At 40.9% G+C, this 112,703-nt stretch carries 92 protein-coding genes and 1 pseudogene; 8 read left to right on the top strand and 85 right to left on the bottom strand.

What is annotated here, in order from left to right; genetic code table 11:
* The 32 genes and pseudogenes from ACVPON_RS07715 to miaA form a co-directional block, all read right to left on the bottom strand.
* A pseudogene (locus ACVPON_RS07715) lies at window positions 1–160 on the bottom strand (ISL3 family transposase); the annotation flags it as partial.
* 713 nt (window positions 161–873) lie between these two features.
* A complete protein-coding gene (locus ACVPON_RS07710; protein WP_462877853.1) occupies window positions 874–3,294 on the bottom strand; it encodes an LTA synthase family protein in 2,421 nt (806 codons plus the stop codon).
* 310 nt (window positions 3,295–3,604) lie between these two features.
* A complete protein-coding gene (locus tag ACVPON_RS07705) occupies window positions 3,605–3,931 on the bottom strand; it encodes a DUF2304 domain-containing protein (protein WP_462877851.1) in 327 nt (108 codons plus the stop codon).
* Window positions 3,931–4,629, bottom strand: coding sequence for a glycosyltransferase family 2 protein (locus tag ACVPON_RS07700; protein ID WP_462877849.1), 699 nt, complete (start codon window positions 4,627–4,629; stop codon window positions 3,931–3,933). The genes ACVPON_RS07705 and ACVPON_RS07700 overlap by 1 nt, the downstream gene beginning before the upstream one ends.
* An 8-nt stretch (window positions 4,630–4,637) precedes the next feature.
* Window positions 4,638–5,417, bottom strand: a complete 780-nt coding sequence (locus ACVPON_RS07695; RefSeq protein WP_462877847.1) for a glycosyltransferase family A protein — start codon at window positions 5,415–5,417, stop codon at window positions 4,638–4,640.
* A 64-nt stretch (window positions 5,418–5,481) separates the two neighbouring features.
* Window positions 5,482–6,753 carry a lipopolysaccharide biosynthesis protein gene (locus tag ACVPON_RS07690; protein ID WP_462877845.1) on the bottom strand — a complete coding sequence of 424 codons (1,272 nt, stop codon included), beginning with the start codon at window positions 6,751–6,753 and terminating at the stop codon, window positions 5,482–5,484.
* A gap of 31 nt (window positions 6,754–6,784) precedes the next feature.
* Window positions 6,785–8,272 carry a DUF2142 domain-containing protein gene (locus ACVPON_RS07685; RefSeq protein WP_462877843.1) on the bottom strand — a complete coding sequence of 496 codons (1,488 nt, stop codon included), beginning with the start codon at window positions 8,270–8,272 and terminating at the stop codon, window positions 6,785–6,787.
* 7 nt (window positions 8,273–8,279) lie between these two features.
* Window positions 8,280–9,257, bottom strand: a complete 978-nt coding sequence (locus tag ACVPON_RS07680; protein WP_462877841.1) for a glycosyltransferase family 2 protein — start codon at window positions 9,255–9,257, stop codon at window positions 8,280–8,282.
* The gene (locus tag ACVPON_RS07675) at window positions 9,250–10,497 is read right to left on the bottom strand and encodes a rhamnosyltransferase WsaF family glycosyltransferase (RefSeq protein WP_462877838.1); all 1,248 of its coding nucleotides are present in this window, start codon (window positions 10,495–10,497) and stop codon (window positions 9,250–9,252) included. The genes ACVPON_RS07680 and ACVPON_RS07675 overlap by 8 nt, the downstream gene beginning before the upstream one ends.
* Before the next feature lie 4 nt (window positions 10,498–10,501).
* A complete protein-coding gene (locus tag ACVPON_RS07670; protein ID WP_462877835.1) occupies window positions 10,502–11,713 on the bottom strand; it encodes a polysaccharide pyruvyl transferase family protein in 1,212 nt (403 codons plus the stop codon).
* Between the two features lie 14 nt (window positions 11,714–11,727).
* Window positions 11,728–12,939: an ABC transporter ATP-binding protein gene (locus ACVPON_RS07665; protein WP_462877833.1), complete on the bottom strand. Its 1,212-nt coding sequence runs from the start codon at window positions 12,937–12,939 to the stop codon at window positions 11,728–11,730.
* Window positions 12,939–13,745 (bottom strand): ABC transporter permease, encoded by an 807-nt coding sequence (locus tag ACVPON_RS07660; protein ID WP_462877831.1) that lies wholly within the window; start codon window positions 13,743–13,745, stop codon window positions 12,939–12,941. The genes ACVPON_RS07665 and ACVPON_RS07660 overlap by 1 nt, the downstream gene beginning before the upstream one ends.
* Window positions 13,742–14,677: a glycosyltransferase family 2 protein gene (locus ACVPON_RS07655; RefSeq protein WP_462877829.1), complete on the bottom strand. Its 936-nt coding sequence runs from the start codon at window positions 14,675–14,677 to the stop codon at window positions 13,742–13,744. Before ACVPON_RS07655 ends, ACVPON_RS07660 begins: the two co-directional genes overlap by 4 nt.
* A complete protein-coding gene (cps2T, locus tag ACVPON_RS07650; RefSeq protein WP_462877827.1) occupies window positions 14,674–15,822 on the bottom strand; it encodes a beta 1-4 rhamnosyltransferase Cps2T in 1,149 nt (382 codons plus the stop codon). Before cps2T ends, ACVPON_RS07655 begins: the two co-directional genes overlap by 4 nt.
* A gap of 184 nt (window positions 15,823–16,006) precedes the next feature.
* Window positions 16,007–17,023 (bottom strand): LPXTG cell wall anchor domain-containing protein, encoded by a 1,017-nt coding sequence (locus tag ACVPON_RS07645; RefSeq protein ID WP_462877825.1) that lies wholly within the window; start codon window positions 17,021–17,023, stop codon window positions 16,007–16,009.
* Between the two features lie 19 nt (window positions 17,024–17,042).
* A complete protein-coding gene (rfbD, locus tag ACVPON_RS07640; RefSeq protein WP_462877822.1) occupies window positions 17,043–17,891 on the bottom strand; it encodes a dTDP-4-dehydrorhamnose reductase in 849 nt (282 codons plus the stop codon).
* Window positions 17,892–18,051: 160 nt separating this feature from the next.
* Entirely contained in the window at window positions 18,052–19,098 is a 1,047-nt protein-coding gene (gene rfbB / locus ACVPON_RS07635; RefSeq protein ID WP_462877820.1) for a dTDP-glucose 4,6-dehydratase, read from the bottom strand.
* Window positions 19,099–19,250: 152 nt separating this feature from the next.
* A complete protein-coding gene (locus ACVPON_RS07630) occupies window positions 19,251–19,739 on the bottom strand; it encodes a phosphoribosylanthranilate isomerase (protein ID WP_462877818.1) in 489 nt (162 codons plus the stop codon).
* A gap of 1 nt (window position 19,740) precedes the next feature.
* A complete protein-coding gene (locus tag ACVPON_RS07625) occupies window positions 19,741–20,334 on the bottom strand; it encodes a dTDP-4-dehydrorhamnose 3,5-epimerase family protein (RefSeq protein ID WP_462877816.1) in 594 nt (197 codons plus the stop codon).
* Window positions 20,334–21,203 carry a glucose-1-phosphate thymidylyltransferase RfbA gene (gene rfbA / locus ACVPON_RS07620; protein WP_462877815.1) on the bottom strand — a complete coding sequence of 290 codons (870 nt, stop codon included), beginning with the start codon at window positions 21,201–21,203 and terminating at the stop codon, window positions 20,334–20,336. Before rfbA ends, ACVPON_RS07625 begins: the two co-directional genes overlap by 1 nt.
* A gap of 72 nt (window positions 21,204–21,275) precedes the next feature.
* Window positions 21,276–22,070, bottom strand: coding sequence for a Nif3-like dinuclear metal center hexameric protein (locus tag ACVPON_RS07615; protein ID WP_462877813.1), 795 nt, complete (start codon window positions 22,068–22,070; stop codon window positions 21,276–21,278).
* Window positions 22,057–22,743, bottom strand: a complete 687-nt coding sequence (locus tag ACVPON_RS07610) for a tRNA (adenine(22)-N(1))-methyltransferase (protein WP_462877810.1) — start codon at window positions 22,741–22,743, stop codon at window positions 22,057–22,059. Before ACVPON_RS07610 ends, ACVPON_RS07615 begins: the two co-directional genes overlap by 14 nt.
* Window positions 22,744–22,746: 3 nt before the next feature.
* Window positions 22,747–23,421 (bottom strand): DnaD domain-containing protein, encoded by a 675-nt coding sequence (locus tag ACVPON_RS07605; protein ID WP_462877808.1) that lies wholly within the window; start codon window positions 23,419–23,421, stop codon window positions 22,747–22,749.
* A gap of 166 nt (window positions 23,422–23,587) precedes the next feature.
* Window positions 23,588–24,529: a homoserine O-succinyltransferase gene (locus ACVPON_RS07600; RefSeq protein WP_462877805.1), complete on the bottom strand. Its 942-nt coding sequence runs from the start codon at window positions 24,527–24,529 to the stop codon at window positions 23,588–23,590.
* Between the two features lie 89 nt (window positions 24,530–24,618).
* Window positions 24,619–25,131, bottom strand: a complete 513-nt coding sequence (locus ACVPON_RS07595) for an adenine phosphoribosyltransferase (protein ID WP_462877803.1) — start codon at window positions 25,129–25,131, stop codon at window positions 24,619–24,621.
* A 670-nt stretch (window positions 25,132–25,801) separates the two neighbouring features.
* The gene (recJ, locus tag ACVPON_RS07590) at window positions 25,802–28,021 is read right to left on the bottom strand and encodes a single-stranded-DNA-specific exonuclease RecJ (RefSeq protein ID WP_462877801.1); all 2,220 of its coding nucleotides are present in this window, start codon (window positions 28,019–28,021) and stop codon (window positions 25,802–25,804) included.
* Window positions 28,022–28,605: 584 nt separating this feature from the next.
* The gene (gene cls, locus ACVPON_RS07585) at window positions 28,606–30,153 is read right to left on the bottom strand and encodes a cardiolipin synthase (protein ID WP_462877798.1); all 1,548 of its coding nucleotides are present in this window, start codon (window positions 30,151–30,153) and stop codon (window positions 28,606–28,608) included.
* Window positions 30,154–30,315: 162 nt separating this feature from the next.
* A complete protein-coding gene (locus ACVPON_RS07580; protein ID WP_462877796.1) occupies window positions 30,316–31,071 on the bottom strand; it encodes an SDR family NAD(P)-dependent oxidoreductase in 756 nt (251 codons plus the stop codon).
* Window positions 31,068–31,997, bottom strand: coding sequence for a ribonuclease Z (rnz, locus tag ACVPON_RS07575; protein WP_462877794.1), 930 nt, complete (start codon window positions 31,995–31,997; stop codon window positions 31,068–31,070). The genes ACVPON_RS07580 and rnz overlap by 4 nt, the downstream gene beginning before the upstream one ends.
* Before the next feature lie 10 nt (window positions 31,998–32,007).
* Window positions 32,008–32,634, bottom strand: a complete 627-nt coding sequence (locus tag ACVPON_RS07570; protein ID WP_462877792.1) for a cystathionine beta-lyase — start codon at window positions 32,632–32,634, stop codon at window positions 32,008–32,010.
* Window positions 32,621–33,871: a GTPase HflX gene (hflX, locus tag ACVPON_RS07565; RefSeq protein WP_462877790.1), complete on the bottom strand. Its 1,251-nt coding sequence runs from the start codon at window positions 33,869–33,871 to the stop codon at window positions 32,621–32,623. Before hflX ends, ACVPON_RS07570 begins: the two co-directional genes overlap by 14 nt.
* Window positions 33,864–34,757, bottom strand: a complete 894-nt coding sequence (gene miaA, locus ACVPON_RS07560) for a tRNA (adenosine(37)-N6)-dimethylallyltransferase MiaA (protein WP_462877788.1) — start codon at window positions 34,755–34,757, stop codon at window positions 33,864–33,866. Before miaA ends, hflX begins: the two co-directional genes overlap by 8 nt.
* A 68-nt stretch (window positions 34,758–34,825) precedes the next feature.
* On the opposite strand from miaA, the gene ACVPON_RS07555 reads away from it, so the two are divergent.
* Window positions 34,826–34,996 carry a DUF3042 family protein gene (locus ACVPON_RS07555; protein WP_075098970.1) on the top strand — a complete coding sequence of 57 codons (171 nt, stop codon included), beginning with the start codon at window positions 34,826–34,828 and terminating at the stop codon, window positions 34,994–34,996.
* Window positions 34,997–35,241: 245 nt separating this feature from the next.
* Here the strand turns inward: ACVPON_RS07555 and ACVPON_RS07550 are convergent, their stop codons facing one another.
* From ACVPON_RS07550 to ACVPON_RS07530, 5 genes are all read right to left on the bottom strand, one after another.
* Window positions 35,242–36,597, bottom strand: a complete 1,356-nt coding sequence (locus ACVPON_RS07550; RefSeq protein WP_462877785.1) for an ATP-binding protein — start codon at window positions 36,595–36,597, stop codon at window positions 35,242–35,244.
* Window positions 36,594–37,250 carry a response regulator transcription factor gene (locus ACVPON_RS07545; protein ID WP_462877783.1) on the bottom strand — a complete coding sequence of 219 codons (657 nt, stop codon included), beginning with the start codon at window positions 37,248–37,250 and terminating at the stop codon, window positions 36,594–36,596. The genes ACVPON_RS07550 and ACVPON_RS07545 overlap by 4 nt, the downstream gene beginning before the upstream one ends.
* A gap of 575 nt (window positions 37,251–37,825) precedes the next feature.
* Complete coding sequence (locus tag ACVPON_RS07540; RefSeq protein WP_462877781.1) at window positions 37,826–40,537, bottom strand: G5 domain-containing protein; 2,712 nt, start codon at window positions 40,535–40,537, stop codon at window positions 37,826–37,828.
* A gap of 502 nt (window positions 40,538–41,039) precedes the next feature.
* A complete protein-coding gene (locus ACVPON_RS07535; protein ID WP_462877779.1) occupies window positions 41,040–41,723 on the bottom strand; it encodes a DUF4956 domain-containing protein in 684 nt (227 codons plus the stop codon).
* A complete protein-coding gene (locus ACVPON_RS07530) occupies window positions 41,704–42,447 on the bottom strand; it encodes a polyphosphate polymerase domain-containing protein (RefSeq protein WP_462877777.1) in 744 nt (247 codons plus the stop codon). Before ACVPON_RS07530 ends, ACVPON_RS07535 begins: the two co-directional genes overlap by 20 nt.
* Before the next feature lie 157 nt (window positions 42,448–42,604).
* On the opposite strand from ACVPON_RS07530, the gene ACVPON_RS07525 reads away from it, so the two are divergent.
* Window positions 42,605–42,907 (top strand): hypothetical protein, encoded by a 303-nt coding sequence (locus ACVPON_RS07525; protein WP_462877775.1) that lies wholly within the window; start codon window positions 42,605–42,607, stop codon window positions 42,905–42,907.
* Window positions 42,908–43,058: 151 nt separating this feature from the next.
* On the opposite strand, the gene pheT is transcribed toward ACVPON_RS07525, so the two are convergent.
* From pheT to ligA, 27 genes are all read right to left on the bottom strand, one after another.
* On the bottom strand, window positions 43,059–45,461 hold the full coding sequence (gene pheT, locus ACVPON_RS07520) for a phenylalanine--tRNA ligase subunit beta (protein ID WP_462877772.1): 2,403 nt from the start codon (window positions 45,459–45,461) through the stop codon (window positions 43,059–43,061).
* Window positions 45,462–45,470: 9 nt separating this feature from the next.
* On the bottom strand, window positions 45,471–45,989 hold the full coding sequence (locus tag ACVPON_RS07515; protein WP_462877770.1) for a GNAT family N-acetyltransferase: 519 nt from the start codon (window positions 45,987–45,989) through the stop codon (window positions 45,471–45,473).
* 13 nt (window positions 45,990–46,002) lie between these two features.
* Window positions 46,003–47,049 carry a phenylalanine--tRNA ligase subunit alpha gene (gene pheS, locus ACVPON_RS07510; RefSeq protein WP_462877768.1) on the bottom strand — a complete coding sequence of 349 codons (1,047 nt, stop codon included), beginning with the start codon at window positions 47,047–47,049 and terminating at the stop codon, window positions 46,003–46,005.
* Between the two features lie 1,207 nt (window positions 47,050–48,256).
* Window positions 48,257–49,981 (bottom strand): glycoside hydrolase family 3 protein, encoded by a 1,725-nt coding sequence (locus tag ACVPON_RS07505; protein WP_462877766.1) that lies wholly within the window; start codon window positions 49,979–49,981, stop codon window positions 48,257–48,259.
* A 1,233-nt stretch (window positions 49,982–51,214) separates the two neighbouring features.
* Window positions 51,215–52,009, bottom strand: coding sequence for an HAD family hydrolase (locus ACVPON_RS07500; RefSeq protein ID WP_462877765.1), 795 nt, complete (start codon window positions 52,007–52,009; stop codon window positions 51,215–51,217).
* A gap of 2 nt (window positions 52,010–52,011) precedes the next feature.
* Entirely contained in the window at window positions 52,012–52,851 is an 840-nt protein-coding gene (locus ACVPON_RS07495; protein ID WP_462877764.1) for an SDR family oxidoreductase, read from the bottom strand.
* An 18-nt stretch (window positions 52,852–52,869) separates the two neighbouring features.
* Window positions 52,870–53,964: a mannonate dehydratase gene (gene uxuA, locus ACVPON_RS07490; protein ID WP_462877763.1), complete on the bottom strand. Its 1,095-nt coding sequence runs from the start codon at window positions 53,962–53,964 to the stop codon at window positions 52,870–52,872.
* A 12-nt stretch (window positions 53,965–53,976) separates the two neighbouring features.
* Window positions 53,977–55,377: a glucuronate isomerase gene (gene uxaC / locus ACVPON_RS07485; protein WP_462877762.1), complete on the bottom strand. Its 1,401-nt coding sequence runs from the start codon at window positions 55,375–55,377 to the stop codon at window positions 53,977–53,979.
* 1 nt (window position 55,378) lies between these two features.
* Window positions 55,379–55,999 (bottom strand): bifunctional 4-hydroxy-2-oxoglutarate aldolase/2-dehydro-3-deoxy-phosphogluconate aldolase, encoded by a 621-nt coding sequence (locus ACVPON_RS07480; protein ID WP_462877761.1) that lies wholly within the window; start codon window positions 55,997–55,999, stop codon window positions 55,379–55,381.
* Between the two features lie 127 nt (window positions 56,000–56,126).
* On the bottom strand, window positions 56,127–56,849 hold the full coding sequence (locus ACVPON_RS07475; protein ID WP_462877760.1) for a FadR/GntR family transcriptional regulator: 723 nt from the start codon (window positions 56,847–56,849) through the stop codon (window positions 56,127–56,129).
* Between the two features lie 228 nt (window positions 56,850–57,077).
* Window positions 57,078–58,877, bottom strand: a complete 1,800-nt coding sequence (uidA, locus tag ACVPON_RS07470; RefSeq protein ID WP_462877759.1) for a beta-glucuronidase — start codon at window positions 58,875–58,877, stop codon at window positions 57,078–57,080.
* Window positions 58,878–58,898: 21 nt separating this feature from the next.
* Window positions 58,899–59,927, bottom strand: coding sequence for a PfkB family carbohydrate kinase (locus ACVPON_RS07465; RefSeq protein WP_462877758.1), 1,029 nt, complete (start codon window positions 59,925–59,927; stop codon window positions 58,899–58,901).
* Window positions 59,928–60,807: 880 nt separating this feature from the next.
* On the bottom strand, window positions 60,808–62,349 hold the full coding sequence (locus ACVPON_RS07460; RefSeq protein WP_462877757.1) for an MFS transporter: 1,542 nt from the start codon (window positions 62,347–62,349) through the stop codon (window positions 60,808–60,810).
* Between the two features lie 1,232 nt (window positions 62,350–63,581).
* Window positions 63,582–64,421 carry a DNA/RNA non-specific endonuclease gene (locus ACVPON_RS07455; RefSeq protein ID WP_462877858.1) on the bottom strand — a complete coding sequence of 280 codons (840 nt, stop codon included), beginning with the start codon at window positions 64,419–64,421 and terminating at the stop codon, window positions 63,582–63,584.
* A 30-nt stretch (window positions 64,422–64,451) separates the two neighbouring features.
* Window positions 64,452–64,646, bottom strand: a complete 195-nt coding sequence (locus ACVPON_RS07450; RefSeq protein ID WP_462877756.1) for a DNA-directed RNA polymerase subunit beta — start codon at window positions 64,644–64,646, stop codon at window positions 64,452–64,454.
* Entirely contained in the window at window positions 64,646–65,920 is a 1,275-nt protein-coding gene (gene murA / locus ACVPON_RS07445; RefSeq protein ID WP_462877755.1) for a UDP-N-acetylglucosamine 1-carboxyvinyltransferase, read from the bottom strand. The genes ACVPON_RS07450 and murA overlap by 1 nt, the downstream gene beginning before the upstream one ends.
* A 34-nt stretch (window positions 65,921–65,954) precedes the next feature.
* Window positions 65,955–66,185 carry a DUF1146 family protein gene (locus ACVPON_RS07440; protein ID WP_462877751.1) on the bottom strand — a complete coding sequence of 77 codons (231 nt, stop codon included), beginning with the start codon at window positions 66,183–66,185 and terminating at the stop codon, window positions 65,955–65,957.
* A gap of 245 nt (window positions 66,186–66,430) precedes the next feature.
* Window positions 66,431–66,847, bottom strand: a complete 417-nt coding sequence (locus ACVPON_RS07435; RefSeq protein WP_462877749.1) for a F0F1 ATP synthase subunit epsilon — start codon at window positions 66,845–66,847, stop codon at window positions 66,431–66,433.
* 9 nt (window positions 66,848–66,856) lie between these two features.
* Window positions 66,857–68,263: a F0F1 ATP synthase subunit beta gene (atpD, locus tag ACVPON_RS07430; protein ID WP_462877746.1), complete on the bottom strand. Its 1,407-nt coding sequence runs from the start codon at window positions 68,261–68,263 to the stop codon at window positions 66,857–66,859.
* Window positions 68,264–68,664: 401 nt separating this feature from the next.
* Complete coding sequence (locus ACVPON_RS07425) at window positions 68,665–69,540, bottom strand: F0F1 ATP synthase subunit gamma (RefSeq protein ID WP_462877743.1); 876 nt, start codon at window positions 69,538–69,540, stop codon at window positions 68,665–68,667.
* A gap of 12 nt (window positions 69,541–69,552) precedes the next feature.
* A complete protein-coding gene (gene atpA / locus ACVPON_RS07420; RefSeq protein WP_462877740.1) occupies window positions 69,553–71,058 on the bottom strand; it encodes a F0F1 ATP synthase subunit alpha in 1,506 nt (501 codons plus the stop codon).
* Window positions 71,059–71,079: 21 nt separating this feature from the next.
* Window positions 71,080–71,613, bottom strand: coding sequence for a F0F1 ATP synthase subunit delta (locus ACVPON_RS07415; RefSeq protein WP_462877738.1), 534 nt, complete (start codon window positions 71,611–71,613; stop codon window positions 71,080–71,082).
* On the bottom strand, window positions 71,613–72,116 hold the full coding sequence (gene atpF, locus ACVPON_RS07410) for a F0F1 ATP synthase subunit B (RefSeq protein WP_462877736.1): 504 nt from the start codon (window positions 72,114–72,116) through the stop codon (window positions 71,613–71,615). The genes ACVPON_RS07415 and atpF overlap by 1 nt, the downstream gene beginning before the upstream one ends.
* Window positions 72,117–72,133: 17 nt before the next feature.
* Entirely contained in the window at window positions 72,134–72,850 is a 717-nt protein-coding gene (gene atpB / locus ACVPON_RS07405; protein ID WP_462877733.1) for a F0F1 ATP synthase subunit A, read from the bottom strand.
* Between the two features lie 36 nt (window positions 72,851–72,886).
* On the bottom strand, window positions 72,887–73,090 hold the full coding sequence (locus ACVPON_RS07400) for a F0F1 ATP synthase subunit C (protein ID WP_067089042.1): 204 nt from the start codon (window positions 73,088–73,090) through the stop codon (window positions 72,887–72,889).
* 141 nt (window positions 73,091–73,231) lie between these two features.
* Entirely contained in the window at window positions 73,232–74,263 is a 1,032-nt protein-coding gene (locus tag ACVPON_RS07395; RefSeq protein ID WP_462877730.1) for a diacylglycerol kinase family lipid kinase, read from the bottom strand.
* Window positions 74,264–74,273: 10 nt separating this feature from the next.
* The gene (gene ligA / locus ACVPON_RS07390) at window positions 74,274–76,232 is read right to left on the bottom strand and encodes an NAD-dependent DNA ligase LigA (RefSeq protein ID WP_462877728.1); all 1,959 of its coding nucleotides are present in this window, start codon (window positions 76,230–76,232) and stop codon (window positions 74,274–74,276) included.
* 1,332 nt (window positions 76,233–77,564) lie between these two features.
* On the opposite strand from ligA, the gene ACVPON_RS07385 reads away from it, so the two are divergent.
* The 5 genes from ACVPON_RS07385 (at window position 77,565) to ACVPON_RS07365 (ending at window position 81,985) form a co-directional block, all read left to right on the top strand.
* Window positions 77,565–77,705, top strand: a complete 141-nt coding sequence (locus ACVPON_RS07385; RefSeq protein ID WP_462877726.1) for an SPJ_0845 family protein — start codon at window positions 77,565–77,567, stop codon at window positions 77,703–77,705.
* A gap of 12 nt (window positions 77,706–77,717) precedes the next feature.
* A complete protein-coding gene (locus tag ACVPON_RS07380; RefSeq protein WP_462877724.1) occupies window positions 77,718–78,620 on the top strand; it encodes a permease in 903 nt (300 codons plus the stop codon).
* A gap of 1 nt (window position 78,621) precedes the next feature.
* Window positions 78,622–79,437: a TIGR03943 family putative permease subunit gene (locus tag ACVPON_RS07375; RefSeq protein WP_462877722.1), complete on the top strand. Its 816-nt coding sequence runs from the start codon at window positions 78,622–78,624 to the stop codon at window positions 79,435–79,437.
* Window positions 79,438–79,787: 350 nt separating this feature from the next.
* Window positions 79,788–81,272: a glucose-6-phosphate dehydrogenase gene (gene zwf / locus ACVPON_RS07370; protein WP_462877720.1), complete on the top strand. Its 1,485-nt coding sequence runs from the start codon at window positions 79,788–79,790 to the stop codon at window positions 81,270–81,272.
* A gap of 29 nt (window positions 81,273–81,301) precedes the next feature.
* Window positions 81,302–81,985, top strand: a complete 684-nt coding sequence (locus ACVPON_RS07365; RefSeq protein ID WP_462877718.1) for a DNA alkylation repair protein — start codon at window positions 81,302–81,304, stop codon at window positions 81,983–81,985.
* Between the two features lie 344 nt (window positions 81,986–82,329).
* Here the strand turns inward: ACVPON_RS07365 and ftsY are convergent, their stop codons facing one another.
* From ftsY to ACVPON_RS07260, 21 genes are all read right to left on the bottom strand, one after another.
* Window positions 82,330–83,646 (bottom strand): signal recognition particle-docking protein FtsY, encoded by a 1,317-nt coding sequence (gene ftsY / locus ACVPON_RS07360; protein ID WP_462877716.1) that lies wholly within the window; start codon window positions 83,644–83,646, stop codon window positions 82,330–82,332.
* 1 nt (window position 83,647) lies between these two features.
* Window positions 83,648–84,457 (bottom strand): Cof-type HAD-IIB family hydrolase, encoded by an 810-nt coding sequence (locus tag ACVPON_RS07355; RefSeq protein ID WP_462877714.1) that lies wholly within the window; start codon window positions 84,455–84,457, stop codon window positions 83,648–83,650.
* 447 nt (window positions 84,458–84,904) lie between these two features.
* A complete protein-coding gene (locus ACVPON_RS07350) occupies window positions 84,905–86,458 on the bottom strand; it encodes an ImmA/IrrE family metallo-endopeptidase (RefSeq protein ID WP_462877712.1) in 1,554 nt (517 codons plus the stop codon).
* Window positions 86,459–86,476: 18 nt separating this feature from the next.
* Window positions 86,477–87,184, bottom strand: a complete 708-nt coding sequence (locus tag ACVPON_RS07345) for a M48 family metallopeptidase (protein WP_462877709.1) — start codon at window positions 87,182–87,184, stop codon at window positions 86,477–86,479.
* On the bottom strand, window positions 87,177–90,287 hold the full coding sequence (locus ACVPON_RS07340; protein WP_462877707.1) for a type I restriction endonuclease subunit R: 3,111 nt from the start codon (window positions 90,285–90,287) through the stop codon (window positions 87,177–87,179). Before ACVPON_RS07340 ends, ACVPON_RS07345 begins: the two co-directional genes overlap by 8 nt.
* Before the next feature lie 15 nt (window positions 90,288–90,302).
* Window positions 90,303–91,451, bottom strand: coding sequence for a restriction endonuclease subunit S (locus tag ACVPON_RS07335; protein ID WP_462877705.1), 1,149 nt, complete (start codon window positions 91,449–91,451; stop codon window positions 90,303–90,305).
* Complete coding sequence (locus ACVPON_RS07330; RefSeq protein WP_462877703.1) at window positions 91,445–94,093, bottom strand: type I restriction-modification system subunit M; 2,649 nt, start codon at window positions 94,091–94,093, stop codon at window positions 91,445–91,447. Before ACVPON_RS07330 ends, ACVPON_RS07335 begins: the two co-directional genes overlap by 7 nt.
* 389 nt (window positions 94,094–94,482) lie before the next feature.
* Window positions 94,483–98,016 (bottom strand): chromosome segregation protein SMC, encoded by a 3,534-nt coding sequence (gene smc / locus ACVPON_RS07325; RefSeq protein WP_462877700.1) that lies wholly within the window; start codon window positions 98,014–98,016, stop codon window positions 94,483–94,485.
* 2 nt (window positions 98,017–98,018) lie between these two features.
* Window positions 98,019–98,705, bottom strand: a complete 687-nt coding sequence (gene rnc / locus ACVPON_RS07320; protein WP_462877697.1) for a ribonuclease III — start codon at window positions 98,703–98,705, stop codon at window positions 98,019–98,021.
* A 570-nt stretch (window positions 98,706–99,275) separates the two neighbouring features.
* Complete coding sequence (locus ACVPON_RS07315; protein WP_462877695.1) at window positions 99,276–99,986, bottom strand: ABC transporter ATP-binding protein; 711 nt, start codon at window positions 99,984–99,986, stop codon at window positions 99,276–99,278.
* Window positions 99,986–100,750 carry an ABC transporter ATP-binding protein gene (locus ACVPON_RS07310; RefSeq protein WP_462877693.1) on the bottom strand — a complete coding sequence of 255 codons (765 nt, stop codon included), beginning with the start codon at window positions 100,748–100,750 and terminating at the stop codon, window positions 99,986–99,988. The genes ACVPON_RS07315 and ACVPON_RS07310 overlap by 1 nt, the downstream gene beginning before the upstream one ends.
* Window positions 100,750–101,700, bottom strand: coding sequence for a branched-chain amino acid ABC transporter permease (locus tag ACVPON_RS07305; RefSeq protein ID WP_462877691.1), 951 nt, complete (start codon window positions 101,698–101,700; stop codon window positions 100,750–100,752). The genes ACVPON_RS07310 and ACVPON_RS07305 overlap by 1 nt, the downstream gene beginning before the upstream one ends.
* A 2-nt stretch (window positions 101,701–101,702) precedes the next feature.
* A complete protein-coding gene (locus ACVPON_RS07300) occupies window positions 101,703–102,590 on the bottom strand; it encodes a branched-chain amino acid ABC transporter permease (protein ID WP_462877689.1) in 888 nt (295 codons plus the stop codon).
* Between the two features lie 164 nt (window positions 102,591–102,754).
* Window positions 102,755–103,936 (bottom strand): ABC transporter substrate-binding protein, encoded by a 1,182-nt coding sequence (locus ACVPON_RS07295; RefSeq protein WP_462877687.1) that lies wholly within the window; start codon window positions 103,934–103,936, stop codon window positions 102,755–102,757.
* 88 nt (window positions 103,937–104,024) lie between these two features.
* Entirely contained in the window at window positions 104,025–104,300 is a 276-nt protein-coding gene (locus ACVPON_RS07290) for a DUF2129 domain-containing protein (protein WP_462877684.1), read from the bottom strand.
* 668 nt (window positions 104,301–104,968) lie between these two features.
* Window positions 104,969–105,577, bottom strand: a complete 609-nt coding sequence (locus ACVPON_RS07285; RefSeq protein WP_462877855.1) for an ATP-dependent Clp protease proteolytic subunit — start codon at window positions 105,575–105,577, stop codon at window positions 104,969–104,971.
* A 306-nt stretch (window positions 105,578–105,883) separates the two neighbouring features.
* Entirely contained in the window at window positions 105,884–106,513 is a 630-nt protein-coding gene (gene upp / locus ACVPON_RS07280) for a uracil phosphoribosyltransferase (protein ID WP_462877682.1), read from the bottom strand.
* A gap of 302 nt (window positions 106,514–106,815) precedes the next feature.
* Window positions 106,816–107,082, bottom strand: a complete 267-nt coding sequence (locus ACVPON_RS07275; RefSeq protein WP_462877680.1) for a chorismate mutase — start codon at window positions 107,080–107,082, stop codon at window positions 106,816–106,818.
* 12 nt (window positions 107,083–107,094) lie between these two features.
* Entirely contained in the window at window positions 107,095–108,555 is a 1,461-nt protein-coding gene (locus tag ACVPON_RS07270; protein WP_462877677.1) for an SLC13 family permease, read from the bottom strand.
* A gap of 27 nt (window positions 108,556–108,582) precedes the next feature.
* Window positions 108,583–109,743, bottom strand: a complete 1,161-nt coding sequence (locus tag ACVPON_RS07265) for a MalY/PatB family protein (protein ID WP_462877674.1) — start codon at window positions 109,741–109,743, stop codon at window positions 108,583–108,585.
* Window positions 109,730–110,836: a cystathionine gamma-synthase gene (locus ACVPON_RS07260; protein ID WP_462877672.1), complete on the bottom strand. Its 1,107-nt coding sequence runs from the start codon at window positions 110,834–110,836 to the stop codon at window positions 109,730–109,732. The genes ACVPON_RS07265 and ACVPON_RS07260 overlap by 14 nt, the downstream gene beginning before the upstream one ends.
* A gap of 313 nt (window positions 110,837–111,149) precedes the next feature.
* Between ACVPON_RS07260 and ACVPON_RS07255 the strand changes: the two genes are divergently transcribed.
* Entirely contained in the window at window positions 111,150–112,598 is a 1,449-nt protein-coding gene (locus tag ACVPON_RS07255) for a UDP-N-acetylmuramoyl-L-alanyl-D-glutamate--L-lysine ligase (protein ID WP_462877669.1), read from the top strand.
* Window positions 112,599–112,703 lie beyond the last annotated feature (105 nt).

Here is a 112,703-nt window from a genome sequence, read left to right as displayed (position 1 = left end):
TCGTATTTAGCCATTTGTCCCTTGCAGGAAGGGCATTTAGGGGCTGTGTAATCTAAGTGACCGTGGAGTTCTAAGTGAGTTCCATATCATATTCATTAGTGATAAGGATATTTTTGTCTTTAATTCTGAGAAAATTTGTGATAAGATTTAGTTGTTCCATATGAGTCTTTCTAATGTAAATTTAGTCGCTTTTCATTATAGGTCATATGGGACTTTTTTCTATACTCAAAAAGGCTCCATAATCTCTACAGTGGATTTACCCACTACAGAAATTATAGAGCCCAAATAAAAAGCTAGAGCCATAAAATGGGAATCTCTAGCTTTTTTGTGACTGAGAACTATTTTGTCTCAGACTCGTTGGAAATGAGAGTAGCACCGCTCATTTCCTTATAATCGAAGCCGAAGGTAGAACTAGCCTTCCCCAAGGCAAGTTGACGAAGTATCCTTTTGATTTTTAAAGAGTATAAGACGATACAACAGGTAGCAGATTGAATATTTTCTCCAACATCATCCCATCATCTAGGACAGACCAAGTTTGTTCACCTGATGCTCACTTCCTTATAGACAATATATAGCCACACCGCACCAAGGTCCCGAATGCTACCTTAGATGAATCTATCATCCGATTATAAAGAGTCGCGCATCAATTCCAGCATTCTTCGAACGCCATTTACCAACTTCCCTTCATTCAGGTACGAACAAACTGCTTCCAATTTCTCTTCAATGGCTTTGGGATTTTCTATGAGAAACAGCATTTTCTTATCTTTTAGCTCGAATTTTAGTCCTTGAACTTGAAAGGGACTTAATTCAGATTTCGTTGCCTATGACTTCGTTATTTTTAATTTTGGTTAAGTATCATTGCAAGTACAAAGATTACTGTGGAATTTCAAAAAATTCTTTTGGAAGATATCCCTGACCTGCAACGATATCGTATTCGATTAAACGCAAGTCCTCTGCAATCCGCTGTCCCTCCTCATCTAGCTCTCTTTTATCCACACTTGCTTTATGTAATACCTCTGTTAGTAGCGCATAATAGGGGGAAACTTTAGCGTCTACCTGTTCTAATAACAAAGCTGTAAAATCACTAGAATTGATAAGTGGGTAGTCCAACTTAGGAGTCTCAAAGTTACTCCAGATAAAATAATCTGTCAAGAATTGGCTGTCGGGATTTTTCTCAAATGTTGATTTAGGATATATACCCGGTAAATGATCTCCATAGAATACTACAGTAATTTTTTTATCTACCTCAGATAATTGATCCAAAAATCGTTTTGTTGTCTGATCTGTCTGGTAAAGTAATCGAGAGTAGCTCAATAGATTACTAGCCTCTGTACTGGTAAACTGTTCGCCAGTTACAATCAAGTCTTCTGGTTCATAATAATACCAAGGGCTATGGTTCTGCATAGTTAAAACCGAAAAGAATTGATTTTTCGAAGTCGATAATTGATCCAATACCTTTAAATAAGTTGCTTCATCACTAGGGTATGCTCCCATCTTTTGAACAGTTTCAGCATCTTTTTCTTCTAAGAAAATTTGGGTATTAAAGCCCAACTGAGAATACATGGATCTCCTAGAATAATTATTACCACTAGCTAGATGCACCACTATCTGATCTTCAAAAAAGTTACTAACACTAGGAAATACTTTTAAATTAGGAGCCAATTCTGAATTCATAATAGAGACATACGGGCTGAGATTATATTTTGGAAGTCCTGTTAAACTTTGGAACTCCATATTGGCAGTACCCCCACCATAACCATCCGATTTCATCAAACCACTTGTATTATTATCTAAAATTGTTGATATATTCTGTAATATATCCTTGTTAGATTGAATACCTTCCAATCTTAGCGGGTCTGCAAAACTCTCACTCAAAATATAAATCACAGTTTGCTCGGAAATGTGCGATGTCCTATCATTATTCATTTGTTCAGCCAACTTGCTATATTTTTCAATGATTTTTTCCATCTCTTGTCTTGAATAAAGAGGAGGCTTTTCCATATTTTCACGCAGTAATTGTTTGAACCAAATATAACTTAGTGATTGAAAGCGAGAGTTGGCAGATAAACCAAAATAAATCTCTAACCAATGAAGGTTTTGCAAATTATCCATCGCAGAAATAAGTGGAATCTCTCTCGATTTCTTCAATTCTCTAGAATTCGAAATTATGGTCGTGATACCTATAAAGAAAGATAAAACCAGCACAATGATCGTTCCCTGCTGAATCCTATTTTTGAATAATTTATTGGATAGAATCCGAAATTTATAGCAAAGAAAGATGATTACAGTAGTAGATAGCACAAATACACACATTATCAAACCGATATTGATGTTAACAAACTGAGCAACTGTAGCTATTTCTGATAGCCATGATAAGTCCGCTGGTAAAAATGGTTCGTGCCTCATCAGAAATTTCACACTATTCACAAGACTAATAAGCGTCCCCAAGGTAATATTCAACAGCGTTCCTACTATGTAGTGATTGGTTATCCCATATATACCAATAAATAGGAAACTAAATAGCATAACTTGAAAAAAGGTTGCACCTGCAACTAAATAGATTCCAAACCAATCTCCTTTATCACTTAACCCAGCTTGAACTGTGTAATTAAAAACTCCTGCTAATAAAATACTCGATGTGATTAAAAGAGCAACATCTGCCCGTTTATTTTTAATAGCTCTACCTGCTTTTATGAAATAGCGAGATAAAATTGAACTTATCAGGTAAGCTATCATACTATATATAAATAAATGAGCTTGATTTAAGATATCATGATCATCATAAAGCTTCAGATAGCCATTTCTCTCAATGACTATCCTCATTTGGCTACCTGTCATGATGAAATAAGTAAATAGTTGGCTTAAGAGTATCTCATAGTGGCTACTTTGAACTAAATAATGAACTGTACCATGATATTTATAGTATCGAAAAAACTTTCCCCTTAAGCAAAGGAAAAGAAAAAACGCTGTAAATAGAAGACCATTATATTGGATAAATCCATTCTGTTCAAAATGATACCAGTAGAATCCTTCCACATTCAGGTTAAAGGTCATCTGCATCCAGTAATCAAATAATAAGTAAAGAAAATAGAGTGCTCCAATATGAATAAGAGTCAGCCAATTTACTTTATCGCAAAATTGATAGGTAAGGATAACCAATACTATCCCAATCATACAAGTAAGAGAATTAAGAACTATTAAATTTGTTCCCCAAATTGTATATAAGTCATGAAAAATTAAAACATAAAAACATAAATAAACAAGCAATTGAGACCACTTATCTTTTAACAACATGTGTACTGTACCGTTCCTCACTATATTTGACTATATCAATTCATAGTCTAGGCAAATTTGGAATAAAGATAAAATGAAACTATCCAGTCATTTATAAAACTTTTTACTGATTGAGCGAACTTCATTGAAAAACAATATGTACGACAGATTTCATCCTTTGCGGACATTTGTTCAACTTTGCTATCCTATCTTGCTTTTGTTCGATAAATGCCACCGGTGATGAGCGAATCTGTTCATTCTTATACTTGTGCAACTTTCATTCTCCTGAAAGTATACAGTTGGCTTACGCTTACGTCCATTTGATGGTCGATTACTCTTTATTAATCGCAATAAATTGGACAAGTTCCCTCAACTTGATATCGAGTTTAGCAAGTTTCAATGTCATACGGTATTGATTAATGATTAATAAGAAAATGATTGCCAGAAATACAAAATTCGCAGGGGATTCAATACCTATCCAGTTAGATAGTTGACTGATTACATTTGGTAAAAAAGCAAATACAATTAAAACACCTGAGAAGAAAAACCAGAAAATACTATCTTCTATTTGAATATTTGACTTACGGATATTCATTAGTATAAAAAATGAAGTCGCAATAGCTATTATAATAAGTAAAATTTGAAATTGGATTGCCATTATTTCCTCCTAAAGTTTTGAATCAATAAAATAGAAGTAAACATATGTATCATATATTTTATTGAGCGAGATAAGGTCAAATAAGATTGGCCCGCTTGTCTCTCCAACATTTCAACCTGTACTTCTTTAATCTTATATCCTTGACGTATCAAGAAAGAAATTGTATCTGGTTCTGGAGTATAATTAACATTCAAGGCGAACCCTCTTATCAGCTCCTTGTTAAACATTCTCATACCAGAGGTTGGATCCATTATTTTTTGACCAGTCGTCAACTCAATGGAACAACTGATGAGATGATTTCCAAGCATCCGTAATGATTTATTTTTCGGAACGGATACAAAGCGTGAACCAATAACACAGTCCTGACCGTTTTCAATCTCTGCAACCAGATCACAAACGTAGTCTGGTAGATGTTGCCCATCTCCATCAAACTGTACCGCTTGGTTATACCCCATCTTATAGGCATATTTAAAGCCTGTCTGCACAGCCCCCGTTAAACCAAGATTTACAGGAAGGTCAATGATATTAAAACCATTTCTATGACAAATCTCCGAAGTACGGTCTTTAGAACCATCATTAATCACTACATAATCAAACTGGGAAAAATTTCTCTCCAAATTACTTACCACAGCTTCAATTGACCCCTCTTCGTTATAAGCTGGAATAATAATTAATGTATCCGATTTTTTCTTAAACATATCTTCTCCTAATCATTTGATTTTTGACTTTTTTCATAAAAACGAATGAGCACCCTAGCCATTATCTCTGGCCAAAACAAGCGATACATTTCCATATCTTCTTTTGTGCGCACATTATCACGAATAGTATGAGAAGTCTCTGATTCTTGATGTATCCGATGATACATCAACTTTTGAGGTACATAGCCAAACGCTCCCTTGTAGTGCGTACTAATATCATACCAAGCATACCAATCTAAATTTGTCTTCATTTTGGTTTCAAACTGAAAATCGTTTAACTGCTCCATATCATAGGTTACAGCAGGACAACAAATAGCATTTCCGAACGCTAATATACGATTTCGCCAAAATCTCCAATTTGGAAATAGGGCTAATAGTTTTAGCATTCGAGTTTTAATCTTTAAATTCAGGTTAGCTGGGACTGGTTCTCCATCACGATATTCTGCATAATCAGAGTATACTATAATATTATTAGAATTGCGAGTAAACTCTGTCAGAACTTGTTCAGTATATTCTGCTTCATACAAATCATCCTGATGAGCAATGGTTGCATATTGACTTTTTACAAATGATAAGGCATTATTCCAATCAATACCAATTCCTCCACCATTCTTAGTATGATATGCAATATGATGATATTTGCACAATTCCTCTATGTACTCACTAGGTGTAGAGGTATACAAAAGAATTTCTGATTTTGCTGTCTGATTTTTTAAAGAAATAATGCACTCTTCTAAATATGGGCTATCTCCATAAGCGCAAATCACAAAAGTGTGATTATTTTTCATAAATTTTCTCCGATTTGAATACGTTAGGTATATCTCAACTATATATTTTATCAACGAACATCCATTAGCATACTTTATTCTTTGTCTTTTTCATCACAACTATATAAACAGCAAGACTTAATAGAAAGTACCCTAACATAGTAATAGTAAAGCTGACTGCTGCACCTAAGATTGCATATTGCCCAATAAGTGTTTTAGTCACTAGCTTAGAAAAAATGAAAGGCAGAACGGTTGCAATTAGTAGATAAACTTGTTTCCGATGAATAGTTAGTATATTATCTATCAATACCGAGTAAACATTTAGTCCTCCACCTACTAATAATATCATAAATGGCAATAGGTAAGATGACAAATCTACTCCGAATACCAAACTTAATATAGAAAGACCGAAAAGATACCCTCCTAGTAAAACTACTAGGTGTAGGCCTATCAATACAAAAAATATCTTTCGAACTTGTTTTGAATAAGTAGATACCTTTCCCTTATGCCAAAAAAACGACAACTCTGTTAACATTGGTCGTAATAGCATGAGTAATAAATTCAGCACAAAAGTCGGCATGAATAAGATATTAAAATCTCTTTGCATGCCTTCTACCAGTTTACCGGAAGTAATAAAACTATCAATAACTATTTTAGGTTCATTAAAAATATAATTTATGATAAAACTCCCCATAAACAATGGAAGGCACAATCTAATGATATGCCAACTTTCATACCAATCTGTAGCTGTTAATCTATTTATTTTGTCAAAATTCATCTGATAGTATCTTATATCGAATATATAGCAACAAAGCAAATTCAGAATAAAAATTGAAACTGTAGATAATAATAAACTTTTTGTTAGTAGTAAGGCTCCAATGAATAGTAGCATCGTTAGAAGGCTTCGATAAAATAAAATTTTACCTGCTAAATCAGAACGTTGCTGTTGCTGAAATGCACCTTGAAAAATATCTGAGACTGCATCACAAGACCGATATAATACCATGAAAAACACAGTCCAGTACTTCTCACCAGAAAATCCTATAATATTAAGATAGATAAACATACTAGTAATCATCAAAATAACTGTTATAATTCTCGAGAAAAGATAGCTGGTAAACAGATGATGCTCATTGATATCAGTCGATTGAAAATTTCTTACACCGAATAAACCTATCACTAAAAACTGTTGACCAAGCGTGAATGCGATACTGAAAGAATCTGCTATACTGGGAGAGGTTAATCTTGATACAATCAAAAGTAATATAATAGAAATAAAAGTCGAGCTAATCGTACCAATCATATTCCAAAAATATTGATATTTAATATCCACTTTCTTATCTAATGTTTTTTTCAATCTATTTCCTCTCCCTTATAGCAATAATCAATTAAATTTGTGTATAAAATCCAATACTGACGGTTAAAATCATTAAAAATGACAATAGATACTGCATCATGATTGTTAACCTTTTTTCTTCTATTCCCGTTAAGGTTGGTGACGGGATATAAGATTGTAACCAATTACCCAAAAACAAAGGTATCAGACATATCATAAAATAATAATAGCGTCCCTGTACACCTCCGACAGAGATATTTCCAGGAGTATATACACGAGGATCCCCAGTTATTGCGTAGACCATCAAAAATGTAATGCCTAACATGAGTAAGATTGTATAGCCGCCCCATAATTTAGGTATCATAATTCGTGTTCTCAATATGATTGTAAATAGTATCACTAAAACAATCAGTGTTGTAGTTGTAAACAGAAACCCGGAATCATGACTAATATATTGTAGAGGGCGACGAATAAAGTTCTCTAATACAGCTTCTGGTGCAGCAATCATCGTTCTAACAATAGGTAGAGGATGAACTAAAAAGTAAGCTAATCCTGGACTCTCTCCTGTAACAGAACCTGAAAAACCAAATAAATTCACGATTCCAGAATAGATTAGAGCAAAGAACATGACTGGAAGAAAAGATACCGTAGCTACAATTCTTGTCTTCTTAGATACGAAATAATTTAGGGGTAAAAATGATAGTAGACTTCCTACCAAAACAAATGGAAATTTCGAGAAGACAAAGAGGAGTACCAGCCCTTGAAATTTTGTAATAAACTTAATATCAATCTTTTCGGCCTTGGCAAGAACATTCGTTAACATTGCAATAATAAGCAGAGTTGTACCATAATACAAATAATCATAGTGATAACCTGATATAACATAAACTGCAGAAGGAAGAGTTCCCATCAGAAACAGCATTGGTTTATACGCTTGACTAATCTTTATTGCCAAAAACACAAGCAAAGCGTAGGCTAAGACATGAAAAAATCGTCCCAGATAGTAAGAGATGTACACTTTATCAGAAATCAGCCTTCCAAGATTCCATCCAATCGCTCCTGGTATAAAAGCTGGATTATCAAAAGATTTAGGAATACCTGCAATTTTACTCTCCTGATGCTCCACATTATACCAATAATCATCTCCTCTAAAATTCGCTTGATTGCGGATACCATCGTGTACAAAGACTGAATTATAGTCAGAAATCATCTCCTCACTATATTCAAATAAAAAACTATCTGAAAGACCTATAGCGTTCTCTAAATGAGATTCTTCATCTAGAGCATACTGAACTGGACGAATGAGTGCAATAACTGTTCCGAAAGATAAAATGAGCAAAAAAGCATTTATAGCCAATTTATGTGTTTCTTTGAGATCTGCAACTGAAAAATAGAAAATAATGGCTATTACGATGCACCAAAACTTCAGATTCAGATTGAACTCAAACAATTTCGGCAATGTCAGTTGTACAAAGTATACTAAAAAAATCCCCAATAAAATATTCCGTAGTTTCACAATCCATAGATGATCTCTCAACATATCTCCTTTACCCTTTCTTCTTCTCAAGTGAATATTGTGAAATATCCTGATTCAGTTCAACAAGGTTAGCTTGGCGGATACCACGCCATTTTTCAATATGAAAGAGAGGATTAATTGCTAGCCAATATAACTTTCTTTTCCAACTATAATCTCTATCTGATAGAATTTTCAGACTGTCTTTATAGCTATTCTTCCACACTTGTTTGATTACCGAAAAAAGAGAAACCTTATTTGTTATTCCACTATTTAAGCGAACATTGTATGTTTCGTCAAAAATTCGCCGTCTATATTCTGACAAACGTATATCATTAGAGTGTTTAACAACTGCCTTCGCATTATAAACTTTAATGTAGCCCGCATCTAGTATATCTTTTCCATATTCATAATCCTCAGAATAAGCAATATTCCGATAGCCTATTTTTTCTGTAAGAAATCGACGAGGGGCAGCAGAACAAACATCACTATAAAAGGATTCCTTCGTGTAATTCCCCTTCTGTCGTTCATCCAAACGTTGCCAAAAAGTTAGCGCATCTGCTACTCCTTGTTCATTAAAAACTGCCAACATATCATACTTCATCGCTGGAAAACAATGATCACGTGGTTGTTGCTTCCCCAACACTGCTACAATATCAGAGTGAATGGTGAAAGGTCTCACCATTTCAGCCAGCCACTGCTCATTATAAGGAATAGCATCTTGTGTAAGATAAACCATTATCTCACCAGCACTGATTTCTGCTGCCATTTGACGAGTTCCACCATGAGAAAACTCTTCCTTTGGTAACTGAAGTAACCGCAAGTTCCCATATTTTTCTACAAAACGATTGATAATGGCAACCGAGTTATCAGTTGAGCCTGAATCTGTAATGAGTACATCCCAGCTAAAATCTGTTACTTGTCGATATAAGGCTGACAGGGTCTCTTCTAGATAATCATGTTCCCCATTATAAACCGGTATAAATACCGTCGCTTTTATTTGATTAGTCATTCAAAACCTCTCGACGAATTATCATTTCTACTTTTTTATAGCTTTCTTCCCATGATAGTCCTGTGTATTTTTCGCTCATTATTCTAGCATGTTCATTAATATCTAGGCGCTCCACAGCCTGACATAATTTATCAGCCAAGGAAATAGGATAGGCTTCAGTATAAAGAATATCGTCTATTTCACCAAGTACCATACGGTTATTGTTACCATCATTCATGACAGGGACACAGCCCGAAACTAAGAGTTCTAAAGGTAGTAGAGACACATTCGTCAAAGAAAGTACCAAGCACGCCACACTCTCGTGGTAAAGTTCTGCCAGTTGTTCTTTATTTAAAATACCACGATTAGTGAATTCAAAAGGAATATCATAGTTTGACATATCCTGGCCAAAAAAATCGATTTCATATTCAGGGTGACGTTCTTTAAAAATTTTCAAAGCCATTACCCCTATTTCAAAGCCACGACGCTCTGTGTGGGCGCGAGCATAAAAAGAAATCTTCTTCTTCTTCACCACAGGACCTTTGGGTTTATAAATCTCAATATCTGCCCCAAAATCAAAATAGTCAGCCTGCATGCCATACTGCCCAACCATATCTACAAGCCATTTTCCTGCTGTGATACCATAAAAACCAAATTTGTAAGTAGCTTCCGCCAACATATAGCGCGATCCCACTCCGAAGAAGATTGGTTCAAAATCTTGTACAAAATAAAATTTATGTAACTGTTCTCCTTGAAGGTTAAAAACGGCATACGCAGTCTCCCAGCTAGTAGCAAATACCACATCTTGATTCTTGAAATCCTCCAATTCTTCAACATCCACATCAATACCATACGAACGTAAAAAAACGTCTTTTGCTTCTTTAGCAGATTGAGGAATTGTATTATTGTGATAAATATAAAATGTGATATGATGTCCTTGACTTTGTAAATAATTTACGAAGCGTGAAATTGTGGTGTGGCCTCCACCACCAGGACCGACCGGTGGAGATACCCAGGCAATATTCAACTTTTCTTTCGAAAGCTTAGCAGGCCGTATATAAGGATGATGGATATAATCAGCAGTGGCTAAGTCTAAAATTTGAGGCATTTGAGGAAGATTATCCAAATTGATTTTTGAAGGGGAAGCCCCAACTACCTGGCCATTATGTCTAGTTGAGGTAATATGATAATAGATTTTTCGACCTACTGCACGCGCTCCTTCTGCTTTATAGGTCATTAAAATTTTTTTGAAAACATTCATATTTCTACCTATTTTCTATCATTTTGCTTATAACACTTCTTATTTTTCTAAGTGGTTTCGTTATTTTCCATGAGAGTGAGCGCTGAATCTTTTCCAACTCATTTGCAAGTTCATTAGTCTGGTCCGTTAACAACTTAAGATCACGTTGCAAACCTTGCTTCTCCAAAACGAGACTAGATAGTTCATCATTCTGTTCCCCGATAATCCTCTCAAAGTCCGTTATTCGCTCCTCATCCCAAGCAACATCTCCTTCCAAGAGTGCTTTCTTAAAAGTAGATGACCAGGTGTAGGCGAAAATGCGAATTGCCGAAATATGCAGAGGCAATTCTTCCAATGGTAAGGTTCGAAAAGTTTCATCATTTGAATAACCTGTAAAACTACCTACACGCTCTATCATTTTTTTTCGAATTTTTTGATATTCTTGAGGATTCTCCAGCGGTTCATCAAGTGGATAACGCTGAGGATTTTCTATATATTCCTCATCTGTTAAACTATGGGGTAACAGATCCAAACCACCATAGCGTGCAGGTTCATACTTTTCCGAATCCTTGATGAGAAGAACTGGAGTTTCAAAAGCTAGTGAAGGCATGAAACAATGCAGACGCGTCGTTACAACTGCATGAGCTGACTGATAGAGTGCTAGCATATATTCAGCAACCGCAAATCTCTCCTCAGTCCCTAAAAATGGGAAATGATAAACCGTCAATTCTATGATTTCTCGATTTGTTGTTTCCTTCATTTTTTCGACAACTTTTTTCGGAACATCTACTGCTAAAATAAAATCTTGCCTTTTAATATCTGGATCACGTTGCAAGGTTAAGGTAATACAGCCTGAAAAATACGTATCTAATCCATGTTTTTCAAAGAAGTGGAGCGTTTGCTTGTCACGAGCCCCAATCGGAGCATGAGCCGAAAGAAATTCTAAACTTTCCTTTGTCTCAAACGATTTCCGCACATCATTATCCTTGACACTGACATGCATAGAGGTGAGAAGTGGCTTTAACTGCTCACTGTTTTGAGGAGGCCACCCCTGTGGATCTCGATTATACCAACCATTCAATATTATCTTGGTCGATTCCTTAGGACTCCATTCTGACAGTTTATCTCGATCAACGTACTCATCAATTTGTGGCAAAAAACGTCGAGCAGCGATGCTTTGAACCTCATCACCAATATTCTCAGTTGAGTACTTCATCAATGCGAACTTATATTTCATAAAATTAAACTCTCCTATTTTTCACACCACACTCCTTGAGCATTGAATTGCCCACTACGTGCAACATTTGATTCTAATATATTTATTTTAGGTGGGTTTCCTTCCATGGTAATATCCTCATAGCCAAGAAGTTCTCGAGCATCACTCCAAAATGACACATTGACTGAGTATTCACCTTTCATGAATTGTGAAGCAGGGATTTGGCATTCAGCTACGTACTCTCCCTCCTCCTTATTGAGAAGTTCCATATCTGCTATACTACCAATACCTGCAACTAGATTGTCTTCATAATCACGAAAAGAGGTCCCAATCGTAAATTTTGCCGGTTTATTTACTTTATACATCACTTCAACAACAATATCATCACTCAAATAAAAGTGTCTGGTTTCTTCTGTTTTATTTTTAGTGGTAATTGATTTTATTTCAATATCATTTTTGGATTTCTTGCTCTTATCGTCTACCTGACTACTCTCAGTTCGATGCTCAACATTTCGCAATGTATATTTTCCTGCCACTATATTGGGATCACCAATTATTGAGATTTCTCCATCGTCAATCATCATCGCCTTCGTACAAAAACGTTGAACAGAAGCCATATCATGAGTCACTAGAATAACTGTTTTCTTTCTCTTTTTCAAGTTTGCAAAATATTCAAAACACTTCCGTTGAAACGCTTCATCCCCAACAGCCAGAACTTCATCCAATACTAAAATATCTCCTTCTGCTTTTATCGCAATCGAAAAAGCAAGGCGAACCTGCATACCGCTCGAATAGTTCTTCAGTTTTTGATCCATGAATTCTTCCAGCTCAGAAAATGCGACAATATCATCATACATCGTATCAATTTCTACTCTAGTAAACCCCAGTAGAGCGCCATTCAGATAGACATTTTCTCGTCCGGTTAACTCTGGATTAAACCCAACTCCAAGTTCGATGAAAGGAACGAGCGTTCCATTGACAGTAACACTACCTTCTTCAGGAACATATATCTGAGAAATAATTTTCAAAAGTGTTGACTTCCCTGAACCATTACGGCCAACAATCCCAAAAAAGTCACCTTTTTCAACTTCAAAAGATATATCTTTTAATACATGATGTTCTTTATACCCTTTTATGCCTCTAAAATAATTCACCAAAGTCGTCCTTAGGCTATGAGTGGATTCTGTCGGCAATTTAAAACTCTTGCTTACAGCTTCCACCTTTAAGGCAATCTCTTTATTTGACATTATAGAATCTCCGCAAATTTCTTAGAATTCTTTTTAAAGATAGTATATCCAATAATAAAAATTACAATAGATAATACATAAGGCATGACAACCATCCATTTGTGTTCATAAATATCCCATGAAATAGTTGCTCCATCGTATACGATATAATGGCGAAGATCTTGGATGACCTGCGCAAGAGGATTCATCATCATGATTTTTGCTATCTCTAGATGACCACGTTGAATAATATAGGTAATAGAGTAGATAATCGGTGTCGAATACATCCCTGCTTGTAGCACAACCTCCCAGATTGGCCCCATATCACGATATTTTACAAATAAACTAGACAAGATAAAAGCAAGCCCAGCGGTCAGCACAACCAACTCTAGAAATGCAGGAATGAGAATCAATATCCCAAAGTCTAGCTGCACTCCATTGATAACTGCAAACAACATTACAACTGCAAGATTAATACCATAATTTATCGCAGCACCAACAATTGAAGAAATCACAATAATTTCCTTAGGAAAACTAATCTTGCGTAATAGGTCGCCACGTGCTGCAATTGAAAGCATCCCCATATTTGTAGCCTCTGCAAAGAAGTTCCAAGTTACCATCCCAAGAAGTAAACTCACTGCATAATGGGGGGTACCATCATCAAATTTCAAAAATCTGACAAAAACTAAATACATAATTGTAAACATCATAAATGGTTTTAAAATCGACCACAAGTGCCCAATCAAGGACCCTTGGTAACGCAGTTTAAAATCCGTCTTTACCATTTCTCTCAAGAGAATCTGGTTTTCTTTAGTTAACAAATTCATAACGATTCCTTATAAGCAAATTTTGTCACGATAAGTATTGTAAATACAAATGTATGAAAAGTTTTGTTTTTTTTCAAGCCGTATTTTTTCAGTGTTTGATAGCGTTCGAACATCGGCTTATCCATAATGGTCACAAAGGCTTCAATCAATTCCCGATTTGACTGAGAAAGAGGCATTTTCAACAAATGACTAGCTTGTTGCTGGCTCTTTTTGATCAAATCCCAGTAAGCCCTAAATAAACGATGAGGACGAAACCATTTTTTCAAGCGTTTTGATAGAGTTCTAGCTCCTAGAACATTATCCGAATGTTGCCGATAGAGCTCCCCAGGCTGGTCAATAAAACTCAATTTCCCAAAGGCTGACGCCAGCAAGGCCAGGTACCAATCGTGCATCAAAATCCCTTCTGTTTCTTGCCACATCTTCGCCAAACAATGATTAATCATTGACACACCACCAGTTACTGTATTTTCAGTTAACTCTTGAACCAACTCAGTATTTGCATGGTGCGATTGCGAACGAATCATACTCTCCGTCATAATCTCTAAGTCTTGACTAACCACTTTTAAATCCATATAGATCATCAAGGGCAAGTCAACTGGATATGTTTGAGCTCTTTTCAAACTCACTTCCAGTTTATTGGGCAACCAGACATCATCCTGGTCACTGAAAAAATAATAATCTGCAACATCATAATGGACCAATCTATGGAAACTTTTAATCACACCAAGATTGTCATTTGTATCAGCGTCAATAAACTGAATCCGACTATCCTGTCTTACAAACTCTCTAATTATCTCTCTAGTCTGGTCACTCGAACCATCATCACGGATAAGGAGCGTCCAATCTCTATAAGTCTGTTCTTGAATAGAACAAATTTGCTCAGACAAAAACCGCTGACCATTATAGGTCGACATGAGTATGTTTACTTTCATTGTAAAAATAATTCCTCGTACTCTTGGATAATTTTCTCCCATGTATAGGCTTCTTGCATATGCTTCTTGGTGATTTTTCCCAATTCCACTGCTTCAGCTTGTCCGTCTATTTGGTTAATCAATTGAGCTAGGTTTCCAGCTTCCTTACTCCAATAATGTACTCCATCTAAAGCAACTTTGCGATTAAAGTCAACACCTAAAACCAAATTTTCATTGGTTTGGGCAAGAGCTTCTAGAAGACTGGGATTGGTTCCTCCTACTTCATGTCCATGAATATAAGCACGACATTCCTGGCGCAGATACTTCAATAATTCCTGCTGATAAACTGTTCCCACAAAGAGCACCCGCTCATCGGTATCAAATCTGGTCTGCGCTCTTAAGGTTTCAAAGTAGTTCGAATCTTCATGGTTACAGATAATGACCAACTTCTTGGTCGTCTGTGATGCCATAAATTCTCGAATGATTGTCGCATAGTTATTCTCTGGAACAAAACGCCCCACAACTAGATAATAACCTTTTTCCTCCAGCTGAAAATCTTTAAAAAATGCACCTACTTCTGGACTTTCCTTGGTCAAACCTGTTGGCAGCAAGTCCGTACCGTAGGCAATAAACCTTGTCCTAGTAGCAGAGTAGGCTGCTCGGAGATAGTCTTCAATGCCTTCATTATCTGCAATCATCAAATCGGCATATTTAGTCATCATTTTTTCAGAAAATTTTAGGTATTTCTGTATAGGTTTAGACCACTTGCTCCGTTTCCACTCAAGACCATCGGGATTGACAAAAAGGCTACCTCCGACCGCATGAATCTGATGAGCAAAAGGCGCAATAAAGGCCCCAATCGTATTTCCTAAAATATAGAAAATCGGCTTGTCTATCTGTTCTTTTTTTACAAGGAATAAGGCATAGCGGATGGCCATCATGTCGTAAGCAATAACGCGCGCAGACCCTAGCTTAGGAGGATTGATGGTAAAGCAATCTGCTCCTTGATAATCCGTATGTGTATGGTGTGCCTGGTCTGACAGGCAGGCTACATGATACTTTAGATTCCTACTAACTTGGCGACTGACCAATTGCTCAACAAAGGTCTCAAAACCACCATACTTGGCTGGTAGTCCACGACTACCGATGATAAAAACATGTCTCATAATGTTCCAAACTCTAAAATATGTTATCAGATAATTATACCATATTTACAGGTGAAACACATAGAAAAAGTGAGGGATTCTACAATCCACAGATGAAAAACTGCATCCGATATGGCTTTTCATCGAATGCAGTTTCAATCTTTATCTAAGGATTAAGCTATGAATAATGGATACAGCTCCCCTATTACTTTCTAGCTGTTTTTCTCTTAGAGATTAGAAGAATGCCTACACTAGCCACTAAAAATCCTAAAACAGTCTCTAATAAACCGTGATTGCTAGAAGTTTTTGGTAAAATCTTGACCTGGTTACCAGTAGTATTGTTCTCAGGTGGATTGGTTTCTCCTGTCCCTCCTGACTGATTATTTGAATCAGTTCCCGAACCTTCTTGACCATCTGAATCTGTAGGTACAGTCCCAGACCCACCCGTCCCCTCTGCTACTCCAGGTTTAGGGGTCAATTGGTGAGTTAACTCCTCAATGCGCTGATCAATCCACGTGAAGTCAAAAGGAAATTCTGGTCTAGAAGCCGTAGCAAAGGCTTGACCATATACAGTAACTTGACCTTTTACAGCCTCTAGGTCCGTCGTTTCTTTAAGGAACAGCTCCGTTAATTTTTCTTCTTCTTTTGTAGCTAAGTCAGCATACATCGCTTGAGATTGCCTATGCTTGGCTTGTGCCTCTAGCATCAGTTCTCGCGTGTACTTCCAGATAGCCAACTCCACCTCAGGTGCTAGATCTTCCTCATCTTCTTCCGCTTCATATTTGGCAACAATATCTTTTGCTTCCTGAATACCGTAACCACCAACTACAACTTGTGTCTCCAATAGATAGTGATAATGTCTGGAGATACTGTTAATAAAAGTTTGTTGGATGTCCTTTAATACTATCAACTGCTCTGGTGTTAAGGTCTTCTCTATGTCCGCAATTTCTTCTTCCCAAGCCTTAGTAGCTATTTCGGGAGCAGTAGCCAACATTTCTTTGAGTACAGTTTCATAAAACTCCTGCATCTCCACGCGTAACTTAGCATGGATATATTCTTCAATCCCTGATTTTTCTTCTGCCGTTAACTCATAGGTCTTGATTTGAGCTGTTTCTGCTGCCACAGGTACAGTCGCTAAGACTGGAAGAGTAGCCCCTCCCAGAAGGCCAAGAACGATCCCTGCTTGGAACAAGGTTTTCATTAACTGATTTTTCTTTTTCATTTTCTCTTTCTCCTGTAGATTATTTTCCTTGCTGATAAAATGCCTCTAAGGCTTCCTGCCAGGTCGGAATATGGAAACCTGTCGCTTTCGCTTTTTCTAAATTTAAGGTCGAGTTGAACGGACGCTTCGCTTTAGCTGGGAATTGGCTGGAATCGACTGGCACTACCTTGGTATCGGTATCCTTTAAAATCTCCCTTGCAAAGTCGAACCAAGTCGTATCTTCTGTTGCGTCATTTGATAAATGGTAGTAGCCAAATGCTTGCTTGGTATCTACCAGATGAATCATAAACTCTGCTAGCGTACGGGTCCAAGTTGGACGGCCATGCTGGTCATTGACAACGGTCAATGTATCACGGGTCTGGGCAAGGTTTTGCATGGTAAAGACAAAGTTCTTCCCATAATTTCCAAATACCCAAGCAGTACGTACTGTGTAGAACTTATCAGCATATTGCTCAACCACTTCTTCACCCAAGCGTTTGGTGCGACCATATTCAGATTGCGGATCTGGCTGATCATCTACCTGCCATTCTTGACCGACTGGTAAGTCCCCATTAAAGACATAGTCTGTTGAAATATAAACCAAGATTGCACCGTATTGGGCAGCAGCCTTCGCAATATTTTCAGAACCAACTACATTGATAGCATAGTTCAGCTCTTTTCCTTCGTCTTCTGCCATATCTACTGCCGTATAGGCTGCACAATGGTAGACCACACTTGGTTTCACTTCTTCAAAAAAGGCTGCTACTTTTTCAGCATTGGTAATATCCATCTCTGCCACATCTGCTGCAACATAGTCAACACCACGTTCATCTAAGAGATGACGTAGCTCCGTCCCTAATTGTCCATTACTTCCTGTAATTAAAATCATCATTGGCTCCTTGTTTATTTTTATTTTTCTTCCTCTTATTAAGAGTGTGCCATTAGGAGAGATACCATTCTACTCAATCTACAAACAGGTTGAGACGATAAAAATCAGAATCGACAAACAGCCCTTATCATTTCAAAAGATAGTGATAGGGCTTAGTACTTTATTTAATCACCTTTTGGGTCTTGGCATAGTTGGCTTCAACGGCTTCTTTTTCAGCCTGCCACCAGTCTGCATTATCTGTATACCATTTGATCGTATCTTCTAGACCTGCTTCAAAGTTGGTAAATTCTGGTTTCCAACCCAGTTCGTCACGAAGTTTGCTTGCGTCAATGGCATAGCGCAAATCATGACCTGCACGGTCTGTCACATGGTCGTAGGCATCAGCCGGTTGCCCCATTTTTTCTAAGATTAGCTCTAAGACTTCCTTGTTGTTTTTCTCACCATCTGCACCGATTAGGTAGGTTTCTCCAATTTGTCCTTTGGTCAAGATCGCCCAAACTCCAGATGAATGGTCATTGGTGTGAATCCAATCACGAACATTTTTACCCTCACCATATAATTTAGGCTTGATCCCGCTTAAAATATTGGTAATTTGACGTGGAATAAATTTTTCAATATGTTGGTAGGGACCATAGTTGTTTGAACAGTTTGAAATCGTCGCCTTGACACCAAAGGATCTCACCCAGGCTTTTACAATCAAGTCAGAAGCTGCCTTGGTTGAAGAATAAGGGGAGCTTGGATTGTACTTAGTCTCAGCAGTGAATTTTTCACCTGGACCTTCTCCATGCCCCGGTAAGTCTTCGCGAAGTGGAAGATCCCCGTAAACCTCATCTGTTGAAACATGATGGAAGCGAATATCGTACTTACGAGCCGCTTCTAAAAGGGTATAGGTTCCGATAAAGTTAGTATGGATAAAGGGACTTGGGTCTTTTAGCGAGTTGTCATTGTGACTTTCAGCTGCATAGTGAACAATGGCATCTGCCTTTGCAGCCAGTTTATCCACCAATTCAGCATCGGCAATATCTCCGACAACTAGCTCTACACGCTCTCCAAGAATCTCTACAAGATTCGCACGGTTTCCAGCATATGTTAACTTATCCAAAACAGTCACATGAACATCTGGATGATGGTTATAGACGTAGTGTACAAAGTTTGAGCCGATAAAGCCTGCTCCACCTGTAACAATGATATTTTTAAATTCAGACATGATTTCTCCAAAAAATTTTTTTCTTTTTTTGATGTTCATCTCAAACGGTGCGGGCAGCAGCAGATTCCTATCAGATTTCCGAAACTAGTACAGTATCCCCCACTAGCTCTTCCACCGTAATCTCAAACATCTATTAGGCACACTTCACTCGCCTATTTTTCTAGTATTTGTTTTAAATAATCTATTTTTGCAAAATCTTTTTGATTATTCTTCTCTGCTCGATAGCTATCTTTTGAGGAGGCTTGATAGATATTGAGGTATTGCTCAAGCGTGGGAAGGTAAAATGACACGCCTTCCCACACCTCAACCTGTAAATCTTCTAAAGGAACACCTGCAAATTTAGGTAGAGAGTTTATACCCCCAAATGCAACCGAAAGCCCCTCTTTTTGAAATTCATGCTCATGGCGATCAACTAAATGATACCCCAACTTTTCCATGATTTGGTTCAGAAGATCAAATTGATAAATACGACCTTCATCAGGAGCTTCCCAACCACGAGGATCGCTAGGTACATGAATATCAATATCTTGAGGGTTCCAAGTCTCTCCCGTGCGGATTTCCAAGCCAAGGCTTCCCATCAAAAGTGGGGTAATCCCAATTTTATTCAGCTGCTCTGCTATCTCCAAAAACTTACTAAACATTTTACAAATCTTCTTTTCTCAATGGTTTGACATCTTTTAGCAACGGATGATTCTTATCTGCTTCAGACACTTCTGCTGCTACAAGATTTTCCCACCTGATCCCCAAACTTGGATCTGCATAGTTGACAAAGGCATACTTTGGTTTTAACTCCAATGCCCAGTAGTCATTGACTAAATAGCTGTAGGCAACAGTATCAGATAAGACTTGAAAACCATTTGCCACACCTCGCGGTACAAAGATTCCCTTACTAGCATCAATCTCTGTTTGATAGACATTCCCAAAAGTCTCTCCCTCACGCAAGTCAACCCAGGCACCGAGCACTTTACCACCATCTGCAACCGAAATGTACTTGTCCCAAGGCTCTGCATGTAAACCACGTAAGACATGCTTCCGGGAAAAGCTGACATTGTTTTGCAATTTTCCCTCTGCAAAAAAACGCTTAGGAAAACCTAAAGGAAGCATTTTTTCCTTTTGAAAATTCTCTTTAAACCAGCCACGATTGTCACCATGAACAGGAATGTCAAATTCCAACATGCCAGGAATAGCATCAATCTTTCGAGCTGCTAAGGTTTTGCCAAAAAAATTCTCTGTCATTAAGCTTCTCCAATCAGACGGAGCAAGTATTGTCCGTATTCATTTTTCTTCAAGGGCTGAGCCAGTTCATAAACCTGCTCTTTGCTAATATAGCCCATGCGGTAAGCAATCTCTTCCAGATTTGCTACTTGAACATTTTGCAAGCGTTGTACCGTTTCGATATACTGAGCCGCTTCCAATAAGCTCTCATGGGTACCTGTGTCAAGCCAGGCAAAGCCTCGTCCCATAAGCTCCACAGACAAGTCTCCACGCTCCAAATAGGCCTTGTTGACATCTGTGATTTCTAGCTCTCCACGAGGAGATGGTTTGATATTTTTAGCAATCTCTACTACGTCGTTATCATAGAAATAAAGCCCGGTTACAGCAAAGTTTGATTTCGGTCTTTCCGGTTTTTCTTCGATAGAAATAGCATTCATATCTGCGTCAAATTCGACAACACCGAAACGTTCCGGATCTTTTACTTGATATCCAAAAACCGTTGCTCCTTTTTCCTTGTTAGCTGCACGTTGGAGCATCTTCGTCAAGCCATTTCCATGGTAAATATTGTCCCCAAGAACAAGGGCTACTGAATCATCACCAATAAATTCTTCCCCAATGATAAAAGCCTGCGCAAGACCATCTGGGCTGGGTTGCACTGCATAAGAAAGTGAAATACCAAGCTCCGACCCATCCCCTAACATTTCTTCAAAACGTGGCAAATCTGTCGGTGTTGAGATGATTAAAATATCCTTGATACCAGCCAACATGAGAGTTGATAGGGGATAGTAAACCATCGGTTTATCGTAAATAGGCATCAATTGTTTCGATGCTGCACGGGTTAAGGGATACAAACGTGTCCCAGAGCCCCCTGCAAGAATAATACCTTTCATAATTGCAAAAGCCTTTCAAACGTATTTGCTTTATTCTACCATTTTTCAGTAAGAATGTCACCTCTTGCTAGATTAGAGATGACGAAATGGATTGGTAGATACCGTTGATGCCTCAATCGTTAGATTCCAGTTCTCTTTGACTGCCCATTCTTTTAATTTTTGAACGATTTTCTCCACAAATAGTACTTCAATGTGATGGCCTGGATCAATTGCTAATAGACCCTGGGTAAGCATTTCCTGAGCAGTATGATAATAAATATCACCTGTAATGTAGACATCAGCCCCTTTTTCAAGTGCATCCTTGTAGAAACTACCCCCACTTCCTCCACAAATGGCAACGCGCTCAACATATTGCTGGGCCGGATGACCATACGTTACGAGACGGACAGCATCTAAGCCAAAGGTCTGCTTGATCTTGAGAGCCAATTCTTCTAGGGTCTGTTCTTTCACTCTTCCAACTCGACCCAGACCCTGACCTGCCTGTGTCTCATAAAGATAGGTTGTGTCTTTAATATCTAAAAGTTCACAAAACCAATCATTCAAGCCTCCCTCTACGACATCAATATCAGTATGGCTAACATAGACCGCAATATCATGCTTGATTAAGTCTAGATAGATTTTTGTCTGTGCATCATCTGCTACTAAGTGGTGAATCGGACGGAAAATCGGGGCATGCTTCACAATCATCAAATCAACCTGCTTGTCGATCGCTTCAGCAACCGTTGTTTCACGGATATCAAGTGCCACCATCACTTTTTGAATATCCTTATTTAAAGTACCAATCTGAAGCCCTGATACATCGTCTGCCATAGCTAGATTTGGGGGACAAAAGCTCTGGTAGCGTTCAATGACTTTACTTGCTAACATTTAATACCTCCTTGATATGGTTTATTTTTTCCTCCATGCGGGTACGTTCTACCTTATGTTCGTTAGGAATTTGAGCCAGTGCATACTGCAATTTATCTGCCTCTAGCTCCCATTTTTTCCGGAAAACAAGAGAAACTTCCTGTAACAAATAGGGACCAAAGCGCCTTTCTAGCGCTGTAAGTTTTTGAGCACCTGGTTCTGCTACTAAAATCTCATAGAATTTTCCATGTTCTTCGACCATACTTTCTGCAACTAGCTTAAAACCATGCTCTTCTAACCATGCTCGCACATCATCTTCTCGGTTATTTGGCTGTAGGATGAGGCGCTCAATCTGTGGGAGCTTCTCTTTCCCCGCCTCTAAGATATCTGCTATCAAGCGTCCACCCATACCAGCAATGGTAATGGTAGTTATTCTGTCTTCCTCCTCAAAGGCAGCAAGACCATTAGCTAGACGAACTTCAATTTGGTCTTTGTAATGAGAGGCTTCTACATTTTGTAGGGCTGACTGGTAGGGACCTTGGACGACTTCCCCCGCGATGGCATGGCCAATCACGCCCTTTTCTACCAAAAAAAGAGGGAGATAAGCATGATCACTCCCTACATCTACCAAACGAGCATCTTGAGGCACAAATTGAGCCACTCTTTCCAAACGTTTTGAAATTTTTTGATTCATCTTCTACTCTTTCCAATAATCCATGGCTTCTAAGAAATCTGCTGATACAGAGATATTTTGAGGTTGCTGCTCTCTCTCAAGTCGCTTTGCTTCTACTTGTGCAACCGTCGTAATCCCCTCACGGCGCCAATTCCTCAAAATAGCTTGGATGTACTTCCAATTCGTCTTATTATTAAAGACAGCTTCACGTAAGGCTTCTCGCACTAGTTCTGGCGCAGTTCGATCATCATGCAAGGTCTTTTCTAGGTCTTCAATTTCAAGCGGAGACAATAAGCGACCCAACTCTACCTCAAAATCTGAAACCAGTTGCTTCAAGTCATAGCGAGGCACCTGAGGCTCTTGTACAGAAATGTCAGCCTCTAAGAGCTCCTCTAGTTTTTGCAAAGCAGGCGAAGCATCAAAAATCATCTCAATTTCCCCAGATAAATTGATGGTCTTAAAATCAAGCAAACCCGCTTCTTGCAACTGCTCAATCGAACGATTGATTTCAGAAATAGCCTTTCCGCAGGCCTGAGCAATCTGGCTAGATGCCACCCCTTCAATACCACTAGTATTTTGATAAAAGAAAAATTGCCAGACAACATAATCATCTGCTGAGGGAAATAAGTCCTTAAAATGAAAGAGTAAATCTGGTGGTAGAACCAGATACCCCTTTTGGAATTGCTGTAAATAATTCATAGTTCCTCTTTATATAGTCTTTTGATTTTCATCTGATACTAGATAGGTATCGCAGGCAGGCTTCATAATCTTGGAGTAGCAAAAGAATAGCGCATCAACTATAGATGTTCTTTGAATAGAAGATGAGGCTAGACGAATTGCGACCTAATAACGAGAAGCTGAATGGCTATAAACCTGCCGACAAGGCTGAGGACTCAACCATTTTCCAGTCATACGGCGTCTCTTGATAGACAGCATAATTTATCCAGTTCGTAAAGAATTGTGCCGCTGGCAAATTCCATGATAAGGCTGGACGAGCTGTCGGGTCATCTCCCTTAAAATAATGCTCCGGAAGAGCAGGATTTAATCCGGCAAGACTGTCGCGTTCATACTCTTTCGCAAGAGTGTATCGGTCGTATTCCAAATGTCCAAAACTGTAGACCTCACGAAGATCGCTACTTGCGACAATAGATAAACCAACCTCCGCTCCCTGCGCCAACACATGAAGCTTTTCCAATCGCTCAATCTCTACTGCCTTTACATCGGTATGGCGTGAATGAGGGGCACGAAATTCATCATCAAAGCCTCTCATCAAAGGATTGCAATCATCAATCACTTTCTGACAATAGACACCAGACAACTTCCGAGGCAAGCTATGCTTCTTTATCCCATAGCGAGCATAAAGCCCTGCTTGTGCTCCCCAACAGATATGGAGGGTCGAATAAACATGGCTTTCCGCCCAGTTAAAAACTGCAAGCAACTCCTCCCAGTAATCCACTTCTTCAAAGGCTAGATTTTCCACAGGCGCACCCGTCACAATCAGACCATCAAAATAACGATTTTTAACTTCTTCAAGAGTATGGTAAAAGGTTTCCATATGCGCAGTTTGGGTTGTCTTGGAACGGTGACTAGCCATGTATAGAAAATCAACCTCTAATTGTAAGGGTGTATTAGCCAAGAGACGCAATAACTGGGTCTCAGTCACTATCTTTTGTGGCATGAGATTTAAAATCAAAATATGCAAGGGGCGAATATCCTGATGACTGGCACGGTCATGATCCATGACAAAGATATTCTCTGCTTTTAGTTGCTCAATGGCAGGTAAGGATTTTTCTAACTTAATCGGCATCGCTCACTCCTCCTTTATTCCATTATATAACAGGAGGGTATACCTTTCAATTAGAAGAAAAATAGGATTTCTTATAGTTTAAAACTATATCAGTAGTGCATTAACACTTTATAGTCATAATCGCCAATCGCTTCGCGTCCCTTCAAATCATCTAACTCAATTAGGAAGGCACAACCTGCAACAATACCACCTAGACGTTCGATCATTTCAATGGTTGCCTTAACTGTACCACCTGTTGCCAACAAATCATCGACAATCAACACACGCTGACCCGGCTTAATGGCATCTGAGTGCATGGTTAGGGTATCGACACCATATTCTTTTTCATAGTCTGCTGAAATGACTTCACGAGGCAATTTTCCTGGCTTACGAACAGGAGCAAAACCAATTCCAAGCTCAAAGGCAACCGGACAGCCTACGATAAAACCACGTGCCTCAGGACCTACAATCATATCAATTTTCTTATCTGTCGCATATTGGACAATCTCACGAATCGCATAACTATAGGCATTTCCGTTCGCCATTAAAGGACTGATATCACGAAAGGTGATTCCTTCTTGCGGATAGTTTTCAATCGAAGCAATATAATCTTTTAAATTCATTGTATTCTCACTTTTTATTGTTAATCTCTTTTATAGATACTCTTAAAACCTGCATTCACAGCTTTCGACTTCCATTCAAGATTAGATTTTCCTTATTCATCATTTATGTCATCTTTGAACTTTCCTCTGGGATTCCTTCAAAAATTCCCTTGCTGACTGAAAAATAAAATCTTAAATCCAAGTGCTTTACTTGTACAGACAGACTTTTAAAAATCAAGGTTTGATAAGATGCCAAAGCTAACAGTGAAACAGAGTTCAACAAAGCAAGGCAAGAAAGATAGACCCTGACCTTTAAGGAGCATTACTCTTTATTATACCATGTTTTTCCCTATTTGGGAGATTTAAAAAGTTGAAAAACAACTAGTCTAGAGCTAGCTATCTCTCAACTTCTTCCTTATCAAGGTTAACTACACCTATATATAGTAAGTTATGTCGGATGGTTCTCACATTCCAAGATATACTGGCACATTCCATAACGGTCAACTTGTCTAACACCCTGCAAGGCTAGGCATCTTGCTTACGGATGACGACGAACGTCCCACCCCCTTTAGAAAAGCTCTCATGGCTAACTGCTCTCCCTCTGCCCCTTACTTTGGGGCATCTCCATTCCTATTTTTAGAAGCAGTCCCATTTTTATGGAGAGCTACCAAAATACAAATCTGTTTTACCCTTATTTCTCCATAAGGTAGTCATACATTTCCTGAACCGTTCCAAGTGCCATTAGTTCTTGCTCTGCCACTTGCTTTTTTAGTTGTTGATAAATAGCACTCTCACTAATCTCACGTTTTTCCGCTTCCTTATGGACCCTCATCACACCATCTGTAATGGTGACAAAGTCTAATTCTTGGAAGATCTGGATCATCTTAATCAAGAGGGGCGCCTTGATTTTGAGATAGCTTGCCAGCTCTTTTAATTTGTAACGCACATCAAATTCCTTAAACTGCAAAATAGTCTTGTAAAGACGCGCAAATTGCTCTCTGCTACCATAACCGTCCAAATAATAGGGAGTGGCAATCTCATTTTTAAAATAAATAGCCCGAAAATCATGCCGTTGTAGCAAGTCTTTCAAGACCTGCAAATCATCTGGCACCGTCGCAATCCCGAGCGCTTGCCAGCCTGTCACATCTGGTACCTCTTTTCGAGCATCAATCACCAGGACATCTGCGGGGAAAGTCGCTTTTTTACTGCGCAAGTTGTAAAGTTGAACCCCTTCAACCCGCAAATCGACTAACATCAGCTGCAAGGTTGTCTGTCCATTCCATTGATTGAGAGATAAACGAACAGCTAATTCCAAGTGCTTGCTCTGGGAAATTTCAAGTGCCAAATCCCCCATTCCAAAGGCAACCACATCAAAGCTAGCCTGCCCTTTTTTGATACGAAATTTAAGATGTGCATTTTGCTGTCCCATGGTTCGGGCTGACTCAACCTGAAAATCCTTGATATAAAAGATTGGTTTTGCATGATCCATACCATAAGGAGCCAAACTCTCAAATGATTTTAAGGTATCAAGGGTCAACCCTTCCAAATCCAATTCTTCATCTAACTGCAGGTCTCCTTTGCTGACTTGATCCAAGCCCTTGTCCAAGATATAAGTAGAAAGAGTATCTGATAGGCTACCGAGCTTATCTACTTCTAAGGTCATTCCCGCAGCACCTGCATGTCCACCAAAGGCAAGAAATAAGTCCTGATGATCTTTTAAGGCTTCAAAAATATCAATTGAGGCAACCGATCGTGCTGACCCTTTAGCCCTCCCTTCATCAATCGATAAGACAATAACTGGTTGTTGCAATTCCTCTAGCAAGCGCCCTGCGACAATCCCTAAGACGCCCGGATTCCATCCCTCCTTAGCCAAAACCTGAACAGGCTTGTCCTTATCAATCATCAGCTTTGCTTCATCATAAATGGCTTGAACAATCTCTTTGCGTTCGGTATTTTTACCATCAATCATTTGCGCAATAGTCTGGGCTTCTTCCTCATCAAATCCTGTCAGTAACTCAATAGCTGGATTCGGATCATCAAGGCGACCCAAAGCATTCAAGCGTGGCGCTAATTGAAAACCGACGGTTTCTTCTGTCAGACTTTCTGGGCGAATCTCAGCTAAGGCCATCAGCTCCTGCAACCCCAGTCGCTCTGTCTGCTTGAGTAAGGACAGACCATATTTGACCAAGACCCTATTTTCTCCCGTCAGACTGACCATATCTGCAATGGTACCGATTGCTACCAAATCAAGCCATTCTGGTTGCACCATTTCCAACAAAGCACATGCCAACTTAAATGCCACACCACAACCCGCCAGATGGGCAAATGGGTAGTGTCCATCTGGGTGCTCCGGATGAATAATCGTATAGGCATTTGGCAAGATTTCTGGTAGGGAATGGTGGTCTGTCACGATGACATCAATCCCGACACTCTGGGCATAATCAATCGCTTCATGCCCTGCCACACCATTGTCTACTGTGACAATCAAGGACACTCCTTGCTGTTCAATAAAATATTGGTAGACTGACTGATTTGGTCCATATCCATCTGTAAAGCGATTGGGTAGATAGACCAAACATTCCGCACCTAATTCCTCCAAAGCTTCTTTAACAATGGAGGCGGATGTCATTCCATCGGCATCATAGTCGCCATAAACGAGAATCCGCTCTTCCTCCTCAATGGCTCGACGAATCCGCTCTACTGCCTCCCTCATTCCATGCAGCAAATAGGGATCATGCAAATCCTCTAAACTAGGATGCAAAAATTTCCTAAGGGCTTCTTCTGACTGAATCCCTCGCGTATAAAGTAAATTGGCTGCCGCCAAATCTAGCCCCTCTTTTTTAGCTATTTTCGCAAACTTTTCATCAGAAATCGTTGGAACCAAGGTCCACTCATAAGTTGATTGTAACACTATTATTCTCCTTATATCCTTTTGAACATACACAGTTTACTTGATGTCAGAAGAATACTTACTAATTAAACATTTCTTTATCGTTTTCTAGTATACATTTGTCATTGAAGACTTTCTAGACTCTGTGCGAAAAAACCGTAACAAAAATGGATTAAAATACAGTGTATTAGCGGTAGCTAGCTGGCTATTCCCTGCATTTCATTGGTGACTAACCTAGCGTTCTTCGCAAGGAAGTTGCAAGCAACTTCTGCTCGGCCACCTATTTTTACTTGGCTCGCTTTACGGCTTTTGTATCTTGATTTAACTGAACTCGAGCTACAACTCACTGTCAATAAAACTAATCCAGTGGATTAGTTTTACCCGAGCTGAGAAACTGGAAAGCGAGGACCAATCTCATCGGTTGTAAGACAACCTGCTTCGATTGTCTATTTTTTCTAGGAGTTGTTTTACGCTCTCGTATCTTATTCAATTGAACTCGAGCTAAGCACTGTGTGAAAAAGATAAATCCTCCTAGAAGCTGACGCTTCTTCGTCGTATTTCCTATTTTCACTTTGTGCTTTTAACGCTCTCGTATCTTCATTACCCTACAAGAGTGGGGCAATAATCTTCATCAGAGCACCACCAAATCGCTTATACCAAGGATAGGTCCGTACGAAGTTCATCAATGTAATCTGCTCAGATTGAGCAAAAGAGTCTTCAAAATCCCTATGAATATCCGCTAAAACCTGATGGTGTTTATAGATATAGAGCCCACATTCAAAATTAAGGTAAAAACTACGAAAATCCATGTTCACTGTACCAACAGTCGCTTTTTTATCATCAACAAGCACAACCTTTGAATGGACAAAACCTGGTGTGTATTCATAAATCTCAATACCAGCCTCTAGATAGGTTGGAAAATCTGTTCGTGCTGCTAGGTAGGCTGACTGCTTATCATAAATATGTGGTAGCAAAATACGGACCATTACGCCTCGCTTAGCTGCGTAGGTCAAATTATCCAACATCTCATCATCCAAGACCAGATAGGGGGTCATGATATAAATGTACTTGGTCGCCGACTGAATCATGTCAAGACAGACACGCTTGGCCACCTCATCTCCATCAAAGGGGCTTTCACCATAAGGCAGGAAAAACCCTTCCGAATCAATGATTGATTTTTCTTGATCATGGTGATCTTTTAAATATTTCAAATCGTCATTTTGCGCTTTTTCATTGAAATTCCACATCTGCAAGAACATGAGAGTAAAATTGGCAACTGCTTCTCCCTTGACCATAATGGCTGCATCTTTCCAATAGCCGAAGCGCTCTTTACGGTTGATGTATTCATCGGCAATATTGACCCCACCTGTAAAGGCTACTTTCCCGTCAATTACCGCAATCTTTCGATGATCTCGATTATTTTGTACGGTTGATAAAACAGGGATAATCTGAGAAAAGACCTTGGTCTTGATGCCGTATGTTCTTAGGGTTTTATAATAATTATAGGGCAAGAGGGTTAGGGAATTCGTCCCATCGTACATAAAGCGTACCTCCACTCCCTGCGCCGCTTTTTCTTTCAAGATCTCTAAGATAGAATCCCACATATAGCCAAAGTCAACAATAAAATATTCCATAAAAATGTAGGTCTCTGCCTTGCGTAGTTCATCCAACAGGGCTTCAAACTTTGCCTCCCCAGATGAAAAATAGGTTGCGTCCGTATTAGAGTGCAGAGCATAGCCGACATACTGGTTCATATAGTGTGCCAGTTTTAACTGGTCCTTATCCTGCTCTGCCAAGGCATTTAGAACCTTATGGGAAGTCTGTCCATATTGCCGTAAAAGCAAACTTTGCCGTTTGAACGTCTTCCGATAGCGCCTCGTTTCAATATTAGACTGCAAAATAAAGTAAAAGAGAGCTCCAAAAATCGGAATCCCGATGATAAAAATAATCCAGGTCAGTTTAAAGCTGGCGTTCATCGGTCGGTTAATCACCGAAATGGCTACTAAAATCGAAAAAAACTGTAAAACAGAGAGGAGAGCAGGTGCCAGCACTGTTGCTGAGCTGACCGTCCACAAGATCGCCCCAACCGTCACTGCAAGCAGTAAGAGAACGATAAAGGTACGACTATATATTATGCGCCATAGTTTTTTCATCCCTATCCTTCCTTTCGTTTCGTATTACTAAAGGCACAGCACCCAAGGAAAAAGGAGGGCTGTACTATTCATTTTATTCTATGCTTATTTCGCCTGCCAATCAAAGGGAGAGCAGGTATTCTATAAGGCAAGCTGACAAGACCATACTATTACATGAAACCACTATTTGTAGTTAAAAACGGTACGGGCAAGAAAATCCGCAAGGTGTGGGAATAGGGCATAACATTTATGGGCAAATGCTAAGCTCCAAGGCAAGTTGAGCTCTCTTTTCTTAGTACCCATCGTTCTAACAATCTTACGAGCCACCGTATCGGGTTGCAACAAGAAAGCTTTAACAGATTTCAAATAAGCACCATCCGGATCAGCCTCTTCAAAGAAACCCGTTGCAATAGGACCTGGATTAACCGTAGTCACCACGACATTTGAAGTCGCCAGCTCCAGACGCAGGGCATTCGAAAAGCCGATAGCCGCAAATTTTGTCGCTGAATAAACCGAAGACTTGCTAGAAGCCATTAAACCAGCCATGCTGACGATGTTGATAATCTGACCTTTTTGCCTTTTTTTCATCTGCTCTCCCACCAAGCGAGACAGGGTCATGAGGGCAAAGGTATTGATCTCAAACATAGCCCGCACCTCTTGGCTAGAAAAATCCGTAAAGTCCGCAAACGAACCATAGCCTGCATTATTGACCAAAATATCTATGGCACCAAAACGCTCCTCCAGCTGTCCCAACAGCTCTATCAAGGCTTTTTCGTCTCGAATATCAGTATCTAAGACCAATTTATTGGCATGGCTAGCATAAAGGCGCATCATCTTTTCCTTATCGCGCCCCAGTAGGATTAGGAAATCATCTACCAAAAGTGGTACCATGGCTTGAACCAAGCCCCCCGAAGCCCCTGTTATCAAAATCTTCCTCACACTTCAACCTCCTCTAAATCTTTGACAATGTGAACCTGTTCAAAAATACTGCTTGCCTCTTTTCGAAGCTGGCTGATATCCTTGGATAAAAAACGTGGGCTGATGTGATTCAGTAGCAGGCGCTTTGCTCCCGCATCTTTTGCAACCATTGCCGCCTCCATATTGGTCGAATGCCCATGCTTGCGAGCAAGCCTCTCATCGCCCTTTCCATAAGTCGCCTCATGGACAAGCACATCTGCATTGACCCCAAGGCGCACACTGGCATGGCACTTACGTGTATCCCCTAAAATCGTCACAATTTTCCCAGGGCGAGGTGGCGAAACATAGTCACTCGCGATAATCTCTGTTCCATCCTCCAAGACCACATTTTCACCATTTTTGATTCGTCCAAATAAGGGACCAAAGGGTAGGCCTGCTGCCTTCAGTGCCTCTGCATCAAGTCTCCCTTCCAACTCTTTTTGCATGATACGATAGCCGACACAAGGTATCGTATGGTCTAGCTTATCTGCAAATACTGTGAATTTGTCTGTCTCAAGCACCTTATTTACTTGCTCTACCTCAAACTCATGAAAATGAATCCGATAGGGGAGACGAGACCCAGACACCTTTAGGCTGGTCAAGACAAACTGGCGAATGCCTATCGGTCCATAAATATCAATATCTGTCTGCTCTTCATTGCCCTGAAATGAGCGGCTAGATAAAAAGCCTGGCAGACCAAAGATGTGGTCTCCATGTAGATGGGTAATAAAAATCTTACTCACCTTGCGGGGACGAATACTCGTTTCTAAAATGCGATTCTGCGTCCCTTCTCCACAATCGAATAACCATACTTCGTTGATTTCATCTAATAATTTCAATGCCAAACTTGAGACATTGCGTGATTTGGAGGGTTGACCCGCTCCTGTTCCTAAAAATTGAATATACATATACTTCTTTCTATCGTTGAATATAGATAAGAGCCGTCCGTCCTGACCAAGCATAGTAGGCTTGCCCTTGATAATGGCTCGCAACCTCTATCACCTCTTCTTGGTTCAAGCCTGAAATCCGCACCCAATCCACACTTTCAGCAAGATCCGTTAAAAGAGAATCACTTTCAACTGCCACAAGGCTTTCCTCATCTATTGAAAAGGGCTGCATCCAGATCTTTCTCTCCTCAATCCAGACCTTATAATGAGGAAATACTTGAGCAATCTCAAAGAGAAGAGCAGGCGTTATGACCTCTTCTTTCTCTGCAAAAACACGCGCCACTTCTTTCTCACCTTGATAGGCAAAGCCAAAGGATTTCCCTGATAAATTCAAGCGGACAAAGGGCTTTTCTTCTGCGAAAGAAGGCTGGTTAAGAAACAGATTGAGCTGCTTAGACAAATCCAGATAGTAGTCTGTCGCAGCCTGTGGACTGCTCTTTTGATACAATTCCGCAAAATAGGCATTGATGACAGAGGGGGGTGGCGTGATAAAAGCCAGTTTTTGACTATCCGTCAAGTCTTGCAATTGCCGTGTCAGATAAACTCTATCGAGACTGGTAAAGCCACCATATTTTAAGGCTAGGTCAATATAGTCCATTTTCAAATTCCTCTAATTTCCACTTGTGCTCCTTAGCGATATACCCCTTGATCACTTCTAGATCTTCCTCATAGAAGCGCTTATCAATCAAGGATATGCGACCAAGATCATGAATTTTATAGCTATCTTTTAAGGGAAGTCGAAGCTCAAAAGGCTCAAACAGGGTTTTAATCTTCGCCAAGAGCATTATCTGGATATGAGATTTGGCATGCTCATCTTTAGCAGATAGCATGACATGTGGAAATTGGCTCGGTGTAAAGCGATCATCTGTCTTATCTAACTTATTATAAAGGGCTAGGCGGGGAATGTCCAGCATCTCCAATTCTTGTAAGATGTCCAAGACGACTTCTTCCTGCTCTGCATGATTGGGATCCGAAGCATCAATAACATGGAGCAACAAGTCAACATTCATAGACTCTTCTAGAGTAGATTTAAAGGCTGAAATAAGCTCTGTCGGTAAATCTTGGATAAAGCCAACTGTGTCCGTTATCGTCACTTGAAACGTATCTGATAGCTGAACCTGCTTAGTCGTCGCATCCAAGGTCGCAAACAACTCATCTGCTTCATACTGGTGCTTATCAGTTAGGGCATTCATAATAGTGGACTTTCCTGCATTGGTGTAGCCGATGAGTCCGACTTTAAAAATACTGGACTTTAGCCTACGTTCTCGTACCGTTGCTCGATTTTTCTCCACGACCTTGAGTTGGCGTTCAATGTCCGCTATTTGGTTGCGAATACTCCGGCGGTTGAGCTCTAGCTGGCTTTCACCCGGTCCACGAGAGCCAATCCCACCAGCCTGACGACTGAGCATAGTTCCTTGTCCAATCAAGCGTGGCAGCATATATTTTAACTGTGCCAGATGCACCTGCAACTTCCCCTCATGGCTTCGGGCTCGCAGAGCAAAAATATCCAAAATCAACTGCATCCGGTCAATCACCTTGACCCCTAAGATTTCTTCTAAATTCACATTCTGGCGCGGTGTCAAACGATTGTTCACAACGACCGTATCAATCTTGTCTGCTTCAACCATCCGTTTGATTTCCTCTAATTTACCAGAACCTACAAAGGTCTTGCTATCATACTTTTCACGTTTCTGAGTATAACAACCTTGAACCTTTGCACCAGCTGTCTTAGCAAGGCTAGCCAGCTCTTCCATCGACATAGCAAAGTTCTCCGTCTGCTGCAATTCTACCCCAATTAGCAAGACACGTTCTTCTTCTTTTCTCGTTTCAATCATGTTTTTCCTCTAAAAATTCCCCTACTCGCTGGTAGATTTTATCTCTCACTCCTACTTCAGATACCCTGTCAAATACCACCTGCATACGGTTGCGGAACCAAGTCAACTGGCGTTTCGCAAAACGCCGGGTATTTTGTTTGACTTTGTTGACAGCTTCTTCAAGACTTATCTGCCCAGCAAAATAAGGAAAAAATTCCTTGTAGCCGATTCCCAAGCTCGCTTGGGCTGTCGGATACGTTTCATAGAGCCAGTTAGCTTCTGCAAGCAAACCTACTTCTAACATCTGGTCCACCCGCTGGTTAATTCGTTCATATAAGACGGAGCGCTCATCTGATAGACCAATCACCAAGGCTTGGTAGGCTGGTTCTTGATTTTCCAACTCTTGACCAAAATGTGCCAGTTCCAACTGTCTTATGGCTCGTCTCCGGTTGATCTGAGGAATCTCAATCCCTAGCTCTGCTATTTTCCCAAAGAGCATTTCATCTGACAAGTGATCTAACTCCTTACGGTAGGCGAGAATCTCTCCATGTGCCACCTGACCGCCCAGATGATAGCCCTCAAGCAGACTTTGAATATAGAGCCCTGTACCACCCACAATAATCGGTAGCTTTCCTCTATCTACTATCTCTTCAATCCGCCTACCTGCTTCTGCCACAAAATCAAAAGCGGAGTAACCTTCGGTCACATCACGTACATCAATCAAATGGTGGGGAACAAGATCTTGCTCTTCCTTCGTCACCTTAGCCGTTCCAATATCTAATTGCCGATAAACCTGCTGGCTGTCGCCACTAATAATCTCACCCTCGTATTTCCTAGCAAGATCAATTCCCAGATCCGTTTTCCCTACCGCAGTTGGCCCTACTACTACTATTATCTTCGTTTTCATCTTTTCCCTTGAAAATTTTTTGTTTTTTCGCTACAATCTATTATAACACAAGTAAAGGAGAAACAACTATGGCTAAAGGTTTTGGAAAAGGTTTCTTGACAGGAGTTGCTAGCACAGTTGCTCTTGCCGCAGGTGCGATTTTTACGATTCATAAGACAATCATCGAACCTGAAGAAAAGAAAGAAGCATTCATTGAAGAAAATCGTAAGAAAGCAGCCCGTCGTCGCGTCGCACATTAAAAAAATACCCCAGTGGGGTATTTTTTCACGAGCTAGGAAATGAGAAAGCGAGTTATACCCCAGTGGGGTATTTTTTATGTGCTTAGAAATTGAAGCCTGGTCTTTCCCAATAGGGAGTTTTTTCATGTAATGCTCCCTTTCCAAATTAAGCTGTGAGGAGGGTGAGAGCTAAACAAAATATGCAACATCCGTTCCGTACACCAAATAGCCTATTTCTCCCAGTCCCAAACACTTGGACATCACTGCTAAAAGAAAATGGTGAAGCGCATCCACCTATCCTCAATGGCTTCAAATCGATAGGTGAGTTGGTGCCTGTCTAAAATTTGTTGAACAATGAAAAGTCCTAAACCAGTACCTCCGTCCTTACGGCTACGGCTATAATCTGGTCGATAAAATGGTTGGAAAATCTGGTCGACCTGCTCTGGGCTCAAGATTTTTTCAGCCTCATTTTCAATGATGAGCTGATTGCCTTCTAATCGAAGAACAATTTCTCCGCCTGCCCGTGTATAATGAAAGGCATTGTCTAGGATATTTTTTACCGCCTTGAGCAAGTGAACCTGGTTCCCTTCAACCTCTAAGGGTTCTAATTGAGCTGAAAAGCGGTAGCCCTGTACTTCAGCTAAGGTCTGGTAAAATTCGACCTGCCCCATCAATTCATCTGACAAGAAGAAGGCTTGATTCATGTTTTCTATAACCTGTAGCTCTAATTTAGACATGGCTAAAATGGATTGAACCAATTGTGACTGCTGCTCCAAAATATCTCTACATTTTTTTAGGTACTTCTCCTTGTCTTTAAACTCACCGATGCCATAAATCATCCCATCTACGATTCCCATCATTCCTGTAATAGGTGTTTTTAATTCATGAGAAGTCATCCTCAAAAACTCTGCCTTACTCCGTTCACTTTTTGCTACCTTCTCATTTTCAAGGCGGAGTGCCTCCATGTTGCGTAACAAGCTATCATAAAGGGTATTGACATCTTGGGCAAGCTCTGCAATTTCATCGTGCCCTTCTACCTGACATAGCACATTCGGCAAAAGGCTAACCATTTTTCGTGTGGTCTCAGAAATCTGTTTCAGTCGCTTAGTCGAAATCCGACTGTAAATATAGGATAAGGCAGTTCCTAAACAGAGGAAGAAGATAAGAAAATAGGGTGACAAGTGAAGCAAGACCTGGGTGGCGTCAGAAATAGGTTGCAGGGAATACTCTCCCTCGAGCTTATAGTTGGTCCCTTCCTTATCTAAGATAGTCTCTTTCAACTTCTCAGGCTCCATATCCTGCGCTAAAAAGATACTCACCTCTAATCGTACATCTGAATTTAATTCCTCTATTTTGGGGTAATAAAGAGTCCCTTCCTCGTCTGACAAGCTAAACCACATTCGACCATTTTTTTCGTCAAAATGTTCCAAAAGCTCTCCTATCTCAGCTAGCGACTTTCCTTGAAGACTGCTTGATACATAGTTAAATTCCTGTTTTATCTCTCTCATTTTGACAAATTGATAATACATTGGCATGACAAAATAGAGGGTTGTCAATAAAGCGGTGACCACAAAAAAAATCAAACCACTGGTCCAAAGGAAATGTCTTTTTGCAATTTTCACTTTGATTCTCTCCCTAGCTGGTAGCCCATTCCTGTAATCGTAACTAAGGGAATCCCTGGTATTTTCTTGCGTATATTTTTGATATGATTATCCAAGACACGTGTATCAAGCTCGCTATAGCCCCAAATCACATCCATTAGCTGCTCACGGGTCACCAGATGGTATTTCCGTTTAGCAAGAGTCTCAAGCAACTCATACTCCGTTTTGGTCGGTGACATTTTTTCACCCTTCCAGTAAACCGTTCGATCTTCTAAAGATACCCGCAATTCATCTACTACGATCTCAGAATAAGTAACAGAACGACGCAAGATATTTTCAATCCGCTTGATAAGAATAAGCGGAGAAAATGGCTTGGTTACATAATCACTAATCAAGTGGTTAAAACTAACTAACTGAGTGTATTCGTCATCCAAGGCAGTCAACATTATGACCGGAACCTGAGAATTGGCTCGAATTTCTTTTAGGACATCTAGACCACTGACAGTTGGAAGCATGATATCCAAAATGATGAGATCAAAGTTCTCTTGCGTAAAGCACTCTAAGGCTTCTCCCCCGTCCATCACAGATGTTACTTGGTAATCATGTTCTTTTAAAAATTCACAAATCACTTGATTGATGGTCACATCGTCTTCAACCACTAAAATCTTATGCATTGTCTTCTCCTCTCTTGCTATCTCTTTTTATATTCTTCTTTATTATACCACTAGTTTGAGAGAAGTTTCTTTTAATGACTTAAAAAACAGATAAAGCACAGATAAGATACCGCTCCTATAATCATTTCTTCTGATGTATCTCCAAAGATAAGAAATCCTCTTCCCTCATACTTCAGCAAAAGTAATACTCAATAAAAATCAAAAGGATACTTCGTCAACTTGTCTTGGTGAACGCTAGTTCTACCTTCGGCTTCGTTTCCTCATTTCCAACCTTGCCCACTTCGCTCTCAAATTTCTAGGCTCAGGCTGAAACAGTCCGCCGAACTGTTTCACTCTTCCAGATGATTGGAACTCACTTTGCCCTACTCTACGATTGTTACTGACTATCGTCAGTATGATTTCCAACCTTCAACAGTCCTTAGACTGTTGAAGCAGCCTGCAGCTCCTTGCCCAGTACTAAAAGTAAACAAAAGAACTGTAACCTAGCTTGATATTTTTGTTTACAGAAATATAAGAAGTCGTAAAAAAGAGGAAGAGAACCTAATCTCAACCTCTCACTTTATTCCCTTAGAGGGTTATTTTCTGCGTTTTTTCACCACTAGACCTGTCAGACCTATTAGAGCGACACCGATAGCTGATAACATGCTTGGTGCTGCATTGGTTTTTGGCAACACCTTTCTCGGTTTGACCTGTTCTTGTTTTGGTGATTCGTCTTTCTGCTCGTTCTGACCCTGTTGTTCAGGGCTTGTATTCCGTCCATTTTGACCTAATTGCCCAGGGCTTGTGTTCCGTCCGCTTTGACCTGATTGTCCAGAGCTTGTATTCCGTCCGCTTTGACCTGATTGTCCAGGACTTGTGTTTCGTCCGCTTTGACCTGATTGTCCTGGGCTTGTATTCCGTCCATTTTGACCCGGTTGGGTAGGGTTTGTATTCCGTCCATTTTGACCCGGTTGGGCAGACATTTTATTGTCAGCTTCTTTGGTCCCAATTTCCACTACTTCATTAGTAGCAGGGGTTGTCACCATATCTGAGACTAGCTTACGGGAGAGGATTTGATTTCCTTTCATTTGCACTTCTTCGACAATAGTACGGACACCTGCCCTACCTTTTATAATAATCCGTTTCTCACCCTTTGGTAAATTAGGATTTTCTCGGGTAATAGTTTGGAATGGTACTGCCTCCTTACGTGTTTCACGATGAGTGATTACCTTAACAATAGGCTTGGCAGGTACAAGCGGGGTTAAGGGTTTGCTGGATAGGCTCCGATACAAGTCATTGAATTTCTTCTGATTTGGGTAAATATCCCTCCTCAAAAAGGCATCAAAATCCCCATTCTTACCACCTGTATCTAGGGAAGCATAAGGAGCGTGGAACATTTCTTTAATCAATTTCTTTAATTCTTGATTATCTGGATATTTCTGACGTTTCTGCTCTAAGTCCCGAGCAATGTATTCCATCTCTCCATAGTGAAGAGCATCGTATAAGCGACTTAGGCGACCAGAAAGTTGCATCTGTGTTAGATTGGTATCTTTTTCAGGATTCAACCTCTCAAAAGGATCCAGATAAATCTCTAAGGCATGTCCAACTGCTTGCCAAACCTCCATTTGACCCTGATATAGGTCCTCATCTTTTACTTCCGGTAACTGCTTAATCGCCTTTAAGAAAGCCTTGGCTTTTTGAAGATCTTCTTTTCCTAGATTCTTCAGAGATTGGATATTGGCTTTCTTAGCTACCAGTAAAACATGATCCAACTGTCCCTCAGACTGCAATTCTTCTAATTGCCCCTTGAAATCAGCCTTTTGCTCCTGACTTAAGTAAGCTAGCTGGTCAATCTCCTTGCTGATGCCTGCTCTCTTTTGGAAAAGAGCCTTATTGATCGTCGCCTTCATATCCGCTTCTGCCAAGATACTGTCAATCTCTGCCTCTGTTCCTGCCTGCTCTAGTCTATTTAAATAACCTGTACGTTGACCTGGATAGAGATACTCTTTCTTGGTCAAGGTATCCTTAGCCTTTGCTCTTTTCGCCTCAACCTGCTGACGAGTCACCACATATTGTGCTACCTCTTTCTTAATTGCCTCGACTTCTTCTACCGTACTTGCAGCTTTTACCCTAGTGAGGTAACCATTTTTGACGCTGTTAGGCAATTCCTGCATTTTTGAAATTTCTGCTATCGCTTGTTTCTTTGCTGCCTCTAATTTGGCTTGCTCTTCCTTGGCTTTTTTCTCTGCTTCCTCCTCAGCCTTTTGTTCTGCTGATAGTTGCTGCGCAAGGGATTGGATGTTTGCAATGCTTTTAGTTGGATCCTCCGCCAAACGCTTCAGTTGCTCGAACCTATTAGGACTAAAGACCGCCTCTAGTGATGAAACATAATAAGAACGAGCTTGTGCATAATCTTTTTCGACCTGTGCTTTAAAGTCTGCTAAGGTCTTGCTCACCCCAGTCTCTAGCTGACTTTTAATCATCACAGGATCTTTTTCTTGAGCTATGGAAGTAAAATAATCCATAGCAAATTGCTCCTTGTAGTACTTTTCTTTATCTTTATCCGTCGGATACTTCGTCAATTCCTCGACTTTTTGATAGAGATCATTGAGCTCTGCTTTCAGATGAGTAGTTACGTATTGCCTTGCTTCCTGCTTAATGGTCTCAACTTCTTCTACGCTGCTTGCAGCACTTACCCTAGTGAGGTAGCCATTTTTTACATCGTCTGGTAATTCCTGCATTTGAGAAATTTCTGTTGTCGCTTGCTGCTTTGCTGCCTCTAATTTTGCTTGTTCTTCTTTCGCTTTTCTGGCAGCTTCCTCCTCAGCCTTTTGTTCTGCTGATAGTTGCACAGCAAAGGTTTGGATGTTTGCAATGCTTTTAGTTGGATCCTCCGCAAAACGTTTAATCTGCTCAAACTTATCAGGGTTAAAACTTACCTTTATCACTGAAAGATAATGATCACGAGCTTGTGCATAATCCTCTTCGACCTGTGCTTTAAAGTCTGCTAAGGTCTTGTTCACCCCAGCCTCTAGCTGACTTTTAATCACCACAGGATCTCCCCCTTGGGCTATGGAGGTGAAATAGTTCATGGCGAACTGCTCCTTGTAGTAATTCTCCCGATCTAGGTTTTTTGCATAGGTCGTCAATTCCTCAACCTTTTGATAGAGAGCATTGAGCTCTGCTTTTAGTTGTGCATCTTGTTGTTGGACTTCTACACCCGGATTTGCTTGCTCAGCTTGAGCAACATACGGCGCTACTGATACTAAGGTTGCTGCTGTCGCTGCTGCATACAATTGTTTCTTCATATAAATAATACCTTTCTAACCAGTATGACTGGTCTAAATCAAGTCATGAAGTCATTATATATCAAAAAAGAAACAGTGACAAATCTCCCTAAAATATCATTATAAATACAAAAAGCGAACTTTTCCTATTTTTTAGTTCTATACAAGCATTAAAAACAATTTGAATGTCCTATTTTTTCAAAATAAAAATATAAAAGACGAACTTTACGTCAACATCTGTAGATTATCTATCGCATCACTTTATAAAATACAGACAAAACACAGAAAGCCTTTACCTCGTCTACAAATAATACTCTTTAAAAATCAAAAGGATCCTTCATCAACTTGCCTTGGTAAAGGATCGTTCTCCCTTCTGCTTCGATTGTAAGGAAATGAGCGGTGCTACTCTCATTTCCAACCTTTCACCATTCTTAATTGTGAAAGCTAGTCTACTTTTGATTTTTAGTGAGTATAAAGAACAAAAAAATCCCCAGAATCATCTGGAGAATGTAAACTGGAATGATTATAAGTATTTTTTCTTAGGCACTTGCTTGTAAAGGCTCACTGAAGCAGGGTTTGCCACAAGCAAACAATCCAATAGCTGTTTATCTGTCATCTTGCTTTCTAGTAATAGCAGGTATTCCAAGACCAGGATATCCTTTTTAGCCTTATACTGAACAGATAGCAATTCCACCTGCCGACAGACCTTGCCCAATTCCTGCTCAATAAACTCTTGATCATCACCATCCTTTCCAACACTCATCAAAAGATAACGACGGTCTTGATCGACTTGTGCAAAGCGAGTGTGTTCCAAAATGAAGATCATAAGTCCCAAGATAAGGGTGACGATGATTGCAAGTGCCAGATGTCCCATCCCTGTCGCCAATCCGATGGCTGTCGCCATAAAGATTGCTAGAAGTTCCTTGGAAGTTCCTGCTGCTGAGCGAAAGCGAATCAAACTGAAAGTCCCTGCCACTGCAACACTAGTCCCCAGACTGCCATTGGTCAAGAAGATAATAACCGCAATGAGACTGGGAAGCAGGCTTAGGGTTACGACAAATTCCTTGGTGTAACTAGCTTTATACTTATAAATCCCAGCCAAGACCAAACCTAGAATAAGACTAACCGTCAAGCTCAATCCAAGCTGTGCAATGCTCACATTGACTGTACTACTGGTAAAAATACTACTAAATAACTGCGTTTCCATGATGCTCACCTCCCCTATTTTCTTGAGTTAAACGATAGGCATTTCCGTATTTTGAAAAAGATTGCTTTTCAATCTGATATTTTTCAAGCAATTCCACTAGCCAAATGGGTTGCTTCTCTGGCACCTTGACTTCCATAATGACCTTGTTGGGATCAAGCAGGTGCTTGCCAAATTTTCCTTTCCTCACATCTACATAGTCAGCGCGATAGAGCAAATGTTGATCCACAGTCACGCGCACCTTCTTATCTTCTTTTCCCTTGAAAGACACACGGTCATAGGATATATACATCTTGGGCTTGATTGTCCCATAGCGTTCCCTTAGAGCAAGTAGTTTTGAGGTTACCTTTTCATCTGTAATGGTCTGATCCGCCAAGCCTTTTTCCACGTAATTCATGACTGCAGGCGGAGTTGAAGTCAGGCGGTACTTGAAGCCAATTTTATTTTCTTTTTGTTTAATTTCTAAAAACGCCTGACTATTTTCGTTCGGATTCGTATCATAGACCCGCATTCTCACCTTTTCCCGACCATATTTCTTGGCAATGGCATCCTGAATCATCTCAAAACGATCATTATCGAAATAGATATTGGTAATAGTAGACTGAGCATAGTCATCAGCTACCATATGCTTTTTTAATTCCAGCTCCAGTAGGGCAAATACCTTCTTGTCCACAATATATTTGGATTCCTTGCGTTTAAACTGTTTTTGTACGATTCTTGTATTCATCTGCTGCTCCCTTTATCATTGATGAAAATAGTGTAACGGAAGAACATGAAAGAAAACTGAAAATTTCATTAAAAAAATCTTAAACAGAATAGTTGGGCTCTACTAACAAATATGGTATAGTCAAGTAAGACCTTAACTCGAGAATGGAGAATAGACGATGTATGAATTTTGCTTAGAGTATGGGTGTTTTCCTGTCAAGAAAATGGATGACTTTGCCAGCCACCGTACAGAAATCCCTGATTTTCTAAAAAACGACCCTGCCTTGATTGCTCAATTAGAACACATCAACGAACTCTTTCATGAATTATTTCTCACCATCGAATGTAGATTTGACTATATCGGCAAGCAATTTCCTGAGAAAATTGCGGCCATCCATATCCTGTATGAGGATATCGCAGCCCAGCTCCTTGCCAAATATGGCGAGACAGAGCAGATTCAGATTGAATTATTTTTACTCTAATACCATAAAAAACTTGGTTTCACCCAAGTTTTTTTGTTTCATCTAATACTCAATAAAAATTGAAAAAGGGGAGAACGTAAGGAGTATTACCAGATCTTCTAGGTCTGCTATAGCTATTCTAGCTTTAGCTAGTTACAGCACACTCACTATATTATCGAATTTCTGCACCTATCTGACCGAGAGCTGAAGTTATTTTTTCCATATACTTCGCAACCTCTTCATCAGTGAGGCTATCTTGCGGATTTTGGAAGGTAAGATTATAAGCCATTGATTTTTTGCCTGGCTCAATATTGCTACCAGTGTAAATATCAAAGAGGCTGACCTTCGTAAGACGTTTGACATTGGCAGCTTCAATAGCATCCAGAATCGCCTGATGCTGGGTATGCTGATCTACCAGGAGGGCAATGTCACGGCTAACAGCTGGGAATTTAGAAATCTCAGTAAAGGGTTGAACCGGCTGAAGAGCTGCCTCTATGGCATCTACATTTACCTCTGCCACGTAAGTTTCTGGAATCCCATATTCTTTCGCCAGTTGTGGATGGACCTGTCCAACAAACCCAATCACTTGACCATCTAGCTCGATCTGGGCAGTCCGTCCTGGATGAAGGGCTGCAAGGTCACTCGTTGGTACATAATGCACTTCAAGCGAATATTTAGCAAATAGGGCTTCGACAATTCCCTTGGCATGAAAGAAATCAACCGGAACTGCCGCTGTTTGGAAGTCTTGCTCTGCCACAAGACCTGTAAGAACAAGGGCAAATTTCGTGATTTCTTGCGGAAGTTCTTCTTTCGGATTTCCTGACTGCTCAAAGACTTTTCCGATTTCATACAGAGCCAAATCCTTATTTTTACGGGCTACATTGTAGGCAACCGTATCAAGCATGCCTGAAATCATATTTTGACGCAGGGCAGAGCGGTCCACTGTCATTGGCCACATGAGTTCTGTAACTGTTGTAGGTCTGAGGCTAAACTCAACAGCCTTTTCGGGAGTTGTCAATGCGTAGGTAATGGTCTCGCTCAAGCCTGCTCCCTCGGCTAGTGTCCGAATGTGGCGACGGAGTTGCTGGCTGATTGTCAATTCACCTGCTGCTCCCTCCTCTTTTGGTAGGGTCGTTGGTAGCTTGTCGTATCCATAAATCCGGGCAATTTCTTCCACCAAGTCTGCTGGAATACGAAGATCCCAACGGCGACATGGGACTTGAACAGTGAAACTTACCTCATCGCCTGCAATCTCCATACCTAGACGGTGGAAAATCGCTTCAATATCGCTATAGACAAGGCTCGTCCCCAAGGTACGATTGACATAGCTTAAATGGGCAGAAACAGGAACCGGACTAGTCTTTACTTCTCCAGCAGAAACAAGACCTGCTAACACCTGACCTCCTGCTAGATCTGCAATCATGCTTGCGGCTGCATCTAGCGCTACTGTGGTATCTTCTATGTTAATCCCTTTTTCAAAACGAGAAGACGATTCAGAACGAAGATTCAAGCGACTAGAGGTTTTACGGATGGATTTTCCATCAAAAAGAGCTGCTTCTAAGACGATGTTTTTAGACTGGTTATCGATCTCTGTCGCTGCACCCCCCATGACACCACCGAGGGCAACCGCCTTATCCGCAACGGAGATGACAATATCATCTGCTAGCAATGTGCGTTCCACCTCATCTAAGGTCACCAGGCTTTCTCCGTCCCGTGCATCACGCGCCACAATCGTCTGATCTTCAAATTTATCCAAGTCAAAAGCATGCATTGGTTGTCCAAAATAAAGGAGGATATAGTTGGTTACATCAACCACATTGTTAATTGGACGAATCCCCGCATTCATCAAGAGGTTTTGCAACCACTGAGGACTTGGTGCAATGGTCACATTTTCAATCACGCGTGCATGATAGGCAGCTACTTTCTGGGACTCAATAGCTACCTCAATCACATCGCTAGCCTTCTTCTCTACTTCTACTAGAGGAAAGTCCTTAAACTGAACTGCCTTATCATAGATTGCTGCGACCTCATGAGCCACCCCACGCATGGAAAGGGCATCCGCACGATTCGGTGTAATCGATAGTTCAATCACTTCATCATCTAAGTCAAGGTAAGGAAAAACATCCCTGCCATTGACTGCATCTTCTGGCAAAATCTGAATCCCATCAGCATATTCCTTTGGAACAACTGAATCCGAAATCCCTAGCTCTCCGAGCGAACAGATCATGCCGAGCGATTCCAAGCCACGGATTTTCCCTTTTTTAATCTTGTAATTGCCTGCAATGCGAGCTCCAGGGAGTGCCACCATGACCTTGATGCCCGCTCGAACATTCGGTGCCCCACAGACGATTTGGCGTGGTGCTTCTTCGCCCACATCTACTTGACAGACATGGAGATGGGTATCTGGGACATCTTCACAAGAGAGAACCTCTCCGACTACAATTTTAGACAACCCAGCTGCCGCAGCGGTCACTCCTTCTACCTCAATCCCTGTCGTAGACATTTTTTCAGCCAAGTCCTTGCTCGACACCTCAATATCCACCAATTCTTTTAACCACTTATAACTTACTAACATCTTACTTCCTCATTTTTCTTCCCTTATCTGCTTTTTCAAAAGCCAGTCAATATCTACTGTTTCTCCTGTCACATACTCGTGTTGACTAAAGCGCTCAAAGCCATACTTAAAGTAAAATTGCTGTGCCTTAAAATTCCTCTCCCAAACTCCTAACCAAGCCCATGTAAAACCGGCTTTTCTAGCCTGCTCTAGGGCAAATTCAAATAAGGCTTTACCAAGACCGTAGCCATGATGGGATTTCAAGACATAGAGCCGTTGGATTTCAAAAGCATCTTCCAATTCATGCTCAGTCTGAGCCTGACCCCAATTCACTTTCAAAAAGCCAACAGGCTGACCTTCATGGACCACAAAATAATGAGCAGATTCTGGATTTTGCCACTCTTTTTCCAAGGTTTCAAGAGCTAAATCATGGGTGTAGAAATATTCCAAATCTGCTTCCTTAATCCATTCTCCAAAGGTCTCTCGAAAAGTTTGCATGGCCATTTCCCTAAGTAAAGAGAGATCTTTTTTCTCGATTTCAACAATCATCTAAAGCCCCCTCTTATTTGAACTGCTCAGAAAAGCGAATGTCCCCTTGATAGAAGCCACGAATATCATTGATACCGTAACGGAGCATGGCTATCCGTTCCTGACCGAGACCAAAGGCAAAACCAGAATATTCAGCCGAATCAATTCCGCTCATTTCAAGGACATGGGGGTGTACCATTCCTGCCCCTAAGATTTCAATCCAGCCTGTTTTCTTACAGACATTACAGCCTTCACCACCACACTTAAAGCAGGATACATCAACCTCAACTGATGGCTCTGTAAATGGGAAATAAGAGGGACGAAGGCGAATCTGACGATCTGCACCAAACATCTTCTTGATGATCATCTCAAGGGTACCTTTTAAGTCACCCATGGAGACATTTTTTCCAACAACCAATCCCTCAATCTGGTGGAATTGGTGGCTGTGAGTGGCATCATCCGTATCCCTACGGAACACCCGCCCCGGAGAAATCATCTTGAGGGCACCTTTTGAGAAATCATGTTGATCCATGGTCCGTGCCTGAACTGGACTAGTATGGGTCCGCATCAAGATTTCTTCTGTGATATAAAAGGTATCTTGCATGTCACGGGCAGGATGATCTTTTGGTAGGTTCATCCGCTCAAAGTTGTAGTAGTCCTTTTCTACCTCAAAACCATCGACAATCTGAAAGCCCATCCCTAAGAAAATATCTTCAATTTCCTCACTAGTCTGGGTCAGGACATGACGATAGCCCTGTTTGATAGCACGCCCCGGCAGGGTCACATCGACTGATTCCTGTGCTAATTGAGCCTTTATTTTTTCAGCTTCAACCAGCGTTGCAGTTTCTTCAAAAGCCCTCGTCAAGACATCACGGACTTCATTTACCTGCTTTCCGATAATCGGCTTCATTTCATTCGATAAATCTTTCAAGCCTTTCAACAAATCGGTCAAGGAGCCTTTTTTCCCGAGTACAGCGACCCGCAAATCCTGCAAATCCTTAGCATTTTCATGGCGAATAGTTTGCAACTTTTCAAGCGTTGACTGTTTTAGTTCAGCTAATTGTTGTTCAATTGTTGACATAGTTCCTCCAAAATAAAAACGCATGACCACACCCAATCGGAGCGTTGTCACGCGGTACCATCCGTTTTCATTTGCATTCCTGCAAACCTTCATTTTTAAGTCCTTGCACGAGTGAATTCGACCTACTTTCACCGAATGAGCTTCCAGTCACGGCTCATCTCCCTAGACAGTTTCCCTAGATGTACTAGTCTCGTAGACTTCTATTTAATTACTTCCATTCTAGCAAAAATAGCAAAATTTGGCAATACCATAGGAATTTGAAAATTCCTTTGTTTATAGAGGCTGAAATAGTCAGAGAAGTTCGCATCTGTTCGTTTAACCCAAACCTAAAAACTGGAAAGCGAGGTTAAATCTCATTGCTTGCAAGCCAACCTGCTTCGATTGTCTATTTTTTCTAGGAGTTGCTTCAACAGTCTCTTTCAGACTGGTGAAGGTTGGAAATAAAACGAGTGAAACACGTGTCAAACGCTCTCGTATCTTATGCAACTGAGTTCGGACTAAAAATGCTAGAAAAAAGATGAATCGTATCGATTACCAGAGTAATCTTCTCCGATTCCCTATTTTTCTTTCCATTTTCTTCACGTCCTCACATCTTAATTGAACACGCCCTAAACTCTGTGTAAAAAAGATAAACTTTGGCTAGACGCAAGCGTCTTCGCAAAGTTTCCTATTTTTACGTTGAGTTCTTAACGGGCTTTATATCTTGGTGTAATTGAACTCGGGCTAAAAGCTCGGAAAAAAGAGAGACCTCCTCGTGTTCATCGAACACATCGTCAGTCTTCTATTTTTCGTTCGCTTTTTATACGCTCTCGTATCTTGGTGTAATTGAACTCGATCTAAGCACTGTGTGAAAAAGATAGGCAGCTGTTTTGGCTTTAGCCGATTACAGCTGAGAATCCCTTTAGGGATAAATCCTCCTAGCTCCAAAGGTATGGCATACCTTTGGAGGGGGAATAGGAATTTGCAAAGCAAATTCTTACTAAACTCTTCGTCGTATTTCCTATTTTGCTGTAGCCGTTGCGAACTTTGTTCGCTTACGGATACGGATGCCCTTGGTACACTTTGTGCTTTTAACGCTCTCGTATCTTATTGTAATTGAACTCGAGCTAAGCACTGTGTGAAAAAGATAAATCCTCCTAGAAGCTGACGCTTCTTCGTCGTATTTCCTATTTTCACTTTGTGCTTTTAACGCTCTCGTATCTTAATTTTACAATTTCGCTTGCCATTTTTTAGCCCAGACGTGTTCGTTTGGAACACCGTGGAAAGGGGTTTTTCCTTCTAATTTATCAACGAGGGCTTCGAGGGTATTAGGATTATGGTGATAGGCATTGATGGCTGTTTTGACCATGGTTGCATCGTGCAAATGAGTTGTATAATTGAGCGATACAAAGATCGTTGGCACTTCATGCACATACCACGGTACTTCATTGGACATGGCTGTTTTCCATTGAATTCGGTAGTTATTCTGTGCGCCGTAACCAACGACATTGGCTACTGTCAAAGCCAAATCCACCTCATCTCTATACTTTAAGGTAGCACCCTTAATCCGGGTAGTTCCATCATTGACCGTGACTTCATAACCCCTGCGCTCCAAAATCTCCTTGAGATTATCTACAACTTCATTGCTCGCATCCATAATCCCTCCTTTTTCACCTTCAAGGTAATAAAGGCGAATACGGCGGTGGGTTTCTGGGCTAATGGGCAAGTTTTCTTGGGTATCTTTCAAGAGGGTAATTGACTTATCTGCTGCTTCTTTCTGCCAAGCTACATGCTCCTCACAGCCAATCACATCTAGCTCTTCGGCAGTTTTTAAGAGCTTACCTTGCGCCTGTTTCACATGAAGATTTAGTTTTGCTTTTAGACCTAAAATTCGACGAACCGCATCATTCAAGCGTTCCTCAGAAATAATGCCCTTACGATAACCGTTGAGCATAAAGTGAAAATCTTCTTCCATGTTATTAAAGAATAAGAACATGTCGCAACCAGCAGCAATGGCTCTCGGTACGTAATCTTCCCTGCGCATAGCAGCTGTCATGCCCAACATATGGCTAGCATCTGTAATCACTAAGCCATTGAAATCAAGATGGGTCTTCAATAGTCCATCTATCAATTCGGGTGCCAAGGTTGCAGGTAGAATATCCTCATCTTTTAGATTTGGATTGAGCTGTTGCTGATAGTATGGAAGCGCAATATGCCCTGCCATAATCATCTCTACACCACGCTCAATATGATGACGATAGACCTGACCAAAAGAAGCCTCCCATGCTTCTTTAGAGAGTTCGTTCACACCGAGCACCAAGTGTTGGTCACGCTCTTCTGTCCCATCACCAGGGAAATGCTTGATACACTGGATCACCTCTCGCTCTGCTGTCAGACCATCTAAATAGGCACTCGTATAACGGATCACATCTTCAGCATTTGTCCCATAAGCACGGGTATTGACAATGGTATTGCGCCAGTTTTCCAAAATATCCACACAGGGGTCAAAATTGACATTGACACCGAGTGCTGTCTCTTCCCGGGCAGATACCAAACCCGCCAAATAGGGAACACGGGTATCACGACTTGCCTCTGATTGTGCCCCAGAAGAAATATAGGTTCCACCTTTGACTGCACCATCTCCACCAGAATCACAGTTCGCTGCTACCAAGAGCGGTACCTTGGAATAGGTCTGTAATTCATTGATTAACCCCTGTACCTGCTCTGGACTACCATTCATATAGCGTGCGCCGCCAATATGATATTTCTCAATAATTTCTTTGTTGGTTAGGGTATTTCCACTAAAGGCATCACCACCAAAGAAGAAGAGATTGACAAACAACTGTCCGATTTTCTCCTCATCTGATAGTTCTGCAAGCGTTCTTTCTACCCAATCAATCTGATCCTTATTTAAATTGTAGGGTTTTTTACTTAAATCAACTAATGTTGCCATTTGAAACCTCTTCCTATCTGCAGTCAAAACTGCTTATATTTACTATTTGAAACTTTCTATCGTTTTTAGTTTACAGTTATATACGAAAAAGCTAGTTTTTCCTAGCTCCAAAGAGATAGTATACCTTTGGAGGTTGGAAAATGAAGGTTGGAACTTATGTACAAAATCTCTTTAGGGGCTGAAACATGCTACTAGAGCTTTTCACTCGTCAGATTTCCGATTTTGCTGTAGCCGTTGCGAACTTTGTTCGCTTACAGATACGGAAGAAACGATCCAGTGGAGAGTTTCTTCTCTTGGTACACTTTGAGTTTTTCACGGGCTTGGTATCGTATGTAATTGAACTCGCCCTAAACTCTGTGTAAAAAAGATAAACTTTGGCTAGACGCAAGCGTCTTCGCAAAGTTTCCTATTTTTACGTTGAGTTCTTAACGGGCTTGGTATCGTATGTAATTGAACTCGCCCTAAACTCTGTGCGAAAAAGATAGGCAAGCTGTTTTGGCTTTAGCCGATTACAGCTGAGAATCCCTTTAGGGATAAATCCTCCTAGCTCCAAAGGTATGGCATACCTTTGGAGGTGGGGAATAGGAATTTGCAAAGCAAATTCTTACTAAACTCTTCGTCGTATTTCCTATTTTGCTGTAGCCGTTGCGAACTTTGTTCGCTTACGGATACGGATGCCCTTGGTACACTTTGAGTTTTTAACGGGCTCGGTATCTTGGTGTAATTGAACTCGATCTAAGCACTGTGTGAAAAAGATAGGCAGCTGTTTTGGCTTTAGCCGATTACAGCTGAGAATCCCTCTAGGGATAAATCCTCCTAGGAATAGGAATTTGCAAAGCAAATTCTTACTAAACTCTTCGTCGTATTTCCTATTTTGCTGTAGCCGTTGCGAACTTTGTTCGCTTACGGATACGGATGCCCTTGGTACACTTTGTGCTTTTAACGCTCTCGTATCTTATTGTAATTGAACTCGAGCTAAGCACTGTGTGAAAAAGATAGGCAGCTGTTCTAGCTTTAGCCGATTACAGCTGAGAATCCCTTTAGGGATAAATCCTCCTAGAAGCTGACGCTTCTTCGTCGTATTTCCTATTTTCACTTTGTGCTTTTAACGCTCTCGTATCTTATGTAATTGAACTCGGGCTAAAAGCTCGGAAAAAAGAGAGACCTCCTCGTGTTCATCGAACACATCGTCAGTCTTCTATTTTTCGTTCGCTTTTTATACGCTCTCGTATCTTATTTTAAATTCTTCCAAAATTGGTCTGCTAATTCTTCTTCTGCTTCCTTTGTCCATTCCTTATCCAAGAAGCGCTGGCTATAGGTTTGGAGTAGCTGTTCCCATGAAGTCTTTTCTTGTCCAACCAAAATGGGATAAAAAGGTACATCGTTTTGCTCTGCTGCTCTCAAATCTCCCGGTGAATCACCTATCATCAACATCTGATGATGCTGATAGCCTGCTTCTACTAAGCTAGCAAGCACAGCTTCTTTTTTCCCCCGGTCTTGACAATAAAGATCATCTACAAACTCTAGTAAACCTTGATCCTGCCATTCTTCTAGTACAGCCTCTTTATTGGCTGAAGAAACAACAAAGACCTTTCCTTTTGTTTTTAGGAAAGCGAGGGTCTCTCGCACTCCTTCAAATGCAAGAACCTCACCATCATAGTCTTTAATGGACTGATTGACCTGCAATGACCAGTCTAGTGCCTTACGCAAGTCTTCTGACGGATTAGCTTCCAAAGCCTCTTTTAAGGAAGCATTGGACAAGGAGGGCGTTGTTGCAACCCATGCCTCTAATTGCTCAATCCCCTTGACACCCGCAAATTTCAGACCAGTCACCAAACCAACAAAACGGTTGATTCCACGTGTTTTTGAGTAGAGGTTGACCCGATTCCATTCGTCCAAAAAACGGTCTCTATCGGAAATTGCAAACACATCTGCAGCCAAGGGGCCAAAAAACAATTGGTGTTTATAGGTCATCGTATCCATGGCACAGCCATCTGAGTCAATACAAAATACATACTCTGTTTTCATACTTATACCCCGGAATAGGCTGAAAAACCGCCATCAATAGGGAGGACTACTCCATTGACAAAACTTGCTAATTTCTCATCTGCTAAAAAGAAGACGCCACCGACCAATTCTTCAGCTTCACCGAATCGTCCCATAGGGGTATTGGTCAAAATTTTAGTAGCGCGTGCTGTGGGGGTTCCTGCTTCATCAAAGAGCAAACTGCGATTTTGATTGGTAACCAAAAAACCTGGTGCAATTGCATTACAACGAATACCAACCTTAGAAAAGTGTACAGCCAACCACTGAGTGAAGTTACTAATCGCTGCCTTAGCACCAGAGTAAGCTGGAATTTTTGTCAGAGGCGTAAAGGCATTCATACTAGAAATATTGATAATAGTTGCCCCTTTACGTCCCACCATATCCTGAGCAAAAACCTGAGTAGGAAGCAAGGTTCCAAGATAGTTCAAGTTAAAGACAAAATTGATTCCTCCCTCATCCAAATCAAAGAAGGTCTTGGTCTCACTTGGTAAGTCCAATTCATGAAATTCATTATCTGTTGTTGCCTTAGGATTGTTTCCTCCTGCACCATTGATCAAAATGTCTGCCGGACCAAAATCTGCTAGCACCCGCTCACGTACTTCTTCTAAATTTTCCTTGGATAAAACGTTTGAAGTATAGGCTTTTGCTATGCCGCCTGCTGCTTCAATCTCATCGACAAAGACTTGTGCTGCTGCTTCATTCAAATCAAGAAGTGCAACTTTCGCACCTGCTTTCGCAAATTCTTTTGCCAAATAGCCACAGAGGACGCCACCGGCACCTGTAATCACCACAACCTTATCCTTAAATTCAATCACTTTTGTCATCTGTCCTTCTCCCTTCGTTTATTTTTGTCCAACTGTCTTTTTTTGAATCCCAAAATCTGGCACCTTACCAACTGCCCTCATGTTTGCTTCGTACAGCCCATTAAAATAGGTTGCCCCCAATGCTCGGTCATAGAGACCATATCCCGGTGTCTTGATTTGATCTCCCCAAATCCTACGCCCGTGATCCGGACGTAATGCCCCCTGCCAGTCATAATCCACGAGTAATTTTACAATTCCATTCATATCAATATCGCCTGCTTGTGAGAGATGGGCAGTTTCTTGGAATCCCCAGTCTCCTGCCGTCACATTACGCGTGTGCATAAAATGAATACGGTTGCGCTTCAAGGCATATTCTGTCATGGCAAGGACATCATTTGTGGGATCAGAAGCATAAGAACCTACACACATCGTGATACCATTGCTTGGTGAATCGTATAAATCAAGGAAGCGCTCCACGGCTGCCTGACCAGTAATAATCCTTGGAAGACCAAAGATTCCATACGGTGGGTCATCTGGATGGATCGCCATTTTCACACCTGCTGCTTCTGCGGTCGGCATAATCGCTTGAATAAAGTAGGCAAGATTTTTCCATAAGTCCTCTTCAGAGATATGCTGACGATAGTTTTCGATGATTGCCTTCATTTCATCTTTAGAATAAGACGAATCCCAGCCCGGCAGATTCAAATCATCTGCCACAGGATCAACGCCTGCCAAGTCTTTTTTCAAAAAGGCAAGTGAAGTCGAGCCATCAGGAAGAGGGTGGTGTAAATCAGAACGGGTCCAATCAAAGACTGGCATAAAATTATAACAGACAACTGGAATCCCAGCGAGACCAACATTTTGAATAGACGTCTTATAATGTTCAATTAACTCGTCACGATTGGGCTTGCCTTGTTTGATATCTTCATGTACTGGGATGGATTCGAGCACAGTGATTTCAAGACCAGCTTCCTCGACCATTTTTTTCAACTCTAGTAGTTTTTCCAAAGGCCAGACCTGACCAACTGGAACATCATAAACTGCTGTGACAATGCCCTGCATACCCGGGATTGCTTTGATTTCTGCTAGGGTTACAGGATCATTTTTCCCATACCAACGAAAAGACATTTTCATCTCATTACCTCATTATTTCTCAAAAAATTGTTTCGCATTGTGGTAAGAAATAGCTTCTACCACCTGTCCTAAAGCCTGATAATCTTCTGGCACTTCCTCATCTACTATCCATTGCCCGACATACGATGCCAAGATTCTTCTAAAGTAATCATGTCGCTGATAGGACAAAAAACTTCGGGAATCCGTCAACATACCGACAAAATTCGCTAACATCCCCTGCTCTGCATAGGCATTCATCTGCTCTAGCATACCGAGTTTCGTATCGTTAAACCACCACCCTGCTCCAAATTGTAATTGGTTCTTTATTCCTTTTTCATTCGCTTGAAAATTAGCCAAGGTATTAGCAAGTGCGATATTATAGGTCGGGTTTAGGTTGTACCAAATCATTTTTGGCAGGCAGTCTGTCTGCACTAGATGGTCTAACAATTGATTCAATTGACTGGTCAAACTGGCTTGATCACCCATTGAGTCCACTCCAACATCTGCCCCAAGACGCTGGAATAAGCCCGTATGGTTATTCCGCAAAGCTCCAAAATGCACTTGGGTGACAAAACCATGCTGCTTGTAGAGACTGCACAAGGCAACAAAAACCGCAGTCTGCCATTTTCGGATAGCTAAGGCATTCGGTATTTCACCTGCTAAGCTAGCCTGCAACAAGTCATCCAATTCTTCCTTACTCGCTTCTTCAAAGCAAATCTCTGTAAAACTAATATCACTTGCCACACAGCCTACTTGGGCAAAATAAGCAACTCGTTCCCCCAAGCTAGCTACTAAACGGTCAAAAGAATCGATTCGACGATTTGTTTTTGCTTCTAGACGGTGTATAAAATTTTGGAAATTCCGATGTTCAATAAAGGCTTCATCTGGTCGGAAGGTCGGCGCTACAACCGTCTCAAAACTCTCATCAGCTGCTAAGCGTTTATGCCATTCTAGATCATCTAGGGGATGATCAGTTGTACCGATAAAGGCAACCTTTGCATCCTTAATCAGCTTCCTAGGACTGATTTGTTTCTCTTGCAAAAAGGCATTTAAGCGTCCATAAAGCTCTTGGGCATTCTCCTGCGTCAAGGCTTCTTCTACTCCAAAAACCTGCTTCAATTCCAAATGACTCCAATGGTAGAGCGGATTGCCATAGGCCTTACTAATCGTTTTGATCCAGGCTTTAAACTTGGTTAACTTAGGTGCATTTCCCGTAATCTCTTCTTCTGATATTCCATTAGCACGCATCAGACGCCATTTATAGTGGTCTCCCCCTAACCATAAGTCCACGATATTATCGTAGATGCGATCCTCATAAATTTCTTTCGGATCTAGGTGGCAATGAAAATCATAAATCGGTAAGTCTTTCATTCGATCATACAGGCGATGAGCAGGTTGGTTTTTCAACATAAAAGAGGCATCATTAAATGTCATATCATTCCTCCACTGCTTTTACAAAAGACCGGGCAATCTCTGTTACGCTCCCATAACCTGCTTCAGCTACCTGACTAGCAAGGGCTGAACCAATCCCAACCGCACAGGCACCTGCCTTTTTCCAAGCTGCCACATTTGCAACAGAAACTCCCCCAGACGGCATCAAGTTAACTTCAGGAATCGGACCATGTATATCCTTAATAAAATTCGGACCTAAGACCCCACCAGGGAAAAGTTTGATAATCGGACACCCCACTGTTTGGGCAGATACAATCTCCGTTGCTGTTGCACACCCCGGAAAGTACAGAACCCCATGTTCTGCTGCTAATGTTTGGATTGCTTCTGAGAAGTGTGGACTGACCAAGAATCTAGCTCCTGCATCGATAGCTTTCTGAGCCAAATCCGTTGACATGACGGTCCCAGCCCCCACTATGACGGATAAATCATCTGAGAACTCTTGGCTCAAACAATGAATCACCTCTGCCGCATTGGGAGTCGAAAAAGTAATTTCAATATTTTTTATTCCACCCAAAATCGCATGTCGAGCAATCTCAAGTGCGTCATTCTCATCTTTTCCACGAATGACCGCAAAAAAGTAATTCTCTTTTAACTGTTGTAACATATTTTCTCCCTTCTTCAGAAAACGCTATCACTATAGTTACAGTATATAATTCATCTGATGAATTGTCAAGAAAAAACCACAAAAAAAGAAGATAGGCTCCCAAGAAATTCTTGAGATCCTATCTTCTTTACTCATTTTCTTTTGGATTCAATCCATGAATCGTTAGATCTTTATCAAACCATTCCGTTAAAACACTTTGCCTAACAGCAACTATATGGGCTAGCATGCTGTCATAAGCTGCCAATGGGTGACGTTGTTTAATAGCTGCCAAGATATTGCGATGGGCTTTGAGACTATCTGATTTCATCTGACGATTTGTATAATTTTCATTGATCAGATGAATAGACTGGGTGATCACAGGCAAGAGACTCATCATCGCAATATTGCCACTCATCTCTGCTAGCATACTATGAAACTGCACATCCAGTTCCAAGTGAGCATCGTCCCCGCGATGAACAGCATCTTCAATCGCATAGACGATTTCTTCCAACCGTGCAATTTCCTCGTCCGAAGCAAACTGAGCCACCCTCTCTGCAATCCGTGGTTCCAAAAGATAGCGCAATTCAAACAAATCTGTCGTTAATTTGATGCGATCTCGAACCAAGGAAAAACCTAACGGATCCTCAGAAACCCCTTTCTTGGAGCTAATATAGGTCCCTGAACCCTGACGCACCTCCAAGATATTACGTGTTGCTAAGCTCCGGACTGCTTCGCGAATCGTTGAACGTCCCACTTCCAAATCCTGAGCCAACTCATATTCATTGGGTAGTTTGTCCCCGACAGCATAGCCACGTTCCAAAATCAACTCTACTAAGCGATCCGCCGTTTTTTCAACCAAAGGTCTTGACATTCCTATTCCTCCTTAAGACTGGATAAAATCCCCACCTTATTCCCTTTACAGTTTAAACAGTCTGATGTATCTATCGTGATGATTACTCCCAGCTCCAATCAGCAAAACCAAGGAGTATTGACCTTATAAACGATGGATACATCTCCATACAAACCATCTCAATCTTGCGGGGGAAGACAACGAAATCAAGACATCATTTACCGATTTCTGTCCCACTCCCATTATAGCTTATTTTGACTTATAATGGTAGTTAGGAATGGCTTTCCAGCGTTTTTTAAATGCACGAACGACTTGTTTTGGTTCACGAGTTCGCAAGAAGAGTCCCTTGTGATTTCCCTTGACCCGAATCAGCATGACATTGGTCTCAAAATCCGCAAAATTCCAGACCTGCTCACCTACTAAATTCGGAATTGTATCAAAGACACGATGGCTCATGTCATAGTAGTCTACTTGATAACCTTCCGTATAAGGAATGTCCCACATTGAATGCAAACCTGGCAAGGTGTCTGCCCCGTATTCGGTGATTAGAATTGGCTTATCAGGATACAGGTTCTGCCACTGTTGCAATTCTTCTCTCAGCCCCTGTTCCCCTTTTTTCAAGTCCCCATGATGTACATACCAACCATAGTAACGATTTAAGGAAATTACATCAACCAAGTCCATGACCTCATCCTTATCAGGTGTCGCCATCATAATATTGACCAATGTAACCGGACGATGCTGGGGATCGGTCTCCCTCATACGCTCAATCAATGGTTTGAAATAAGCCCTTGCACCTGTTTCATGACTAGCGGGCTCGTTTGCCACGACCCACATCACAACGGATGGGTGATTCTTATCCCGCCGAATCAGCTCATCGATGACCTCTTCATGGGCTGCTTTTGTCTGCATGACCTCCCAGGTATTCTGCTGCTTTCCATCTCCTCCTATGAGCTCCAAGCTCGCACTAAATTGTTGGAACAAGCCCACTGCTGGGACCTCATCAATCACGACTACTCCCATGCGGTCTGCCAAGCGCATCATCTCTTCAGAGTATGGATAGTGAGAGGTCCTAAAGGAATTTGCACCGATATCCTTTAATAAATTCAAGTCCATGAGATTGGCTGCTTCATTCAAGCCACGCCCATTGATATACGTATCCTCATGTTTACCAAATCCCTTGAAATAAAAGGGCTTGTGATTGATAAAAAATTGTCCATTTTTAACATCAACGCTGCGAATACCGAAAGGTTCTGTATAGGTATCGAGTAAGTCATCTCCTTGCCACAATTCTACACGCGCTGTATAGAGATAGGCATCTAAGACCTCCCAGAGGCGAGGCTGTTTCAGAGTGATTTTTCCTTTTTCTAGTTTGCCAACCAGTTGGTTTTCTTCATCGAAAATGTAGATGCGGATTGCGTCCATTACTCCCACCGTCTCTACTGTAACCTCTACACACGCTTCTGCTAAATCCGCTGATAACTGACTATTAATCACAATATCTCGGATATGGTTTTTAGGACGTGTACAGAGATGGACATTGCGGTGGATACCGGCATAATTATAAAAATCAAAGTTTTCTATCACTTTTTTACGAACCGAGCCATCTTCTTGGACTTCTTCGACATAATTTCCAACCGGCAAGGTTCTATCATTTAATTCATTATTGACACAAACAGTCAGCCGAACTCTTTCATCCTGATAGAATTCTACTGGAAGGACGAACTCAAACGGTGTAAACCCGCCCCTATGCTCCCCAAGCATACGTCCGTTCACGTAAACAGTCGCATGGTGGGTCACAGACCCAAAGCGTAGAACTAATTCTTCCTGACTTCCCACTTTCGGTATGATACAATCTGTTTCATACCAACTATCACCAATATAGGAGCGTTTTGCCTTGTCTACTACCACATCATTGAAAGAGGTCGGTACAACCATCACTTCGGTAGTTTTTAGAATCGTTTGTGGATCATGACTGCCTTGCCGGAAGCGCCAAATGCCATTTAAAGTCTGAACTGCTCTTGTTTTTGTCTGGATTGGATATAACATTATCTACCTTCTTTCTAAGTTTTACCGTTTTATCTCATAAGAATCATGTGCTAATAGGCGTTCCATATCTGATGGCGCTATCACATTGACATCTCCTTCAATCGTATGCTTAAAGACAAAGCTCGCCATCGCCATCTCTAATACTTCCTGGCTAGCTAGCCTATTGACATACCCATGGATAAGCCCTGCTGTAAAGGCGTCTCCCGTTCCAACCCTATCTAACACTTGAATAGTCTCTTTACCTGTCTCATATAGCTTTCCTCCTTGGTATAAAAAGGCCTTGAGGCGGTATTCATTCGAAACTCCCATTTCCCTCTGAGTAAAGGCGATCGCTTCAAGCTGATAGTGTTCCTCGATCGTCTCTAACACACTTAACAGGGCTTTTCGATCTTCATAAGGACGCACTAAGGGCAAGACATCTTTTACATCACGTCCCTGCTCATCTAGCAGGAGGATTGGCTCTAAGCCAATACAGATATCTGCTAGTTGCACCAAGGGAGATAACCGTTCCCTTGCTTCTTGGAACGAATCCCACAGACTGGATCGATAATTCAAATCCAAGGATACCTTGACCCCCTTTGTTCTGGCTAAAGCCATCAAGCGGTAGGTCAAGTCATAAGTTTCCTTGGTCAGCGCTGCTGTAATCCCACTCACATGGAACCAGTCCGCCTGCTCAAACACATATTCTAGAGGATAGTCTTCATAGCATGACCGAGAAAAAACCGAAAAATCCCGATCATAGATAACCTGACTAGCTCGGATAGAAAAGCCTTTCTGATAATAATAAAGCCCCAAACGCCCTGCCCTTTTGATCATAAAATCCTGACAAATTTGGCGGGCAAACAAGAAGCCCTCAACCATCTTTCCTAATGTATTATCTGGAATAGCCGTGATCAAGGACGTCTGATGCCCCAGTTGTGCTAATGTCGCTAGAACATTTAATTCGGATCCCCCAAATTGGTATTCCAAGTAACTAGCCTGAAGCATGGTCTGATAGTTTGGAGGAGATAAACGTAGCAATATCTCTCCTAACCCTACTATTTTTTTCATTTTTTCTCCTCCTATAAGAATAGGTGAAGCAGGAAGCAATGGATACTTCCTCGCTTCACCCTAAACACTTGGCTTTTTTTACCTGTATGTATAATTGAACACGGGCTAAACTCTGTGCGAAAAAGATAGACTACTGTAAGACACACGAAGGTTATAACTTTATTTATAGAATCCCTTTAGGGATAGACTGAAACATGCTACTAGAGCTTTTCACTCGTCAGATTTCCTATTTTACTGTAGCCGTTGCGAACTTTGTTCGCTTACGGATACGGAAGAAACGATCCAGTGGAGAGTTTCTTCTCTTGGTACATTTTGTACTTCAACAGTCTAAGGATAGACTGTTAAAGGTTGGAAAATAGATAATCATTCCTAGAAGCTATGCTTCTTTGTCATGTTTCCTAATTTTCAGTCGATTTTTTTACGCTCTCGTATCTTAATTGAACTCGGGCTAAAAGCTCGGAAAATAGATAAACATTCCTAGAAGCTACGCTTCTTTGTCATGTTTCCTAATTTTCAGTCGATTTTTTTACGCTCTCGTATCTTGTTGTAATTGAGTTCGGACTAAAAATGCGAGAAAAAAGATAAATCGTATCAATTACCGGAGTAATCTTCTCCAATTCCCTATTTTTCTTTCCATTTTTTAACGTCCTCACATCTTAATTGAACACGCCCTAAACTCTGTGTAAAAAAGATAAACTTTGGCTAGACGCAAGCGTCTTCGCAAAGTTTCCTATTTTTACGTTGAGTTCTTAACGGGCTTAGTATCTTGGTGTAATTGAACTCGCCCTAAACTCTGTGCGAAAAAGATAGATTGTCTTGTGTTTAACAAACACTGCGCCAATCTCCTATTTTCGCTTTGAGTTTTCACGGGCTTTGTATCTTAGTCTTCTACCTCATATTCTGTCACATCTACATAGTCCATATCCGACAACGGGACATTCTTCGCAATAGCTTTGACGCGTTCTTCATCTTTTGCTGCTCTCATAACATGAATTTTTTCTTGAACCCGTGCCATTGTCACCTGGTCTAGTTTGTAAAACCTCATCAAGACCAATGAAATTACAAGCATGGCTACTGGAATAAAAACAAGCAAGGTGATGATCGCACTTTTTAAGGTTGGAGTTAGGGGTGTTTCAGCAGTTGGATATTCTTTTGCAAATCCAATCCCTGCTAAGACCAGTCCGACGACCATTGGGGCGAACGAGGAAGCAATCGAGTCCGTTAGGGAAAAGATGGTTCCAATCATACCCGATACATAACGACCTGAAACAGAAGTTTCATAATCAGAGATATCTGCCCCCATGGTCAAGACCAAGCCTGCCGGTGCAGTCGCAAAAGACCTCAGAGAGTAGAGGATAAGAAAGACAATGCTATAAATATTCCATTTTACCAAATCGAGAGAACCAACATCCCCAAAGTGTAACAAGGCTCCCATCAACAAGAGCACCACAATCCCAATCTGTAAGCAAGTTACATAGGCTCTCCGCAAGCCCTTTTTCCGAGCAATTGTTGCTGCTGATACGATAACCAAGATATTTGGAATGACCATCAAGCCTGAAATCGCTCCTGAAAGAGCGTAGTTTCCAAATAAAATACCAAACAACATAACAACGACAACAGAGTCACTAAATAACTGCGTCACAAATTTTACAAGGGCAGCTGAAATAGATAGAACCTGCAAAGGACGATTTCCCTTGATAATCTTCCAGTAATCTTTGAGACTTGTCTTTTGCGTCTTTTCCTCTCCCAAACCAAAGAATTTTTTATTGTCCTTTTGCCAGATACCAATAACCGAAATGACTGCTAAAACCGCGGATATTACAATAACTCCCAACATCAATTCCATAAAGAAACCTTCGGTAAAGCCTCCATGCTTTGGAACAAGGAAACTAGAAATAACAATTTGACTACCCGAAAACAGCACTGCTGTCATAATTCCATCGACAATATTAAAGAGGGGCCTTTGCTTGGGATCATTTGTAAGAGCTGTTTGGCCTGCTTTGGTAATAGTCTGTTGTAAGGAATAACCAATCTTATGAACAAGCAAGGCAAGAATAAACAGTGGCATGGTCAGTGCACTTCCAAAATGATGGATATGAAACAAAAAGACAAACGAGAAAGCTGTAATCATATTCCCCAAAATCAAAATGGGGCGATACTTCCCGAATTTGGTATCAGTCTTATCAATCAAGACACCAATGGCTGGATCAATGAAGCCATCAAATATCCGAATATAGCCCATTAACTGGCTCACAAAGAGTACTGCCAGCCCTAGAATCCCTGTTGAAAAATACGTCACAAAACTAAAGGCAACCAAATAAATATTGGTCGAGGTGTTATTCATCGCAAATAAGACAATTTGCCATAATTTCGCACGGTTATAGGTAACATCAGCTGTTCTTTGTTCAACTGTTTTATCCATGTGAAAATCTCCTATTTTCTTTAATGATTCCACAACATTTTTTGAAAGCGCTTTTGTTGCATCTTCATTGTATAATTCATCTGATGTTTTGTCAACGATTTTTACGTTTTTTCCGCAAAAATCGTTATTTTTCTATAAAAATATCAAAAATCATCTGAAGTATAACAAAAAATAGATAGGAGAGATACAAAGTCCTCCTACCATTTTATCTAACGACGCTTCAAGTGTCCAAATGTTAGAAACAGCTCCTTATCCATTTTATCGAATTGCTTCACGGCTTTTGTATCTTATTTAACTGAAGCCGAGCTAAGCACTGTGTGAAAAAAAAAACTTAACAGAAATGGATTGAAATACAGTGTATTAGCGGTAGCTAGCTGGCTATTCCCTGCATTTCATTGGTGACTAGCCTAGTTATCTTCGCAGGGGTCTCGCAACGAAGTTGCAAGCAACTTCTGCTCGGCCGCCTATTTTCGCTTTGAGTTTTTTACGGGCTTTGTATCTTGATTTAATTGAGTTCGGACTAAGAGCCAAGTAAAAATAGGAGATTTCCTCGTGTTCATCGAACACATCGTCAATCTCCTATTTTTACTTGGCTCTTGATGTCCTCACATCTTAATTGAACTCGAGCTACGAGTTGTGCAAAAAAGATAGTTTTTCCTAGAACCAAGGTTCTGCGTCAAATCTCCTATTTTTGCTTTACTCGTTTTACGCTCTCGTATCTTGATTGAACTCGCCCTAAACTCTGTGCGAAAAAGATCGTAACAGAAATGGATTGAAATACAGTGTATTAGCGGTAGCTAGCTGGCTATTCCCTGCATTTCATTGGTGACTAGCCTAGCTATCTTCGCAGGGGTCTCGCAACGAAGTTGCAAGCAACTTCTGCTCGGCCGCCTATTTTCGCTTTGAGTTTTTTACGGGCTTTGTATCTTGGTGTAATTGAGTTCGGACTAAGAGCTGTGTAAAAAAGAGAGATTTCCTCGTGTTCATCGAACACATCGTCAATCTCCTATTTTTGCTTTACTCGTTTTACGCTCTCGTATCTTGATTGAACTCGCCCTAAACTCTGTGCGAAAAAGACCGTAACAGAAATGGATTGAAATACAGTGTATTAGCGGTAGCTAGCTGGCTATTCCCTGCATTTCATTGGTGACTAGCCTAGCTATCTTCGCAGGGGTCTCGCAACGAAGTTGCAAGCAACTTCTGCTCGGCCGCCTATTTTCGCTTTGAGTTTTTTACGGGCTTTGTATCTTAATCTGCCCGCTATAATAATCAATCATTATGCCTTGTTGTACATTCGGGACAAAGACGTTAAATTCAAGGCTTCCGTCAGCTGCTTTTACCTCCAAGTGACTACCTACAGGCACTAAATCATCTGCAGATTGATAAATCAGGGTTACGCGATAACGAACCCGCCTATTCTTATCTAAAGCTCTACGAATTTGCGTTTCAAAATAATGTTGCCCTGTCGCATCTTGACGGTTGGCTTGATTTGCCCAAGCGGTCTGAACAGCTATATTCTTAGGATTACTAGTAGAAGCATCATACCCCTTTAAGCCACCTACCAAGGAATAGGCTAGCAGGTGCCCCCTATCAACAGCATGGTTATACTCACCTTCTAAATCTTTTACCTGATGCCAGCCTGCAGGCGTCCAACTGGTCGAGCCATTTCCTGTTTCTTCACGACTTTTGTACTGGCGTGTTGCCTTGCTTAGTAGAGCATTTGCGACTGTGGGGACAATTTTTCCTTGTGCAGTCTTAACCTTATTCTCCGCATAGGGCTTACTGGCTACAGAAGCATCCAGATTGGTCTTATTGCCATTTACAACAAATGCACCCGCCCCATTATAGACGATGTTCGTCCCTAACTGTTCTTTCACCGTATCGGTCAAAATAGAGCTAGCTAACTCCTCTGAGGGTGCTAGACCATTGTTCTTTATCCTTCTTGTTGCCTTTTGCTCATGTACTGCTGGGCTTGCTTGTTCTGTTAAGAAGTAGCCTCCTACCATCAGTAAAAGCGTAAGCAGAAAAGCAAGCAAACTAGTAGGCTGTGTCTTTCGTTTTTTCCTTACCATCATTCTCCTATTGAAAAAAGTAGGCAAATCCTACTTTCCTGTAAATTTTCCAATCAATTCCTGCCATTTATCTACCGACAAAATAGCCCAAATATTATCGCCATCACCAATGACACCATAGCCGACCATTAAGCCTATTGCAAAAATAATCAGCGCTAAACAAGCAACAAGGAGAATCATTAGAAATTGATGACCGACAAAACGTAGCTCTTCTTTCTGATCCATCAGTTTTCTCCTTTTATTCGTTCAATGTCTGCTCCTAATGTAGCTAATTTTTCATGGAAACGATAATAGCCACGGTCAAGATGGGTCAGCTCCCCAACCGTTGTCACCCCTTCTGCTACGAGTCCTGTTAAAATCAAGGCAGCACTAGCCCTCAGGTCTGTTGACATGACTTCTGCTCCTTGAAGTGGAGTTCCTCCTGTAATAATAGCTGTATCTCGCAAAATATCTGAGTGTAAATCCATACGGCGCAATTCTTCTAGATGTTGGAATCGATTTTCAAAAACCGTCTCAATCATGGTAGACTCTCCCTTAGCCACTGCCATAAGAGCGGTAAATTGAGCCTGCATATCTGTTGGAAAACCAGGGTGAGGCAAGGTTTTCACAGTTACAGATTTTAAGTTGGATACAGAGGAGCGAACACGAATACCTTCGTCTTCCTCACTCACTTCAACCCCCATTTCCTGCATTTTGGAAATCAAAGGGCGATTGTGTTCCCAAATGGCGTCCTTTATTAAGACATCGCCGCCGGTCATAGCTGCTGCAACCATGAACGTCCCTGCTTCAATACGATCTTGAACCACCTGATGCTCTGCACCATGAAGGACAGAGACACCTTTTATCGTGATTGTTTCTGTACCAGCCCCCTTGACCTTTGCTCCCATTTTATTAAGAAAAATCGCCAAGTCAACAATCTCTGGTTCACGTGCAGCATTTTCAATCACAGTCGTTCCCTCAGCCAATGTCGCTGCCATCATTAAGTTTTGCGTAGCACCCACACTCGGAAAATCCATATAAAGGTGTGTTCCTTGCAAGCGTTCGGCCCTAGCCTCAATATAGCCTGCTCGCTGGTGAATCGTAGCTCCCATTGCCTCCAGACCTTTTAGATGTAAATCAATCGGTCGACTACCAATGGTACAGCCACCCGGCATCGACACCTTAGCATAGCCATTTCGAGCCAATATGGGACCCAAGACCACGATAGAAGCCCGCATTTGATTGACATACTTGTAGGGTGCTTCACTTCCAAGTTCTCCCTTAGCATCGACGACAATCTCATTTTTTTCTTGATGAAATGAAACCTGAGCACCCAGACCAGCCACCACATGATTCATCGTAAAGACATCAGACAGAATGGGCACATTAGTGAGATGAGACTGCCCTTCACTGGCTAAGATAGTAGCAGCTAATAGGGGTAAGACTGCATTTTTAGCACCTTCAATAGTAACTTGACCTTTTAAAGGTGTCTTTCCACCTCTGACAATAATTTTATCCATTTTCTCTTTCCTTTTGCTCTTTTTTATGCTTCTTCTAGCGAATGAGTGTTGCTAGATTTCGGCTAATGGATAAGACATCTAAAAAGAAAGCCGAAACCAAATAGCCTAGGGCGATTGCCAAAAATACAATGAAGAGCTGAATGTTTCTTTGATTTTCTCCATTCCCTTTTAAACACCTTGACCAATCCACTACTGATAGTAGCAAGGAGTGAGCAAGATAGATAAATAAGAGATGGCTACAAATTGTAACAAGTAAGATAAACATACTCTTATTATATCAAAAATTCCTAACTTTTCGTATTTTGAAGACAATAGCAAAAGAGGGGGATACATCCCGACCTCTTCATCATTATCTTTTGTTTAAACAATTATCCTAACTGGGGTAATTCCTCTAGAATAGGCGGTTTATACTCTTTAAAAATCAAAAGGATACTTTGTCAACTTGCCTTGGTGAACGCCAGTTCTACCTTCGGCTTCGTTTCCTAGTCTACTTTTGATTTTTATTGAGTATTACCTATTTCCAACACGAATCCGGTTAATGGCACGTTGAAGAGCAATAGCTGCCCGTTTTTCCATATCAATATTGTGGGTATTTTGTGCTTCTTCCAGAGCTTTTTCCGCACGAAGCTTGGCACGTTCCGCACGACTGACATCAATATCACGTGCACGTTCTGCCGAATCCGAAACAATGGTAATTAGATTTTTAGAGATTTCAATAATACCACCATTGACCGCAATCCAATCTACATGATTTTCATCGTCAATCCGGCGTACCTTAATTTCATCAATCGCTAGAACAGCAATTAACTCGACATGCCCAGGATAAATTCCTAGCTCACCTTCTGTTGTCCGAACCAGTACGAAAGCCGCATGGTGATCATAACGAATACCGTCTGGCGTTACAATTTGTACTGTCATTTGTGCCATAAAATACCTCTAAAATCCCATTTTGGCTGCTTTTTCAATCACATCATCAATAGAACCGACATTGCGGAAAGCATCTTCTGGCAACTTGTCATGCTTACCTTCCAAAATTTCCTTAAAGCCACGCACGGTTTCCGCCACTGGTACATAGGAACCTGGCATACCAGTGAATTGCTCAGCAACATTGAAGTTTTGTGACAAGAAGAATTGAATCCGTCTAGCACGACCAACCAAGGTCTTTTCATCATCAGACAATTCATCCATTCCCAGAATGGCAATGATATCTTGCAATTCTTGATAGCGCTGCAAGACACGTTTTACTTCCATAGCTACCGCATAGTGCTCCTCTCCAACAACCTCAGGTGCGAGTGCACGAGAACTAGAAGCAAGGGGGTCCACTGCTGGATAAATCCCCAACTGGGTTAATTTCCGCTCCAAATTGGTAGTCGAATCCAAGTGTGCGAAAGCTGTTGCTGGGGCAGGGTCAGTATAGTCATCTGCCGGAACGTAGATGGCTTGAATAGAGGTCACCGAACCTTTCTTCGTTGAAGTAATCCGCTCCTGCAATTGTCCCATTTCAGTTGCCAATGTTGGTTGATAGCCTACGGCTGATGGCATCCGACCCAAGAGGGCAGATACTTCTGAACCAGCTTGTGTAAAACGGAAGATGTTATCAATAAATAAGAGTACATCCTGACCTTCCACATCACGGAAGTACTCTGCGATGGTCAAACCAGTCAAGGCAACCCGCATACGAGCTCCTGGTGGCTCATTCATCTGCCCAAATACCATGGCTGTCTTTTCAATAACACCTGATTCTTTCATTTCCCAATAAAGGTCATTTCCTTCACGGGTTCGCTCTCCAACACCGGTAAATACGGAAATACCACCGTGTTCTTGAGCAATATTGTGAATCAATTCTTGGATGAGAACCGTTTTACCAACCCCGGCTCCACCAAAGAGGCCGACCTTTCCGCCTTTTAAATAAGGGGCTAAGAGGTCAATAACCTTAATACCTGTTTCTAAAATTTCTGTTGCACTAGACAATTCATCAAAGGTAGGAGCTTTTTTATGGATTGGCTGGCGTTCTACTGTCTCGTCAAATGGTGCTTCCAAGTCAATAGTGTCACCTAGGACATTGAAGACCCTACCTAAGGTTTCTTTCCCAACAGGGACAGAAATAGGACGTCCCGTGTCTAGCACTTCCATTCCACGAGTCAAGCCATCTGTAGATTCCATGGCAATGGTCCTAACAACACCATCACCCAGCTCCAAAGCAACTTCAAGTACGACTTTTTGTTTTGATTCATCGTTCTTATAAACGACAAGTGCATTGTTAATCTCAGGAAGTTTATCATCAGCCGAAAATGCAACATCAACGACCGGGCCAACAACCTGAGTAATTTTGCCTGAACTCATTTTTTCTCCTTTACTAAGATATGAGGGCGTTTAAAAAGCGAATGAAAATTAGGAATCTTGACGAAGAATCATCGATTCTAGGAAAGATTATCCCTAAAGGGATTCTCAGCTGTAATCAGCTACCTATCTATTTTCTGAGCTTTTAGCCCGAATTCAATTAAATAAGATACAAAAGCCGTAAAGCGAGCAAAGTAAAAATAGGAGGCTGGCACAGGGTTCGATGAACCCAAAGCAGGCTCTCTTTTTTACACAGCTCGTAGGCTGTGTTCAGTTAGATTAAGATATAAGGGCTTTTAAAAAGCGAATGAAAACACAAGGAGGTCTTTCTTTTTTCCGAGTTTTTAGTCCGAACTCAATCAAACAGATCTAAATGTCTTCCCTTTGTTTTTCGCCCCACTCATCTATTCAAGAGCACTTGCTCCTGCAACAATCTCTGTAATTTCTTGCGTAATAGCTGCCTGACGAGCACGATTGTATCGAATGGTCAAATCATCAATCACCGATTTAGCATTGTCTGTTGCTGTCTGCATGGCAATCATACCTGCTGCATTTTCAGCCGTCTTCGCATCTAAAATTGCACCGTAAATCGTCGATTCTGCATATTGGGTCAAAAGTTGCCCCAAAATTGCTTCTCGACTTGGCTCCAATTCAAAGGTAGCAGTGTAGCCATCTGCTTCATTGTGGTCCAAATCCTCCACAGGTAGCATCTGCTGTACACGAACCTTGCGACTCAAACTGTTGATATGATGATTGTAACAAACATAAAGTTCATCGAAAATTTCATTCTTATACATCTCAACCGATTTGGAAATAATTTTCTGAACATCATCAAAACTAGGATTGTCCGCTAAACCACGCAATTCAAAGATAGGCTGAATGCCACGTGCCCGAAAGAAATCTGCCCCCATACCACCAATCGCAATAATTTCATATTCATCCTTACTTGCATGGTCCTGATCAATCATTTCCATAACAGCTTTTAAAATCATTGCATTGTAGCTACCTTTTAAGCCACTATCAGAGGTAATCACAATATAGCCCGACTTCTGAATTGGACGGCGGATCAACATCGGATTGGTCGAGCCTTCCATCAATTCTCCACGGAGCAAATCTGTTGTAATTTTCCGCACCTTACTAGCATAAATCTGAAAAGACTTAGCCAGCTGCTCTGACTTAGCTAGCTTGGCAGCCGATACCATTTGCATAGCACCCGTGATTTGACTGGTTTTCTTTGTAGAGGCAATTTTTGTTTTGATTTCATTGAGAGAACCTGCCATAACACTTCTCCTTTACTGAAAGACGGATTGATCTTTGAATTCCTGAATCGCAGCATTCAAGTCATCCGTATCTGGCAAATCTTTTGTGATACGAATGGTATCTAACAGATCATCATGGTGCAAGTCAAAGTAGGCATACAATTCTTCTTCAAAACTCAAAATATCATCAATTGGAACAGAGTCCAAGAAACCATTTGTCAAGGCATAAAGAATCAAGACCTGCTTCTCAACCGGCAATGGCTTATGAAGTGGCTGTTTCAAGACTTCTACTGTCCGACGTCCACGATTCAATTTCGCCTGTGTTGCAGCATCTAAATCTGATCCAAACTGGGTAAATGCCTCCAGTTCACGGTAAGAGGCTAGATCAATCCGCAGTGTACCTGCTACTTTTTTCATCGCCTTGATTTGAGCTGAACCACCAACCCGAGATACAGATGACCCCGCATCAATCGCTGGACGAATCCCAGAGTTAAACAAATCATCTTTCAAGAAAATTTGTCCATCTGTGATTGAAATCACATTGGTTGCGATATAGGCTGAAATATCCCCAGCCTGGGTCTCGATAAATGGCAACGCTGTAATGGAGCCACCACCTAATTCATCTGATACCTTGGCAGAACGTTCCAATAAGCGACTGTGAAGGTAGAAGACATCACCTGGATATGCCTCGCGACCTGGTGGGCGACGAAGAAGTAGGGACAATTCACGATAAGCAACAGCTTGTTTTGACAAATCATCATAAACAATCAAGACATGCTTTCCTTCATACATAAATTCCTCTGCTATGGCAACACCCGCATACGGTGCTAAAAATAACAAAGGCGAAGGTTGAGAAGCCGAAGCTGTTACTACTACGGTATAATCAAGCGCACCATACTGGCGAAGCGTTTCGACCTGTGTCCGAACAGTTGATTCTTTTTGTCCGATTGCGACATAGATACAAATCATATCTTGATCTTTCTGATTCAAGATGGTATCAATAGCAATAGAGGTTTTACCGGTCTGGCGGTCACCGATAATCAACTCCCGCTGACCACGGCCGATTGGCACGAGGGCGTCGATAGACTTCAGTCCTGTTTGCAGAGGCTCACTAACAGACTTCCGCTGCATCACCCCTGGCGCCGGATACTCAATCGGTCTTGTTTTATTGGTCCGAATTTCCCCAAGTCCATCTACTGGCTGTCCAAGTGGATTGACCACACGACCAATCAAGGAGTGACCAACCGGGACTTCCATAATTTTTCCTGTACGGCGCACAACAGAACCTTCTCGAATGTCAGTGAAAGGACCTAAAATAATAATCCCCACATCTACTGTTTCCAGATTTTGAGCCATCCCGATCGTCCCATTTTCAAAGATAAGGAGCTCCCCACTCATGGCATTATCAAGACCATGGGCACGAGCAATTCCGTCACCGATATAGGTCACGACCCCTGTCTCTGTATAGTCAAAATCAGGTTGAAACCCTTCAATTTGTTGTTTTAGTAAAGCGCTAATTTCTTGTGCATTTATCACCAAAAGAACACCACTTTCTATTTTCTAAAGTCTATTTCGAATTTCCTTCAACTGCGTCCGCACGCTGGCGTCAAGCACCTTGTGGTTGACAGTAATGATAAAACCACCAAGTACTTCCTTGTCAATTTCTTCCACAATATTGCGAACCTTCAATGAAAAACGGCTCTCCACTAGACGGCGCACCCTTCTTTTTTGTTCATCTGTCAATGGATAAACAGATACTACATGCGCATCAAATTCTTGCTTGCTCTTGCTAATCAAGACCAAAGCTGCTTCTAGTGCATCAACGAGCAAATCAGCATGACCATCTCGAGCCACCGCTTCCACTAGGTCATTGACTTCACGATAGGTTGACTGGCGAATGGCACGAACAAATTCTGCCTTTTCAGCCTGAGAAACCGTTGCTGATAAGAGAATCCGATTTAATTTGCTGTCATGAATAACTGTTAGGATGGCTGAAATTTGGTCATAAATCGCCCAGATATCCTCACGATCATATACCTTATCAACGAATGATTGAGCATATTTTTGCACTAAGGCAGTTTCTCTAGCATTCATTATTCTTCTCCTAGCCTATCAAGATAGCGATTGATCAACTCGCTATGTGCCTGCTGATCCAAGTCTTCCAAGATGATTTTGCTAGCTAAATCAACCGCTAAATCTGCGACCTGAATATGCAATTTCTCTTGGACTTCACGCTTCTCAGCTTCAATTTCTAAATCTGCTTTCTTTTTCAAGGCTTCAATTTCCACCTCAGCTTGCTCTAGAATGCGCTTTTTCTCTAACTTTGCCCGATCAACCGCATCTTGTACAATTTTTTGGCCCTCTATCCGTCCCTGCACTAATTCTTGTTCTCTTTGGTCAACAAGGCTAGAGGCTTCTGCCAATTTCTCTTCAGCTGCATCAATATCACCTGAAATTTTAGCAGCACGTTCTTCAAAAATACCTGTAATCTTATCCCAGGCAAAGAGGCGAATTGCCACAATCAATACAGCAAAAGAAGCCGTTACTAGGATAAAATTACCAAGCATGGTACTATTTATACTTATTCCTGTAATCATGAATCCCTCATCCTTTCCTATTCATCTTCAACTTGAATTTTTTTGTTCAAATACATCGAAACCAACATCACAAACACATAGGCTTGCAAGCAGGAAATAAAGACCGAAAAACCAGTCCAGATGACATTTAGTAGAAAGGCAATTGGATAAGCAAGTGCACTTTTTTGCGACATTTGTACCAATAAGGTCACCAAGATTTCACCGGCAAAGATATTTCCGTACAAACGAAGTGCAAGAGAAGCCACATTGGTCACTTCTTCCAAAATATTCATCGGAGCCATCGCCCAAGGAGTGACAAATGCTTTTAAATAGTTTTTAAATCCTTTACGACGAATGCCTTCTACATGACAGAAAACAACTGCCATGATGGCTAAGCCGAAATCATATGCCATATTGGAAGTTGGCGACGTCCAAAAATTGACCCCCTCTGATGACTCTAACTTGGTCATCAAACCAAGGTTATTGGCCACCAAAAGAAATAGAAAGAGGACAAAGAAATAAAGAGCATATCTTTTGGACTCTGCATCGCCCAAATTCCCCTTGGTAAAGTTTATAGTCAGCTCATAGACATATTCCAGAACATTTTGCTTTCCTTTTGGCTTTAATGTCATGCTACGACTTGCCCAAAATACAAGTAAAAATATAATGGTAACGGTAACCATTGTGACAATGACCATGGTTACATCAAAGGTTACAGGACCTAGAGTAATAGTTGGAGCTGCGGTTCCTTCCACGATTACTCCCCCTTTCTAATGATTCTGAGGCATTCCTTATCCACGCAAGAAAAGTGTCATTGCAAGAGTTACGAAGAAAGTACCCTCGATGAAGGCAACACCCATGAATACCCCTGTCATTAGTTTGCTTTGTAATTCAGGCTGACGTGCTGTCGAACTAAGATAACTAGCAACCAGAAGTCCTTCACCAACACTAACACCCAAACAGGCAACACCTAAAGCTAATGCAGATACATCCATTTTTTTATTCTCCTTTAAAATTTTTATACCATGATAGCATACTCCTAAAAAATGCTTTTGTCAAGAAAAGACAGTATTTGAAAACGTTTTTCACAAGGAGTGTTTAGAAAAAAGAAAAGATAAAAGATCTTTTCTTCCTATTTATATAGTCTCTTCCAAATGGTCTGCTTCCTCGATAAAACGCTTCGCCATATCTTCTCGGCTCATATCCTCTGTATCAAGAGTGATTGCCTCGTCTGCTACCTTATCAGTATCTGCGAAAAACTCAATATGATTAGCAAGATTGATCAACTTAACTGGCGCATCTCCTCCATATTCACCATCAAGGTTCAGCATCATCCGATTGCTGCTATCTAAGGATTCTACGGTTAGCTGACGTGTCTTGATGTACTCGATCTTATCGCTATCAACATGCTTACCACCATCGATTACTAGGCGAATCAAATGAAGAATTTCAAAAAGGTTTCCGGTCTTGACCATAATGAGGGTAAACATCCCATCATCTAGCTTAGCATCTGGGACAATTTTCTCAAAACCACCGATTGAATTGGTCAGAGCAACAAAAATCATGGAAATTTTTCCCTCAAAAACACCCCCATCATGGGTCACACGGACTGACGTAAATTGAACTTGGGGCAATAGTTCCGCACCTTTTACGACATAGGCCAAGTATCCAAAAATCGTTTTTAACTGACTCGGCACACTATAAGTCAATTCCGTCAAGGTCCCTGCAGCAGCAATATTGATAAAGTAGCTATCCCCAACTTGGTCATTTTTTGCCAGACCGATATCCATGAGAATGGTTTGTTGCTTTCCAATCACCTTAGCTGCTTTGATAGGATTCCCCCGCGGGATTTTTAAAGCACGGGCATAATCATTGGTCGTGCCAGTCGGAATAATCGCCATTTGGGGACGCTTTGTTAGAAAAGCGATTCCATTCACCACTTCGTTGATCGTCCCATCGCCACCTGCAGCAATAATCAGATCAAATCCTGCCCTAGCTGCTCTGGTTGCTTCATTTTTAGCGGAATCTGCTTCAGGGCTTGTTTGAAAAGCAGAGGTTTCATACCCGAATCCCTCAAGAATATGCAAAACTTCTGCTACATTTTTCTTCATGATTTCCTGCCCCGAAACAGGATTATAAATCAATCGTGCTCGTTTTCTCTGTTCCATATCTGCACACCTATAGACTTTCTAGCCAGCTTTCGTCTCGTACTTCAATGCCTAATTCCTGTGCCTTGGCTAACTTACTCCCTGCATCACTTCCTGCAATGACAAGATCTGTCTTTCTTGAAACCGAACCTGTCACACTAGCTCCCAGGCTTTCCAGCTTAGCCTTGGCTTCGCTTCGCTTGAGGCGCTCTAATTTTCCAGTCAATACAATTGTCATTCCAGCCAACTGTGCATCTGATGAAACCACTTGTCCCAGATAGGAGAGATTAACACCTGAGGCTGCTAATTCTGCTAACAAGGTTTGAGCACCGTTGCTTCCAAAATAGGTAGTCAAAGACTCAGCCACAACTGTTCCAAGACCAGCTAGCGCTGCAATAGCCTCAAAACTTGCTTCAGCAAGCATGGGAATGGTCATGAATTTTTCAAGGAGAACCTTGCTTGCCTTGTTGCCAACATGACGAATCCCAAGACCAAACAAGAGACGTTCTGCTGAATTGTTTTTCGACCCCTGAATAGCCTGATAAAGCTTGGTCGCAGACTTTTCCTTGAATCCTTCCAAACTTAGTAAATCTTCGATAGATAAGCGATAGATATCTGCTACATCGTGAACGAGATTGGCTGAAAAAAGTTTTTCGACAATAGAGCTACCAAGCCCTGTAATATTCATGGCATCTCGGCTTGCAAAATGCTCTAGCTTACTCTTTAATTGGGCAGGGCAAAGAGGATTGATACAGCGTAGAGCCACCTCATCTTCATAATGGCGCAGGTCGCTACCACAACTTGGGCATTCTGTTGGGATAGATAAGGGCTCTTGCTGGTCGCGTTTCGCCTCGACAACAGATAAGACCGCAGGGATAATATCTCCTGCCTTATACACGATGACCGTATCATGCAGGCGGATATCTTTTTCAGCAATATAATCCACATTATGCAAGGTCGCACGGCTCACTGTTGTTCCTGCTAGCTGAACTGGGGTTAGATTTGCCGTTGGTGTCACAACCCCCGTCCGACCCACTGTCCAATCTACAGAAAGAAGCTCTGTCTCTTTTTCTTCAGCAGGAAATTTATAAGCAATCGCCCACCGCGGTGCCTTGACCGTAAAACCTAGTTCTTCTTGAACTGTCAGATTGTTCACCTTAATCACGACCCCATCAATATCATACGGTAAAGCCTGCCTACGACCTGCCAAATCTTCAATAAAGCGCCAAACGTCTTCAATCGTATCTGCCAAATGGTAGTCATGGTTGGTCACAAAGCCCAGCTTGGTTAGTTTTTCCAGTACATGCAACTGACTATCCACCTCTGTCGGGCTGGCTTCTTGGTACAAAAACGTTCCCAGACCACGTTTTGCAACAATCCGTGTATCTAATTGGCGCAGGGTTCCTGCTGCAGCATTTCGAGGATTGGCAAACTCAACCTCTCCTGCTTCTTGGCGAATATGATTGACACGATCAAACGAAGTCCTTGGCATATAACATTCACCACGAACTGTAATGTCAAGCGGCTCTGGTAGGATCAGCGGAATATCCTGCACCCGTTTGAGATTTTCCGTAATATTTTCACCAATATTGCCATCACCACGGGTCGCTCCTACCACCAACTTACCTGCTTCATAGGTCAGAGAAATGGACAAACCATCAATTTTCAATTCACAAAGATAGCTCACCTGAGGAAAATCCTTGCGAATACGGCGGTCAAAGGCTATCAATTCTTCAAATGAAAATGCGTCTTGTAAGCTGTATAAGGGATACTGATGCTGATATTTGCTAAAGCCCTCCAAGACCTTGCCACCCACACGGTGACTAGGACTGTTTGGCAATACGAGATCAGGATAAGCTGTCTCTAGCGCTACCAATTCACGATATCGCTTGTCATACTCTGCATCTGAAACAAGTGGACGATCCAGACGATAATAGGCATCTGCATACTGATTGAGCTCTTCTACTAATTCATTCATTCTATCTTTCATACTCTACATTATACCATGATTTGGGGAAGAATTGTAAGAAAGAAAGTCCAAGAATACAGCATCATCTAAGAGATAAAGACAGCTGATAAGAGTGGCCCACAACTGCTATCTCAAAAGATTTTTTTGTAATGCACAACCCCAGTAACAAGCAAAATGGTTCTTTTTTATCTTACTCGCTTTGGGGCTTTTGTATCTTAATTGAACACAGCCTACGAGCTGTGTAAAAAAGATAGGCAGGTGTTTTGGCTTTAGCCGATTACAGCTGAGAATCCTGTAAGGAGAGATTGTCTTGTGTTCATCGAACCCTGCGTCAATCTCCTATTTTTACTTTGCTCGCTTTACGGCTTTTGTATCTTAATTGAACACGCCCTAAACTCTGTGTAAAAAAGATAAACTTTGGCTAGACGCAAGCGTCTTCGCAAAGTTTCCTATTTTTACGTTGAGTTCTTAACGGGCTTGGTATCGTATGTAATTGAACACGCCCTAAACTCTGTGCGAAAAAGATAGATTGTCTTGTGTTCATCGAACACTGCGTCAATCTCCTATTTTTACTTTGCTCGCTTTACGGCTTTTGTATCTTGAGGTAATTGAACACGCCCTAAACTCTGTGTAAAAAAGATAAACTTTGGCTAGACGCAAGCGTCTTCGCAAAGTTTCCTATTTTTACGTTGAGTTTTTAACGGGCTTAGTATCGTATGTAATTGAACACGCCCTAAACTCTGTGTAAAAAAGATAAACTTTGGCTAGACGCAAGCGTCTTCGCAAAGTTTCCTATTTTTACGTTGAGTTTTTAACGGGCTTTGTATCGTATGTAATTGAACGCGAGCTAAGCACTGTGTGAAAAAGATAGGCAGCTGTTTCGGCTTTAGCCGATTACAGCTGAGAATCCCTTTAGGGATAAATCCTCCTAGCTCCAAAGGTATGGCATACCTTTGGAGGTGGGGAATAGGAATTTGCAAAGCAAATTCTTACTAAACTCTTCGTCGTATTTCCTATTTTCACTTTGTGCTTTTAACGCTCTCGTATCTTGAGTTAACTGAACTCGCCCTAAACTCTGTGCGAAAAAGATAGATTGGCTTGTGTTCATCGAACACTGCGTCAATCTCCTATTTTTCTTTCCATTTTCTTCACGTCCTCACATCTTAACTGAACTCGCCCTAAACTCTGTGCGAAAAAGATAGATTGGCTTGTGTTCATCGAACACTGCGTCAATCTCCTATTTTCGCTTTGAGTTTTTAACGGGCTTCGTATCTTATTATTCCTGCATTTTTTCAAAAGAAAGGGTATAATAGAGTTATTGATAAAGGAATATAAATAATTTGGAGGTGCCGTATGGCTGTTACATATAAGCGTAAAGATGATTTGGAAAAAATGTTAGAAGAGTTTGCTTCTTTTGATGCACTTGAAAACGTTGAATTTCCTGATCCTAAGGCAAAAAAAGAAAGCCCTGAAAAACAAAGCTCCGTAAAATAAGGGGGATAGATCATGTTAGGATTGCAACATTTGCCAGCTTCTGTCTTACAAGCAGGAGCAATTTTTCTTTCCATTATGATTGAAGCCCTCCCCTTTGTTCTCATTGGCTCTCTAATTTCGGGCTTCATTGAAGTTTATATCACACCCGACCGTGTCCACCAGGTCTTGCCTCAACATCGCTTTTTGCGCATCTTATTTGGAACCTTTATCGGTTTTATTTTTCCCTCTTGCGAATGTGGGATTGTGCCAATTGTCAACCGACTGCTCGAAAAAAAAGTGCCTAGCTATACAGCAATTCCTTTTTTAGCAACAGCTCCTGTCATCAATCCAATCGTCCTCTTTGCCACCTTCACCGCCTTTGGAAATTCTGTAAAATTTGCCTTCTATCGTGCATTGGGGTCTATTTTGGTCGCCCTTGTCTTAGGAATTTTTCTAGGGTTTATCCAAACCAAATCCATTTTAAAGGAACATGCCACACCACTCCATACACATGATTTTTCCCACTTGAGTACTTGGAAAAAAGTCGGTCAAGCATTGGTGCAGAGCATTGATGAATTTTTCGATACTGGACGCTACTTGGTTTTTGGTTGCTTATTTGCCAGTCTCGTCCAAGTCTATATTCCGACTAGTATTCTGACCCGTATCGGTCACAATCCTTTTACTGCAATCCTTTTAATGATGCTTCTTGCCTTTTTATTGTCCCTTTGCTCAGAAGCGGATGCCTTTATCGGCGCTTCCTTGCTGACGACCTTTGGCTTTGCACCGATTATCGCCTTTCTTGTGATCGGTCCCATGATTGATATCAAAAATCTTATCATGATGAAGCATTCCTTTAAAACAACCTTCATTTTACAATTTATCGGGATTATCTCTGTCGTCATCACCTTATACTCTCTTTTACTAGGAGGTCTCTAGTATGATTCGTTTCCTCATTTTAGCGGGATATTTTGAAATGACCCTCTATCTCTACGTCTCAGGAAAACTCGACCAATATATCAATCTCCACTATTCTTATCTGGCATACCTTTCCATGGTACTGACCTTTGTATTAGCCCTGGTTCAACTGTATATCTGGGTCAAACAATCAAAGCCCCATACCCATTTATCAACTAAAATGGCTAAGTTGACTAGTATCGTCCTCCTCCTGATTCCCCTAATTATTGCCTGGGGCTTTCCCACAGTACAGCTTGACTCAACAACAGTTGCAGCTAAAGGATACCACTTTCCCCTTGCAGCAGGGACAGACACCGAGATTCAAGAACAAGAAGGAACAACTGTCCAATATTTGAAACCGGACACCTCGGCATACTTCACCAAATCAAGCTACCAAAGTGAAATGCGTAAGGTCCTTGAACGCTATCTAGATCAAGAAACCATCCTTGTAACCAGCGACAACTACATGGAAGTCATGGAGGCCATCTATGATTACCCCAATGAATTTGTTGGAAAAAACATTGAAATGGTAGGCTTTGTCTATAATGACCCTGACAATGCTAACCAGCAGTTTCTCTTTCGCTTTGGCATTATTCATTGCATTGCTGACTCAGGTGTCTATGGTCTTCTCTCCACTGGTCAAACTACAACCTTTCCAGACAATACCTGGGTATCCGCTAAGGGAAGCATCAAACTATCCTATCACCATTCCCTCCAGCAAGCCCTCCCAACGCTCGAGTTAACAGAATATAAAAAGATTGAGCAACCCAAAAATCCTTATGTCTACCGTGTTTTTTAACTTAGGAAAAGAAGCTCTTCAAAACTTCCCTTATACAATCAACTACTAACTAATACTCCATAAAAATCAAAAGTAGACTAGCTTTCACAATTAAGAATGGTGAACGGTTGGAAATGAGAGTAGCACCGCTCATTTCCTTCTAATCGAAGCCGAAGGTAGAACGAGCGTTCACCAAGGAAAATTGACGAAGTATCCTTTTGATTGTTAAAGAGTATAAGTGTCAAAAGCATAGATAGGACCTAGCTCCGGGAAGGGACAACATCCGCATTTGATTTTTGATGAGTAGCAGGTGAATTTTCAGACAATTTATGATATACTATATGCTAAATTCTACAGATTGGAAACTATCTATGTCATCACACGTATTATTTACTATTTTTGGGGCAAGCGGAGACCTTGCCAAGCGTAAACTTTATCCCTCACTTTTTCGCTTGTATAAGGCTGGGCATATTGGACAGCACTTTGCTGTGATCGGTACTGCACGCAGACCTTGGACCAAGGATTATTTTGAACAAGTCGTCATTGAATCGCTCGGAGATTTACCAGACAACACGCGCCAAGCCCATGAGTTTGCCAGCCATTTTTACTATCAAAGCCACGATGTCAACGATACAAAACATTACATCGCCTTAAAACAATTGCAGGAAACATTGGGTAAAAAATATGAAACCAAGCACAATAAGGTCTTTTTCTTATCCATGGCGCCCGAATTTTTCGGAACCATTGCCAAACACTTGAAATCAGAGCAAATTGTTGACGGACAAGGCTTTGAGCGCTTAATCATTGAAAAACCATTCGGAACGAGTCTCGAAACAGCTGAACAGCTCAACCAAGAATTGTCCGAAACCTTTGAAGAAGAGCAAATCTACCGTATTGACCATTACCTTGGAAAAGAAATGGTGCAAAATATTTTTGCTGTACGCTTCGCCAATATCATTTTTGAACATATCTGGAATCGTGACTACATTGAATCAGTCCAAATCAATTTCGCCGAATCTATTGGGGTTGAGGACCGTGGTGGCTACTATGACCATTCGGGAGCTTTGAAAGATATGATTCAAAACCATGCCCTTCAAGTCCTTTCTCTCCTTGCCATGGATAAACCTGCTAGCTTTAGTGAGGCTGATGTGCGAGCGGAGAAAATCAAGGTATTCCAGCACTTAAAGCCGCAAACTGAAGAAGAAATCAAACGTAATTTCATCAGAGGTCAATACACTGCTGGGCATATTGACGGAAATGACTTTGTCGGCTATTTAGACGAGCCAAACATTGCCGCAAATTCACAGACAGAGACCTTTGCAAGCGGCGTATTTTTTGTCGATACCGACGCCTTTCGTGATGTACCATTCTTCTTCCGTACCGGAAAGCGCTTGACTGAAAAAGGAACCCGCATTACAATTGTCTTTAAGCAGGCACACGATATTTTTGGTCAACATGCCCAAAAGAATGTCTTGACTATTTACATTCAGCCAACCGAAGGCTTCTCCCTCTCCATCAATGGTAAAGAAGTTGGATCGCATTTTGCACTCACCCCAGCCAAGCTCAATTTCCGCCACAATGCAACGGCGCTAGGCAATTCACCTGAAGCCTACGAAAAACTCTTCTACGATGTCTTACATGGAGATTCGACCAACTTTAGTCATTGGGAAGAAGTAAAAGCAAGCTGGCAGTTTATCGACCAGATAGTCCGTATTTGGCAGGAAAATCAAGTCCCACTTCACTACTACCCAGCAGGAAGCATGGGACCACAAGCCGCATTTGATCTATTAGAAAGCTATGGCAGCCAGTGGAGCTGGACACCAGATGTCTGGTATCGTGAGCGGGGATTACTGTAACAATCCCTGCTCTCTTTTTAGGAGAAATAATGATACTTATTCATACCATTTTAAACGAGCTTAAGAGTGCTAGCCATGCTGGCACTCTTAAACGCTATGAAAAAATCCAGGAAAAACAGCCCTACTATGGCGTCCCTATGGGGGTTATCTCCCGCCTCGCCAAATCCTATCCCCATCAATTTGAGCTTGTACTCCCTCTATGGGAAACAAAAATTTTAGAGGCCCAGTATCTGGCCATTCAAATTGCTAAAGGAAAACCAAATCAGCTAACAGAAGAAACGATTCGAACCTGCCTAGATGATACCATCTCACAACAGGTTCTTGATAAATTCACCAGCCTTATTCTCAGCAAGCGAGCAGATAGAAGAAATTGGGAAGAAGAACTACTCCAATCTGCCTCTCCTCTATTTCAACGCCTAGGTTGGATACTGAAAGGAAAGTATTTCGCAAGTAGGAAGGCCCAGCCAGAAGAAATTGAAGCAACACTTTCGACAATTAAAGATCACTTACAAACGGTAGCACCACCCGTCCAATGGACCATGAACCAATGCCTGGTTGAAATAGCTGTTGCCTATCCAGACTATTTGGAGCAAGGGATAGCGATTGGACGTACATTAGCTGTCTATGCTGATATGAAGGTGGCTAAAGGTTGTACATCTGCCTACGCTCCCGACTGGATTGAAGCTCTCTTGAAAAAAGGAAGAAAAAGTTAAAAAGACTGGTAGAAAAGAACCAGCCCCAGATTGAAAAAAGTCCTCCCCGGACAATTTTTCAATCTTTTTCTTTATCGTCAAAATCAGATCCCCTACTACAGAACGATAACCCCAAAATCAAAAAAATCCTCGAAATATTGGAGTAACAGCGTTTCAAAGATTTTCATTATTCTTATACTCAATAAACATCAAAAGTAGACTAACTTTCACAATTAAGAATGGTGAACGGTTGGAAATGAGAGTAGCACCGCTCATTTCCTTCTAATCGAAGCCGAAGGTAGAACGAGCCTTCACCAAGGCAAGTTGACCAAGTATCCTTTTGATTTTTAAAGAGTATAAAATAGTTATACTAACCCCTCCAATAAACCTCTCATGAAGGATTCAGAATGAAATTCACCAATATCATCAATCTTTTCTCCAAATCCGATGAGCTTCACTGGAATCTCTAATTCTTGACGAATAGCAAGGACAATCCCACCTCGGGCAGTCCCATCTAGTTTGGTCAAGACTAGACCAGTCAAGGGCGTAATTTTTGAAAATTCCTTAGCCTGGACAAGAGCATTTTGACCCGTTGAAGCATCTAGCGCTAATAGGGTTTCATGCGGTGCATCTGGCAGACTACGCTTGATAATACGACCAATCTTTTCTAATTCAGCCATGAGGTTCTCTTTGTTTTGCAAACGACCTGCCGTATCAATCATGAGAATATCCACCTGCTCTGTCTTAGCTTGTTCCATACCGTCAAAGACCACACTAGCTGGGTCAGACTTTTCTGGTCCTGTCACAACAGGGACATCAACACGGCGCCCCCATTCAACAAGCTGGGCTACAGCACCTGCACGGAAAGTATCTGCTGCAACTAGCATGACTTTCTTACCTGCCTGTTTGTAGCGATAGGCTAGTTTACCAATAGAAGTCGTCTTTCCAACACCATTGACGCCGACAAAAAGCATGACCGTCAAACCGTCTTGAAACGCAATCTGTTCACTAAATTGACCGTCTTTTTCATAAATGTCAACTAATTTTTCAATAATCAACCGGCGCAAGGCATCCGGTTTTTTGGCATTTTCCAAACGAGCTTCATAGCGTAGTTCCTCAGTCAAGTGAGAAGCCACTTGCACACCCACATCACTAGTAATCAGCAATTCTTCTAATTCTTCAAAGAAATCTTCATCTACCGAACGGAAATTGGCAAAAAATTCATTGAGTTTGGCACCAAATCCTGTCCGTGTTTTCTTCAACGTTCGTTGGTATTTTTCGTCCTCGCTCTCAACTACTGACTGAGAGGTCGTCCTTGCTTCTACCTGGTCACTTTTAGCCTGATTGGAAGCCTGCTCTTCTGCCACATGACCAGCAACAGTCTCCTCAGTAGCATCATGCTCTGCCACAAAGTCCCTGCCTGGCTCTTGGTGAAGCTCCAATAGGTTCTCAGCAGCTTCAGAAATGACCTGTCCTACTGCTCTAGCTTCTTCTAGGGGCGTAGCTACTGTTTCCTCTTTAAGCATTGATAGGTCGTCAGGATTTTCAGCTGTATCATGAACCTGCTCTGGAGCAATGGTCGCTCCCTCTACGCCTTCACCCTCAGGACTTGCCTGAATTTCGTCATGGATAGGCTCTTCCTTCTTTTCTTTTCTTCCAAATAATCGATCAAATAGTCCCATTTTATTCCTCACTTACTATGTATTGCTCAATTGCCCAGGCGATACCATGTTCATCATTGGTCAATGGTAAGACGACTTGAGCGACTTCCTTTAACTCTCTACAAGCATTTGCCATTGCTACCCCTAAACCAGCCCACTCAATCATACTCAAATCATTTTCTTCATCACCACAAGCCATTACTTCTGACTGGTCAATTCCCAAATGCTGGATCAATTTTGCAAGCCCATTCGCTTTATGAACTCCCTTAGGGCTCCATTCCAACAGAATATCCCGTGATTTAAAAATCTCAAACTGATCATGCAATTCTTTTGGTATTTGAGGAATCCGCTCATCCAAATAGGCTGCATCAATGGCCGTGACTGCCTTATTATAGGTGATGTCTGGCAAATCAGCATCATGAATATCAACTGCATCTAGCAAGGGACTTAAAACAGCATAGAGGGACTTTTCCTCAGATGGTAAGGTATAAATTGTCCCCCCAAACAATAAGGCAAGAGGAAGCCCCAATTCTTGGGTAACAGCTCGAATGGTTCGAGCTTCCTCCAAGCCAAATCCCATCTTATCGAGGACACGTCCCGTATTTTCCTGCACCAAGCCACCGTTAAAGGTGATTGAATAATTCCCTTCCCCTAGAAGATCTAGCTCTTCCAAGAAAGGCTCAATCGCTTTTAAAGGGCGACCAGTCGTCAAGACTACATGTACTCCCTTATCTCGTGCTACTTGAAGAGCCTTTTTATTATCTGCCGAAATTTGCTTATCAGATGTCAACAAGGTTCCATCTAAATCTAAGGCAATCAACTTAATTGTCATACTAATTTCTCCTCTATGTACGCTAAAACAACTCCATCGTTACAGTGACCAATGCTATAATCATTTAATTTAAATTTAAAGTATATGGTATTTCTTGCATAAAAAATGCTTTCACCCTATCTAACTATTCTTTAAATAAGGTACAGTAATAGCTAGATGCTCAGATGCCTTTTTATGACGATTTTCCATAGCTACCAACCTTATTCATAAGGCTGGTGTTTTGGGATAAAAGAACTTCTTAACCTTTTACCTATTTATATCTTAGCATATAATGAAAGAGATTACAAAATAATTTCTAAATATACTATCAAGCAAAAGTCATTGACATAGTCCTTACTCGATTGCTATCTGACTTAAAAAACATCGTCTCATCATCATGGACAAGGCTAGTTTTCACTCCAACAGCAGAATTGACACCCCGTAAAACCAAAGGACGATCTATTTAATTTATCGTCCTTTCCCACTTCCAAGCAGTTCCGATTTTCTTTTTTTAAAGATAATGTTCAGTTCTTCAATAGAGATGTCTGGAATTTTATCCAATAGATACATAATCGTAAGGAAGGAATCTGCATTATCATCTAATTGCTTCTTTGATAGTTTAAAAAAGAGCTCTATCAATCTAGGCTTCAATTTTAAAGCAATACAGATAATTAACAGGATATCTAATTCCATATTATTAGCATTATCATTTTTGATACGCTCATGGCAATGTTCATTGAGTAATGTTTCTTTCGTAAATTTAGCTGGATACTGCCAATCATTTTTCTCGAATAAATACCATAAACACTGACATACTGTCTTGTGGGGATCTTTTAACATTGAAATAAGGTCTAATTCAGTACCTACATCATAGGCAGATATGCTAGCAGTTGCTGTATCAAAAATTTCATCTGCGTGTTCTTTTTCAAGCTTATACTGGTTTTCCTCAGCAAAAATCAACATCTTTCTTTCTGTTTCTAAAAGCCGATATAAGCAAATAAACCTATCAGGATATCCGATTCCTTTGGAAAAAACTCTTCGTTCTTGAATATTGATAACATATCGTCCAAGATTTCGTCTCACGCGAGAGGTTAATGTAAATTCACCATTTTTAAAAATGATATTTCGAGGATCTGCAATAACAAAGTAACCATCAACAAATAGATAACGACCAGTATCAATCCACTTCCTTAATGTTAGATTTGCTTCCAGTGATTCAACAGCCTCTAATCTAGTCAATGGAATATAATCTTTGGTAGCATATGAATCATTAAATACATCATGAAAATCTGAAAACTGCTCCAGCTTCTTGTCAAGATTCACCTCAATCAATCGATACTTTACAGAACTTCTAGTTACCTGAAAAAAATCACTCAATACACAGATTAGTTCCCAACTGGAGGAAACCTGTCCTATCATTTCTTGAACTTTTTGTCCAAATGTTACTTTAGGCATCAAAATTTTTGGAGCTAAATGATGTGCCTGCCACTCTAGAATCCTTAGTTGATTCTCTTGTGTTTTTTTCCCCTCAGGAGGAGTATCATATTTTTCTGAATTTCGACACATAATAGGATAAATCGTATCCGTATGTTGTTTTAAATGCAAAATTTCAAAATACACCTTATCCTTTTCCCAGTGAACTGCCTCATGAATTAGTGTGTTTCTTCGCATCTTTTCTCCATCGGAATCATCGGATTGTGGATCAATCAAAATCGTTCCTTTTGGATAGAAAGTATCCTCATATGCCCTTGTTTTTTCATTGAATACTCTGACATTTCCATCCAACAACATGCAACAACCAAAAATATCAGAAGTAGGAGATAACATGGTCTCTTTGACAATTAAATTATTCTTTTTTAAAATTTCGGAAACAGGTAAGGGCATAGGAGTCTCCAATGCTTGCGGACAATTCTTCCTTAAATAATTGGTTGCAAAATCATCTAATCGATTTTTTCCTAATATCAGAGCCCCCGTCCTTTTATTGATATCATAAACGTCACTAGGAGACACTTTTCTCTTCAATAGGCGACTTCCTCCTTCCTATTTTATATAATCTAGTGGCATTTCTTCTAATATCTTGATCGTTTGCTTCCAGTTGGGATAAAACTCCTCAAGTAAGGCATAAAATCTATTGGTATGATTCTTCTCCACTAGGTGTACTAGTTCATGGACCAATACATACTCTAAACAAGCAACTGGTTTTTTTACAAGGTGTAGATTCAGCAGAATCCTTTTTTCCAAGACATTACAGCTCCCCCACTTGGTTCGCATACACCTTATCCTATACTCACTCGCCTGTAGTTTTGTTTTATCTTCATATTTCTTAACAATTGAATCTAATACACGCAATAGTTCTAACCGATACCACTGGTTTAAAGTCTTTTTTCTAAACTCAGTTGTTGCACCCTCTGGTACAGTTAGAATAATTCTATCTGGTAGTCTCTCTACACTAGATTTTTCGCCATACATCACCTTCAACATATAAGGTTTCCCCCACAAATAGTGCGCTTCCCCAGATACATAATAACGCTCCGTATGTCTTTCTTGAGAGAGCATTTTATTCCTAACTTTGGTAATTTCGGAGACTTTTTTCAATACAAATAGATGAATTTCTTCGTCAGAAACGTAGGAAGGAGCGCTAATTACCACCTCCCCTTTAGGTGGAGTAATACGAATATAAAGATTCTTTACATTAGACTTTTTTATAAGCATAACAGGTATACCACCGATGACTCTATGATTAGACATTATACTCTTCCTCTTGCCCTATTTGTTCAAAGATTTCTTCAACTAGCGATTCTACTTCCGCATCATCACCACCAAATTTTTCTAAAAACTTCGCTATCGCAATCTTAATCTTCATTTGTTTTTGCTTATTTCTTCTCCAACCTGACTCAATCGCTGACTGAATAGTTTCATCTAGCTCTATTGCAAAATATTTCTCCCGATTAAACTTGTCATACCAGTATCGCCTTGCAGAGGATTCTTTTATATCACTAGGGTAATCTTCATTATTTTCAGGATGAAGAATATTATTCGCAAGCTCTACCACTTGTCGCAAATACTCTGCGTAGCTAATCGCTTCACTTTTTCTCTGAACAATCAATTCACTCAAAATATTAGATAACTTACCATAATAAACAGCATTAGAAGTCATTTTTTTGACGATTTCATGTTGCAGATTCCCCTCAATTATTTCTGCTTTTGTTCGTTCATCTTTTGATAAACTATCGACTATGGTCTCTACCGGAGTTGTTGTTCTACTTTCTAATAGTAACTCCACAAGTGTTCTATCCCCTAATTTACTAATCGTATCAGAAGACCCCGCTTTGATATAGGTATCTAGAATGTAACGCATATCCACTTCATATGGTTTTAAGTCAATATAATCACTGCTTGCAACTCTAATCATTGTCTTTAAGTGATTATAAAAGGCAATCTCTTCACGTAGATCATTGACTTGCCCTTCAGTATACCCATATTCACTTTCTAGTTTTTCACAACAATTCGTAAATGAACGTGTTAGGGTGGCTGTCAAAGTGTATAATACCCCTCGTTTATCACTAAGTATTTCAGCCTCTTCTTCTGTCTCTGCATCACAGAAATAGGAACGATAAGCACTATCTTCCAGAGGGTCTCCCACATGACTCAATAGATCTCTTAGCGCTTTAAGCGTTATTTCCATTTCAGCTTTAGCTTCATCAAAGCGATCTTTTAGTAATCCCTCTACATCTTCTGCATCATAGTCCTCAAAAGCGCCACTTGTATAGTCATGCATAGCCAACTGAACATTTCTAAAAAGATCTTTGTAGTCTACAATATACCCGTAATCCTTATCTTCTCCATCTGGTCTATTAACACGGCAGATAGCTTGGAATAAGTCATGATCACGCATCTTTTTATCAATATAAAGATAGGTCGCACTAGGAGCATCAAATCCTGTCAATAACTTGTCTACCACGATCAGCAGTTTCAGCTTGCTAGGCTCTTTTTTAAATAACTCCTTAACCTCTTTTTCAAACTCTTCTAACTTCTTACCTTGAAGCATTCGTTCATAAATCGATTTTTTATAATCTTCTTCTCCTGATTCCTCCAAATCAAGCGTTACATTACGCTTATTCACATCAAAAGAAGTAACAATTGCACACTTCCTAAATCCTCTACTTTGGAACAATTCCCAGTATTTACATGCTTCATATATACTATTGGCTACAAGCATAGCTGTTCCACGATCATTTTGTAAGCGTGGCTTGATTGCCATGTCAAATATAATATCCTGCACAATCACTTCTAACCTATCCTTAGAACTATACAGTTTATTCATTGTAGCCCAGCGTTGTTTTAATTGCTGTTTTGCCTTGTCTGTTAGTGATTTTGTCTTCATCTCAAACCATTGATCGACACGTTCTTTATCTGATAAATGTTGATCAATATCTCTGGCTTCATAGCGAAGGTCAAGAACGACTCCATCTTCAACCCCTTGGTTAAATTTATAAGTATGAATAAAGGAACCAAATGTTTCAATTGTCGTACGCTTATCCCCTTTAAGTAATGGTGTTCCTGTAAAACCAATTAGAATAGCATGCGGCATTAATATTTTTACCGCTTTATGAAGTTTTCCAGAATTTGTTCGGTGGCACTCATCAATAAAAGCAATAATATTCCCTTTAGCAGAGTAATTGGTTGGTAAATTTTCTAGTAGTGACTTAGCATAATTTGCCATATCGGTGCGCTCAGAAGTATGATGCCCATATTTATGAATCAAGGAGCAAATAATATTGGCTTCCGTCCCATTTAGTAAACGGCGCAAATCACTGCCACTTGATGCCCGTCGAATCTTTGTCTCCCCTACATTATGGAACAAATCCTTGATTTGTGAATCGAGTTCATCTCGGTCTGTAATGATGACTACTCTACTATTATCAATATTTTCACGAATCCATTTGGATAACCAAACCATCAATAGAGATTTCCCAGATCCTTGCGTATTCCAAATAACACCGCCTTCACCTTCTAAAATTCGAGTTCGTGCAGCAATGTTCGCAAAATACTGATTATGCCTTGCTGTCTTCTTTCGACCTGCATCAAAAATCATGAAATCATGGATTAACGAGAGTAGCCTTTCTTTATGGCACAAAGAGAGCAAACCATTCCGTAATTTATTGTATTGATTTTGAGCTTGCAACTTACGAATCTCATGGGATAATTCATCTTCTGCAGTCTCATCTTCTTTCCATTCCAAGTAATATTTGGCAGGTGTTTCAATAACTCCATAACGAATCCCCTGTGCTTCATTACCTGCAAGTATCAATTGGACTGGTCCAAAAAATGTACGAATAAAGTCTTCTTTTTGGTTTTCTAGATTTTGACGAATTCCCTCTTCTAGACTGACTATTGAACGTTTCAATTCTAGAACTACTACGGCAATCCCATTGATATAAAGGACAATATCTGGTCGTTTGGTTTTCTTTCCGTCTTTACAGACAATCGTGACTTCCTCAGCAATAGAAAAGTCATTTGCTTCTATGTTAGACCAGTCGATAAAATGAACGGTAATATCCTTATGTTCTTTATTTTTGATAGCCTTCCCATATCGCAAGTAAGAGTATACTTTTTGGTTTACCTGATACAAGCTATTGGCACCATGGTTCACCACCTTTTGCAATTCAGAAATAGCATTTGTAATCAAATCACTTGTATACCCGCGTTTTTGAAGATTTTTGGTTAGTAGCTCCTCTTTAATTGGTTTATTCTTTTGATCTTCTAGATTCCCAAGGTAGCGATACCCCAAATCCTGCTGAAACCAATGAATCACTTTATCTTGGATTTTTCTCTCTTTATCTACCATCATCGTGCTTCCTCCTCTCTATATTAAACGAATTTTTCCTGTTAACAGATCATCCATTGCACCTTGCTTAAGTTGTTGATATTTTTCTTTTTCTTTCTCCAAATTTTCAATTTCTTCATCCATAGCGGTGAGAATATTCGCGATAGCTTGTTGTTCTTTTTCATCCGAAGGATATGTAACCTCTACTTTTGCTATTATATCTTTATTTAAATTTTGTACACCACTCCCAGAGGCAAAAATTTCATATTGTTTTTTTGTTTTTTGAATAACAAGCAGATAATATAAATAATCAGCAATAAAAGTATTCTCAAATTCACTCAATTTTAACCAACCATCATGTATACAACCATCTATTTTTAGAATATACGGTCTACCAAAACTCATAGAATTAGAAAGAAGAAAATCACCAGAATTTACTCTAACTGAATCTTCAGCTCCAGTAAATGTTATCTTTTCAGCTGTTTTCTCAATGTATTTACTCTCTATACTTACATCACCTATTTTTATCCAATTAACTCCAACACCACTCGTTATAAAATTCTCAATAGGTCTGGGAGATGCCCCTCTTTTTACCTCTATTACATCCTTTATCGTAGAGGTGTGCCACTTCCCATCGTATCCAGCCAGTCGCCTCTTGCCGGTAACCAATTCTTCCACTGCTCCATCACGAATCAGCTTCTTCTTTTCAATGAGTTTAGCTAGATTATCAATGTGGGTATCGAAAGACGACAGAACTTCAGCAATAGCTTCTTGTTCATAAATTTCTGGAAAATAAATCTCAAATTTTTCAAATACTGGTAGTCTTAAAGAATCAACAGTTGCCTTAGAAGTTTGATTCAATGCATGTTCTCTAAAGAAATAAGAAAGATACCAATAAATATAGATTGCTTTTACTGTATTGCTGAAATTACTGATAACATAAACTCGTTGATGTACATCAAACTTACCATTTACATAGTGAAAAATAGACCCTATGTTTCCATCTCCAGGAACTAATATAGCTTCAGTATCGTAACCAAAAGAATTTATCCACTCTATTTTTTTAGACCTAACATAAAATGGATATTTTCCTCCTGCAACTTTATCTTCGTTATTTTTATCACCAGTTTTAATAGTCGAAACCTTACCTAAATAGTTCGAAGTCCAGTCCTTCGGATAGTCTACCATGTATATCCCATCCTCTCTAAAGCTACTTTAACAGCTTTTTCTGATTGTAAGACATTGTCTTCTAATTCAGTTAAGGTATGACCATAACGTTCAGCAATTACAGTAACCTTGCTTGCCAAGGCATCCAACTCTTGAACGACTCCTTCTAAAATATACCTTTTAACACTTGCAAACCATTTTTTATTCAATAACAAGTCTTTTATTTCTTCGAGCGTTAATTCTCCATACTTCGCCATGACTTTGTTATCCAATACAGTTCGCAACTCTTTTATTTCTTTCTCAAGTTTCTCCTTTTTACGCAGTTTATTCCGATACTTTAACAAAGCCTCATACTCGTCTACATATCGTTCTGGAACTCTAGCCTCTTGCTTAGCTAACTTAAGAGCTATCTGCACCTTTTGCTTACCAATTGAATTATTTTTATTCCTAAGATCAAACTGATTCAAATCATCATTTTCCTGAATCAGTTGTTCCATTTTTCGTGTATTACTCTCAGCTAAGGCTTCAAGTATTTCTTCCAATACTATTACTGTATGAGAAACTTTCAGTTTTTCCAATTCAGATAAACGTGCATTTAAAGCCACTTTCGGAATAGCATCTCCCTTAGCGTTTAAGACGTTTACTAGTAATCCACCATCTTCACTTTCTTTTTCTCGTAGACTATCCAGTTCTGATTCGATAGTGGCTACACTTTCCTCTAAAACAGCAAGTTCTTCTAGTTCTGATCTGAAGTACTCTTTTTCAATAACATTCGTCGGAATCAATAAGCCCTCAAAACGATGAATCGTTTTCGTTACTTTTCCCTTAGACTCCTTATACTCCATTTCTACTTCCCTCGCTGCCTCATAGCCACTTGATTTAATAATATACGCATCATCTTGCATGGTTTCATTCCAATAGTTTAAGAGGCAATCGTATACAAAATAAGGATCTAGTAATTTATTATCTGAGTACTGATGTAATAACTTAAGAGAGAGCTCTTGAATCAGATCTTTAGGGTATGTATTCCCATCAATTGCCTTTAAAGAACGAGAGATCTCAGTAGCCCATTTAGAAAATAGATTTTCTACCCGCTGCTTTTCCTCTATAATATGAGTATCGCTCATGATTAAGTCTTCGAGAAATAGATTCTCACCTTTTAGATGATAGCTTTCTTGTTGATAGTCAAATATTTTACCCTTCAACTTTGGAGATAATTTCCATAATTTTTCGAGAGCGTCCACATCTTCTTTCGGAATCCCTCCCTGCAAATGGTGTTGAATACTTTGGGGACGACTTTCCTCAAGAGCCTGGATATAGCGTGGAATATTTAAATTACAGGCATTTCTTTCTTCGATTTCCTGATAGCTAACCAACCGAGAGTACCCTGGAATTTCTGTTTGGTGTTGATAAGTTTGGACAATTTTTTCAATATCCTGCTCTCGTAATCGGTTTTTATTACCATCCTTTTTAAAACCACGACTAGCATCGATAAAAAATATTCCCTCTCTTTCTTCAGTATTCTCTTTATCTATCAGAATAATTGAAGCTGGAATACCTGTCCCATAAAATAAGTTCGCTGGTAAGCCCACTATTCCTTTAATATACTTTCTAGCAATGATTTCCTTTCGTATTGTCTCCTCCGCATTCCCACGGAATAACACACCGTGCGGAAGAATGATCCCTGCCTTTCCATTTGCATTTAAAGATTTCAAAACATGTAAAAACCAAGCATAATCGCCATTTTTATCTGGTGGAGTCCCGTATCCATCAAAACGTTTATACGTATCATCCGCCGTATTTAAACCAGCTGTCCAATCTTTATCTGAAAAAGGAGGATTCATAACGATAAAATCAAACTTTCTCAATTCATTGAACTCTGTCGTATATCGAGGGTTAGATAAGGTGTTCCCTGATTCCACTTCTCCAGTATTCTTGTTATGCAAGATGAAGTTCATTTTTGCTAGACCTGCTGTATCTCGATACTTCTCTTGACCGAAGATAGAAACAATGGAATCGCCATTTTCATCTTTTGGAGCCTCATCTGCTGCTCGAATAAGCAGAGAACCAGAACCACATGCCGGATCATATAAATCCCAGTTTTTCCCAATCTCTTTTTTGATATTATTGATTCCTATCAGCTTTGCCACAACACGAGACACCTCACTTGGCGTATAGAATTGTCCCTTACTTTTTCCTGATTCTTGGGCAAATTTCATCATAAAGAACTCATAAGCATCACCAATAATATCATCGCCGCTTGCTCGGTTCGATTTGAAATCTAGCGCAGGGTTTTCAAAGATAGAAATCAAGCTCGTTAATTTATCAACAATCTCCTTTCCCTCTCCTAGCTCTGTTCGATTATTGAAACTCACATCGGGTAACAAACCAACAAGACCATTTTTTTCAAGGAAAGATTGAATAATCTTATCAACCTCTTCTCCAATATTTTTCTTTCCCTTTAAATTGACAAGTTGATCAAATGATGCTTTCTCATCAACTGTAAAGATTGCATACTTCTGTCCCTTATACTTATCAGAAACATATTTGAAAAATAGAAGCACCAATACATAATCTTTATAGCGTGATGGCTCCACCCCTCCACGCAGTTTATTACATGCTTCCCATAAGATGGAATATAATTCTGATTTCTTTACTGGCATAATTCTTATTGTCTCCTACTAACATTCTGCTATATCTATATCTATTTCTGGTTCTAATAGCTGCTTACATCTCTATCCTATTTTTTACCTAACCCTAGCTTGGGAATTACCCAAAAAAGAAAGTGGGTAGAAAAGGTCATTCTAAAATTTCTTGCAAATATGCATCTGGGCTTGGTCTACAAGTCTCTTTCATTCTTCCAACTATTGTTCCTATTTATGAAGAGTGCCACTACCTATACCAAATAGGTTGATGGGATAGTGCTCTCAAACATGAGCGCAGTTCTGGCTGTTTTCTACCATTTGTATGCATCACAATCATTGCCCCAGTTGTCTGAAGCCCCATACAGTCTCTTTTTGTCACATGCTGTGATTTAAGACATCTTTCTATATTATTCCCTCTCTAAATCTTTCAACTTCACAGAGACAATCTTCGAGACGCCAGACTCCTGCATGGTTACACCATACATGGCATCTGCCGCTGCCATCGTTCCCTTGCGGTGGGTTACCACGATAAATTGGCTAGACTTATCAAAGCGGTTGAGGTAGTCACCGAAGCGTTTGACATTTGCCTCATCAAGCGCTGCCTCTACCTCATCCAGAATCACAAAGGGAATCGTCTTGACACGGATAATCGAAAAGAGGAGAGCTAGGGCTGACAAGGCTTTTTCCCCACCAGACATCAAGTTCAAGGACTGAATTTTCTTTCCAGGTGGCTGAACGGAAATCTCTACACCTGCCACAAGAATATCGGGGCTGGTCAAGATTAAATCTGCTGACCCACCACCAAACATCTGCTGAAAGGTTCGCTTAAAGCTCTCACGAATAGCTTCAAAGGTTTGCTTAAAGCGTTCTTTCACCTCATCATCCATCTCATGAATAGTATCCAGCAAAAGATTGCGGGCCGACAAGACATCCTCACGCTGTTCATTTAAGAAGGTCAAGCGTTGATAAACCTCTTCATACTGGCTAATCGCTTCTAAATTGACAGGACCCAAGGCACGAATAGCACGTTCCAATTCTTTTAAGCTCTGCTCAGCACGAGGCAAATCTTCGAGGGCTTCTGCCTTTTTCTGTGCTTCATCAAAACTGATTTTATACTGCTCTGTCAGATTAGCCAGCAGGGTCTTCAAGCGACCTGCTTCCTGCTCATAATCTGCTTCAAGTCTGGCTTGCTTGCGAATCAATTCATCATTCTTCAAACGCATCTGATCCAAGCGTGACTGAATATCTTCAAATTGTCCTTCTATGTCTTCTAGTTCCAATTTCAGACGAATGATTAGCTGATTGGTCTGGTTCTGCTTGTTTTTTGCTGCAAGCAATTGCTCATTCAAGACCTCTATGCTCGTATCAGCCTGCGCTTCTACCTTCTGTTCAATGACAGCCTGTAGCAGATCCATTTCATGCGCAAGCCTTGCTTCTTCTTCTTGTAAACGCGCCAAGTCTGTCTGCTCAAATCGCACTTCACTAGCCAACTGGCTTTGGGTGACCTTTAGGCTTGAGAGCCCCTCCTGCAAGGTCTGTACCTGCTCCTGAATAGCATGGCGGTTGGTCTTCATCTCTTCAATCTGACCTGTTAATTTGATTTTTTTCTCGGCAAAATCCGCCAATTGCCCCTGATATTTCTTAGCTAAATCTTGCAAATCAGATAGCATACTATTGTTCGCTTGACCTGCTTTCATATCGTACAAGGTTTGTAGTTCTTCTACTTTGACTACCAATTGCTCGTAAGAAAAGCGGCTCCGTTGCTCAACAAGACGTGCCTCCTCACCAGCTTCTTTGATTTCTTCTAGAGACTGGCGAATACTGTCTGCTGCTTCCTTTTTTGTACGAACTAGCTGTTCTTGTTCCTGTAATTTCTTGCTTAAAACTGCGATTTCTTCTACCAATGCATCCAACTCTGGCTTCACAAAGGTTGTATGGTTGGTGCGGTTGCTTCCTCCTGCAAAGGCTCCACCAGGACGAATTTCAGTACCATCAAGCGTAACCAAACGCACCTGGAACTTGGTTGCTCGTGCCGCCTGATTTGCATGCTCTACTGTATCAAAAATAGCAATCGTTCCTAATAAATTTTTAAAAATCGTTTCCAAGCGAGTATCAAACACTACCAAGTCACTGGCTAGACCTAAAAATCCTGTCGAGGATTGTAATAGATTTAAGAGATGAGTGGCTAAATGACGTGGTTTAATCGTGGTCAGCGGTAAGAAAGTTGCCCTCCCTTGACGGTGTTGCTTCAAAAAGGCAATGGCTGATTTTGCTGTAGATTCATCTTCGACAATCACATGCTGGCTGGCTCCACCAAGTGCCACTTCAAGAGCTGTCTGATACTCCATATTAAAGGTCAAGTTTGCACTTACCGCTCCTACAATGCCACCGATGCGATCAGCCTGTTGTAAGACAGCCTTGACACCTGCATAAAAATTGGAATGGTTCTGTAAAATGGCTTCCAAACTGGATTGACGTGCTTTTTTCATCTTTAATTGATCTAGCAGGTCAAACATCTTGGATTGGCTCGCCTGATACTCCCTGTCCAAATCTGCCAAGGCTGTTTGTCTATCTTGATAGTCTTGTAGCAATTCCTGCAGTTGGGTTTCTGCCTCCGCTAGACTTGCCTGCAAGTGGTCTACCTCCAATTGGCTTGCCTTGAGTTCAGACTGCAAACGCATCAACTCTTCTGACTGGCTCTCCGTTAAACGATGCTGGTTGGCAATATCTTGTTCTACTTTAGCTAGACTATTGGACACCTCCGCCTCAGCTTGTAGCAATGTAACATACTGCTCTCTGAGATGGTCTAATATCTGATCTGGATCTTCTGAAAAATAGTCTAGCTCTGCCTCTTTTTCTGCCATTGTAGCTTTCAATTTCGCCAATTCTTCCTGCAACTGAAGCAAGTGTTCAGACTTTTCAGTTCTTATTTCCCTTGTTTTCGTATGCTTTTCTTCCAAGTCTAGCAGCCTAGACTGCGCCTCTTGACGGCTCGTTTCATTCTGACTAGATTCCAATTGACGGACTTCAATCTTCCGCTCCAAATCACTGATGAACTTGGTCACTTCCAATAAGGTAGCCTGCTCACCCTCTAACTGGGCAGTCAGCTGCTGGCGTTGGTGCTTTAAACCTTGATTCTCAAGCTCTAGCTGGTCACGTTGCTCATAATAGTTGGCTAAATCTGCCTTAGTCTGATGTAAATCTGCTTCTTTTTGACCAATCAGCTGACGCCCCTTATCAATCTGAGCCACTAAGACATTCAGATACAAGCCTTTGCGTTCTTCATCTAGTTCCAAGTATTTTCGAGCAACTTGCGCTTGCTTTTCTAGTGGTTTCACTTGGTTGTCCAATTCATAGATGATATCTTCCAATCGATCGAGATTATCCTGAGCCTGTGATAGCTTACTCTCTGTCTCCTTCTTACGGGTCTTGTATTTGAGGACACCTGCCGCCTCTTCAAAAATCGCGCGACGCTCCTCTGGCTTAGAATTAAAGATAGCCTCGACCCGACCTTGGGAAATAATCGAAAAAGAATCTCGACCAAGACCTGTATCCATAAACAAATCATGAATATCTCGCAGACGGACTTTCTGCCCGTCAATCAGATACTCGCTATCACCTGAACGATAAATGTGGCGCTCAACCCGTATTTCTTTCTGACGACCTGCGATAAAACCAGTACTATTATCTAAGGTGACAATCACAGAAGCATAATTGAGAGCCTTGCGACTTTCCGTTCCTGCAAAAATAACATCGGGCATCTTGCCACCACGGAGGCTCTTAGCAGATGATTCCCCCAATGCCCAGCGAAGACTTTCAGTAATATTGGACTTGCCTGAACCATTGGGACCCACCACTGCCGTCACCCCACGATCAAAGACAACCTTTGTTTTATCTGCAAAGGACTTGAATCCCTGCATTTCAATTGATTTGAGATACATATCTATCCTCTTGCCTCCACTGCATTCTTTGCAGCAACCTGTTCAGCTTGCTTTTTGGAGCGTCCTTGACCTCTTCCCATAGCTTTGCCATTTATCAAGACTTCAACTTCAAATAACTTATCATGGGCTGGTCCAGTCTCTGATACAACCTGGTACTGAATCATGACTTCCCCATTTACCTGTAGCAATTCCTGTAAGCGTGTCTTGTAATCTGTCACACGTTCAAAATTCCCAACTTCAAGCTGTGGAATCATGACGTGATAGAGAAAATTCTCAACTGCTTCTACTCCCTTATCCAACAAGAGTGCACCTAAAAAAGCCTCAAATAAGTCTCCTAAGATTGTATCACGATTGCGTCCTCCCGTTTTCTCCTCTCCCTTACCAAGACGAAGAAAAGGTTCGAAACCACAAGCTCGTGTAAAACCTGCCAAACTCTCTTCCCGCACAAAGGTTGAGCGTAGCTTGGACATTTCTCCTTCAGGAAAATGAGGATATTTCTGATATAAGTAACGAGAAATAATCAATTGCAGAACAGCGTCTCCTAAAAATTCCAGACGCTCATTATGTGAAATTTTTAGAAGACGATGCTCATTAGCATAGGACGTATGAGTAAAAGCTGTCTCAAGTAAGGTCAAATCGGAAAAATCAATCCCAAACTCAGTAGCCAATTTTCTTTGTAATTCTTGCATAGTTGCTCCTTTTGTCTATCATTCCTATTATACCATATTCCTAGCTATTTTCAGTAAAAGAAAAGAGATTAGGCAGGAGAAATCTACAAAAGGAAAAGCTTCCTTTTCCCCTCTCTCTTCTCTATTTTTCAAAAAAGAACATCTGCAAAACAAGTATAAGCCTAAGCGCTAATAAAGAAAAAGAACTTACCCTGCTTCCCATTTTCAACCTATAGCAAGGCATACCAGCTAAGGAAGAAAAACTTCACTGCGCTTCTCATTTCCAAGCTGATACTCTTTAAAAATCAACAGGATACTTGGTCAACTTGCCTTGGTGAAGGCTCGTTCTACCTTCGGCTTCGATTAGAAGGAAATGAGCGGTGCTACTCTCATTTCCAGCCTTTCACAATTCTTAATTGTGAAAGCTAGTCTACTTTTGATTTTTATGGAGTATGAAAACGTCCTCTGGACAACAAAAAACTAAAGAATACCCGTTTCAGATCGAAGAAAAAGTCCACTGGACCTTGATATAAAGAAAAACGCCTGCCGGCGTTTCTCATCTCCAACTTAAAACGTGGGGTAACCCACGTTTTAACCACCCAGATATGCTTTTTTGACTTCTTCTGAAGCGAGGAGTTCTTTTCCTGTTCCGGAAAGAACGATTTTTCCAGTTTCAAGGACGTAGCCTCGGTCTGCAATAGAGAGTGCCTTATTGGCATTTTGTTCAATCAACAGAACAGTGGTTCCTTGCCTTTGAATATCTTGAATAATGTCAAAGATTTCTTGGATAAAAATCGGGGCAAGACCCATAGACGGTTCATCAAGAAGTAATAATTTGGGCTGGCTCATAAGCGCACGTCCCATAGCCAGCATCTGTTGCTCACCACCTGAAAGGGTTGCTGCATCTTGATTTTTCCGTTCTTCTAAGCGTGGGAAACGGGCAAATATCTTCTTCAAATTTGCCTGATTCTCTTCACGATTGTTACGCAGAAATGCTCCCATTTCCAAGTTTTCCATAACGGTCAAACCTGCAAAAATATGACGTCCCTCTGGTACTTGGGACAAACCCTCTGCTACAATTTTACGGGCAGGAACGCGTTGAATCTCATTTCCCAAAAAGCTAATTTTCCCAGAAGATGGACGCACCAAGCCTGAAATAGTCCGCAAGATGGATGTTTTTCCTGCACCATTAGCACCAATCAAGGTGACAACTTCCCCTTCATTGACTTCAAAGGATACATTTTTCACTGCTTCAATGACACCGTAATGGACAGATAAGTCCTCTACTTTTAACATTGACATTAGGCATCACCTCCAAGATATGCTTCAATTACACGTTTATCGACCTTGATTTCCTCAGGTGTTCCATGGGCGATGAGCCGTCCATACTCCAAGACATAGATCCGCTCGGTTACTTCCATCACCAGGCTCATATCATGCTCAATCAACATAATCGTAATATGAAATTCATCTTTGATTTTACGGATTAACTGTGTCAATTCAGCTGTTTCCTGCGGGTTCATCCCCGCAGCTGGCTCATCAAGGAAAAGAATCTTTGGTTCTGTTGCTAAGGCACGGACAATTTCTAACCGACGTTGTTGACCGTATGGCAGATTTCTAGCCAGCGTATCCGCCTCCTTATCCAAATCAAAGAGTTTTAAAAGATCCATAGCTTTCTTACGTAAAGCAACTTCATTCTTATAAAAAGCTGGCAGGCGGAAAAAACTTGCAAAAATATGATTTTTCCCATGGTTACTCAAGCCAATCAAGACATTTTCCAAGACGGTCATCTCTTTAAACAAGCGAATATTTTGAAAGGTCCGCCCCAATCCTAGCGAGGCAATTTTAGAGGGAGCCTTTCCGTTCAAGAGCGTTCCAGCTAGGGTAATTGTTCCCTCACTTGGCTCATAGACCCCTGTCAAAAGGTTGAAAAGGGTTGTCTTTCCAGCACCATTTGGTCCGATCAAGCCAACTAATTCACCCTCGTGCAACTCCATGGTCACATCACCGACAGCCGTTAGACCGCCAAAGTTTTTGGTTAGTTTTTTTACATCAAGAAGTACCATTACTTCGCGTCCTCCTTCTTCTTGAAGAATCGAGCAAAGGATAATTCCTTTGTTCCCAAAAGACCACTTGGACGGAAAATCATGAGCAAAATAAGAGCAAGTGAGTAGATAATCATGCTGACGCTTGCATAGCTCTTGAGATAAACATTTAAAACCCCAAGAACAACTGCCGCTACAAAAGTACCCGTGATGGATCCAAGACCACCTAAGACGATGATAATTAAAATATTGACAGAGGTCATAAAGGCAAAGTCCTTTGGTACAATGGTTCCTACATATCCTGCATGAAGCCCACCTGCAATAGCTGCTGTCATCGCCCCAAAGACAAAAGCAATCACTTTCATTTTAGTTGGATTTACTCCAACAGATTCTGCTGCAATTTCATCTTCACGGACGGAAATCACCATCCGCCCTATAGGACTGCGCAAGAAGTTGACAGTGAAAATCGTTGTAAGCACCATGAAAACATAAACCAGCTGCCAGTTCGTAAAAAGGGGAATTCCCATAATTCCTGCTGCACCATTGGTTAATTTTCCACCATTGATGATAAAAATGCGGATAATCTCAGCAACACCAAGCGTTGCAATCGCTAGATAGTCTCCTTTTAATCGGAGTGTTGGAATACCGACCAAGAGGGCAACGGTCCCTGCAAGGAACATTCCGATGAGAAGTGAAATCGCAAAGCCTGCATATGTCGGCATCATTTTTCCAATTATGCCGACAGAGTAAGCACCAATCGCCATAAATCCTGCGTGACCGAGCGAAAATTGACCTGAGAAGCCAACAATCAAGTTCAAACCAACAGCCATAATAATGTTGATTCCAATTTGTTGAACAATCTGAATATAGTAGAAATTCAAGACACCTGCTGCAACAAGACCTTGAATCAGCCCAAAGCCTGCTAGTAAGAACAAAAGCCAGATTGCATTTACTTTTACATTTCTTGCCATGGCTACACCTTTTCTTTCACATTTTTACCAAGAATACCGCTTGGTCTTACCAATAAAATAATAATCAAGACAATATATACAATCGCATCACGGAAAGGATCAATCTCAATCACATAAGTGAAGGTTTCAATGACCCCGATGACAAAACCTCCGAGCGCTGCACCTGGGATAATCCCAATCCCACCTAGAACCGCTGCGACAAACGCCTTAAGACCTGGGGTCATCCCCATAAGTGGCTCAATTTGATTGTAGTATAATCCCAGTAGAACACCTGCTGCGCCTGCCAAGGCTGAACCTAGGGCAAAGGTGAAACTAATGGTACGATTGACATTGATTCCCATCAGTTGTGCAGCATCACTATCGACCGATACTGCCCGCATCGCTTTCCCCATTTTGGTCTTCTTAACGATGAGTTGCAAAGCGACCATAAGGAAAAGAGAAACACTTAAAATAATCAGCTGGATACTATCCACTGTAACAGGTCCCCATGTGAATTTTACTACGTTTAAAACCTGAGGGAATGGTTTGACATCTGATGAAAAGAAATACACCATCGTGTATTCAAGAAAAAAGGAAACACCGATTGCCGTAATCAAGGCTGCGATACGGGTCGAATTTCGGAGAGGACGATAGGCCAAAAATTCAATGACAACTCCTAAAATAGCTGTTCCAATCATGGTCAATATCAAGGTTACAAAGAAGCGAAGACCTCCGTCTGAAATAAAGGTTAATCGATTTAAAAGGTAGTATCCCATGAAGGCTCCCATCATATAGAGATCCCCATGGGCAAAGTTAATCAGTTTGATAATTCCATATACCATTGTATAACCCAGGGCTAACAAGGCATAAACGGAACCCAGAATCAAACCATTGACGAGCTGTTGAAGCATGCATTCACCAAACTTTCTAAAATATGGAACAGCCTGCCACTTCACATCAAAATGGGAATGGAGGCTATTTTGAGTATCGATACACGGCAAGGGAGTCTGGGACAAAAGTCCTAGACTCCTTTCATATATCCGTATCGTAGAAATAACCGTTCTCTAAAGAAGCCTTATTTAGCTGCTTCTGTCAAAGATACTGTATCGACTGCATCAGCCTTGCCATCTTTCAAACTCACCACATAGACCGATTTTACAACGTTGTGGTCCTTGTCAATAGACATCGTACCAGTCACACCATTAAAATCTTTCAAGGCAGCTAACCTATCTTTCACTTCTACAGAGTTTTTAGCACCTGTTGAAGCTTCTGCTGCCATGTAAACTGAGTCATAAGCAAGGGCTGAGAACATAGATGGTTCTTCACCGTATTCCTTTGTATAAGCATCATGGAAGGCTTTTGCACGATCACTAGCTGATGGAACAAAGGCAGATAGATAATAAATGTTGTTTGCTGCTGAAGCTGTTGCCAACTCTGCAAACAATGGTGAATCAAACCCATCTGAGCCAAGAATCGCTTTGTCTATTCCAAGACCGCGTGCTTGTTTTACGATAGTGCCTGTTTCATTGTAATAACCTGGCATGATAATTGCATCAAAGTCAAGTCCTTTTAATTTCGTAAGGGCTGCTTGGAAGTCCTTATCCCCCGAAGCAAATGTAATCGTTGAAACAATTTCACCCTTGTAGGCATTTTGGAAAGATTCTGCAATACCCTTACCATAGTCCGAGGAGTTATCGTAGTAAAGCACGACTTTCTTTGCATTCAAGGTTTTCGTTGCATAATCTGCCATGATTTCACCTTGATAGCCATCTGTAAAGGTCGTACGGAAGAAGAAATCTTGAACCTTACCTTCGCTGTCTACAACGAGATCTGTTTGAGTTCCTGAAGGACTAATCATTGGTACACCCGCTAATGTTACGTTGGCAATAGAGGCACCTGACGTAGCTGAGGTTGCAGGCCCAATGACAACATTTGCCCCTTCACTTGCAAGACTTGTCGCAATTGTCGCCGCTTCGGCTGTTTCTGACTTATTGTCTTTTACAATGACTTCAATCTTCTTCCCATCAACACCGCCTGCAGCATTGATTTCTTTCACTGCAAGGTCTGCACCGTTCTTCTCTGTTTGACCATAAGATGAGACGCTACCTGACAATTCCAAGTTGTAACCAATTTTGATTGTGTCTCCTAATTCTGTCCCAGTGGCAGAGGCATTTGTACTTGATACCGTTCCACATGCTGAAAGAAACGCTGCAGAAGCAAAACTAACCACTGCTAATTTAAGTCTATTGATTTTCATAAAAGCTCCTTGAAAATTTTCTTCATTTTTGCGATGTATCTAATATACTGAATTATCAGAAAATTGTCAACAAAAAAAGAAAAAGAATTTAAATACTATTTTTCTCTTCCTCTTGACGCCATAAAATCCCGACAAAATTAGTATCCAATTCTTTCAGGCGAGATGGAACCACTTTCTTAACAAACTTTTCTTTCTTTAGGCTTGTAATCAAACTATCCACCTTTTCCTGATTCACATATAATAATAGGTAACGCAAGCGCCGAGAATGGTAGATGATGTCTCCGTACTGATTTAATTTTCTCGCATCACGATTATAGTGCAGATAGACTGTCAGACTAACCCGTTCTTGCTTTTCAAATGCCATACTCTTCCTCTTTCATTTCTTTTCCTTTCCATTATATCAAAAAACAGGGCATTTGATACAGAAAAGCTCTAAAGAGAAAGACACTTTTTTCAGCAGATACCTCAACAAATCTCTAACCTCACTACTGTTTTTAATCCAGTTGCAAGCATCTTTTAAGACATTCTCCTTGTTTCGCAGACCGCCCATTACCCAAGTATAGTGTAGCAGGTTGATTCCCTTGGATAGACTATTAAAGGTTGGAAATAAAACGAGTGATACCCGTGTCAAACACTCTCACATCTTAATTGAACACGGGCTAAAAGCTCGGAAAATAGATAATCTTTCCTAGAATCGATAATTCTTCGTCAAGATTCCTAATTTTCATTCGCTTTTGTTACGCCCTTTGTATCTTGATTTAATTGAACACGGGCTAAAAGCTAGGTAAAAAAGATAGGCAGCTGTTTCGGCTTTAGCCGATTACAGTTGAGAATCCTGTAAGGATAGGTTCCCTTGGGTTCATCGAACCCTGCGTCAACCTCCTATTTTTACTTTGCTCGCTTTACGGCTTTTGTATCTTGATTTAATTGAACTCGGGCTAAAAGCTCGGAAAATAGATAAACATGACAAGGAGGCGATGCTTCCTTGCCATGTTTCCTAAGTTTCATTCGCTTTTTTAACGCCCTCGTATCTTAGTTTAACTGATTGTTTTCCATAATTTGGTCAATAAAGCCATAATCAAGCGTTTCTTTGGCACTCATCCAGTAATCGCGCTCAGCATCTTTATGGATTTGTTTGACACTTTTTCCTGAGTTATCTGCGAGAATTTTTTCAAGGGTATTACGGGTTTTAAGTAGGTGTTCAGCCGCAATAGCCATATCTGTTTGTTGCGTACCTCCACCAGTACCCCCCATTGGTTGGTGAATCATATATTCCGCATGGGGCAACATGAAGCGTTTTCCTTTAGCTCCACTTGAAGCAATGACTGTGCCCATGCTCGCTGCCATTCCCATCACAATGGTTTGTACATCTGCCTTAATAAAATTCATCGTATCCACAATTGCAAGACCTGCCGAAACAGAGCCACCAGGAGTATTCACATAAAGGTAAATATCCTTGGTCGGATCTTGAGCATCAAGAAAAAGCAACTGGGCAATAACAGAGTTAGCCATATTGTCCTCAACCGGACCTGTTAACATGATAATACGATCTTTTAAAAGACGTGAGTAAATATCATACGAGCGTTCCCCACGGCTAGTTTGTTCAATAACTACAGGAATCATAGTGTTCTCCTTTTCAATTTTGAAATTATTATACTTAAATAGTCAAAAAAGGTCAAATAAAAAACGTTCAGAATGAGTGAGACTGTCCACTCCCTTGTCATTCTCAATCCTTCCTCTTTCGAATCCTCGCTTTCGCCACTATTCGAAAGTGAGGTCTGGGAACAAATCAACAGACTTATTTTCGATTACCTCTCCTCATCTATTATTCATTTTCCTGAACTATCAGAAGAGAAACGGTAGCTGATGTCCATTCCAGTTTAGCAATAAAAAGGGAAAGGCGAGCCTTCGAAACCACGATTTTTCTCCCTCTTCCCCATAGCTTTCTTATTTTGTCCCAAACAAGCGATCTCCTGCATCTCCCAAGCCTGGAACGATATAGCCTTTTTCATTTAGCTTTTCATCTAAGGCTGCGGTAAAGATATCCACATCTGGGTGTGCATGCTGAAGGGCTTTAACACCTTCTGGTGCTGCAACAAGGCAGACAAATTTGATATTGGTTGCACCACGTTTTTTAAGCGAATCAATCGCTAAAATAGCCGAACCACCCGTCGCAAGCATAGGATCTACGACAAAGATTTGACGCTGATCGATGTCTTCTGGTAATTTGACCAAATACTCAACTGGTTGCAAGGTTTCTTCATCACGATACATACCGATATGACCAACTTTTGCTGCTGGAACAAGGCTTAATAGACCGTCCACCATACCAATTCCAGCACGCAGGATTGGAACAATAGCCAATTTTTTCCCAGCGATTTGCTTTTGAACCGTTTTGGTAATCGGAGTCTCGATTTCTACATCTTCCAATGGCAAGTCACGTAGCACCTCATACCCCATCAGCATCGCAATTTCATCGACCAATTCACGAAAAGCCTTGGTAGGCGTATCTGTACGGCGCAAGATAGACAATTTATGCTGAATAAGGGGATGTGCAATAACTTGGAATTTCTCCATGATCTAACCTCTTCTATTTGTTTTTTCCATTTTACCAAAAAATATGAAAAAAAGCTTGCCAAAATGGCAGGCTTCTTGGATTTTTCAAAGGGAGGTATAGAGGGAGCAGTTCCTTATAGTCTCTTCCCTTATTGTTCGCCCTTTCTCCAATCATCTAGGGGACTCATACTCTTCGAAAAGCTCTTCAAACTTTATCAGCATCGCCTTGCCGTACGCTACGAAGTCATAAAAGAGGCACAGATATTTCAACATTAGCCAATGGCAACTATAGCTCCCTTTAGGTGTAGGTGTAATAATAGAATCTATTCATCGAGTTGCTTCTGCTGGTAAGCCCTCGATAAGCGCATCATTTCCGTGTATAATTCCGTCAATGGCTCACGCAAGGTTGCGTCTTTGAGATAGCTACATACCTTTTCGATTACCTGTGCTTCTCGGCTACTATCAAGCACAGGAAGCCCCTGTTCTTTTTTTATGGCAACCACCTCCAAAGCAGTCTGCATCCGCTCTTCAAACAAGCCTACGATTTCCCTATCAATGCGATCGATGGTTTCTCTTTGTTTTGATAACATCCTTTATTCCTCCTATTGTAAGATGAGTAGCCCAAGTGGGTAAAAAATAGCAACAGCTGATAGGATACTCCAAAGTAAGATCCAACACCCAAATCGAAAGGTATCACGGCTATTGGTCCATTCTGAACCGATTGAAATAGCGACATAAGGCATGGCTGGTGCCGTCACAAAGGCAAGTGAAGCCATATAACCAATGGCACAGCAGATGACTGCAATATTAGCCGAGAATTGACTACCAGCTGATTGGTAAATGGTTAGCGCCATGGTAGTCACGACTGAAACCGTCACCAGATTGGAGGTGAAATTGGTCTGAATACCTGCCCAAACAACGAAGAAGACCACCATCCATACTGGACTCAATCCTACTACAAAGGAGGATAACTGCTCATTTAAGAGGGAAACCACCCCGATTTGATCATTCGATAAGACCGTTCCTAAGGCGAGAGTTGAACCCACTAGAAGCATACTTGACCAATGCACCCCTTTTGAAATCGCTTCTGAAATATTCAGTAAGGGCTTACCTTCTACCTTCAATAATGCCAGAATAGCTGTCATCAATAGCGGAGGGAACATAATTCCAGCCTGCTTAAAGAAAGCAGCAAAAGCAGGAGAAATCCCTGCTAGAATCTCGGGAACCAACCACATCGCCACCATTCCTAAAAAGAGAGCCACTATCCATTTTTCCCGCTTGTCAACTGGTGCTAAATCCGTCAAACTATCTAATTCTTTGACCTGAATGTCCTTGCTATCAATTTTGAATAGGAAGCGAACTGAGCATAAGAGAACGAGAAAGAGGGCTAGACCTGCCGGGACAGCAAACTGCATGTACTGCAAATTGCTGATAGGCAACTTGGACACAGCAGCATATAGCCCCATAGCTGTAATTGCAAATACATGGTTGATCGGTGTCATGGCTGTCCCAATTGCAATTGTAATAAACATCGCAATCAAAAGATGAGAGGCTGATCGATCTCCTTTTTTCCAACCAAATTGCAAGCACATTTCCTCAAATAATGGTAGCAAGAACATAAAAATCACAGTTGGTGAAATCATGCTACTCATGATAAGAACAACCCCTAAGAAAGCTGTAATAAAGCGTGACGGCCGGCTCATGGCAAAGCGACTATGAATAACTTTTGAGGTGACTCGTTTTAAAAATGAGGTTTGATTCAAGGCGTAGGTCATCACAAAGGTAAACAACAAAAAGACAAAGGTTGTATTTCCAAAAGACCACTGAGAAACTTGACTATAGGTGATCTCTGGAATCAAACCTAAACTCACCAAAGCCAGCAAACTCGGCCAATCTGTCGCCACAAATAACCACAAAATCAAACTACCAGCTAAGGTTGCAAGAGCCGCAAAGGTCTGGCTCGATAAGCCAAACACCTGCCAGCCAAAGGATGTATTGAGAAAGGCAAAAATAAAAATACCCAGTCCCAAAATCGTTGCTATTGTCTTCTTTTTCCATTTCATCTTCATATCTCCTTCTTCTAAAAAATCCTATCTGAAAGCTATCGCAATACGCTTACAAGCCTCCTTTACAGTCTCAAGCGGTGTTGCCGCATTAAAACGAGCATGGTATTTGCCCTCCTTACCAAAGGTCAAGCCATCGTTTAAGACCACGCGCGCTTCTTCATACAATATCCTTTGAATCTCCTCATGAGCTAGACCATAGGCTGAAAAATCAAGCCACAAAAGATAGGTGCCTTCTGGCTTCATCACCTTAATCTTGGTATGCGATTCTAAATAATCCACAACGTAGTTAATATTCTGCTCTAAAACAGCTTTCAGTGCCTCCAACCAAGGTTTACCATAAGAAAATGCAGCTTCCGTTGCCAAAAGACCAACCGTTGAAATTTCGTGGTGGTTGTTGGCTAGCTGCTGCCTAGCAAACTGCTTTCGCAAATCTTTGTTTTCAATGATGGCGAAACTATTTTTGGTTCCTGCAATGTTAAAGGTCTTGGTAGCTGACGACAAAATAATCGTAAACTCCTTAAACTCTGGATCTACTGTATTCAAGCTATAGTGCCGATGACCAAATAAGGTCAAGTCTTGATGAATCTCATCAGATAGCAAGAAAACTCCGTGCTTCTGACACAAGCGACCAATGGTCTGCAATTCCTTCCTACTCCACACACGACCACCAGGATTGTGCGGACTACAGAGGATATACAATTTCACCTCATGCTCTATCAAATCCTTTTCCAACTGCTCAAAATCCAACTCAAAACGCCCCTGTTTCTGGACTAAGGAGTTGGTGACTAAGGTTCGTTTATTGAGCTTAACGGTGCGGGCAAAGGGTGGATATACTGGCGTATTGATAAGGACAGCTTCTCCCTCCTGGGTCAGTGCTTGAATCGCAATCGAAATCGCAGGCACAACTCCCTCAATCAAGACCAGATCTTCTCGCTTGATAGTATAGTCATGCTCAGATTTTTCCCAATCAATGATCGTCTGGTAAAGCCCATCGCTAGCATAGGTATAGCCAAAAATATACTCATCTCCATAGCGCTTTACAGCCTCACGAATCTCCCCAATAGGAAGAAAATCCATATCTGCCACCCACATTTGGAGCAAATCCGGCTCCTCTTCACTCTTTTTCCATTTTTCTGAATGTTGTGCTAAACGATTCGGTCGTGTTGTAAAATCAAATGTCTCCACATTCCCCTCCCAATGCCTGTCTCAAGTCAGCAATCAAATCATCGGCATCCTCAATCCCAATAGACAAGCGCAGTAAATCATCGGTCAGACCATAGGAATGACGAACGTCCGCAGGAATATCTGCATGCGTTTGTGTTGCAGGATAGGTAATCAAACTCTCCACACCGCCTAAACTTTCTGCAAAAGTAAACACTCTTAGCTGGTTTAAAATACTTGGAATCCTTGTCTCATCCATCACCCTGACAGACACCATGCCACCTTTTCCAGTATAGTAAACTTCTCGCACTAGATGGGATTGGCGTAAAAAGTCTACCACTTTCTGGGCATTTTTGCTAGAGCGTTCCATACGTAAAGCAAGGGTTTTCAACCCCCGCATCAGTAAATAAGCATCAAAAGGGGACAGGGTTGGACCTGTCGTATTTTGATCATAAAAGAGCCTCTCATACAAATCCTTGTCATTGGTCATCAAGGCACCAGCTAAGATATCATTATGCCCCGAGAGATACTTGGTTGCAGAATGCAGCACCACATCTGCTCCCAAAGACAGCGGATTTTGATAAATAGGGCTGTAAAAGGTATTATCTACAATCACCTTTGCCCCATGATGATGGGCAACTTCTGCTACTTTAGCAATATCAAACTCCACCATTAAGGGGTTGGTCGGTGTTTCGATAAAGACATAATCTGTTTCAGCCGTAATCTGGGAAAGAAGTGCTTCTTCCGAATGAGCATAGCTAAACTGAAAACGCCCCTTTGCTTCTTGCTCATTGAACCATCGAAAACTACCACCATATAAATCGCGTGCAGCCACAATCTGACTACCATTTGGAAATCCGCTAAAAAGTAAGACCAGGGCTGCCATACCCGAACTCGTCACCAAGGCATAATTTGCCTGCTCAATAGCAGCCAAGGTCTTCTCCAGATTCAAGCGTGTCGGATTTTTAGTCCGTGTATAATCAAAGCCTGTCGATTGACCAAATTCTGGATGCTGATAAGTCGTAGATAAATAAATCGGCGACACCAAGGCTCCTGTTGCTTCATCTGAGTTAATCCCAGCATGTGCTAACAAGGTATCTATCTTATAATTGACCATACACTCCTCCTTTATGGGGTTTATAGCTATTTTAGCATTTATAAGCAGAATTTTCATGAAAAGATACGAAATTTCCTTAGTCTTTTCTAAAAAAACTGTATAGTTTTTCGCTATACCCTATCTTTATCCCTTTTTTATCTACAAAAAATTCCTTTTCCTCTTTCAAGCTTTGAGAGTTCTTTCCAAAAGAAGACCGACTGTCTCACAAAAAACAAACGACAGAGCAAGAAAGAGCAGGCTCAAATGGAACCTAGCAAGCGGTGAATATAGCTTCTTACTTGTCAATCTTTGCCAATCTGTTTACAATAGAAGTATGATTAGACTAGATACTGTATTAACGATTTTAAAAAATGACCATAATTTCCGCGAAATTCTAAATGCCGGAACCTATAGCTACAACTGGCCAGACCAAGAACAATTTGAACAGATTAGCTATGACAGCCGCACGGTCGACAGCAAGACCCTCTTTTTCGTCAAAGGTGCCCAATTTAAGCCTCTCTTTCTCGAACATGCTATTGCAGCTGGGCTTCGCTTTTATATTGCTGAAAAAGATTATAAAGTGGGTATTCCCGCTATCATTGTCAATGACATTAAGCAAGCGATGAGCCTGATTGCGATGGAATTTTACGGTCATCCACAAGACAAATTGAAACTCCTTGCTTTGACAGGGACAAAAGGGAAGACAACTACTGCCTACTTTGCCTATTCCATCCTGCAGCAAAGTTACAAACCAGCCCTATTGTCTACCATGAACACCACTCTAGATGGGCGAACCTTTTTCAAGTCTGCCTTGACCACACCTGAGAGCATAGATCTTTTTGCCATGATGGCAGAAGCCGTTGCCAATGGCTGCACCCATCTGATTATGGAGGTTTCTAGTCAAGCCTACTTAATGAAACGGGTCTATGGCTTAACCTTTGATGTCGGTGTCTTCCTCAACATCAGTCCTGATCATATCGGGCCGATTGAGCACCCTAATTTTGAGGATTACTTTTACCATAAACGTCTTTTAATGGACAACAGCAAGGCTGTCATCCTAAATAGCGGTATGGATCATTTTCAGCTTGTGAAAGAGCAAATAACGGGCATTTCTCATGATATCTACGGTCCGCATTCTGATAATTGTATCCTAACCTCTCAGGCATTTACCTTTGAAGTAGGGGGTACTCTATCAGGTCACTATGACATTCAGTTAATCGGTCATTTTAATCAGGAAAATGCCATTGCAGCTGGACTTGCCTGCCTGCGTTTGGGAGCAAGTTTAGCAGATATTCGATCAGGTATTGCTGCAACATGTGTTCCTGGACGCATGGAGGTTCTCACTCAAACAAACGGAGCAAAAGTCTTTGTCGACTATGCCCACAATGGTGATAGTGTCAGAAAGTTGATTGATGTTGTCCGCACTCACCAAACAGGAAAGAATATTCTGGTACTAGGAGCAACAGGAAATAAAGGAGAGAGCCGTCGCAAGGATTTCGGTCTGCTTCTCAATCACTATCCTGACCTCTATGTTATTCTAACTGCAGACGACCCAAACCGCGAGGATCCTGCAGCGATTGCAGAGGAAATTCAGTCTTATATGGACGGAACAAGCCAGATTATCGTGGACCGTGAACGAGCGATTGAGACCGCGCTTTCGATGACCAAGACCCCACAAGACGCCGTCATCATTGCAGGAAAAGGCGCTGACCAATACCAAATCATCCATGATACCAAGGTACCTTATGCAGGGGATTTGACCATTGCTAAACGGTATTTATGAGATAAAAGGAAGCCAGATAACATTGTCGGCTCTATAATTTCTGTAGTGGGTAAATCCACTGTAGAGATTATGGAGCCTTTTTGAGTATAGAAAAAAAGTCCCATA

Source organism: Streptococcus sp. 1F3 (genome assembly GCF_054968985.1).
Note: the sequence above shows the minus strand (reverse complement) of the source record. Positions and strands in the feature narration are given on the sequence as shown.

What these genes read in the sequence shown, in the direction of transcription:
- ACVPON_RS07710 (WP_462877853.1), bottom strand. Translation starts at nt 3,294, where the DNA reads ATGTTGTTAAAAGATAAGTGGTCTCAATTGCTTGTTTATTTATGTTTT.
- ACVPON_RS07705 (WP_462877851.1), bottom strand. Translation starts at nt 3,931, where the DNA reads ATGGCAATCCAATTTCAAATTTTACTTATTATAATAGCTATTGCGACT.
- ACVPON_RS07700 (WP_462877849.1), bottom strand. Translation starts at nt 4,629, where the DNA reads ATGTTTAAGAAAAAATCGGATACATTAATTATTATTCCAGCTTATAAC.
- ACVPON_RS07695 (WP_462877847.1), bottom strand. Translation starts at nt 5,417, where the DNA reads ATGAAAAATAATCACACTTTTGTGATTTGCGCTTATGGAGATAGCCCA.
- ACVPON_RS07685 (WP_462877843.1), bottom strand. Translation starts at nt 8,272, where the DNA reads ATGTTGAGAGATCATCTATGGATTGTGAAACTACGGAATATTTTATTG.
- ACVPON_RS07680 (WP_462877841.1), bottom strand. Translation starts at nt 9,257, where the DNA reads ATGACTAATCAAATAAAAGCGACGGTATTTATACCGGTTTATAATGGG.
- ACVPON_RS07675 (WP_462877838.1), bottom strand. Translation starts at nt 10,497, where the DNA reads ATGAATGTTTTCAAAAAAATTTTAATGACCTATAAAGCAGAAGGAGCG.
- ACVPON_RS07670 (WP_462877835.1), bottom strand. Translation starts at nt 11,713, where the DNA reads ATGAAATATAAGTTCGCATTGATGAAGTACTCAACTGAGAATATTGGT.
- ACVPON_RS07665 (WP_462877833.1), bottom strand. Translation starts at nt 12,939, where the DNA reads ATGTCAAATAAAGAGATTGCCTTAAAGGTGGAAGCTGTAAGCAAGAGT.
- ACVPON_RS07660 (WP_462877831.1), bottom strand. Translation starts at nt 13,745, where the DNA reads ATGAATTTGTTAACTAAAGAAAACCAGATTCTCTTGAGAGAAATGGTA.
- ACVPON_RS07655 (WP_462877829.1), bottom strand. Translation starts at nt 14,677, where the DNA reads ATGAAAGTAAACATACTCATGTCGACCTATAATGGTCAGCGGTTTTTG.
- cps2T (WP_462877827.1), bottom strand. Translation starts at nt 15,822, where the DNA reads ATGAGACATGTTTTTATCATCGGTAGTCGTGGACTACCAGCCAAGTAT.
- ACVPON_RS07645 (WP_462877825.1), bottom strand. Translation starts at nt 17,023, where the DNA reads ATGAAAAAGAAAAATCAGTTAATGAAAACCTTGTTCCAAGCAGGGATC.
- rfbD (WP_462877822.1), bottom strand. Translation starts at nt 17,891, where the DNA reads ATGATTTTAATTACAGGAAGTAATGGACAATTAGGGACGGAGCTACGT.
- rfbB (WP_462877820.1), bottom strand. Translation starts at nt 19,098, where the DNA reads ATGTCTGAATTTAAAAATATCATTGTTACAGGTGGAGCAGGCTTTATC.
- ACVPON_RS07630 (WP_462877818.1), bottom strand. Translation starts at nt 19,739, where the DNA reads ATGTTTAGTAAGTTTTTGGAGATAGCAGAGCAGCTGAATAAAATTGGG.
- ACVPON_RS07625 (WP_462877816.1), bottom strand. Translation starts at nt 20,334, where the DNA reads ATGACAGAGAATTTTTTTGGCAAAACCTTAGCAGCTCGAAAGATTGAT.
- rfbA (WP_462877815.1), bottom strand. Translation starts at nt 21,203, where the DNA reads ATGAAAGGTATTATTCTTGCAGGGGGCTCTGGGACACGTTTGTATCCC.
- ACVPON_RS07615 (WP_462877813.1), bottom strand. Translation starts at nt 22,070, where the DNA reads ATGTTAGCAAGTAAAGTCATTGAACGCTACCAGAGCTTTTGTCCCCCA.
- ACVPON_RS07610 (WP_462877810.1), bottom strand. Translation starts at nt 22,743, where the DNA reads ATGAATCAAAAAATTTCAAAACGTTTGGAAAGAGTGGCTCAATTTGTG.
- ACVPON_RS07605 (WP_462877808.1), bottom strand. Translation starts at nt 23,421, where the DNA reads ATGAATTATTTACAGCAATTCCAAAAGGGGTATCTGGTTCTACCACCA.
- ACVPON_RS07600 (WP_462877805.1), bottom strand. Translation starts at nt 24,529, where the DNA reads ATGCCGATTAAGTTAGAAAAATCCTTACCTGCCATTGAGCAACTAAAA.
- ACVPON_RS07595 (WP_462877803.1), bottom strand. Translation starts at nt 25,131, where the DNA reads ATGAATTTAAAAGATTATATTGCTTCGATTGAAAACTATCCGCAAGAA.
- cls (WP_462877798.1), bottom strand. Translation starts at nt 30,153, where the DNA reads ATGAAAAAACTATGGCGCATAATATATAGTCGTACCTTTATCGTTCTC.
- rnz (WP_462877794.1), bottom strand. Translation starts at nt 31,997, where the DNA reads ATGTATATTCAATTTTTAGGAACAGGAGCGGGTCAACCCTCCAAATCA.
- ACVPON_RS07570 (WP_462877792.1), bottom strand. Translation starts at nt 32,634, where the DNA reads ATGGACTATATTGACCTAGCCTTAAAATATGGTGGCTTTACCAGTCTC.
- hflX (WP_462877790.1), bottom strand. Translation starts at nt 33,871, where the DNA reads ATGATTGAAACGAGAAAAGAAGAAGAACGTGTCTTGCTAATTGGGGTA.
- miaA (WP_462877788.1), bottom strand. Translation starts at nt 34,757, where the DNA reads ATGAAAACGAAGATAATAGTAGTAGTAGGGCCAACTGCGGTAGGGAAA.
- ACVPON_RS07555 (WP_075098970.1), top strand. Translation starts at nt 34,826, where the DNA reads ATGGCTAAAGGTTTTGGAAAAGGTTTCTTGACAGGAGTTGCTAGCACA.
- ACVPON_RS07545 (WP_462877783.1), bottom strand. Translation starts at nt 37,250, where the DNA reads ATGCATAAGATTTTAGTGGTTGAAGACGATGTGACCATCAATCAAGTG.
- ACVPON_RS07540 (WP_462877781.1), bottom strand. Translation starts at nt 40,537, where the DNA reads ATGAAGAAACAATTGTATGCAGCAGCGACAGCAGCAACCTTAGTATCA.
- ACVPON_RS07535 (WP_462877779.1), bottom strand. Translation starts at nt 41,723, where the DNA reads ATGGAAACGCAGTTATTTAGTAGTATTTTTACCAGTAGTACAGTCAAT.
- ACVPON_RS07530 (WP_462877777.1), bottom strand. Translation starts at nt 42,447, where the DNA reads ATGAATACAAGAATCGTACAAAAACAGTTTAAACGCAAGGAATCCAAA.
- ACVPON_RS07525 (WP_462877775.1), top strand. Translation starts at nt 42,605, where the DNA reads ATGTATGAATTTTGCTTAGAGTATGGGTGTTTTCCTGTCAAGAAAATG.
- pheT (WP_462877772.1), bottom strand. Translation starts at nt 45,461, where the DNA reads ATGTTAGTAAGTTATAAGTGGTTAAAAGAATTGGTGGATATTGAGGTG.
- ACVPON_RS07515 (WP_462877770.1), bottom strand. Translation starts at nt 45,989, where the DNA reads ATGATTGTTGAAATCGAGAAAAAAGATCTCTCTTTACTTAGGGAAATG.
- pheS (WP_462877768.1), bottom strand. Translation starts at nt 47,049, where the DNA reads ATGTCAACAATTGAACAACAATTAGCTGAACTAAAACAGTCAACGCTT.
- ACVPON_RS07505 (WP_462877766.1), bottom strand. Translation starts at nt 49,981, where the DNA reads ATGGCAACATTAGTTGATTTAAGTAAAAAACCCTACAATTTAAATAAG.
- ACVPON_RS07500 (WP_462877765.1), bottom strand. Translation starts at nt 52,009, where the DNA reads ATGAAAACAGAGTATGTATTTTGTATTGACTCAGATGGCTGTGCCATG.
- ACVPON_RS07495 (WP_462877764.1), bottom strand. Translation starts at nt 52,851, where the DNA reads ATGACAAAAGTGATTGAATTTAAGGATAAGGTTGTGGTGATTACAGGT.
- uxuA (WP_462877763.1), bottom strand. Translation starts at nt 53,964, where the DNA reads ATGAAAATGTCTTTTCGTTGGTATGGGAAAAATGATCCTGTAACCCTA.
- uxaC (WP_462877762.1), bottom strand. Translation starts at nt 55,377, where the DNA reads ATGACATTTAATGATGCCTCTTTTATGTTGAAAAACCAACCTGCTCAT.
- ACVPON_RS07480 (WP_462877761.1), bottom strand. Translation starts at nt 55,999, where the DNA reads ATGTTACAACAGTTAAAAGAGAATTACTTTTTTGCGGTCATTCGTGGA.
- ACVPON_RS07475 (WP_462877760.1), bottom strand. Translation starts at nt 56,849, where the DNA reads ATGTCAAGACCTTTGGTTGAAAAAACGGCGGATCGCTTAGTAGAGTTG.
- uidA (WP_462877759.1), bottom strand. Translation starts at nt 58,877, where the DNA reads ATGTTATATCCAATCCAGACAAAAACAAGAGCAGTTCAGACTTTAAAT.
- ACVPON_RS07465 (WP_462877758.1), bottom strand. Translation starts at nt 59,927, where the DNA reads ATGAAAAAAATAGTAGGGTTAGGAGAGATATTGCTACGTTTATCTCCT.
- ACVPON_RS07460 (WP_462877757.1), bottom strand. Translation starts at nt 62,349, where the DNA reads ATGGATAAAACAGTTGAACAAAGAACAGCTGATGTTACCTATAACCGT.
- ACVPON_RS07455 (WP_462877858.1), bottom strand. Translation starts at nt 64,421, where the DNA reads ATGGTAAGGAAAAAACGAAAGACACAGCCTACTAGTTTGCTTGCTTTT.
- ACVPON_RS07450 (WP_462877756.1), bottom strand. Translation starts at nt 64,646, where the DNA reads ATGGATCAGAAAGAAGAGCTACGTTTTGTCGGTCATCAATTTCTAATG.
- murA (WP_462877755.1), bottom strand. Translation starts at nt 65,920, where the DNA reads ATGGATAAAATTATTGTCAGAGGTGGAAAGACACCTTTAAAAGGTCAA.
- ACVPON_RS07440 (WP_462877751.1), bottom strand. Translation starts at nt 66,185, where the DNA reads ATGTTTATCTTACTTGTTACAATTTGTAGCCATCTCTTATTTATCTAT.
- ACVPON_RS07435 (WP_462877749.1), bottom strand. Translation starts at nt 66,847, where the DNA reads ATGGCACAAATGACAGTACAAATTGTAACGCCAGACGGTATTCGTTAT.
- atpD (WP_462877746.1), bottom strand. Translation starts at nt 68,263, where the DNA reads ATGAGTTCAGGCAAAATTACTCAGGTTGTTGGCCCGGTCGTTGATGTT.
- ACVPON_RS07425 (WP_462877743.1), bottom strand. Translation starts at nt 69,540, where the DNA reads ATGGCAGGTTCTCTCAATGAAATCAAAACAAAAATTGCCTCTACAAAG.
- ACVPON_RS07415 (WP_462877738.1), bottom strand. Translation starts at nt 71,613, where the DNA reads ATGAATGCTAGAGAAACTGCCTTAGTGCAAAAATATGCTCAATCATTC.
- atpF (WP_462877736.1), bottom strand. Translation starts at nt 72,116, where the DNA reads ATGATTACAGGAATAAGTATAAATAGTACCATGCTTGGTAATTTTATC.
- ACVPON_RS07400 (WP_067089042.1), bottom strand. Translation starts at nt 73,090, where the DNA reads ATGGATGTATCTGCATTAGCTTTAGGTGTTGCCTGTTTGGGTGTTAGT.
- ACVPON_RS07395 (WP_462877730.1), bottom strand. Translation starts at nt 74,263, where the DNA reads ATGGAACAGAGAAAACGAGCACGATTGATTTATAATCCTGTTTCGGGG.
- ligA (WP_462877728.1), bottom strand. Translation starts at nt 76,232, where the DNA reads ATGAAAGATAGAATGAATGAATTAGTAGAAGAGCTCAATCAGTATGCA.
- ACVPON_RS07385 (WP_462877726.1), top strand. Translation starts at nt 77,565, where the DNA reads ATGGCTGTTACATATAAGCGTAAAGATGATTTGGAAAAAATGTTAGAA.
- ACVPON_RS07380 (WP_462877724.1), top strand. Translation starts at nt 77,718, where the DNA reads ATGTTAGGATTGCAACATTTGCCAGCTTCTGTCTTACAAGCAGGAGCA.
- ACVPON_RS07375 (WP_462877722.1), top strand. Translation starts at nt 78,622, where the DNA reads ATGATTCGTTTCCTCATTTTAGCGGGATATTTTGAAATGACCCTCTAT.
- zwf (WP_462877720.1), top strand. Translation starts at nt 79,788, where the DNA reads ATGTCATCACACGTATTATTTACTATTTTTGGGGCAAGCGGAGACCTT.
- ACVPON_RS07365 (WP_462877718.1), top strand. Translation starts at nt 81,302, where the DNA reads ATGATACTTATTCATACCATTTTAAACGAGCTTAAGAGTGCTAGCCAT.
- ftsY (WP_462877716.1), bottom strand. Translation starts at nt 83,646, where the DNA reads ATGGGACTATTTGATCGATTATTTGGAAGAAAAGAAAAGAAGGAAGAG.
- ACVPON_RS07355 (WP_462877714.1), bottom strand. Translation starts at nt 84,457, where the DNA reads ATGACAATTAAGTTGATTGCCTTAGATTTAGATGGAACCTTGTTGACA.
- ACVPON_RS07345 (WP_462877709.1), bottom strand. Translation starts at nt 87,184, where the DNA reads ATGTCTAATCATAGAGTCATCGGTGGTATACCTGTTATGCTTATAAAA.
- ACVPON_RS07340 (WP_462877707.1), bottom strand. Translation starts at nt 90,287, where the DNA reads ATGATGGTAGATAAAGAGAGAAAAATCCAAGATAAAGTGATTCATTGG.
- ACVPON_RS07335 (WP_462877705.1), bottom strand. Translation starts at nt 91,451, where the DNA reads ATGGTAGACTATCCGAAGGACTGGACTTCGAACTATTTAGGTAAGGTT.
- ACVPON_RS07330 (WP_462877703.1), bottom strand. Translation starts at nt 94,093, where the DNA reads ATGCCAGTAAAGAAATCAGAATTATATTCCATCTTATGGGAAGCATGT.
- smc (WP_462877700.1), bottom strand. Translation starts at nt 98,016, where the DNA reads ATGTATCTCAAATCAATTGAAATGCAGGGATTCAAGTCCTTTGCAGAT.
- rnc (WP_462877697.1), bottom strand. Translation starts at nt 98,705, where the DNA reads ATGCAAGAATTACAAAGAAAATTGGCTACTGAGTTTGGGATTGATTTT.
- ACVPON_RS07315 (WP_462877695.1), bottom strand. Translation starts at nt 99,986, where the DNA reads ATGTCAATGTTAAAAGTAGAGGACTTATCTGTCCATTACGGTGTCATT.
- ACVPON_RS07310 (WP_462877693.1), bottom strand. Translation starts at nt 100,750, where the DNA reads ATGGTACTTCTTGATGTAAAAAAACTAACCAAAAACTTTGGCGGTCTA.
- ACVPON_RS07305 (WP_462877691.1), bottom strand. Translation starts at nt 101,700, where the DNA reads ATGGCAAGAAATGTAAAAGTAAATGCAATCTGGCTTTTGTTCTTACTA.
- ACVPON_RS07300 (WP_462877689.1), bottom strand. Translation starts at nt 102,590, where the DNA reads ATGCTTCAACAGCTCGTCAATGGTTTGATTCTGGGTTCCGTTTATGCC.
- ACVPON_RS07295 (WP_462877687.1), bottom strand. Translation starts at nt 103,936, where the DNA reads ATGAAAATCAATAGACTTAAATTAGCAGTGGTTAGTTTTGCTTCTGCA.
- ACVPON_RS07290 (WP_462877684.1), bottom strand. Translation starts at nt 104,300, where the DNA reads ATGGCATTTGAAAAGCAAGAACGGGTTAGTCTGACAGTCTATCTGCAC.
- upp (WP_462877682.1), bottom strand. Translation starts at nt 106,513, where the DNA reads ATGGAGAAATTCCAAGTTATTGCACATCCCCTTATTCAGCATAAATTG.
- ACVPON_RS07275 (WP_462877680.1), bottom strand. Translation starts at nt 107,082, where the DNA reads ATGTTATCAAAACAAAGAGAAACCATCGATCGCATTGATAGGGAAATC.
- ACVPON_RS07270 (WP_462877677.1), bottom strand. Translation starts at nt 108,555, where the DNA reads ATGAAATGGAAAAAGAAGACAATAGCAACGATTTTGGGACTGGGTATT.
- ACVPON_RS07260 (WP_462877672.1), bottom strand. Translation starts at nt 110,836, where the DNA reads ATGGTCAATTATAAGATAGATACCTTGTTAGCACATGCTGGGATTAAC.
- ACVPON_RS07255 (WP_462877669.1), top strand. Translation starts at nt 111,150, where the DNA reads ATGATTAGACTAGATACTGTATTAACGATTTTAAAAAATGACCATAAT.